Below are 112216 nucleotides of genomic sequence, written 5' to 3'. Positions count from 1 at the left end.
ATTGCTTCGATCTGGGTGAACAAGCGGATGCTGACCCACGCCGCCAAGGTGCAGGAGGCGACCGGGGTCCGACCTACAATGTGGTGGAAGAGCGCGCTCGTGCTGATCGCGCCCGTCGTGATCCTCGCCATTGCGCTCGGGATCAATCCCGAAGAGCCCCAGATCAAGGGCTTCAACTTCACCGGCGGCACGAACGTGTCGAACTCCTTCGTGGCGCTCTGGCTCGGCCTGTCGCTCTATACGGCGGCCTTCATCGCCGAGATCGTCCGCGCCGGTATCCTCGCCATCTCGAAAGGCCAGACCGAGGCCGCCTTCGCGCTGGGTCTGCGAGCCAATCGCACGATGAGCCTCGTGATCCTGCCGCAGGCGCTGCGGGTCATCATCCCGCCGCTGATCTCGCAATATCTGAACCTGACGAAGAACTCCTCGCTCGCGATCGCCGTGGGCTATCTGGAACTGCGCGGCACGTTGGGCGGTATCACCCTGAACCAGACCGGGCGCGAGCTTGAGGCGATCACGCTGATGATGCTGATCTACCTCGCGATCTCGCTGTCGATCTCGGGCGTGATGAACGTCTACAACAATCGCGTGAAGCTGAAGGAGCGGTGAGATGAGCGATACACAAGCCCATTCCGTCGCCTATGTCCGCGACACGATGCTGCCGCAGCAGCCTGCCCCCGCAGGGCAGTCCGGTGCGGTCCAATGGCTGCGCGAGAACCTGTTCTCGGGCTGGTTGAACACGTTGCTGACCCTTCTGGGCGTGGCCTTGATCTACACGCTGGTCATGCATTTCCTGCCTTGGTTCCTGCATGGCGTCTGGGACGCCAACTCGATCAAGGAATGCCGCACGATCATCACCGACCGTTACGGCGAAGGCGCGACCGGCGCCTGCTGGGCGGTGATCCGCGAGCGTTGGCACCAGTTCATCTTCGGCTTCTACCCGCCGGAACTGTACTGGCGCCCGATCCTGACCTTCCTGCTGCTCTTCGTGGCGGTCGGTCCGCTTCTTTTCACTTGGGTGCCGCGCGTGCTGGCCTGGTTCACGCCGGTCTACCCGTTCCTCGCCGTGTGGCTGCTCTGGGGCGGCTCCGGCTGGACGCCGGTCATGATCTTCGCGGGCTTCGTGCTGGGCGCGGCGATCCTGTTGCTGCTGTCACCGCGGCTTGGCTCAATCATGGCCTTCTCGATCGGCGCTTTCGTCGCGATCCTCTACTTCCTCTTCGTGGTGGGCCCGCTCATCGGCGGGTTGCAGGCGATCCTGCCTTGGGGGCTGGAATCAGTGGACTCCGCCAAATTCGGGGGCTTCCTGCTGGCGATCACGCTGGGCGTGGGCGGCATCATGATGTCGCTGCCGCTGGGGATCGTGCTCGCGCTCGGGCGGCAATCGGACATGCCGCTGGTCAAAGGCTTCTCGGTGGTCTTCATCGAGTTCATCCGCGGCGTGCCGCTGATCACGCTCCTGTTCGTGGCCTCGCTGCTGCTGAACTACTTCCTGCCGCCGGGCACGAATTTCGACATCATCCTGCGGGTGATGATCCTCGTGACCTTCTTCGCAGCCGCTTATATCGCCGAGGTGATCCGCGGCGGTCTCGCAGCACTCCCGCGGGGCCAATACGAGGCGGCTGATGCGCTGGGGCTCGATTACTGGAAGGCGCAGCGGCTGATCATCCTGCCGCAGGCGCTGAAGATTTCGATCCCGGGCATCGTCTCCACCTTCATCGGCATGTTCAAGGATACGACGCTGGTCGTGTTCGTGGGTCTCTTCGACCCGCTCAAGGGCATCCCGGACTTCATCCGCGCCGACTTCAACTGGAAAGGCATCTACTGGGAGCCCTTCATCTTCGTCGGCGCCATCTTCTTTATCCTGAACTTCGCCATGTCGCGCTACTCGATGTCTCTCGAGCGTCGACTGCAGCGTGATAACCATTAATCGGGGACTAGACACAATGACCGAACCGCAATTCGAACGTCAGGTCGACCGCAGCCATATGCAGGTCTCCGACGAGGTCGCGATCCAGATCGAGAACATGAACAAGTGGTATGGCCAGTTCCACGTCCTGCGCGACATCGATCTGACCGTGCAGCGTGGTGAGCGTATCGTCATCGCCGGGCCCTCGGGCTCGGGGAAATCGACGCTGATCCGCTGCATCAACCGTCTGGAGGAACACCAGGCGGGCAAGATCGTCGTCGACGGGATCGAGCTGACGAACGACCTGAAGAACATCGACAAGGTCCGCCGCGAAGTCGGCATGGTGTTCCAGCACTTCAACCTGTTCCCGCATCTGACCATTCTCGAGAACCTGACGCTGGCCCCGATCTGGGTGCGCAAGACGCCCAAGAAGGAAGCCGAAGCGACGGCGATGCATTACCTCGAGAAGGTGAAAATCCCCGAGCAGGCCGACAAGTATCCCGGCCAGCTTTCGGGCGGTCAGCAGCAGCGTGTGGCGATCGCGCGCTCGCTGTGCATGAAGCCGCGGATCATGCTCTTCGACGAACCGACATCGGCGCTCGATCCGGAGATGATCAAGGAAGTGCTCGACACGATGATCGAGCTGGCGGAAGAGGGGATGACCATGCTCTGCGTGACCCACGAGATGGGCTTCGCACAGGCGGTGGCGAACCGGGTGATCTTCATGGCCGACGGTCAGATCGTCGAGCAGAACAACCCGCACGACTTCTTCAACAACCCGAAATCCGAGCGGACCCAGCAGTTCCTGAGCCAGATCCTCGGACACTGAGGCAGGGCCGGGGGCAAAGGCTGGGGGTTTCACACCCCCAGACCCCCGTGGGATATTTCCGCCAAGGCGTAGAATTAAAAAAGGGGCGGCGCGAATACTCGTGCCGCCCCTTTTCTATATTCGCGTCTGATTTAAAGAAGGTCGGAAACCGCTTCGCGCTCTTCTTCCAGTTCGCCGACGGTGCGGGCCATCATCTCTTTCTGGAAATCGTTGAATTCCAGACCTTCGACGCGCTCGTAATGACCGTCCTTGCAGATCACCGGCAGGCCGACCATCAGCCCCTCGGGGATGTCGTAGAGGCCGGTCGACGGCACGGCCATCGACACCCATTTGCCATCGGTGCCGTGGATCCAGTCATGCATGTGATCGATCGCGGCATTGGCGGCGGAGGCGGCCGAGGACGCGCCACGCGCTTCGATGATCGCAGCGCCACGGGTGGCAACCTGCGGGATCAACGTCTCGCGATACCAGGTCTCGTCGCCGATGATCTCGGAGAGCTTGCGGCCCTTCGCTTCGGCTTCGGTCCAGTCGGCGAACATGGTAGGCGAGTGGTTGCCCCAGACCACGAAACGCTCGATGTCGTCGACATGCAGATCGGCCTTCGACGCGAATTGCGTCAGCGCGCGGTTGTGGTCGAGCCGGATCATCGCGGTGATGTTCTCGGTCGGGAAGTTCGGCGCGTTGGCCGCGAGGATCATCGCGTTGGTGTTGGCCGGGTTGCCGACGACCACACATTTCGCGTCGCGCTTGGCAGCCTTGTCGAGGGCTTCGCCCTGCACGCGGAAGATCTCGGCATTGGCCGACAGCAGATCGCGGCGCTCCATGCCTTTGGTGCGCGGACGCGAGCCCACGAAGAAAGCGGCATCGATATCGGTGAAGGCGGTCACCGGATCATCGGTCACAACGGTGCCAGCGAGCAGCGGGAAGGCGCAGTCTTCCAGCTCCATCACCACGCCACGCACCGCGTCGAGCGCCTGCGGCAGGTCCAGAAGCTGCAAGATCACCGGCTGATCGGGACCGTAGACATCCCCCTTGGCGATGCGGAACAGCAGCGCGTAGCAGATCTGACCGGCAGCCCCGGTGACGGCGATGCGTTTCGGCGTTTGAGCGGACATGGAAACCCTCCTGTGATGATTACGCCAGAGAGATAGGGCACAGGCGCGCGGCTGGCCATAGAAAACCGTGCCCTAACGTCACGATCACGGGAGGGAAAAGCCGTGTTCAGCCCCGCCGGGTCGGCGTGAAGAAATCGAGCACCGATCCCTGACCCGGCTGCACTTCGTCCCAGCTGTCGATCTGGAAATCGACGATCAGCGTGGCGCAGGTCGGGAAGCGGCGGAAATCGGGGTCGTGCAAGGCGCGTGCAGGCAGGCGATGGGCGAATTCCGCGATGCCCGGGTTGTGGCCCAGCATCATCACGGTCGGCGCGGAGGCGGTGCGCAGAACCTGCAGCATCATCTCGGGGGCTGCGTGGTAGAGATCCTCGACATAGCTCACCTCCGGCCGTGTCTCGATCACCGCGCGCTCCACTCGGTCCCATGTCTCGCGGGTGCGAGTCGCCGAGGAGCAGAGCACCTCTTCCGGCTCCAGCCCGCGCGAGGCGAGGAAATCGCCCAGTTCGAGCGCAGCCGCGCGTCCGCGCGCATTGAGCGGGCGATCACGATCTTCCATCGCCGGGTCGTCCCAGCTGGATTTGGCATGGCGGGTCAGGATCAGGCGGCGATAGCCGAGCGGTGTCATGGGTGGAACTGCCTCATATGCCATGCGGATTGCTGAGGCAGCCTGCCATAGCTTTCACCTGCCGGGCAAGCGCGTCTTGCAAGACAGCCGTGATCGCGACAGGCCGCGCCTTCGGGGCGGTCGAGATGCGCGTGACAGCTTTGCGTGTCGTAACCGTCGGGTTTGAGCGCATCGACCGGGCAGGCGGTGGCGCAGGGCGCAGGGCAACCGACGCAGGGATTGGCGGCGGGTGCGGGCAGGGGAAGCAAGCCAGGCAGGGCCAGCGCGCCCCGCACCGAGGCCCAGAGGCCCATATGCGCGTGGCACATCAGATGGACCGGCGAGGCGAAGCTCTGTCCGCTTTTCACGGCCCAGCTTACGAAAGGCTGCCAGGGCGGGCCGGTGAAGGGGAAAAGTGCGCGGGCTTCAAATTGCCGTGCGAGGGCGCCGATCACCCGCGCAGACCAGCGGTCCAGCGGATCGGATGCGATCTCGGCGAATTCCGGCTGAGCGGTGACGTGATCCCAGAAACCCGGCTCGTCGGGCGAGATCAGCGCGATTGTCTCGCCATCCTCATGCAGCAGCCCCGACACGAAGAGCCGGTGCGGGGTCAGCGCCGCGGCGAGGGCAGAGATCACCGGCGGTGTCTCACTCACTGCGCGGTTTCACGCGCGGCTCTGTCGAGCGGATCATCGAGCCCGCCCCATGTTCGGTGAACAGCTCCAACAGGCAGGCATTGGCGACGCGCCCGTCGACGATGACCACCGCGCGCACGCCCTCGTCGACCGCTTTCAGCGCGGTCTCGACCTTCGGGATCATGCCGCCCGCGATGGTGCCGTCTTCGATCAGGGCGGTCACGTCCTCGGGGGTGAGCTGCGTGATCACCTCGCCCGCCTTGTTCTTCACGCCCGCCACGTCGGTCAGCAGAAGCAGGCGATCGGCGCGCAGCGCGCCCGCGATGGCGCCGGCTGCGGTGTCGCCATTGACGTTGAAGGTCTCGTTATCGGCCATGCCGGTCGCGACCGGGGCGATCACCGGGATCATGCCCGCGTTATAGAGGTCGCGGATCACCTGCACGTTCATCTCGACCGGACGACCGACGAAGCCCAGTTCGGGATCGTCCGCCTCGCAGACCATCAGGTCGTCATCCTTGCCCGAGATCCCGACCGCGCGGCCGCCTTGGTCGTTGATCGCCTGCACGATGCGCTTGTTGACGAGGCCCGAGAGGATCATCTCGACCACTTCGACGGTGGCTTTGTCGGTCACGCGCTTGCCGCGGACCCATTGGCTTTCGATGCCGAGCTTGCCCAGCATCTCATTGATCATCGGTCCGCCGCCATGCACCACGACCGGGAAGATGCCGACCTGACGCATCAGCACGATATCGCGGGCGAAATCGGCCATCGCCTCTTCGTCGCCCATCGCGTTGCCGCCGAATTTCACCACGACCACGGCGCCGGAATAGCGTTGCAGGTAGGGCAAGGCTTCCGAGAGGGTGCGGGCGGTGGCGATCCAGTCACGATCCATGGTCTGCTTTCTCATCTGGCTGGTCCTCGGGCAGGGTGGTCCCATCTTGCTAGACCGTTCGCGCCGGGTTTGGAAGGGCGCAATCGGGGCCGTTGCGCTCGGAACAAAACCGACTAGGGTCGGGAGCGCGCTGACGGGGAGTTCGAGTAATGGATGATCGCAAAGTAATGCTGCTGACGGGGGCGAGCCGGGGCATCGGCCACGCCACGGTGAAACGCTTCGCAGCCGAAGGGTGGCGCGTCATCACCTGCTCGCGCCAGCCTTTCCCCGAGCAATGCCCGTGGGGTGGCGGGCGCGAGGATCACATCCAGGTCGATCTCGCCAAGCCCGACGAGGTGATCGACGCGATTGCCGACATTCGCAGCAGGATCGACGGGCGGCTGCATGCGCTGGTCAACAATGCAGGCATCTCGCCGAAAGGGCCGGAGGGTGAGCGGCTCAATACGCTCGACACCGATCTGCGCACCTGGGGGCAGGTCTTCCATGTGAACTTCTTCGCCTCCATCGTGCTTGCGCGCGGTCTGGTCGAGGAGCTGTCGACCGCGCAGGGGGCCGTGGTCAACGTGACCTCTATCGCAGGTCTGCGGGTGCATCCTTTCGCAGGGGCCGCCTATTCCACCTCGAAAGCCGCGCTCAAGGCGCTGACGCGCGAAATGGCGCATGATTTCGGGCCGCTCGGGGTGCGCGTGAACGCCATCGCGCCGGGTGAGATCGAAACCTCGATCCTCAGCCCCGGCACCGAGAAGATCGTCGAGAAACTGCCGCTGCGCCGCCTTGGGCAACCCTCGGAAGTGGCGGATGTGATCTGGTTCCTGTGCTCGGATGCGTCGAGCTACGTCACCGGCACCGAGATCGAGGTGAACGCGGGCCAGCACGTCTGAGGTCGCGTCCGGGACGGCTCAGGTCTTCTTGCCGATTTTCGGCTCCGTGCCCATCGCGAGGCGCGCGATATTGGTGCGGTGCCGCCAGAAGATCAGCACCGAAAGGCCCGCCGCCAGCATCATCAATTCGCGATAGCCGAGGAAATAAGCCAGCGGCACCGTTGCCGCCGCCGAAACCAGCGCCGCGAGCGAGGAAATCCGCGTCAGCAGCGCCGTGACCAGCCAGACGGCGCAGGTCGCAAGGCCCACGGGCCAGGCCAGCGCGATCATCGTGCCGAGGAAGGTCGCCACCCCTTTGCCGCCCTGAAAGCGCAGCCAGACCGGGTAGATGTGACCGATGAAGGCGGCCGCGCCCGCCACTTGTGCGGCGGTTTCGCCCAGCGTGTAGCGTGCGATGAGAACCGCAATCGCGCCTTTGCCGCTATCGAGGATAAGGGTGGCAAGCGCCGCGCTCTTGCTGCCGGTGCGCAGAACGTTCGTCGCGCCGATATTGCCGGAGCCGATTTTGCGCAGGTCGCCCAGTTTGAAAAGCTTGGTGATAACGAGCCCAAACGGCACAGATCCGAGCAGGTAGCCCAGTGCAGCCACCAGCCCGAGCCATGCTGACCCGTTCTCAATTCCCGGCATATGCCTGCCCTCGCCTCGTTTATGAGTCGTTATTGTTGTTATAAACCTGCACCCCTGCGACGAATGTGGCAAGCGTTTTGCCTTCCATTCGAGCAGTATCGAAGGGGGTATTCTTTGATTTTGAGCGCAATTTAAACCTGTCGAGCACGAACGGCGCGTCCGGATCGAAGAGCACGAGGTCTGCCGGAGCGCCCTCGCAAAGCCGTCCCTGCGGCAATCCCAGACGCTTCGCCGGGTTCAGCGACATCGCCCGGAAGAGCTGTGGCAGGGTCAGCTGACCGGCATGGTAAAGGCGCATCGCGGCGGGCAGGATCGTCTCGAGCCCGACCGCGCCGGAGGCCGCTTCCTCGAAGGGCAGGCGCTTGGATTCCTCATCCGCGGGCGTATGCAGCGAGCAGATCACGTCGATCGTGCCGTCGGCCACCGCCTCGATCACCGCGAGCCGGTCTTCCTCGTCGCGCAGCGGCGGCGTCAGTTTGAAGAAGGTCCGGTAATCGCCCACGTCGAGCGCGTTCAGCGTCAGGTGGTGGATCGAGACCCCGGCGGTCACATCGAGCCCGGCTTCTTTCGCGCGCGCCAGCGCGGGCAGGGCCTTCGCGGTGGTGATCTGGTCGGCGTGATAGGCGAGGCCCGTCATCTCCACCAGCGCCAGATCGCGGTCGAGCCCCATCCGCTCGGCCATCGGCGATACGCCCGGCAAGCCCCGCAGCGAGGCGAATTTGCCCGAAGTGACGGCCGCGCCTTTCGACAGGACCGGCTCTTGCGGATGGCCGATCACTAGAGCGCCCAAATGGGCTGCATAGGTAAAGGCGCGTTGCAGCACCTTGGTCTGATCCGAGACGCGCGTGACGTCGGTGAATGCCACCGCGCCCGCATCTTTCAGAAAGCCGATCTCGGTCATTTCCTGCCCGTCGCGGCCCTTGGTCAGCGCCGCCATATGCAGGATGCGGACCGGCGCGTCCGCCGCGCGGCGGGTGACGAATTCCAGCGTCTCGGGGGTGTCGATGGCGGGCTGCGTGTCGGGGCGGGCGATGATGGTGGTCACGCCCCCGGCTGCGGCGGCCAGCGCCGCCGTGCGGAAGCTTTCCATGTGGCGCTCGCCCGGCTCGCCGATCTTCACGCCCAGATCTACGATCCCCGGCGCGAGGTATTTACCGCCGCAATCGATCACCTCGGCATCGGCGGGGGCGGACATGTCGCCGATCGCCGCGATTAGGCCTCCGTCGATCACCACGTTTCCGGTGGTTTCGGTCAGCGCCTCGGGGTCGATCAGCTTGGCGTTTTCGAGGAAAAGGGTCATGCGTCGTGCCTCACTTCGCCACCAGTTTGCGCGCGGCCTGCGCGCTCTCGATCTCACGCACCACGGGCCCCGCATCGGCGAGGTGGCGGATCAGGTGCTTGTCGCCCGCCGTCGTCACGACCTGCACATCGCCCATCAGCGAGCGCACGCCGGAGATTTGCAGCAGCATCACCTGTTTGCCCTGCGGCCCGATCAGCCGCTTGTCCGTCAGCTGCCAGCGCCGCGCGAAGGCCTCCGAGCGGAAATAGAGCCCGCGCGCTGCCATACCGACCACGACGGCGAAGCTCGCGATCACCACCTGATTAGGCTTGCCGAGCCAGAACAGCACCGTCGAGATCAGCACCGCGCCGATCACGGCCAGAACCGCGTGATCGGTCCAATAGCGTTTCTTGTCCGCCGTGAAGACGGCCAGAACCTTTTCGCCCTCGTCCAGCGGCAATTCGCTTTCGGGGCCGGGGCGGTAGTTGAGAACTTCGTCGCGCTCGATCTTAGACATAGGTGCCCTCCGTGAGAGCGCGCCCGCGCTCGGCCCGCAGGTTGCGCGCCAGAAGATCCATCACCGCCATCCGCACCGCCACGCCCATCTCGACCTGTTCCTGAATGACCGAGCGGTTGATGTCGTCGGCGATGGTGCCGTCGATTTCGACGCCACGGTTCATCGGGCCGGGATGCATGACGATCGCGTCTTCCTTGGCGAAGGCGAGCTTCTCGGCATCCAGCCCGTAACGGTGGAAATATTCGCGCTCGGAGGGGATGAAGCCGCCATCCATCCGCTCTTTCTGAAGCCGGAGCATCATGACGACATCGGCGTCGCGCAGGCCTTCGCGCATGTCGTGATAGACCTCGCAGCCGAATTCGGACACGCCCGAGGGCATGAGGGTCGGCGGCGCGATCAGGCGCACGCGGTTTTCCATCTTGCCCAGCAGGATCAGGTTCGAGCGCGCGACGCGGCTATGGGCGACATCGCCGCAGATCGCGACGGTGAGGCGTTTGATCCGGCCTTTCTCGCGCCGGATCGTCAGCGCATCCAGAAGCGCCTGCGTGGGATGTTCGTGCTTGCCGTCGCCCGCATTGATCACCGCGCATTCGACTTTCTGCGCCAGCAGATCGACCGCGCCGGACGAGCCATGCCGCACCACCAGCAGATCGGGATGCATCGCGTTCAGCGTCAGTGCGGTGTCGATCAGGGTCTCGCCCTTCTTCACCGACGAGGTCTGCATCGACATGTTCATGACGTCCGCCCCGAGCCGCTTGCCCGCAAGCTCGAAACTGGATTGGGTCCGCGTCGAATTCTCGAAGAACATGTTGATCGCGGTCATCCCGGCCAACGCGTCGGTCTTTTTCACCGTGCGACGGTTCAGATCCACATATTTTTCGGCGAGGTCGAGAACGGTGAGGATATCCTCGGGGCTCAGATGTTCGATCCCCAGCAGGTGCCTTGGGCGAAAAGCCATTGCGCGATGCTCCGGTTAGACTTCGATGCTTATGGCAAACGGGGGGGCGGGCGTCCAGCCGCTTTACCGTCGCAGCACCCATGAGGTAGGGTCGCGCAATGGAGACTCAGCCGACACCGGAACTCGACTATCACGCCGCTCTGGCCGCCCTCGAATGGCAGCTGGAAATGGGCGTCGATACGGTCATCGGCGATACGCCTGTCGATTGCTACGAGCTGCCCGACAAATCCGCGCAGGCCAAGGCGAAGGCGCCCGAGGCCGCGCCTGTGGCGGACCGGGAGTTGCCGCCAGTCGCGCAGATGGCGAAAATCGAGGGTCCCGATCCGGTCGTCGTCGCAGGCGATGCGGCGGGCAAGGCCGACACGCTCGAAGCGCTGCGCGCCGCCATCGACTCCTACGATATGTGCGATCTGAAGCTCGGCGCGCGCAACACAGTCTTTGCCGATGGCAAGCCTGCCGCGCGGGTGATGATCATCGGCGAGGCGCCGGGGCGCGAGGAGGACCAGAAGGGCCTGCCATTCGTCGGCCGCGCCGGTCAGCTTCTCGACAAGATGTTTGGCGCGATCGGCCTCTCGCGGCAATCGCCCGATGCCGAGGCGGCACTCTATATCACCAATGTCCTGCCTTGGCGTCCGCCGGGCAATCGCGATCCCTCGCCTGCCGAGATCGCGCAGATGCTGCCCTTCCTCGCCCGCCATGTCGATCTGGCCGATCCCGACCTGATCGTTCTGATGGGCAATGCCGCCTGTGCGGCGGCGCTCGGCAAGCGCGGCATCCTGCGGTTGCGGGGCACCTGGGCCGAGGCCTTCGGGCGGCCCACGTTGCCGATGACGCACCCGGCCTATCTACTGCGCAACCCGGCCGCCAAGCGCGAAGCCTGGGCCGATCTTCTGCAAATTCGGGCCCGTCGCGACCAAGCGTAAACCGCGCCAAACGGTCGCGCTTTCGTGAAAAAGTGACGGACGTGGCGCCGTGACGCGTAGAGATAACCATTCCCTGCACCTATTTCGGCAAGGTAACATGGAAATCGCGCGACCGTGGACAATTGCGAGCGCCCGCAGCACTGACGACAGATCGGAGACGCCATGCGCTTTCTCACCCGCTCCCTGATGGGGCTGTTTCTTCTGGCGCTGACCGTCGGCCTGCTGGCGATGGGCGGCTTCTCGATCTTTCAGGCGATGCAGGCCCGCAATGCCGAGAGCGGGCGCGCGCCCACCGCGCGCGAACGGGTTTTCGCGGCCAATGTGATCCCGGTCACCTTCAAGACGATGTCGCCGGTGCTGACCGCCTATGGCGAGGTGCGCTCGACCCGCGAGCTGGAGCTACGCGCTTCGGCGGCGGGTACGATTGTCGAACTTGCCCCCGATTTCGAGGATGGCGCGGAGGTCGAGAAGGGCGAGCTTCTGGTCAAGCTGGACCCGGCAGAAGCGCAGGCGGCGCGCGACAGCGCCGCGGCGACCGTGGCCGAGGCAGAGGCCGCGCTTGCGCAGGCGGAACGCGCTTTGGCCATATCGAAGGACGATGTTACAGCGGCACAGCGGCAGGCGGACCTGCGGCTCAAGGCGCTCGACCGGCAGCGCTCGCTCTCGGAGCGGGGCGTCGGCTCGGCGGCCAATCTGGAGACCTCGGAACTGGCGGCCTCGGCGGCCGATCAGGCGGTGCTGAACCGCCGCTCGGCATTGTCGACCGCGCAGGCGCAACTCGATACCGCGCGCACCTCGCTGACCCGCGCCAAGATCAGCCTCACCGAAGCCGACCGCAAACTGGCCGATACTGAAATTCGCGCCGAATTCCCGGGACGTCTGGCCGAGGTGAACGCGGTCGCGGGCGGGCTGGTGTCGAACAACGAGATGCTGGGCAAGCTGATCGACCCCAACGCGCTGGAAATCGCCTTCCGTGTCTCCACCGCGCAATTCGCGCGCCTGACCGACGATCGCGGCGCGCTGCGCGATCTGCCCGTGGGCGTGGAGCTGGTCGCGGGAGAGGAGACGCTGACCGCCAAGGCCGAGCTGTCGCGCGTCTCGGCGGCGGTCGATGATGGGGTGACGGGGCGCCTGCTGTTTGCGCGCATCACCGAAGGTTTGGGCAATCTGCGTCCGGGCGATTTCGTGACCGTCCGGCTGAAAGAGCCCGCGCTCGAGAATGTCGCGGAGATCCCCGCCGCAGCCGTCGATGCGGATAGCACGGTTCTGGTGCTCGGTCCGGAAGACCGTCTGGAAAGCGCCGATGTCACCGTGCTGCGCCGTCAGGGCGACGCTGTCATCATCCGCGCCACATTCGCGCCCGGCACCGAGATCGTGGCCGAGCGCACGCCGCTTCTAGGCCGCGGGATCAAGCTGCGCCCGATGCGCCCCGGCCAGCCGCAGGCGGCCACCGAGCCCGAGACGATCAATCTCGATCCCGAGCGCCGCGCCAAGCTGGTCAGCTTCGTCGAGACGAATACCGCGATGCCGGACAACGCCAAGCAACGCTTTCTTGCCGAGCTGAAGCAGGAGGAGGTGCCCGTCGCTACCGTCGAGAAGCTCGAATCCCGGATCGGAGGCTGAGATGGCGTCTGGCCTCGACCCCAGAGAGCTGCCGCCCGGTCGCGGACTGATCGGCCTCTTCACCCGCCACGCGACCCTGGCGAATATCGTGCTGGTGGTGATGATCTGCGCGGGGCTCGTCGCCCTGCCGCGGATGCGCGCGCAGTTCTTCCCGGATTCGGTCGAGGAATCGATCACCGTCTCGGTGAAATGGGACGGCGCAGGCGCGGAGGAGGTCGACCGGGCGATTGTTCAGGTGCTGGAACCCTCGCTGATTTCGGTCGAGGGGGTGGAAGCCTCGGACAGCCGCGCCTCAGAAGGCTCGGCGCGGATCAGTCTCGATTTCGAACCCGACTGGGACATGTCCCGCGCGGTCAATGATGTCGAGAACGCGCTGGCCTCGGCAGGCGATCTGCCCGAGGGCGCGGAGGAGCCCGAAGTGGCGCGCGGCGTCTGGCGCGACACGGTGACCGATCTGGTAATCACCGGGCCGCTTTCGCCCGAGCAGCTGGGCCGGTTGGGCGATGAGGCGGTGGTGCGGCTCTATCAGCAGGGCGTCACGCGCACCTCGCTTGCCGGGATCGCGGCCCCCGAAACGGTGGTCGAAGTGCCGACAGTTTCGATGATGGCGCATGACGTAACGCTGACCCAGATCATCGACGTGATCTCCGCCGAGGCGAATACCGATCCGGCGGGCGAAGTGGCGGGCGGGGCCACGCGGGTGCGCACTGGCGAAGAACGCCGCTCCGCTCCCGAGATCGAGAACCTCGTGATCCGCACCGAACCGGACGGCTCGCAGCTGACCGTGGGCGATGTCGCCAATATCCGCGTCGAAGGCGGCGACCGGAACCGGGCCTATTTCGTGGGCGACAACTCGGCGGTGGTGATCAATGTCGCGCGCTCGGCGGCGGGCGATGCGATCGCGATCCAGCACAAGGTCGAAGGCGTGATCGACCAGATGCAGCCGACCCTGCCTGCGGGCACCACGATGGATCTGGTGCGCACGCGGTCCGACGCAATCACACAGCGCCTCGACCTGCTGGTGGGCAACGGGGTGCTGGGGCTGAGCCTCGTGCTGGTGCTGCTGTTTTTGTTCCTCAATGCGCGCACGGCCTTCTGGGTGGCGATGGGGATCCCGACCTCGATGGCTGCGGCGCTGGCGGTGATGTATTTCACCGGCATGACGCTGAACATGATCTCGATCTTCGCGCTCATCCTGACGCTGGGGATCGTGGTCGACGATGCGATCGTGGTGGGCGAGCATGCCGATTTCCGTGCGCGCCATCTGGGAGAGCATCCCACGCTTGCCGCCGAGAACGGCGCGCGGCGCATGGCGGCGCCGGTTTTCGCCTCGACCCTGACGACCGTAATCGCCTTCGCAGGGCTGACCGTGATCGGCGGGCGCATGGGCAATATGATCGTCGATATCCCCTATACGGTGATCGCGGTGCTCGCCGCCTCGCTGATCGAGTGTTTCGTGATCCTGCCCAATCACATGAGCCACGCGCTGCGCCACACCTCCGAGGGCAAATGGTACGACTGGCCCTCGCGGCAGGTGAACTGCGGGCTCGACTGGTTCCGCCGCGTGGTGATGAAGCCGCTCACCCGGCTGATCGTCATCGGGCGCTACCCGGTGATCGCGGCGGCGATCGCGCTTCTGCTGTGGCAGGTCAGCTTCGTGATGTCGGGCAAGGTGCAATGGCGCTTCTTCAACCCGCCCGAGCAATCGACGGTGAACGGCGCCTTCTCGATGGTCGAGGGCGCGACCCGGGCCGACACCGAAGAGATGATGCGCACGATGCAGGCGACCGTGACCAAGGTCGCCAAGGAATTCGAGGACGAATACGGCGTGAACCCCGTCGAATACGCGATCGGGCAGATTGGCGGCGCATCGGGCCGGGGGCTGGCCTCTGCCGATACCAAGGATGCCGATCTTCTCGGCTCGCTTTCGATCGAGGTGATCGATCCCGATTACCGGCCTTATTCCAGCTTCGATTTCGTCTCGCGGCTGCAGGCCGAAACCCCGCGCCTGCCGCTGGTCGAAGAGATCAGCTTCCGCCGCTTCCGCTCCGGCGGCGCTGGGGACGGGATCGCGGTGCAGTTCTCGGGCAACGAGACGCGCATACTGAAAGACGCCGCCGAAGACCTGAAGACGCAGCTTGCGCAATTCCCCGAAGTCTCGGCGGTGGAGGACAACCTTGCCTATGACAAGCAGGAGCTGATCCTCGATCTCACCCCGCAGGGCGAGGCGCTGGGCTTCGACATTGCGACGCTGGGTCGTGAATTGCGCGCGCGTCTGAACGGCACCGAGGCTGCGAGCTTCCCCGATGGGGTGCGCTCGGCCACGATCCGTGTGGAACTGCCCGACGAAGAGCTGGCCGCCGATTTCATCGACCGGATGCAGCTGCGCGCGCCCGGTGGCGAATGGGTGCCGCTGGCCGATATCGTCTCGGTGCGCAGCCAGACCGGCTTCTCGACGATCCGGCGCGAGGATGGCGTGCGGCAGGTCTCGGTCACGGGCGATGTCTCCGAAGACGATCCCGCGCGAGCCAACGAAATTCTGGCGCGCATCTCCGACGAAATCCTGCCGCGGATCTCCGAAGAACGCGGCGTGGCCTATACGCTCACCGGGCAGGCCGAGCAGGAACGCGACTTCATGAACGACGCGATGATCGGCCTGATCATGTGTCTGATCGGAATCTACATCGTGCTCGCGTGGATCTTCGCGAGCTGGACAAGGCCGATCGTGGTGATGTCGGTGATCCCCTTCGGCGCGGTCGGCGCGATCTGGGGCCACTATGTCTGGAACCTGCCGATGTCGATGTTTGCCGTAGTCGGCGGGATCGGGATGATCGGGATCATCATCAACGATGCGATCGTTCTGATCTCGACGGTGGATGAATATGCCGAGAAGCGGGGGATCGTGCCCGCCATCGTCGATGCAGTCTCGGATCGCCTGCGCCCCGTGCTGTTGACGACGCTGACGACGGTTCTGGGCCTCGCGCCGCTTCTATATGAACAGTCCAGCTCGGCCCTATTCCTGAAATCCACCGTCATCACGCTGGTCTACGGTCTGGGCTTCGGGATGATCATCGTGCTGCTGGTCGTGCCTGCGGTGCTCGCGGTGCAGCTCGATTTCGGGCGGCAGGTGCAGGCGGTGCGTCACGGCGTGCGGGTCGTGCGGCTGCGCGCTGTGCTGGCTGGCGTCGCGGCGCTGATGGCCGTGGGCTTCGCGCTCACGCTGGGCCGTGCGATGTGGGAGGGTCAGGCGCTGATGCCCGCCTTCGGAGGCTTCGCGCTGATCGCGGGAATGGTGGCGATGGGGGCAGGGCTGATCGCGCCACGGCTGTTGCGCGGCCATATCCGCCACCGACCGCCGCCGGAAGTCTGACGCCCACGAACTTCGAGAGAGCTGATTACTCGGTGCAGCCCATGATCTCGACCGCGCCGCGATCCGAGAGCACGGTGATGCGCAGATCGCTGGGGTCGAGGTCGAAGGGCTTCGCGTCCGGCGGCACGAAGTCGGCGCTGGTCACGAGCGTGTCGCCCTCACGGTGGCTGTCGGCCTCGGACACCCAGACCGGGCGCGAGGCGAGTTCCAGAAGCGCGTTTTCCGTGCCGATCGCGGGCGGCAAATCGACCCGCGCCGTCAACCGAACCCCATCCTTCATAGGCTCCGTCTCGCAGCGCGTCTGCGGGTCGATCTTGCGTGGCTCACGCGCGAGCGCGGCCTGAATTTTCGGGTCAGGCGTGCCGTCTCCGGTGACCTCGGTCTGCAGATGCAGGCTGACCGGAACACAGATATTGTCGCAGATCCCGATCATCACATCGGCTTTCAACTGCACCGGCTTGCCCGGATCTTTCGGCGTCACCGAAATCGGCAGCACGACGCCGTCGTGATAGCCGACGGTGCGCATGCCGGAAGACAGGAAGACTTCCGGCGCGGGCCAGTGGACCACGGCCGAGGCGAGATTGCTCGACCCGGTGAACTGAATCTGCGGCGGGATGCCCGCATCGCCAGGCGAGCGCCAATAGGTTTTCCAGCCGGGCGCGAGCGCGATCTCCAGCGCCGCCATGCGGGTGCCGTTCGCGCCTTTGCCGCCTGCGCGCAGCTGCGCCTGCTCCAACCCCGGGGGCGTCGGCAGTGCGGGCATCGACGCGTCTTGCGGCGTGACCTGCTCTTGCGCGGCGATCTGCGCGACAGCTTCCTGGGCCGCCACGCCGAGCGGGCAGCAGCCGAGCAGGATCCCCATGACTGGTAACAAACGTGTCATATGTTTTACCTAGTCGCTTCCCTGCACGTTCAGAAGTCACAAACGCGACAGAAGCGTGCAACATTTTGTCCCGGCGAGCCGCAATACGAAACGATTCCTGCGTCTGGCTTGAATAGACGCGCCGCTCGCGCCACCTTGAAAAGAGATGGGATGCAACCGCGAAGGGGAGCGAGATGGACCTGACAGGCAAGTTTCTGATCGCGATGCCCGGTATGGGCGATCCGCGATTCGAGCATTCGGTGATCGCCGTCTGCGCCCATTCCGACGAGGGTGCGATGGGCTTGATCATCAACAAACCCTTGCCGACGCCTGCCTTCTCGGACCTTCTCGAAAGCCTCGATATCGAACGGCCCGGCGCGGATATCCGCTTCGATCAGCCGATCCTCTTTGGCGGTCCGGTCGAGACCGGGCGCGGCTTCGTGCTGCATTCGCCCGACTGGACGACCGGCGAGGGGCAGATGGAGGTCACCGACCGGCTGCGGATGACCGGCACGCGCGACATTCTCGAAGATATCGCGATGGGGCGCGGCCCGAACCAGGCGCTGATGGCGCTGGGCTATGCGGGCTGGGGGCCGGGTCAGCTGGAGGAGGAAATCCTCGACAATGGCTGGCTCACCGCCGAGAGCGACGCCGACCTCGCGCTCGATGCCGAGCATGAAACCAAATGGGTGCGCGCACTCGAAGGCATGGGGATCGACCCCCGGACGCTTTCGGCTGCGGCGGGGCATGCGTAAGGGGTGAATGGAGGAGGGGGCTCTGCCCCCTCGGCGCGTTTGCGCCTCACCCCCGGGATATTTAATCCAAAACGAAGACGCGATCAGTCGCGCGGAGCTGCCGCGCGGCGCAGGCGGTCGTTGATCGCACGGCCGAGGCCGGTCTCCGGGATCGGGGCGAAGGCGAGCGTGTCCAAGCCGCGCGTCTGGGCGAGCGCATCGCCCTTGCGCAGCATCGCGAAGAGGTTCGCCGCCGCCTCTGTCAGATCGCCTGAGGGCGAGAGGTTCAGATCGGCGGTCGGGCAATCGCCACCAAAGCCGAGCCAGACCGCATCCGGAGGCGGCGCGGTCACGTCCAGCAGCACGGCGGCGCCCGGCGCATAATGCGATTTGAGCTGCCCCGGCGCGTTGGGCTTGGCCGCGTCGCCGCCGGTGGGCAGCGGCTGGCCGATCAGCGCCTCGATCTCTTCGGCGGCGACCCCGCCGGGGCGCAGCAATGCGGGCGGGTCGAGCGCAAGAATGGTGGATTCCACCCCGACCTCGCAGGGGCCGCCATCGATCACCGCCGCAATCTTGCCGCCAAGCCCGTCCATCACATGCTGCGCCGTGGTCGGGCTGATCTTGCCTGATGGGTTCGCGGAAGGCGCGGCGAGCGGGCCGCCGAATTCGGTCAGCAGCGCGCGGGCGACCGGATGCGCGGGCAGGCGGATCGCGACCGTGTCATGCCCGGCCGTTACCAGATCGGAGAGCCCGGCCTCGGGGCGCAGAGGCAGGACCAGCGTCAGCGGTCCCGGCCAGTAGCGCGCGGCGATCTGGCGGGCGGCGTCGGAGACCACGGCGATCTCTTCCGCGGCCTCGATCGACGGCAGATGCACGATCAGCGGATTGAACTTCGGACGCCCCTTCGCCGCGAAGATCGCCGCCACCGCGCGGTCGTTGCGCGCATCACCTGCAAGCCCGTAGACCGTCTCGGTCGGCATTGCGACCAGTTCGCCCGCGCGCAGCAGGGCGGCTGCCTGCGCATAGCCCTCGGCATCGGCGGAAAGGAGTTTCGTGTCTTGGCTCATGCAGTCGTGACGCAGCGTTGGAGTTGAAGGGGGCTGCCCTTGCGGTAGGGTATCGGCAACCCGACAGGACATAGACGCGCGCGCGGCAATTGCCAAGCTGCCCGGAGGAGACCCATGACTTACCGTTCCCCCGTCACCGATATTCGCTTCATTCTCGACCACGTCGTGCCGCTCGCACCGGTCGCGGCTACCGAGATGTTTGCCGAGGCGACCCCCGATATGGTCGAAGCGATCCTCACCGAAGGCGGCAAGCTCTGCGACGAGGTGATCGCGCCGACCAATCGCGACGGCGATCTGACGCCCGCGAAACTGGAGAACGGCGTTGTGCGCTCGCCCGCCGGTTTCAAGGAGGCCTTCGCGGCGCTGGCCGAGGGCGGCTGGATCGGCATCGCGGCGGACCCGGAGCATGGCGGGATGGGCCTGCCGCAGGCGCTGAACGTCGGTTTCAACGATATGCTCTCGGGCGCGAATCTGTCGCTGCAGCTCAACCCGCTGCTGACGCAGGGCCAGATCGAGGCGTTGGAGCATCATGCCTCCGACGAGATCAAGGCGCTGTATCTGCCCAAGCTGATCTCCGGCGAGTGGTCGGGCACGATGAACCTGACCGAACCGGGGGCGGGCTCGGATGTGGGTGCGCTGAAGACGAAGGCGGTGCCGAACGATGACGGCACCTATGCGATCTCGGGGCAGAAGATTTTCATCACTTGGGGCGATAATGATTGCGTCGAGAATACCTGCCACCTCGTGCTGGCACGTCTTCCCGATGCGGCCCCCGGCACGAAGGGCATCAGCCTCTTCATGGTGCCGAAGCTGATCCCGGATGCCGACGGTAAACCGGGCGTGGCGAACTCGCTGAAAGTGGTCTCGCTGGAGCACAAGCTCGGCATCCATGGCTCGCCTACCTGCGTGATGAGCTACGAGGGCGCGACCGGCTGGCTCGTCGGCGAAGAGAACAAGGGCATGGCCGCGATGTTCACGATGATGAACAACGCGCGTCTGAACGTGGGTGCGCAGGGCATCGGCGTGGCCGAGGCGGCCTATCAGCAGGCGCTGGCCTATGCGAAGGACCGGGTGCAGTTTGCGCCGATCGTCGAGCATGCCGATGTGCGCCGGATGCTGGCCGGCATGAAGGCCGAGATTTTCGCGGCACGCTCGATCGCGCTGGCCTGTGGCGTCGCGATCGACATGGGGCGCGCGACGAATGATGCGAACTGGCAGGCCCGCGCGGCGCTGCTGACGCCGATCGCGAAGGCCTACGGCACCGATATGGGCATCCGCGTGGCGTCGACCGGCGTGCAGGTGCATGGCGGCATGGGCTTCATCGAGGAAACCGGTGCAGCGCAATATCTGCGCGATGTGCGGATCACCACGATCTACGAGGGCACCAACGGCATTCAGGCGATGGACCTTGTGGGCCGCAAGATGATGGACGAGGGCAAGGCCGCTTTCCGTCTGCTGCAGGAGATCGAGGACGAGGCGCAGGGCGCGCGCGGCGACTTCCCGGTGCTGGCCGAAGACGTCTGGCAGGCCGCCGAGGAGCTGCGCGAGCATACCGAGTGGATGGTCAGCCAAGGCATGCAGGACCGCTTTGCGGGGGCTGTGCCCTATCTCGACGCCTTCGCACGGGTTCTGGGCGGCTATTACCACCTGCGCGCCGCGATGGCCGAGGGGCGCGATTCCGCGCGCGGGCATCTGGCCGCCGTCTATATCCGCCGCCTGATGCCCGCCTATGCGGCCTCGTTGGCCGAGGCGAAGGAAGGGGCGGAAGGGCTTTACGCGCTGAGCGTCGAAGACCTCGAGGCATGAGGGGCGAGGACGCCCGCGTGTCGATGAATGGCATCCGCTATCCTTGGGGGGAACCGCCCGAGCCGGGCGGGGCGATCGAGGTCGCGCCCGGCGTGATGTGGGTGCGCCTGCCACTGCCGATGGCGCTCGATCACGTCAATTGCTTCGCGCTCGATGAGGGCGATGGCTGGACACTGGTCGATCCCGGGATCGACACCCGCAAATGCCGGGCGGCGCTGCAGGCGGCGCTCGATGGGCCGCTGGGTGGCAAGCCGGTCACGAAGGTCTTGGTAACGCATTACCACCCGGATCACATCGGGCTGGCGGGCTGGCTGCAGGAGCAGGGCGCGGAGCTGATCACGACGCGCACCTCGTGGCTGTTCGCGCGGATGCTGCAGCTCGATCCGCAGGATCGGCCCGTGGCCGAGACGCTTGATTACTACCGGCGCGCCGGGATGGACCCGGCGCTTCTTGAGAAACGCGCCAACGAACGCCCCTTCAATTTCGCCGATTGTGTCCATGCGCTGCCGCTTGGCTTCACCCGGATCGTGGAGGGCGACGAGATCGCCCTCGGCGGGCGGCGCTGGGCGGTGAAGATGGGCGACGGGCACGCGCCCGAACATGCGACGCTGTGGAGCTTGGACGACGATCTGGTGCTGGGCGGCGATCAGCTGCTGCCGTCGATCTCGGCCAATCTCGGCGTTTATGCGACCGAACCCGAGGCCGATCCGCTGGCCGATTGGCTGGCCTCCTGCGCGCGGTTTGCCGAGATCGCGGAGGATCGCCACCTCGTGCTGCCCGGCCACAAGCTGCCGTTCACCGGGCTGCCGCTGCGGCTGCGCCAGATGATCGAGAACCACGAGGGCGCGCTGAAACGTCTGCGCAAGCACCTCGACACCCCGCGCACCGCCTGCGAGTGCTTCCCGCCGCTGTTCAAACGCCAGATCGACGAGAGCACCCACGGGCTCGCGATGGTCGAAGCGATGGCGCATCTCAACCATCTTTGGCACAAAGGGGAGGTGAGCCGCACCTTGCGAGAGGACGGCGCCTGGCTCTGGAGCCTGAAATGACCGAGATACGCACCACCGCCGAAGCCCATGAGGAAGCCGCCCTTCCGAATGCGAAGGTGGTGCATACCTCGGAGAACGCGCCGAAGACCGCCGAGGTCAAACCGCTTCCGCCCGAGCTGGCCCGCGGACGGCCCGAGGATAAGAGCCCGGCGCAATGGGCCTATGAGCGGGTTCTGCTCTATATCCAGAACTTCGAAGAGCAGTTGCAGGAAGACGAGGAGGTCGTGCTTGGTCTCACCGGCGGCGAGGCGGGCGTGCTGCAGATCGAGGGGATCGGCTTTTTCGACCCCGACATCCTCACTTTCTACGGCACCGACGAATACGGCGCGCGCACGCAGCTCATTCAGCATGTGAATCAGCTCAACGTGATGCTGATCGCCCAGCCGAAACCGGTCGCGGACGAAGCGCCGCGCCGGATCGGCTTCCGGCTCGCCCGCGCGCTGGAGGAAGAAAATGCGTCTGACGACGCGAACCCTCAAGACGAGGCGTGACAGCTTGTCGCGGCTCGGCTAGTTTCCCCTCTGGGAGACAGCGCAAAAGGGAGAACGCGCAATGGCCGAGTATAAACCGGGCAACATGGACATTCGTGACCAGGAGAGAACATTCAACGGATTTGTTCGCTTCGTTACGGTTTCGGTGATTGTGATCATCTGCTTTCTGGTGTTTCTCGCTCTCGTAGGCGGCTGACGCGACCGGCGGCGGCTGAAAAAGACACGCTTGGGAACGGGAGATCGGGCAGATGATGCGCGTGCTTCTTGTCTGCCTGATGCTGCCGCTTTTGCTGGCTGGCTGCGGGGCGGATAACATCTATGCCTCGGATGCCGAGGTCGCCAAATATCGCTATGTTTCCGACGAACCGCCCTCGGTTACGCTCTATACCGTGATCTCGACCAATACCGGGTCGGGCGGTCACTCGTCGTTGCTGATCAACGGGCGTGAGCGGATCATCTTCGATCCGGCAGGCACCTGGAACCATCCCTGGGCGCCCGAGCGCCACGATGTGCATTTCGGCATTACCGAGAAGATGCGGAAATTCTACATCGACTACCATGCCCGCGAGAGCTGGTATGTGCGGGCCCAGAAGCTTCCGATCACGATGGCGCAGGCCGATCAGCTGATGGCCCGCGTGGAGCGCAACGGCTCGGTCAACAAGATGATGTGCGCGGATTCGGTGTCGAGCGCGCTGCGTGACATGCCGTGGCTGCACGACAAGGTGCCCTTCACCTTCTCGCCGCTGAAGTTGTCGAAGGCGTTCGGGCAGTTGCCGGGCGTGACGGAAAAGGATCACTACGACAACGATCCCGACGACAATTCCGGCGTGCTGATGATCCAGCAGCAGCCCTATAATCACGGGGACACCCAGTTCAGAGAGTGAACGGGCCTTCAGACATCGCCTCGCCTGCGTGACAATGCGCGGGCGAGTGCGGGGCCCGCGACCAGCACCAGCAGGAAGCGGGCGATCTGCATCGCCATGACGAAGGGCACATCGACCTGCGTGCCCGCCGCGATGATCGCCACCGAATCCGCACCGCCGGGGCTGGTGGCGAGATAGGCGGTCACAGGCTCGATCCCGGCGAAATAGACCAATCCCATCGCGAAGGCCGCGCAGAGCGCGATCAATGCGATGATCGAGCCGAGGATGCGCGGCAGCAGCCTTGCGGCATGGCGCAACACGGCGCGTGTGAAGCGCATCCCGATCCCCCAGCCAACCACCGCATAGCTGATCGCGAGCACGGTCTGGGGCAGGGTGATCGTCAGCAAGCCGGAGGCGCTCGCGATCAGTCCGAAGGCCATCGGCAGCAGCAGCCCGCCGCCCGGAATGCGCAGCCGCACGCCCAGAAAGGCCGCCCCGATCCCGAGCGCAAGCGTCGCGCCCGCGGCGACGAGATCCGTCGGGCCTTGCTCGGCGAGTGCCGCGCCGACATCCCTAGCCTGCGCCACGCCGAAGATCTGCACGACGGCAGTTGCGGCGATCGCACAGCAGGCGACGCGGGTATATTGCATGACGGCGACAAGGCGCATGTCGGCGCCGTAATCGTCCGACATCAGCGTCATCGCGGTCGCCGCGCCGGGGGAGGAGCCCCAGATCGCCGTCGTGCCGGGCAAGCCGCCTGCCCGTGCCATCACCCAGCCGAGCGCGCTCGCCCCCAGCACCGTCGAGAGCGTCCCGGCAAGGAAGATCGGCCAGTCGCGGGCGATCTCGGGCAGGATCGAGGCGGGAAGCTTTGAGGCGATCATCACCCCCACCACACCCTGCGCCGCGATGAAGCCCAGAGGGGGCAACCGCACCGCCCCGCCGCTCGCGGCAAGCGCGATCGCGACCGCCATCGGCCCCAGCAGAAGCGCCGCCGAGAGATGCGCGAGGCTCAGTGCAAAGGCCAGAAGCGCAGAGCCCGCGAGCAGGACCGCCCAGCGCAATGCAGGGGGCCAGCGGTCGGGGGCATATCGGAAGGGAGGCAATGAGCGCATAGGGGGCTTTGAAGACGGAAATCAGGTGCTTCCGAGCAGATAGGGCTCGTAACGTCAAGCACATAGCAAAATCCGCAACTTCCGCGCAGTAAAGCAAATTTCGGGCAGGAGCGCCCGCCTTCACGTCAAACGGAGAATTCTTCGCTTTCTGGTTTCATCGACGTGAATTGAATTGATCCTTGCGCAAAACGCGTCAGGTTGGAGGCGGTCCCGCATCTCTTTGCGGGCAATGACATATGGGAGGATTACGATGTTCCAACACATCAAGCTCGGCGCGCTCGTCGCCGGGGCGATTGCATTGAGCGCACCCGTCGCCAAGGCCGAAACCTTCATTAACATCCTGACCGGGGGCACCTCGGGCGTGTATTATCCGCTCGGCGTTGCGCTGTCCGAAGTCTATGGCGAGAACATGAATGACGTGCGCGTTCAGGTTCAGTCGACGAAGGCGTCGGTCGAGAACCTGAACCTGCTGCAGCAGGGCCGGGGGGAGCTGGCCTTCGCACTGGGCGACTCGGTGAAGGATGCGTGGGAAGGCAATGCGGATGCGGGCTTCAAGGCCAAGCTCGGCAAGCTGCGCGCGATTGCCGCGATCTACCCGAACTATATCCAGCTCGCCGCGCTCAAGGATGCCGGTGCGACGACGATCACCGATCTGAAGGGCAAGAGCCTGTCGGTCGGTGCGGCCAAGTCGGGGACCGAGCTGAACGCGCGCAAGATCTTCGACGCGGCGGGCATGAGCTATGACGATCTCGGCAAGGTCGAGTATCTGCCCTTCTCGGAATCGGTCGAACTGATGAAGAACCGTCAGCTCGACGCGACCTTCCAGTCCTCGGGGCTGGGGAACGCGGCACTGAAGGATCTCTCGACCACGCAGGACGTGACTTTCGTTCAGATCCCCGCCGACATCGCCGAAAAGCTTGGCGCGCCCTACAAGGCGGGCGTGATCCCGGCGGGCACCTATCCGGGTCAGGACGCGGATGTGCCGACGGTCGCGATCACGAACATCCTCGTCACGCGCGAAGGTGTCTCGGATGAGGAAGCCTACGAGATGACCAAGCAGCTCTTCGAGCATCTCGACACGCTCAAGGCCGCGCATTCGGCCGCGAACGGTATTTCGCTCGAGGCGGCGGTGCAGGGGCTGCCGATCCCGCTGCATCCGGGTGCGGAGAAGTACTACAAGGAACAGGGCGTGCTGAAATAAGCCGCTAGAGTTCAGGTCAGGGGCGGCGCGCAATTCGGGTCGCCCCTGATCAATCGGGCCAACGCGCCCATACCGGGGGGAGGAGACAGGCATGGACACCAAGGAAGAAGCTGCGGTCGACGCGGCAGTGCACGATCCGCTGGCGGGGGGCTTTCCGAAGTCGCGCGAAGGGCGCGCGTTGTTCTGGCTCGCGGTCGCTTTCTCGGTCTGGCAAATCGCTTTCGCCGCCCATGTCATCAACCCCTCGAGCCAGATTGCGCGGGCAGTCCATGTGGGCTTCCTGCTCGCGCTCGGCTTTCCGCTGCTTGCCATCGCCAAAGGTTACGGCCCGCTCGGGCGCGCGCTCGCCTATCTGCTGGCCGCAGCCGGAGTCGCTGTCGCCGCCTATCAATGGATCGAATACACGCCGCTTCTGCTGCGCGCGGGCGATCCGAACACGCTCGATTTGGTGGTGGGCTGCGTGCTGCTGGTCACGGTCTTCGTGGCCGCCTGGATGCTGATGGGCCCGGCGCTGCCGATCATCGCGGGCACTTTCTTCCTTTATGCCATGTTCGGTGAGCATCTGCCGTCACCGCTGAACCACCGCGGCTACGCTTTCGAGCAGGTGATCGAACAGATGAGCTTTGGCACCGAGGGCATCTACGGCATCCCGACCTATGTGTCGGCCACCTATATCTTCCTGTTCATCCTCTTCGGCGCCTTCCTCGAGAAGGCCGGGATGATCAAACTGTTCACGGATGTCTCGCTCGGGATGGTCGGGCACAAGATGGGCGGGGCCGCGAAGGTCTCGGTTCTGTCTTCGGGTCTGATGGGCACGATCTCGGGCTCGGGTGTGGCCAATGTCGTGACCACCGGGCAATTCACGATCCCTCTGATGAAGAGCTTCGGCTATCGCTCCGCCTTCGCGGGCGGCGTCGAAGCGACCTCGTCGATGGGCGGGCAGATCATGCCGCCGGTCATGGGGGCCGTGGCCTTCATCATGGCAGAGACGCTGGGCGTCGATTACGTCGAGGTGGTGAAAGCCGCGCTGATCCCGGCGATCCTCTATTTCGCGGGCGCCTTCTGGATGGTGCATCTGGAGGCGGGCAAACGCGACCTGCGCGGCCTTGCCAAGTCCGAGCTGCCCTCCCCACGCAAGGCGCTGAAAGAGGGCTGGTATCTGCTGCTTCCGCTCGCCGTGCTCGTCTACCTGCTGTTCACCGGCTACACGCCGCTTTTCGCTGGCACCGTGGGCCTGTCGCTGACGGGGCTGTTGATCCTCGGTGGGTCGGTCGCGCTGGGGCTGCCCAATCAGGTGCTGCGCGTGATCTTCTGGGTCGTTCTGGCTCTGGTCGCGGCGGCGTTTTTCGAGTTCGGCATCTGGGCCGTGCTGCTTGCCATCGCGGTGCTGATCGCGATCAACGTCTTCTCGAAGGGCGGGCGCGAGACGCTCGCGCTGTGCCGGGACAGCCTCGCCGATGGCGCACGCACCGCGCTTCCCGTGGGGATCGCCTGCGCGCTGGTCGGCGTGATCATTGGCGTGATGACCCTGACCGGGGCCGCGACCACCTTCGGCCAGTTCATCGTCGGTGTCGGCAAGTCGAGCCTGTTCCTCTCGCTGATCCTGACCATGATTACCTGCATCGTGCTGGGGATGGGGATCCCGACGATCCCGAACTACATCATCACCTCCTCGATTGCGGGCCCGGCGCTTCTGGACCTCGGCGTGCCGCTGATCGTCAGCCACATGTTCGTCTTCTATTTCGGAATCCTTGCGGACCTGACGCCGCCTGTGGCTCTGGCCTGTTTCGCCGCCGCGCCCATCGCGAAGGAAAGCGGGCTGAAGATCAGTTTCGAGGCGATCAAGGTCGCCGCCGCGGGTTTCGTCGTGCCCTTCATGGCGGTCTACACGCCCGCGCTGATGCTGCAGGATGGCGGGCCGCTGGCGGCCGCGATCGGCTACTGGCCAGCCGTAGCCTATATCGTGATCAAGGCGCTGCTGGCACTGTCGCTCTGGGGTGTCGCGGTGATCGGCTGGCTGGGCCGTCCGCTGGCGCTTTGGGAGCGGGCATTGGCCATGGTCGCGGGCTTCACCCTGATCGCGGCGCTGCCGCTGACCGACGAGATCGGCTTCGCGCTCGTCGCAGCCTTCGGCGCGGCGCTCTGGCTGGGCCGCAAGCGAGCCACGGCATGAGCGCGTCCTGCCTGATGGTCGGCGCTACGATGATGGCGCTGGCGAGCAACGGTCAGTTCTCGCTGCAATGGATGCATTCGGTCGAGCACGAAGGCTGGCGCGAACATTGGCAGGTGACCGACCATGACACGCTGCGCCTCGTGGGTGCGGCGGTCAAAGGCTCGGGCGCGGGGATGGAGCCGGGCCCGGGCGGTCATTTCGAGGATGGCTGGTGGGTCTGGACGGCAGACGGGCCGGACGTCCCCGCGCTGAACCTCGCGGCTTCCGGCGCCACGATCTCGGGCTGGACGCTCTGCTCGAAAGGCTGCGAAACCATCGGCGCCGACCGCGAAGCCCCGATCCACATCGCACCCTGCGACGGGGCGAAGGGCGATTAGATTTAGATTGAGTTTTTCTTCCCTCACAACAATATTTTTTTGTGAGTATTAGTGAATTCGATTGTGATCGGAGTCAGAAATCGGCTACGAATGAATCATATATAGATACTTGTATTCATTCAGAGATTTCATGACCTATCCGTTTCAAAACGGCGCAGGGGTTAGCCAGTGCGCTGCGCTGGAGGCCGCCTGCGATATTTTTTCATCCGGGGTCGTCGCCGGCCCCAATATCCCGATGCAGCGCTTCATAAAACGAGACCTCGGGATCACCGCGCGCGAGCCGCTCAGCCTGTCAATGGTGCCGGGCGGACGCCTTCTTAGGGCGCCGGTCCTCTCGGCGACCGCGCGTTGGGAGGCGCAAGCCGCCGTGCTGCGGCCTCGACTCAAGCGCCTGCCGAGCCTGCGACAGATCAATCTGCTGCCGCTCGCTCCCGGACGCGCGCGCTGTATCTTGTTTTTGAACGCGCCAGAGACCGTTTGGGAAGAAGATACGCCACACATAACATGCCGCGAACGCCAGATTCTCGCCCGCGCCGTGCGTGGCGAGCGCCGGGAACAAGTCGCCTTCGCATTGGGTCTTTCGGTCTCGACGGTGGATATGCATCTGCGGAACCTGCGCGAGAAGTTCGGCCTTCGCACGACCAATGCCGTCGTCGCACGGGTCGTGGAGTTGGGTCTCTGCGAAGAATACCCTCTCAGAACCGACTTATGAAATGCACGCCGCAATCGAGCGAGCGATAGCTGTAAAGCGAGACGTTCGACCGGTTGCGGCGCGCGGTGCAACTTAATTGCGGAGTCGTGCCCATCACCTTGAAGCGGTCCAGACCGACCGAGGCGGTGAGGGAGATATCGCGATCCATGCGCGGCTTCCCGAACAACGGAAAGTCGCCATCGAAATCGCGCACGCCCACGGTCGCGGAGAGCTTCGCGCTCAGCGTTTTCGTGAGGCGACGGCTGGCTCCGACGGTCAGGGCCGCGCGCGTGTAGCTTTGATAGTCGCTGCGCACATCCGCGCGCTCGAGCCGTAACCCGAGGTCGATGCGCGACCTTCGCCAAATGGCCCGGTCGTAGCCCAGATTGAGTGCGTAGCGCGGCCCGTTAAGGTAGCGCTTTTCTTCGAAACGGCTTTGCGTGGCGGAGCCGATGACCGTGAGGTTGGCGTCATGTGCGAGTCGCCAGTGGCGGTCGAGACTGAGGCTCGTATCGGTCGCATCAGATCGCGTCTGCCCCGGTGCCGCGGCATAGAAGCTGCGCCCGACCTCGATGATCGCGCCCCAGGGCGCCCCTGCGATGAGACGTTCGTAGCGCACCGAAAGGCTCGGCTTCACGAAGCGCAGTTCCTTCGGCGAATACCAGTTACCCGAGACCGCGCCGCGCAGCCGAAGCCGCCAATCGAGCGCGGGGTGGATGTAATAGTCGACACTCGCGCTGGCACCGAGCCCCAACCCCGAACTCTCACGGCCGCCATCCGTGATCTGGAAGCGCCCCGCCTTGGTGACGAACACCGTCTGCGAGGAGACGTGACCTAGATTGCTCGTCGGCAGAAGCGAGACCTGCCCCGAGATCCGCCAGGGGTGCGACTGGTCGAGCCGCCGCAAAGCCGCGTTGAAAGCCAGCTCGCGGTCTGGCGCGCGATCCGACACATAGCGCAACACCCGATCCGCGCGTTTCGGGGAGCCAATCTGGTCGAGGCTTTGCTCGAGCGCGATTTGCGCCGGCGAGTAGCTGGGCGCCTTCGCTGCGATCGTCCCGAGAATGGTGATCGCGGTGAGCGTGTCGCCCTCGGCGCTGAGGCGCGTGCCGATCTGCGTCCAATCCGCGAGGCTGTGCTCTTGGGGTGCGGCGGAGAGAGGGGTGGCACACGCAAGAAAAGCCACCGTCGCGGTCAGCAGCTTTTTAGAAAAGCTCATGAAAAACTCATCGTTGGAAAATCGAAACGCTGGAGGCCATTGGGCCCCCAGCGCCTATGTCCGAAGTTTACTGCTGCTGCGCGTAGAATGTGCCGGTAAGTTGTTCGGAGCCATCGGGGCTGACGCCGGTGCCGGTTACATCGCCCAGCGCGACATATTTTCCGTTATCGTCATAGACAGAGCCGGCCAGCTGAAGATCGGCAGTTATGCTGCCTTCATCGTCGCTCACGGTCCCGTTGGCATTCGCCACGATTGCGCTCTTGCTATCAATCGTCCCGTTAACGGAAAGCGAGCCTTTCAGGTCCATCATTTTTTCGCTCAAGTCCGGCGTGTAGGCAGCGAATTGGCTCACGGTGCCAGTGACTTTGCTATTGTCGAAGTCAACGTCCATCGCCAAGCGGCCCGCGACCGGGTTGTCAGATGCACTGGCCGGGTCAAGTTTAAGCTGCCCTGTAAGGCTCGCGGTACCGGTCGGATCTTGAGCGACCAAAAGGTCGCCGTCGGTGACGCGGGTTGCAAGGCTGTCGTAGGTGGCTTGGTTCTGCGACACCTCAGCTGCGCTGTAGGAATTGCTGCCGTCCCCGCTGCCCATGCAGCCTGCAAGTGCAAAACACACGGCGGTCGCGGTAATCGAAAGTTTATAAGACATTAATTTTCCCTAATTTCCCATGCGAGCCGAAGTTGGCGCGCAGTCGGTAAGTGGCGAAATTGAGGAATTTCCTACAACCTATGGTAAACCTTAGATTGACTGTGTTGCTGCCAAGGTTGCTTGGGAAAATAGCGCTCGCGCTCTCGAGAGGTGTTTGTGAACGATCGAGGGTCTGTGGCTTTACGGTCACCCACCGAAAGAGACTCTGAAACAGTCCCTCTGATCAATCGACGGAAGGTGGGCCAACACATTCGTCGGCGACCCGTGGTCGACGCCAGACTATCGAGATTGAAAAGGGGAAGTGGTGCTGCTGGAGAGACTTGAACTCTCGACCTCTCCCTTACCAAGGGAGTGCTCTACCGCTGAGCTACAGCAGCGCCGGTTTCGGTCCGTCGCTTCGACCGTGGCGGGGATTTAGACGCAATCGCGAAGGGGTGCAAGGGTAAATCTTGCTCTCTCTCGACAGGATTTCACAGGCGGGTTAAACGAGGCGCCATGACAGGCGGAAAGAAAGATGGATCGGGCACGTCCCGCGATGCGGAATTGAGCCGCGAAGAGCGTCGGGCGCAGGCGCTGCGCGCGAATCTGCAGCGGCGCAAGGCGCAGGCGCGCGCCCGCAAATCCGAATCCAAGCCGCCGAATAACAACGAATCTGAGGGCAGTTGAAATGGACAGCATCGTCGTACGCGGCAACGGGCCACTTTCCGGCCAAATCCCGATCGCGGGGGCGAAAAACGCCTGTCTCGCGCTGATGCCGGCCACGCTTCTCAGCGATGAGCCGCTGACCCTGACCAACGCGCCGCGCCTGTCGGACATCCGGACGATGACCGAATTGCTGGCGAGCCTCGGCGCGGAAGTGACCGCGCTGCAGGAGGGCAAGGTTCTGGCGACCTCGTGTCACGGCGAGATCAACCCGGTCGCGGATTATGAAATCGTGCGCAAGATGCGCGCCTCGAATCTGGTGCTCGGGCCGCTGCTGGCGCGCTTGGGCCATGCGGTCGTGTCGCTGCCGGGCGGCTGTGCGATCGGCGCGCGCCCGATGGATATCCATGTCGATGCGCTCGCGGCTCTCGGGGCAGAGATCGAACTGAAGGATGGCTATCTGCATGCCGAAGCGAAGGGCGGGCTGAAAGGCGCCACCCACGAAATGCGCTTCGCTTCCGTTGGCGCGACCGAGAACTTCCTGATGGCGGCTTCGCTGGCGAAGGGCACCTCGGTGCTGAAGAACGCAGCCCGCGAGCCGGAAATCGTCGATCTGGCGAAATGCCTGCGTGCGATGGGCGCGCAGATCGAGGGCGACGGCACCTCCGAGATCGTGATCGAGGGCAAGGACCGTCTGCACGGCGCGACTCACCCGGTGGTCGCCGACCGGATCGAGCTCGGCACCTATATGCTCGCACCCGCGATCTGCGGCGGCGAGGTGGAGTGCCTGGGCGGTCGAATCGATCTGCTGGAGAGCTTCTGCGAGAAGCTCGACGCGGCGGGCATCTCGGTCGAGCAGACCCATGCCGGCCTCAAGGTGGCGCGCAAGAATGGCCGCATCCGCGCGGTCGACGTGACGACCGAGCCGTTCCCCGGCTTCCCGACCGATCTTCAGGCGCAGATGATGGCGCTTCTTTGCACCGCCGAGGGCACCAGCGTTCTGGAAGAGAAGATTTTCGAGAATCGCTTCATGCACGCGCCCGAACTGGTGCGGATGGGCGCGAATATAGACGTCCATGGCGGTCATGCGACGGTCCACGGCGTCGAGAAGCTCAAAGGGGCGCCCGTGATGGCGACCGATCTGCGGGCCTCCGTGTCGCTGATCCTTGCAGGGCTGGCCGCTGAGGGTGAGACCGTCGTCAGCCGTGTCTATCACCTCGATCGTGGCTACGAGCGCGTCGAGGAGAAACTGGCGGGCGTCGGTGCGCATATCGAGCGCGTGAAAGCGAGTTGATCGGCTGGCAATTCCCGCCGTCTTCCCCATATCGAATGCAGAGGTGACCCAATGACCCGTGATGCGAAATTCGAAGATGGTGGCGAAGGCGCGATCGCGCTGCGCGCCGAGACCCGCGACGATCTTCCCGTGATCGCGGCGCTGGTGCAGGACGCCGTGCTCCCGATCACCGAGATTGCCTGGGAGGCGAAATCCCGTCGTCTCGCGCTGCTGATCAACCGCTTCCGCTGGGAAGACAAGGCGCAGGCCGAGGCCGAGAAGCGCCCCTATGAGCGCGTGCGGTCGCTGCTGGTGATCTCGGATGTCACCCATGTGGCGAGCATGGGGATCGATCGTTCGGATCGCGACGTGGTGCTCTCGATCCTCGATATCACCTTTGAAGAGACCGAAGACGGCGCGGGTCGCGTGACCCTGACGCTGGCGGGCGACGGCGCGCTGGCAGCCGATGTCGAATGTCTCGATGTCGATCTGCGCGACGTCGAACGTCCCTATCGTGCGCCCTCCGGCAAGGTGCCGCATCATCCCGAGTAAGCCGCGTTTTGCTGCGGGGGATGCCTCCGGCGGGGATATTTACGCCAAGTCGAAGTGGAATTGCCCTTGGGGGCAGTGTCGTGCTTGCGGGGCAGGGCGGGAGTCTCTAATCCGAAGAGCGGAATAGGAGACTGTCGATGCCGCACTTTCTGGACACGCGCGAAGAGGGCTTTGAGGCCCGGTTTGTCGAACTTCTGGGGATGAAGCGCGAGGACAGCCCCGATGTGGATGCTGTCGTGGCCGGGATCATCGCGGATATCCGCAAGCGGGGCGATGCGGCGCTGATCGAGCTGACCGCCAAATTCGACCGACTGGAACTGACGCCCGAGACGCTGGCCTTCTCGCCCGAGGAAATCGAGGCCGAGGTCGCGAAAGTGCCCGCCGAGGAGCGCGCGGCGCTGGAACTGGCGGCCGAGCGCATCCGCGCCTATCACGAGCGCCAGATGCCGCATGACGCGCGTTGGATCGACGCGAGCGGGGCGGAACTTGGCTGGCGCTGGGGGCCGGTTTCCGCCGCAGGGCTCTATGTTCCGGGCGGGCTGGCGAGCTATCCCTCTTCGGTGCTGATGAATGCGATCCCGGCGAAGGTCGCGGGTGTGGAGCGTCTGGTCGTGGCCTGTCCGACGCCGGGCGGGGCGGTGAACCCGCTGGTGTTGCTGGCCGCGCAATTGGCGGGCGTCGATACGGTCTATCGGATGGGGGGCGCGCAGGCGATTGCCGCGATGGCCTACGGGACCGAGACGATCACGGCGGTCGACAAGATCACCGGGCCGGGCAACGCTTTCGTGGCGGCGGCCAAGCGGCGGGTCTTCGGGCGCGTCGGCATCGACATGATTGCGGGCCCGTCGGAAATCCTCGTGATTGCGGATGGCACGGGCGACCCGGACTGGATCGCGCTCGACTTGATGAGCCAGGCCGAGCATGACGAGAGCGCGCAGGCGATCCTGATCACCACCGACGAGGCTTTCGGCAAGGCGGTGGTAGCAGCAGTCGAGAAGCGCCTCGAGACGCTGGAGCGCCGTGCGATTGCAGGTGCGAGCTGGCGCGACTTCGGGGCGGTGATCGTCGCGCGCGATCTGATGGAGGCGGCCGAGCTGTCGAACAGGGTCGCCCCCGAGCATCTGGAGCTTTGCGTCGCCGATCCCGACTGGTTGGCGGAGGCGATCACCCATGCGGGCGCGATCTTCCTTGGCGCCTACACGCCCGAAGCGATCGGCGACTATATTGGCGGGCCGAACCACGTTCTGCCTACGGCGCGCTCGGCACGGTTCTCCTCGGGCCTCTCGGTGATGGATTTCATCAAGCGCACGACGCTGGCGAAGATGACGCCCGGCGCGCTGAAGGCGATCGGCCCTTCGGCCGAGGTTCTGGCGAAATCGGAAAGCCTAGAGGCGCATGGGCTGTCGGTGCGTGCGCGGCTCGATGCGCTCAATGACGAAGGGGAGGGGTGATGGCCCGGATTTCGCATATCCAGCTGGACACGGGCGGGCTGCCCGCGCCGTCGCCTGAAATCGAGCAGGAACGCAAGGTCGCGATCTACGATCTGCTCGAGGATAACAGCTTCAATATTCCGGGCCGCGACGGGCAACCTGCACCCGAAGGGCCGTTCGCGCTGACGCTTGGCGTGCGCGACCGGCGGCTGGTTTTCGACACCGAAACCGAGAGCGGAGCGAAAGTGGCGGAGTTCCATCTGTCCTTCGGCCCGTTCCGGCAGGCGGTGAAGGATTATTTCCAGATCTGCGAGAGCTATTTCGAGGCGGTCAAGAAACTGCCGCCCAGCCAGATCGAGGCGATCGACATGGCCCGGCGCGGTATCCATAACGAAGGCGCGCGCATTCTGCAGGAACGCCTTGAAGGCAAGGCCGAGATCGACATCGACACGGCGCGGCGCCTCTTCACCCTCGTTGCCGTTCTCGCCCCGAGGTAAACGGATGGGCGAGATCCCCAACTCCGTTCTTTTTGCGTGCGATCATAATTCCACGCGCTCCCCGATGGCCGAGGGGATGATGAAGAAATTCTACGGCACCGAATGCTACGTGCAGTCGGTGGGCGTGAAGGCCGATCTGGAGATCGACGGCTTCACTATCGCGGTGATGGCCGAGATCGGTGTCAATCTGGAGCGTCACCGCGCGCGGTCTTTCACCGAATTGCAGGAATGGGGCGACGATCTGTCGGCCTTCGATTTGGTGATCGCGCTGTCGCCAGCCTCGCAGCGTCAGGCGCTGGAGCTGACGCGGTTCTTTCATCTCGACGTGGAATATTGGCCGATCCTCGATCCGACCGGGATCGGCGAGACGCGCGAGGCCAAGCTTGCCGCCTATCGCGACACCCGCGACCAGATCCGCCGCCATCTCATCGAACGTTTCGGAGAGCCGACCGTCTGATCAGCCGCCAGACTGTGCAGGCTGCGTGCCAAGTCGGCCCAGGTTCGCCTCGATCCAATGCGCAAGCTCGAAATAGCGGATCGCGATCGCCTCTCCTGCCTCGGTCAGGCAATAGTCCACGCGCGGCGGCACCTCGCCATGATCGCGCCGCGAGATCAGCCCATCCGCTTCGAGCACCTGCAAGGTCTGGGCCAGCATCCGCTCGGAAATGCCGCCGATCCTGCGACGCAACTCGGAAAAGCGCAGCCGCCCGTCGCGCAGCGCGACCAGAACCAGCCCGCCCCAGCGCGAACTGACATGCGACAGGATCATGCGCGAGGGGCAGTCGGCGTTGAACACATCGGCGACGGGCAGCGGGGGATCGGTCTGTTGCATAATGCGGAGGCTCCTGTGCGGGGCTGCTGAACACTTACCAAAATGTAGGTACTTCCTTTTGCGCAGTAAAGAGCGCAGCTTCCCGTCAGCGAAAGACAAAAGGAGGTCGCCATGACCATCGCCGTTACCGGAGCCACCGGCCATCTTGGCCAACTCACCCTTGCCGCACTGGCCGCGCGCGGCGCGACCGACGTGATCGGGCTGGCACGCAGCCCTGAGAAACTGACGGGCGCCGCGCGGCGTTTCGACTATTCCGACCCGAGCAGCTTCGACGCGCTGGCAGGTGTCGACACGCTGATCCTGATCTCGTCGAGCGAGGTCGGCCAGCGCGCGCCTCAGCATCGCAACGTGATCGAGGCCGCCAAGGCGCATGGGGTCGGCCATATCCTTTACACGTCGCTGCTGCATGCCGACCGTTCGAAGATGCAACTGGCCGAAGAGCACGTGGCGACCGAGTCGGCGCTGGCCGCATCGGGACTGAGCCATACGCTTCTGCGCAATGGCTGGTATGGCGAGAATTACGACAGCGCGATCGCCTATGCTGCGCAATCGGGTACAATCGCCGGGGCGTCGGGCGCAGGCCGGATCGCGGCAGCCGCGCGCGCGGATTATGCCGAGGCGCTGGCCGCCGTGGCGCTCGATCCCGGCTTGCAGGGCAAAACCTATGAGCTGGCAGGCGATGCGGGTTTCACCCTCGACGAGCTGGCCGCCGAGATCGCCGCACAGGCCGGTCGCGCGGTCGAGGTCTCGCACCTCGCCGAGGCCGAGTATCGCGCGTTGCTCGAGACGATGGGCCTGCCCGCCCCCTTCGCCGCGATCATCGCGGATTCGGATGCGCAGGCCGCCAGTGGCGCGCTGTTCGACGACAGCCACGATCTGTCGCGGCTGATCGGCCACCCGACCACGCCGCTGACCGAGATCGTGCGCGCCGCATTGGGGTGACCCGCGACGGCGCCTGTGACCGCGTTTGACGCGGCGTGTGGCGCGTGGCACTCAAGGCCAGACAGCATTACGGAGAATGGCCATGCCGCGCGCCCGCACTCTCGACACGATCAGCCGCTATTACGATGCCTTCAACGCAGGCGATACGGCAGGGATGGAGGCCCAGCTGGGCGAGCCCTTCGCGCATCACGTGAACGAAGGGAAGATCCGCCACGGGATCGAGGCGTTCCGCGAATTCAACAAGCATATGAGCCGCTGCTATCGCGAGCAACTGACCGACATGGTCATCATGGCCAATGACTCAGGCACGCGGGCGGCGGCGGAGTTCATCGTCAATGGCGTCTATCTGGAGACCGATGACGGGCTGCCGGAGGCGCATGGGCAGAGCTATGTGCTGCCTGCGGGGGCGTTCTTCACCCTCGACGAGGGCAAGATCACGCGCGTCGTTACCTATTACAACCTCGCCGACTGGATCGCGCAGGTTTCGTAATGGAGGTGCGGCGGCTGACCGGAGAGGCGCTGGATGCAGCGCTCGACGACGTGGCCCGGCTGCGGATCGCGGTGTTCCGGGACTGGCCGTATATCTATGACGGGTCGCTTGAGTATGAGCGGCGCTACATCCAAAGCTACCGGGAGAGCGATGCTGCGGTGGTTGTCGGCGCGTTCGACGGGGCGACGCTGGTCGGCGCTGCGACCGGCACGCCGTTGGAAGATCACGCCGGTGATTTCGCGGCGCCTTTCGCAGGCACCGGGCTGAAGCTTCAGGACGTGTTCTACTGTGCCGAGTCGGTCCTTCTGCCCGACTATCGCGGGCAGGGACTGGGTCACGCCTTCTTCGATCATCGTGAGGCCCATGCGCGCGAGCTGGGGCGCAGCCATTCGGTCTTCTGCTCTGTGATCCGGCCCGACGATCATCCCTTGAGGCCCGCCGAGTATCGCCTGCTCGACGGGTTCTGGCGCAAACGGGGCTATGCCCCGATGGAGGGCGTAATCGCGCGGTTCAAATGGACCGATCTGGGTGAGGATGAGCAGACCGAGAAGGCGCTGCAATTCTGGGGGCGCAAGCTGTGAGCCGCGAGGTCGTAATCGCGGCAGCCGCCTATCCGCTCGACTGGTTCGAGGACTGGGCGGGCTACGCGGCGAAGGTATCCGCTTGGGTGGCTGAGGCCGCAGGGCAGGGTGCGCAGCTTCTGGTCTTTCCTGAATACGGGGCGATGGAACTGGCGAGCCTCGGCGGCGCAGAGGTCGCGGGCGATCTGGAAGCCGCGCTGATCCATGTAGCGGGCTTGAGGGCGGATATGGAGCGGCTGTTCGCAGGTCTCGCGGCGGAGCATGACGTGCATATTCTCGCCCCCTCCGGACCCGTCATCGACGGCACCAAACGCGTGAACCGGGCGAGCCTGTTCGGTCCCGGCGGGCTGATCGGGCATCAGGACAAGGCAATCATGACGCGGTTCGAGCGCGAGATCTGGCATGTCGATGCGGGCGAGGGGCTGGTGCTCTTCGACACCGCGCTCGGCAAGATCGGCGTCACGATCTGCTACGACAGCGAATTCCCCCTGCTGGCCCGCGCGCTGGCCGAGGCGGGGGCGGAGATCATCCTCGTGCCCTCCTGCACCGACACCGTCGCGGGCTATAACCGGGTGCGGATCGGTGCGATGGCGCGCGCGCTCGAAAACCAATGCGTGACCGTGCAGGCGCCGACCGTTGGCGACGCGCTCTGGTGTCCGGCAGTCGATGAGAACCGCGGCACGGCTGCGATTTTCGCCCCAGCCGACGGGCTCTGGCCGGAAAGCGGGATCGTGGCCGAAGGGGCGGCCGACTCACCCGGCTGGACCTTCGCGACGGTGGACTTGGATCGCGTCGCGCAAAGCCGCACCGCAGGAACCGTTTTGCCCTACAAACATTGGTCCGAGCAGTCCGAAGCGGCCCAAATAATCCGGATCGCCTCGGAAAACCCCGCCCAGCCTTGACATTCCACTTGAATTTCGCGGCCTAGGGGCGCATTTAAACGCTCGCCCGCAGATGACGCGGGTAACCATTTATGGAGTGACCATGGCCAAGGAAGAAATGCTCGAATTTCCCGGTGTCGTGAAGGAACTCCTGCCTAACGCGACGTTTCGGGTCGAGCTGGAAAACGGCCATGAGATCATCGCGCATATGGCAGGCAAGATGCGTAAGAACCGCATCCGTGTTCTGGCAGGCGACAAGGTTCAGGTGGAAATGAACACCTACGACCTCACGAAGGGTCGTATCAACTACCGCTTCAAGTGAAGCTGATCCTCGGCTCGGCGAGCCCGCGACGGCGAGAGCTTCTGGCCCAGCTCGGGCTGGAGCCTTTTGACGTGCGCCCCGCCGATATCGACGAGACGCCGCTGAAGGGCGAGGCCGCGCGCGACTATGTCGCCCGTATGGCCCGCGAGAAAGCGATGGCGCTCGATGTGGCCGATGACGAGGTGCTGCTGAGCGCCGATACCACGGTGACCTGCGGGCGCCGTATCTTGGGTAAGCCCGAAGACGAGAAGGAAGCGGCGGAGTTTCTCTGGCTGCTCTCCGGGCGTAGGCACCATGTGTTTACCGCTGTGGCTGTGCGCACGGCGCAGGGCCTGCGCGAACGGCTCGTCGATACGGTGGTGAAGTTCAAGCCGCTCAGCGACGAGGACGTGAACGGCTATCTCGCCTCGGGTGAATGGCACGGCAAGGCGGGCGGCTACGCGATCCAGGGACGTGGCGGCGCTTTCGTCCCGTGGATTCAAGGGTCCTTCACCGCAGTCGTGGGATTGCCGCTCGCCGAAACCGCAACGCTGCTCGCAAGCGCGGGCATTCGAGGAGACGTATAATGCAGGGGCGGTTGGTTCTGCTGGACGAGATCGCCGGTCGCGAAGCGGCGGCGCTGATGGTCGACGGCCAAATTGAAGACCTGATTATCGACACCTCCGAAGAGATCAGCTTCGCCCCCGGCGCGATCCTGCGCGGCACCATCGGCCGCCAGATGAAAGGGCAGGGCGGCGTCTTCGTCGATCTGCCCGAAGGCACGCGTGGCTTTCTGAAAGAGGTGAAGGGGCTCGCCCCCGGCCAGACCGTGATCTGCATGGTCTCGGGCGGCACCGAGCCCGGCAAGGCGCTGCCTGTGACGCTGCGCGTGCTGTTCAAGTCGCGCTACGCCATCGTCACCCCCGGCGCGCCGGGCATCAACGTTTCGCGCCGGATCCATGAAGAGGATCTGCGCGCCGATCTGCAGGCAGCAGCCGAGTCGGTGATGGAAGGCTCGGATATGGGCGTGATCCTGCGCTCTGCCGCGGCCCATGTGCCGCTCGAAGAAGTGGCTGAGGATGTCGCCGCAATGCGCGAGCTGGCCGAGGCCGTGACTAGCGACGTTGAGGGCGGGCCGGAACTGCTCGTCGACGCGCCCGATCCGCATGAAGAAGCCTGGCGCGACTGGGCCGAACCCCTGCCCGACGAGGTGATCGAAGGCGGGTTCGATGATCACGGCGTCACCGACGCGATCGAAGCGCTTCTGCACCCGCGGGTCGACCTGCCGGGCGGGGCTCATCTGATGATCGAGCCGACCCGCGCCCTGATCGCGGTCGACGTCAATACCGGCAACGACACGACGCCTGCTGCGGCGCTGAAGGCGAATATCGCCGCGGCCCGCGAATTGCCTCGTCAGCTGCGCCTGCGCGGCCTCGGAGGGCAGGTCGTGATCGACTTCGCCCCGATGCCCAAGCGCGACCGTCAGGCCCTCGAGCAGCAGCTGCGCCGCGCCGTCAAAGGCGAGCCCGAGACGTCGCTCGCCGGCTGGACACCGCTGGGTAATTTCGAGATGCAACGCAAGCGCGACCGCGTCCCGCTCGTGCGCCTGCTGCGGGGCCAAAACAGGGAGGCGAAATGAGCTGTCCGATCTGCGGCAAGGATGCCGACCCGAAATATCGCCCCTTCTGTTCCAAGCGTTGCGCCGACGTCGATCTGGCGCGCTGGTTGAACGGATCCTACGTCATTCCCGGCGATATCGCCGAGGAAGAAGAGCGTGCGCCGACCGGTCCCGCAGGCGATGATACGCCCCCCGGCAAGCCGCACTGAGACGTTTCGCAAGTTCGCGTAAATTTCTGCGAAATCCCTCTGGACACCCCCCGCGCCCTCGTCTAGTAACCGCTCCACCAAGACCGAAAGGTCGCAGTGCCCGGATAGCTCAGTTGGTAGAGCAGCGGATTGAAAATTCGCGTGTCGGTGGTTCGAGTCCGCCTCCGGGCACCACTAAAATCCTCGAAAAGACAATATGTTTTGGCCCGGCTTCGCTCTGTCTTTAGCGTGGCTTTGAACGGTTCCGCGTCGGCGAGCGCCCGTCCTCCGCCCCCGAAGGAATAACCTAGCGCGGAAACTGCGGCTTGGGCGTGCGCGCGACCTCGTCAGCAGTCGCGGTGTGATTCAGCACGTAATGCGTCGCGACGACGTCGCCGATCAGCCCGACAGCAGCTTCCGAAGCCGGATCGAAATCGCGCTCCACTGCCTGACCCAGCAGTGCAGCGTCATAGCCGGTGGCGATGAGTAGCCAAGGAAGTGGCGTGTCGGCGCCGCGCAGTGCTTGCTCGCGCGTCATCGGCGGCGGTGCAGTCGGGCGGAGCAGCTGAACGCTGGCGACACCCGGGCGATAGGCGATCTCCTGCAGCACCTCCTGCGCGATCCAGGACGCCGCAGCGTCTTCGTGTCCGGTGCCGGGTTGAAAGCGGAAGGCGGTGGCGAAACCGCCCAAGCCATAGCCCTCGCTCGCCGAAATCGTGCAGAAACCGCGCATCATGCCGCGAAACCGCGGCATGACCGCACCGGTCCAGGATGTGGGGTCGTTCAGGCGGTCGAGGTAGCCCTGCGACGTCGCCACGTCGGTCCCGCAGACTTCATAAGTGACCATGTAGCGTGGCCCGCTCTCGGTCGCGATCCAGCGCGTCGCCCGTAGAAAGCCGGGAACCGAGAGGCGCTCATGCAGGTGCTCATGGCTGTGCCAGTGGTCGTGGTCGGCGGTGTCACCGTCGATGTCATAGAACAGCACCATCGCCGCATCGCTGCAAAGCGCCATGGTCCGCCTCCCCCGCCTATGTGGTTTCGCGTGACGCTATCGGCGGGGGCCGGGGAAGGCAAGTTGTGGCGCTGTTCCTGTGTCGCAGCTCACCTCTGGTAGATCCCCGATCGTTCAACCCGCTTGGCTGGCTTCAGCGCCGGTTCATCGCATCGCGAAGCGCTGCGCCGAACGCGCCATTGCTGCTGTCCTTCGCCGGCGCTTTGCCTTGGCCCTTGCCGGGCCCTTTGCCACGGGGACCTTGCGGGCCGGGTTTGCCCCGGTCCTGTCCTGCCGGGCCTTTGCCCCGCGCAGGAGTGCCGCCCTCGGATTGCTTGCGCATCGACAGGCCGATCCGTTTGCGCGGGATGTCGACCTCGGTCACGCGCACGCGCACCACATCGCCCGCTTTCACAACCTCATGCGGATCCTTTACGAAGCGATCGGCGAGCTGGCTGACATGCACCAGACCATCCTGATGCACGCCGATATCCACGAAAGCGCCGAAGGCTGCGACGTTGGTCACGGTGCCCTCGAGGCTCATCCCCGGCTTGAGGTCCTTGATATCCTCCACGCCATCGGTGAACTGCGCGGTCTTGAAGGTGGGGCGCGGGTCGCGGCCGGGTTTTTCCAGTTCCGCGAAGATGTCGCGAATGGTGGGAAGACCGAAATCGCCGGTCACGAATTGCTCCGCGCGCAGGTCTTTCAGCGCGGTCGGCTGACCCATGATCTCGCGGATGTCGCGGCCGCAGCTTTGCACGATCTTGCGCGCGACCGCGTAGGCTTCGGGGTGGACGGAAGAGGCATCGAGCGGTTCTTCGCCATCACGAATACGCAGGAAGCCCGCGCATTGCTCGAAGGCCTTCGGGCCGAGCCCTGCCACCTCCATCAACGCGCGGCGCGAGGGGAAGGCGCCATGCGCATCTCGGTGCGCGACGATGGCCTGCGCCAGCGCGGGACCAAGCCCCGCCACCTGCGCCAGAAGCGGTGCGGAGGCCATGTTCAGATCGACGCCCACCGCGTTCACCGCATCCTCGACGACCGCCTCCAGCGCCTGCGACAGGCGGCGCTGATCCACGTCGTGTTGGTATTGGCCGACGCCGATGCTCTGCGGCTCGATCTTCACCAGTTCCGCCAGCGGATCCTGCAGGCGCCGCGCGATCGAGACCGCCCCGCGCAAGGATACGTCCAGATCGGGGAATTCGCGCGCGGCCAGTTCCGAGGCCGAATAGACCGAGGCGCCCGCTTCGGAGACGACCACTTTCGTCGGCGCGCGCACCCCCGGCGGCAGTAGCTTCAGCGTGTCGGCGACCATGCGTTCGGTCTCGCGGCTGGCGGTGCCGTTGCCGATGGCGATCAGCTCGACGCCGTGGCGCTTGACCATGTCGATGATCTTCGTCTCGGCTCCGCGCAGGTCCATCTTCGGCTGGAAGGGGTAGAGGGTCGCGGTCTCCAAGACCTTGCCAGTCGCGTCCACCACGGCGGCCTTCACCCCGGTGCGGATGCCGGGATCGAGGCCCAGCGTGGCGCGCGGACCGGCGGGGGCTGCCAGCAGCAGGTCATGCAGGTTGCGCGCGAAGACCTTGATCGCTTCGTCATGGGCACGCTGACGCAGCTCACCCAGCAAATCGACATAAAGCGAGACCGAGAATTTCACGCGCCAGGCCCACCGCGCCACATCGCGCAGCCACAGGTCGCCGGGACGCCCGGCCTGCGTGTCGAGGGTCGCTGCGATCTGGCCGATCGCGCGGTCCTCGCCGGTCTCGGGATCGGGCGCGATCTCCATCGTCACGATCTCTTCCTTCGCGGCGCGCAGAATGGCGAGCGCCCGGTGGCCGGGAATGTCGGCCCATTTCTCGCGATGGTCGAAATAGTCGGAGAACTTCGCGCCCGCCTCTTCCTTGCCGGGCACGACACGCGCGGCGATGACGGCCTCGGCGCGCATGAATTCGCGCAGGGTGCCAAGCAGGTCGGCGTTTTCCGACAGTTCCTCGGTCAGGATGTCGCGCGCACCGTTCAGAGCGTCCTTCGCCGTGGGCACGGCCTCGGTCACGTAACCCTCGGCCAGCGCCTCGGGCGTGGCGTTCCGGTCCTCCTGAATGGCGCGCAAGAGCGGCTCCAGCCCGTTCTCGCGCGCGATCATCGCCTTGGTGCGGCGCTTGGGTTTGAAGGGGAGGTAGATGTCTTCGAGCGTGGCCTTGCTTTCGGCCCGCGCGATGGACCGTGCCAGATCGTCGGTCAGCTTGCCCTGCTCGCGGATCGAATTGAGGATCGTCTCGCGCCGCGCCTCCATCTCACGCAGATAGCCCAGCCGATCCGAGAGCTGCCGCAACTGCGTATCGTCGAGCCCACCCGTGACCTCTTTGCGGTAGCGCGCCACGAAGGGCACGGTCGCCCCGCCATCGAGAAGTCCGATCGCCGCGGTCACCTGTGTGGGCGTCGCCGCAATATCCGTGGCGATGGTCTGCGCGATGCGGGCTTGAACGGGGGCGGAATCGGTTTGGGCCAAGGCTGTCTCCTGATGCGGTCGGGTTGCCAGCAATAGCCGCCTGCTCGGGCGGGGAAAAGGGGCAAGGTCGCGGGTAGGCGGATTGCTCCGCCCTCCGCCTACCCGCAGCCGTTCGAACAGTTTGAGGCTTCGAGCCGGGAGTCGGGCTTTCGCCGTAGCCGCACCAAGCTCCGGGCAATTGTCAGAGGGGCCCGGCAGGCAAGGGGTGGAAGCAGGCGACCCGTTGATCGTCACCGATCTGTTCGAGCTCGGGAGCCGCGTCCCGGCATTTGTCGGTCGCGTAGGGGCACCGCATCGCGAATGCGCACCCGGGTGGCGGGTCGAGCGGGTTCGGCAATTCCGCGTGCCCGTCTTCGGGGTCGGACAGCGCACGCCCCACGACCGGCGCGCTTTCGGCCAGTAGCTTCGTGTAGGGGTGGCGCGGATGGGCGAAGATTTCCTCGGCCCGCCCTTCCTCGACCACCGAGCCGAAATACAGCACCGCGATGCGGTCGCTGACCGCCTCGACCACCGCGAGATCGTGACTGATGAAAAGGTACGTCAGGCCGAATTCGCGTTTCAGATCGGCCAGCAGGTTCAGCACCTGCGCCTGCACCGACACGTCGAGCGCCGAGACGGGTTCATCGAGGATCAGGATGCGCGCCTGCGCCGCCAGCGCCCGCGCGATGCCGATGCGCTGCGCCTGACCACCCGAGAACTCATGCGGGTAGCGGTCGAGGAAATCGGCGCGCAGGTTCACGCTGTCGAAAATCTCGAGGATACGCTTCTCGCGCGCCTTGCGGTCCATCCCGTGCAGCAGCTTCAAGGGCGCATCCATGATCTGCCGGATCGTCTTGCGCGGGTTGAGGCTCGAGATCGGGTCCTGAAAGACATATTGGATGCGCTTGCCGAACTCGGCCGGATCGGCGTTATCAAGCGCCGAGCCCTCTATTTCGATCGTGCCGGTCGTCGCGGGCAGGAGGCCCACCAGCATCCGCGCCAGCGTGGACTTGCCGCAGCCGGACTCGCCCACGATCCCCAGCGTCTCGCCCGTCTGGACCGAGAGCGTCATCGGATGCACGGCTTTCACCCCGCCGGTCGCGCCGCCGAACAGCTTCTTGCCGACGGGAAAGGTTTTCGACAGGTCGGTGATTTGCAGGGCGATGCTCATGCGGTTTCCTTCGAGAGAGAGAGCTCGGGGTAGAGGCAGCGCACGGCGCGCGATCCGGTCCCTTCGAGCAGTATCTCGCCTTCTTTGCACGACGGTTGCGCCTTAAGGCAGCGATCGGCGAAAGCGCAGCCTGCGGGCAGCGCATCGACCGAGGGCGGCAGGCCCGGGATCGCCTCCAGCTTGCGTTTGCCCGCGCCGAGTTCGGGCACGCAGGCGATCAGCCGCGCCGTGTAGGGGTGGGCGGGCGCGCGCAGGATCTCCATCGTCGGGCCTTCCTCGACGATCCGGCCGGCATACATCACCGCTACGCGGTCGCACAGCTGCGCCACCACGCCGAAATCATGGGTGATGAAGACGATGGCGAGGCCGCGCTCGCGCCGCAGATCGTCGAGCAGCGAGAGGATCTGCGCCTGCACCGTCACGTCGAGCGCGGTGGTGGGCTCGTCCGCGATGATCACGTCTGGGTCGTTGGCCAGCGCCATCGCGATGCCGACGCGCTGGCGCATCCCGCCCGACATCTCGTGCGGGTAGCTGTCAACGCGCTCCTCGGCATTGGGAATGCGCACGGATTTCAGCAGCTCGATGGCCTTTGCACGACCTTCGGATTTCGAGATCGCGCGATGGCTGGAGATTGCCTCCACCAGTTGATCGCCGACCTTGTAGAGCGGGTGCAGCGTCGCCAGCGGATCCTGAAAGATATAGGCGACGCGGCGGCCGCGCAGGGTTCTCAGATCGCCATAGCGCGCGCCAATCATGTCGCGCCCCTCAAGCCGCGCGGCCCCGCCGGTGATGACGCCGGGGGGCGAGGCGACGAGCCCCATGATCGACAGCGCCGTGACCGATTTGCCCGAGCCGGACTCGCCGATCACGCCGAGGCATTCGCCGGGTTTGACCGAGAGCGAGACACCGGACACCGCCTTGTAAATGCGGTCTTTGACGTGGAATTCGGTGCGCAGGTTCTCGAGGCTCAAGATTCCCTCTGTCCGGGCTTCCGGCGCGGGGGTGTGTTTGCGGTCCACGCGGGTCGCGGCCATCGGACGGCTCAGTGCGCCTGATTTCAGCCGCGGGTCGAGCGCGTCGCGCACGCCGTCGCCCAGCAGGTTGATGCTCATCACGATGATCAGGATCATGATGCCGGGGATGACCGAGGTATGCGGGTTGGTGATCAGCGCCGAGCGCGCCTCGCCCAGCATGCTCCCGAGATCGGCCTGCGGTGGCTGCGAGCCGAGGCCGAGGAAGCTCAGGCCCGCCGTCTCGAGGATCATCCAGCCGATCGTGGTGGACATCGCGATCACGATGACGGGCACCACGTTGGGCAGGATTTCCGAGGTGATGATGCGCGCATTGGACATGCCCGCAAGCTTCGCCGCATCCACGAATTCCTTATTGGCAAGCCCCACCGTGATGCCGCGAATGTTGCGTGCGAAGAAGGGGATGTTCACGACCGAGACCGCGATCAGCGCGTTCACGAGGCCGGGACCGAGAGCCGCGACGATCGCGAGCGCCAGCAGGATATAGGGGAAGGCCATCAGCATATCGACGGCGCGCATGATGATGTTGTCGGTGCGCCCGCCATAGAAGCCCGCAATGATGCCGACTGCCGCGCCCGCGACAGCCGCGAAGAGCGCGGCGGCAAAGCCCACGGCGAGCGACAGCCGCGTGCCCCACAAGAGCCGCGACAGCAGATCGCGCCCCAGCGCATCGGTGCCCAGCAACGCGCCGTCGGAAAACGGCGGCAGGAAGCGGTTCGCGGTGTTCGTCGCATCCGGATCGACGAGCGGCAGCAGCGGCGTGATCAGCGCCAGAGCCACCACCAGCCCCATCACGATCAGCCCACCCAGCGCCAGCCGGTTGCGCGCGAGTAGTTTGAAGAACGCGCTCATGTCTTGATCCTCGGGTCCAGAAGGCTCTGGGCGACATCGACGATGATGTTGAAAATGACGTAGCAGGCGGCCACGAAGACCACGCCGCCCTGCACCAGCAGGATGTCACGCTGCAAGATCGCATCGACCAGCATCCGCCCGATGCCGGGCCACTGGAAGACGATCTCGATATAGACCGCACCCGACAGCACGAAGCCCGCCTGAATGCCGAGCACCGGGATGATCGAGACCATCGCCGCGCGCAGGGCATGGCCCCAGATCACGCGGCCCTCTTTCACGCCCTTGGCCCGCGCGGTGCGGATGAAATCCTGTCGTAGCACCTCCAGCATGGCCGAGCGCGACAGCCGCGCCACCACGCCGGTCGCCACCACCGCCAACGCCAGCGCGGGCATCGTCAGGTGATGGAGCAGGTCGGGCAGGTCGCCGCCGCCATAGATCGCATACATACCCGAGACCGGCAGCCATTGCAGGTCCACCGCGAAGATCAGGATCATCATCATCCCGAGGAAGAAGGACGGGATCGAAATGCCCAGCAGCACCACGAAGGTGATCGCCTTGTCGGCGAAGCCATATTGACGCGCGGCCGAAACCACGCCTGCGAGAATGCCGAACACCGTGCAGAGAACGAAGGAGGTGCCCGCAAGGATCAGGGTGTTGTTGAACCGCTCCAGCACCTCGTCGATCACGGGGCGGTTGAGCGAGAAGCTCTGGCCGAAATCGCCGTGGAGCATGTTCCCCAGCCAGATGAAATAGCGCGCCACCAAGGGCTGATCGAGACCTAGATCGCGGTTCAGACGCGCCACGTTCTCGGGCGTGGCATAGCTGCCCAAGATCGCGGTCGCCGGGTCGCCCGGGATCATCGCCATGATCAGAAAGACGATCACCGTGATCCCGAAGATCACCGGCACCGCCAGCAAGAGCCGTTTGAGGATATAGCTGCCCATTGGTCTCCCTTTGGGTGACGCGCAAATGATGAAAAAAAGAGTGCGCGGGCCTGTCGCGGCCCGCGCACCCGGAAGGATCAGGCCTTCGTCACGTCCTTGAGGAGCAGGAAGAACGAGGGCTGCAGCGTGAAGTCCGACACTTTGTCGTTGGTCACCGCGTTCTGCTTCCAGTTCGCCACGAAGACCCAAGGCGCGTCGTCATGCACGATCTGCTGCATCTTCTTGTAGAGCTCGGCGCGCTTGGACTGATCGGTCGCGGTGCGCGCCTCTTCGAGCAGCTTGTCGACCTCGGGGTTCGAGTAATAGCCCGAGTTGAAGCCGCCCTTGTCGGGCCAGGCATCGGTGCGCAGCGCGAGATAGGGCAGGGTGTCGGGATCGTTCGTCATCCACGCCATCTCGGCCATGTCGACATGTTGTCCGTTCGAGTCGAGTCCCGGGTTCACTTTGCCGAGGAAGGTGTTCCACTCGAAGGTCTCGATCTTGGCGTTCAGCCCCACGGCTTTCAGGTCGGCCTGAATGGCCGTGCCCATCGCCACCGGGTCGAGCATCCCCGAGCCGCCATCGGTGACGTAGAAGGTCACTTCCGTGCCCTCGACCACGCCGGCCTCTTTCAGGAGCGCCTTGGCTTTTTCCGGGTCGTAGGGGTAGGGGGCGAGGGTATCGTCATGCGCCCAGGCGAAGGCGGCGGGCGTCGGGCCGTTGGCCACGGTCGCCGTCCCTTCGAGCACGTCGTTGACGATCGCTTCCTTGTTGATCGCGTAGTTCGCGGCCTGACGGGCCTTCTTGTCCTTGAACGGCCCCTTGGCGCAATCGAGGATCAGGAACCAAAGATGCGGCCCGGCCTGCTCGACAAGGTGATACTTGTCGTTCTGGAACTCCTTGAGCGCCACGGGCGGCACCTCGACCATCAGGTCGATCCCGCCCGCCAGCATCTCGGCCACGCGGGTATTGGCATCCGTGATCGGGCGGAAGATCACCGCCTTGAGTGAGGTGGGCGTGTCCCAGTAATCCGGGTTGCCCTCGACCACGACGGCCTCGTTCGGGCGCCATTCCTTGAAGGTGAAGGGACCGGTGCCGACCGGGTTGCGGCCGAAATCCTTGTCGAATTTCTTCACTGCCGTCGGCGAGACGATCAGCCCCGTCGGATAGGCGAGGTTCGACAGGAAAGGCGCATAGGGTTCTTTCAGGGTGAAGACCACGGTCTGCGGGTCTTTTGCGTCGATCGTGTCCACGCTCGAGAAGAAGAAGGCGAGCGGGAAGGGGCCGGTGTGATAATAGGGGTGGTTCTCGTCGAGCATCCGCTCGAAGTTGAACTTCACCGCCTCGGCGTCGAAATCGGACCCGTCATGGAACTTCACGCCCTGACGCAGGTGGAAGGTGTAGGTCTTGCCGTCATCCGAGATGTCCCAGCTCTCGGCAAGGGCCGGTTCGACTTCGAGCGTGCCGGATTTGTAGCGCACCAGCCCGTCATAGAGATTCATCAGAATGCGGAAGTCGTTCACGGCGGTGACCGCCGCCGGGTCGAGCGCCTTGGGCTCCGCGATCTGGCCGACGACCAGAACGCCGGGCGGGGTCGCCGCCATCGAAGGCAGACCGGTTCCCATCAGGACGCCCGTCGCCACGCCCGAGATCAGAAGACCGCGCCGCGTAAGGGTGAGTTTTGCCATAGTACCTCTCCTGTTCAGCATGGCTGATTTTTATTGGTGATGATTGCATGAGGGCAAATTATCATGATAAATGCAAGAGCGCAGATTAACGGAGTTCCGCCGTGACGGTTTCAATCCTGGCATATGACGAAAAAACAGGCACCCATGGCGGGGCGGCCATGACGGGCAGCCTCTGCGTCGGCGGCTGGGTGCTGCGCGGAGGAGCAGATTCGGGCCTCTCGGCCAGTCAGGGCACCGCGCCTTCGACGCTCTGGGGCGAGGATGTGCTGGGGAAGATGAAGGCGGGGATGTCCGCGCCCGACGCCGTGGCCGAGGTGACAGGCTCGGATACCGGACGCGCCCACCGCCAACTCGCCGCCATCGACCTGCGCGGGCGCACGGGGCATTTCACCGGCGAGATGTCGGTGCCGGTCTGTGGCGCGCTGGAGGGGCCGGGCCTCGTGGTTTCGGGCAATATGCTCGCCGATTGGTCGGTGATCGTGGCGGTGCGCGATACTTACCTCTCCACACAGGGCCCGATGCCCGACCGGCTGATGGCGGCGCTGGTCGCTGGCGCGCAGGCGGGGGGCGACAGCCGTGGGCTTCTCTCGGCGGCGCTGCTGGTAGCCTCGCGCGCGACGACGCCGCTCACCTTGCGCATCGACCGCTCGGCCAAACCGCTCGAGGATTTGTCTGACCTGCTCGCCGCCGCCCGGGCCGAGCCCTATTACGGCTGGACCCGCGTCGTGCCGACCCTCGACGATCCCTATCGCGCCCCCGATCTGGTGGAGCCCGAAGCGCTCCCGCTGCCCGAGACCGGGACGGAGTGAGATTTAAACTTGGCGCGGGGCGACCAGCCCCGGGCCGCGCCGGACCCTCCCCACGGGAGGGCGCACTGGCGGCGTCGGCGCATGCATCACCGATTTTCAGGTTTGCGAGATAAATCGCTAAGCCACACGCGTCGCGAAGCGCCCGCCCGAGGCTCGGGCGCGGCCCTCGGTGCGAAAGACCGCCTCACTCGGCGATGAAGCGTTTCATCACCTCGGCCTCCTGCGCTTCCATGAAGCGCTGGGCGGTGGCCATGTGGTCGGCCATGATCGTGCGGGCATCCTCGGCACGGCCCTCACGCAGCGCGGCGATCAAGGCGATCTGGTGGTTACGCCCGCTCTCCCACAGCTCATGGTTATGGGGTGCGTAGAGTTTGCGATACACCGTCAGGTCCGACAGGATCTGTGCCATGAAGCGGATCAGGAAGGCGAGCAGCGCATTGTCGGAATGCCGCGCCAGCACCGCGTGGAATTTCAGGGAATCCACATGCTGCTCGCGCTCTTCCTCGGGCGTGGCGGCGGGGGCGGCATATTGCGAGACCAGCGCCTCCAGCTCGGCCAGATCCGCCTCCGAGAGCTTTCCGGCAAGGCTCGCAGCCACTTCGGGCTCCAGCGCGCGGCGGATCTGGTAGATGTCGGCGACCGTCAGGTCCTTGAAATAGAAGTAGTTTCCCAGCAGCGCCCGGGCGCGTTCCTCGCTGACCTCGCCCACGAAGGACCCGCCGCCCGGCCCTGTGCGCGTGGTCACCAGCCCCTGCGCCTCCAGCAGCCGCATCGCCTCGCGGATCGTGCCCTTCGCCATGCCGAACCGGTCTATCATCTCCGCCTCGCCGGGCAGGCGGTCGCCCTTCTTCAAGCGCTGCGCGACCACCCAGTCCTTGATTTGATCGGCCACGCGGGCGGGGCGAGAGCGCTTGGGTTCGGTGGCGGGTTTGCGGGGCATCGGATCTCTTGAGGGGAAACTCACTGGCGTTTCTCCTAGACCAATTCGCATCAAAAGAGTAGATAGCTATTTATCATGATAAATAGAGGTAATGCCATGCAGGACTGGGGTGCAGTTGCACAAGAGCGGCTGGAGACGATCGCGAAAGCCTCCGAGCCCGGTCCCGGCGTGACCCGGTTGCCGTTCGGTCCCGAGCATAAGGCGGCGCTGGAGATCATCGCGGGTTGGATGGATCAGGCGGGCTGCACGGTTACGCGCGATGCGGCGGGCACGCTGATCGGGCGGCGCGCGGGGCCTGCGGGTGCGCCCACGCTGCTGATCGGCTCGCATCAGGACAGCGTGCGTCATGGCGGTGCGTTCGACGGGATCATGGGGGTGGCGCTGGGATGCCTCGCGCTCGAAGCGCTTGGCGATCGCGCGCTGCCATTTTCCGTCGAGGTGCTGGCCTTCGCCGATGAGGAGGGCGTGCGTTTCCCGACCGCGCTGATCGGGCCGCGCGCGTTGGCGGGCACGCTCGACCAAGGCGTTTTCGCGATGGTGGACAAGGCGGGCGTAAGCCTTGGCGCGGCGCTCAAGGCCTTTGGTGGCGATCCAGAAGGCACGGCGGCGTTGGCGCGCTACCCGGCCACGGTCGCAGGTTATCTGGAGCTGCATATCGAGCAAGGCCCGGTGCTCGAAGCCGCGGACAAGTCGCTCGGCGTCGTCACCGCGATTTCCGGGATCGAGCGGCATCGCGTCACGATCACCGGCGAGGCGGGACATGCGGGCACGGTGCCGATGGAGATGCGCCACGACGCGCTGCTGGCGGCCTCGGACCTGGTGCGCGGCGTGCATGACATGGCGCGCGATCAAGGTATCCGGGCGACGGTCGGGCAGCTCGATGTCTCGCCCAACGTGGTCAACGCGATCCCCGCGCGGGTCGATCTGACCATCGAGATCCGCGCCGCCGAAGACCCGGCCCGCACCGCGATGGGCGCGGCGCTCAGCCCGCTCTGCGCGCAGATCGCCGAGGCCACGGCGACGCAGATCGAGATTGAGAAGACCTATGCCCAACCCGCCCAAGCCTGCGATGCAGGGCTGCGAGAAGGGCTCGCCGCAGCCGTGCGCGACACGATCGGAGCGCCCGCGCCCGAGCTGCCGTCGGGAGCGACGCATGACGCCTCCGCCATGGCTGATCTCTGTCCGATCGCGATGCTGTTTTTGCGCTGCAAAGGCGGGATCAGCCACAACCCGGCCGAATATGCGAGTGCCGGGGATATGGGGCAGGCGGTCTCTGCTTTGGCCGCGTTCCTCTCTGATTACTCTCCGGAAGTCTGAGGCGCCTTCCTTAGTAGAACGTTAGCCGAGTTGGATTACGAAGATCGCACCAGGCTGCTGCGCGAGACGCTTGAGTGGAGATACAAGAGAAGAGCGCGATAATCGGAATTCCTCTCCGACATATTCGCGGCTGTTTCTGAGCCCCAAAATGCAACAAAAATATTAATAATCAATAATATAGGTGAATTTCAATCCCGCTGAGGAGGCTTTCGTGCTACTCGAAAGCTCGTTCCTTGAGGTGTGCGAAGAATATCACCAAGCGTGGCGATATCTGGCATCTGCGTCGGGCGGGTTCCCGAGGCATATGCCGCCGTCGACCCGCGCCGTGAGGTGGTGATCTGCCTTCGGACGGGGTCAGAGAGGGTGGCGCGACAGAAGGCATCGGTGCTCTGGGCTGAACAGGTCGAGGTCTGAGAGGAGATGCTCGATGGCGACACGGAAGACGCGGAGGCACGGTTCGCTGCGGCCAAGCGGTTTGCGAAGGCGCGAGGCTACCGGTTTCTCGATGCGCGCAAGGTGGCGCGGTTGCCTGTGCAGGAGCTGCTCGCGCGTATCGAACTCACTTCTGGAGACGAGATGCGCGATCCGCTCGGGGCGGATTCGCTTCTGGGTGGGGCAGAACTGCCGTTGATCACCGTATCGCGTGCGCTAGAGCTTTTCTGGTCGCTTGCGCGTGACAAGACCTTGGGCAAGAGCGCCGATCAGGTGCGGCGCTGGCGTTACCCGCATATCAAGGCGGTGCAGAAATTCGTCTCGGTTGTCGGTGACAAGCCGCTTGCCGATCTCACAATCGAAGATTTCCTCGATTTTCGCGATTGGTGGGCAGAGCGGATGGCATCCGAAGGGCTCACCGCGAATTCCGCGAACAAGGATCTGACGCATCTCAGTGCGGTCTTGAGGCGCGTCAATCGCGATAAGCGGCTCGGACTCAACTTGCCGCTTGAGGATCTCGGCTTCCCGCAGGGGAAGGCCGCGCGGCGGCCGTCCTTCTCCGACGCGTGGATCCGGGGCCGCTTGCCGGCCCGCAGTGCGCTCGATGGCTTGGAGCCGCAAGCGCGGGCGATCCTCCACGTGATGGTGAATACTGGGCTCCGGCCGAGCGAGATCGCAGCGCTAAGGCATGAGGAGATCCGGCTCGAGGATCCGATCCCGGATTTGCTCCTGCAGCCGATCGGACGGGTTCTGAAGACGCAGAATGCCGAGCGCGTTATGCCGCCCCACGGGGTGTCGCTCGAGGCGATGCGAGCGTTCCCGGATGGGTTTTCGCGCTATCGCGAGAGCTCGGCCACGCTGAGTGCCACCGTGAATACCTATCTGCGGGATGCTGGTCTCCTGGAAAGCGAGAGGCATTCGCTCTACAGCCTGCGGCATGCGCTTGAGGATCGCATGCTCGCAGCGGAAATCGACGAGCGGATCCGGCGCGACATTATGGGGCATGCCCTGGGGCGCGAGCGCTATGGGGAGGGTGGCCGGTTGGCGACGATCTCGAAACTGCTCGAACCGATCGCATTCTGAGCCGAGTGAGCGATCAGCTCCGCAGTTTCATCTTGAGCAGATTAGCGGGGTCGATATCGAGTGCCTGCGCGAGGCGCCAGACATTGTCGATGGAGATATTCTGCTCGCTACGCTCAACGGCGCTCAAATAGGTTCTGTTGAGGCCAGATTCGAGCGCTAGACGTTCCTGTGACCATCCACGCTCTGCGCGCAGTGATCTGAGGTTGCTCGCGAGCGTGTCGCGCAGAGGGCTTTTCGGCGTCCGTTTCACCCCCTTGCAATCGCGCAATGTTGGTTTTAGCTCTACCGGTTATAAGAGACATTCGTGCGCTCGCTCATACATCTTTGCAAAGGGACCACCTCGATGGACGCAACTGAAATCGACCCCAGTTTTCTGCTCATTTCCGATCGAGAGATGTATTCTCATCGTGATCGCAGTCTTGCGGGATCACTCGGGGATGGGTTTGTCTATCGCCGTATCAAGAACATGCTGGCGGACCCCTTGCTGCGTCCGCTCCTTGAGCTGTTGGAGAATGGTGCGACGAGCTACGAAGGCGCGCTCAAACTCAAAGGGCGCGGTTTCCTCAAGACGCGATCGATGACCGCGCGGCGAGGCCCGTTCAAGGAAGAAGAGTTGCAGTATGTCCTGTTGACGGGTGAGGCTTGCAGTTATGCCCATCGCTGGCTCTTCGCGAAAGCGGAGGGGCCTGAGCCGGATCTCGATCCGACGGAGGCCCTGCTGAAGGCTATTCGGCGTTATCTCGTTGTCGACGCAGGTTCTGGTATCGTGGTGGGGCGAGACGTGCTGGAGGTTGCGATCGATCTCGATGATATGAAAATCTTGGGGCGCCTCGTGCATCTGGACTACGGGCTTCGTCAACTTTCGGATCCTGGTTTCAGTGACCCGGTTTCCGAGGCGGATTGGATGGAAGCTCGCGCGTATTGGTCCGGGGCGGATAGTGCCGATCGAGTTGGGGCTGCTATCGTATCCTTCGACTCGTCCGAACTCCCGTAAGTGTTCTCGCGAGGAAGGCAGTAGGGCTGCATCCACAGATAGAGTGTCAGTTTTTCTTTCCTTCTGTCGCGACGCGATAGAAAGATCTTCAAACAAAAAGAGCCACGACTTTGGTGTCGTGGCTCTCGCGTTCTGTAAATATTTCGAGGCTTCGGAGCCGCCCCTCCCTAGGACGCAGCGAGGCCCTTACCCTTTCGCGCCTTGCCCCCGTGCATAGACATCTTCGTAGCGGATGATGTCGTCTTCGCCGAGATAGCTGCCGGTCTGGACCTCGATCAGCGTCAATGGGACTTTTCCCGGGTTCTCCATGCGGTGAACGGCGCCGAGCGGGATATAGACGGATTGGTTTTCGGTCACGAGTTTCACCTCGTCATCAATCGTCACCTTCGCCGTGCCTTCCACGACGATCCAGTGCTCCGCGCGGTGGTGATGGCTTTGCAGGCTCAGCGCGGCGCCGGGGTGGACATGGATCCGCTTCACCTGGAAGCGCTGACCGACGACGAGGCTCTCATACCATCCCCAAGGGCGGAAGTCGCGGGGCAGGGTCTCTGCTTGGGCGGCTCCCTTGGCCTTCAGCTCGGCGACAGCTTTCTTAACGTCCTGCGCGCGATCCTTATGTGCAACGAGGACAGCATCGGGCATGGCGACCGCGATGATATTCTCAAGCCCGATTCCGACGAGTTCCTGTGCGTTATCCGTCGAATGCAGAAGCGTACCGCGGCAGTCGATGGCGGTTGCGGGACCGGTTGCGACAATGCCGTGCTCGTTCGGGTTCTGCTCGCGCCAGACTGCCTGCCAGTCGCCCAGATCCGACCATGCGCCGCCGTAGGGCACGACTGTCAGGTTGTCGGCGCGCTCCATCACCGCGTAGTCGATCGAGATGTCCTCAAGTTGCGCCCAAGGCTCGGGCGCGAGCCGGGTAAAGGCGAGGTCATGCTCCGCAGCTTCGACGGCAGCCTTGGCCTGCGCCAAGGTTTCCGGCGCATGCTTCGCGAAGGCTTCAAGGATCGCCGAGGTCGAGAATAGGAAGATGCCCGCATTCCAGAGATGCATGCCGCCCTCGAGCAGCGTCTCGGCCTTCGCTAGATCAGGCTTCTCGACGAAGGATTTCAGCGGCTGCGGGGTCGCGGAGAATTCCGTGTCCGGGGCTTCGCTCAGTTCGAGCCAGCCATAGCCGGTCTCAGCGCGATCGGGGCGGATGCCGAAGGTGACCAGCTGCCCGGCCTCAGCAGAGGGCGCGGCGGCCTCGACCGCTGCACGGAAGTGCGCGGGATCGGGGATGACGTGATCAGAGGGCGCCACGAGCATCAGCGCACCCGGCTCGCGGGCCTCGAGGACGAGGGCACCCGCACAGATAGCCGCAGCGGTGTTCCGCGCGGACGGCTCGATGAGAATATCGGCGGGGGCGATCTCAAGTGCAGCCAATTGTTCGATCACGACGAAGCGGAAATCCGCTCCGGTAATCACCGATGGGGCGGCAAAGCCATCGCCTGCGAGCCGTTTGGCCGAGGCCTGGAACAGGCTTTCCGCGCCCATCAGGTTGACGAATTGCTTGGGGTAGCTCTTTCGCGAGAGCGGCCAGAGCCGCGTGCCCGAGCCGCCGCAGAGGAGGACGGGGTGGATCGTCTTGCTCATAAATCCCTCTCAGGTTCTGGCTGTGTCGTAGTTTGCGAGGAACCAGCGATAGGTCTCAGTGATCCCGTCTTCGAGGTCGATACGCGCCTCCCAGCCCATCTTCGACAGGCGGCCGACATCCATTAGCTTGCGCATTGTGCCATCGGGCTTGGAGGTGTCGGTCGCGATCCGCCCTTCGAAACCGGTCACCTTCGCGACCATCTGCGCGAGTTCAAGGATCGAGATGTCGGCGCCCGAGCCCACGTTGATATGGCTCAGCATAGGATCGGTATTCGCGTCATAGTCGGCCTTCGGCAAGTCGAGCACGAAGAGCGAGGCCTCGGCCATGTCATCGACATGCAGGAATTCGCGCCGCGGCGTTCCGGTGCCCCAGATCGTGACCTCCTCGAGCCCATCGTGCGCCGCTTCATGGAAGCGCCGGATCAGCGCGGGGAGCACATGGCTATTCTCGGGATGGAAGTTGTCGCCGGGCCCGTAGAGGTTCGTGGGCATCACCGAGCGGTAGTCGACGCCATGCTGCCGGTTGTAGCTCTCGCAGACCTTGATCCCGGCGATCTTGGCGATGGCATAGGGTTCGTTCGTGGGCTCAAGCGGACCCGTCAGCAGCGCATCCTCCGCCATCGGCTGCGGTGCGGCTTTCGGATAGATGCAGGATGAGCCGAGCTGCAGGAGTTTCGTTACTCCGGCAGTATAGGACTGATGGATCACGTTGGCCTCGATCATGAGGTTCTCGTAGATGAAGTCGGCCGGGTAGGTGTTGTTGGCGTGGATCCCACCCACCTTGGCGGCGGCGAGGATCACGACGTCGGGTTTCTCCGCCTGCATGAAGTCGCGCACTGCCGCCTGATCGGTCAGGTCGAGTTCAGAATGGGTGCGGGTGATCAGCTCAAGCGCCTCACCCTTGGCTTTGCGCGCCTCCAGCTGGCGCCGGATCGCGCCGCCCACCATGCCGCGATGGCCTGCGATATAAATCTTGGTCATCGTCTTCGCCTCAGCCTTCGAGCGAGACCGGCAGGTCCAGCCCGTGTTCTTTCAGAAGCGCATAGCGCCGCGCGGCTTTATGGTCCTCTGCGACCATCTCGGCACACATTTCCTGCGCGGTGATCTCGGGCACCCAGCCGAGCTTTTCCTTGGCCTTGGAAGGGTCACCCAAGAGCGTGTCCACCTCGGCAGGACGGAAATAGCGCGGGTCGATCCGCATCACGACGTCGCCGACCTTCAGGGCAGGCGCCTTGTCGCCCTCGATAGATGCGACTGTTGCGATCTCCTCGGTGCCGGAGCCCGAGAATTCCAGCTCGATCCCCAATTCCCTCGCGCTCCAGGTAATGAACTCGCGCACGGAATATTGCTTGCCGGTGGCGATCACGAAATCTTCCGGCGCGTCTTGCTGGAGCATCATCCACTGCATGCGAACGTAGTCCTTGGCGTGACCCCAATCGCGTAAACTGTCGACGTTCCCCATGTAGAGACACGGTTCGAGTCCCATAGCGATGTTGGAAAGGCCACGGGTGATCTTGCGCGTGACGAAGGTTTCGCCACGGCGGGGACTCTCGTGGTTAAACAGGATCCCGTTGCAGGCATACATCCCATAGGCCTCGCGATAGTTCACCGCGATCCAGTAGGCGTAGAGCTTGGCGACCGCATAGGGCGAGCGCGGGTGGAAAGGGGTGGTCTCCTTCTGCGGTGTTTCCTGGACTAGGCCGTAGAGTTCGGAGGTCGAAGCCTGATAGAACCTTGTTTTCTTTTCTAGACCAAGGAAGCGGATGGCTTCGAGCAGGCGGAGCGTGCCAATCGCATCGACATCGGCCGTGTATTCCGGGGCCTCGAAAGACACTGCGACGTGGGACTGCGCTCCGAGGTTATAGACTTCGTCCGGCTCGATATCGCGGATCAGACGCGTGAGGTTCGACGTGTCCGACAGATCACCGTAATGCAGTTTCATCTGCGCGTGCTTGCTGTGCGGATCCTCGTAGATGTGGTCGATCCGCTGGGTGTTGAACAGTGAGGCGCGGCGCTTGATGCCGTGGACCTCGTAACCCTTTTCGAGTAAAAACTCGGCGAGGTATGAGCCGTCCTGACCGGTGATGCCGGTTATGAGAGCTTTCTTGGTCATATCAAATTGTCTTTCTTTGGGCGCCGTGCGGGGGTAGGGGTAATCGTATGGCCGCCGGGGGCCCGTTGGGTTGGAGGGCAGATTATTCCGCCCCCGGCTTGGCAAGCCCCGCAAGGACTAGGCCGGGTGGGATCGAGACAGCGGGGCGTGGCCCCTTTTCCCTAGCGGGATTGCCCATGGCGATCATCTGCGCGGCCACGTCACGGGTGGCAACGGCGCGCGCACCGAGGATGGCGAAGGCGCCGATCTGCACACCTGGGGCAACGAAGGCCTCAGCCGCCACCCAGGCCCCTTCGCCCAAACTGATGGCCCCTGCAACGAGGATGAAATCTTCGCGCGCCGGATCGTGACTGGCGGTGCAGAGGTAGGCGCGCTGGCTGACCACCGCGCCGCGCCCTAGGCGGATCGGGGCGACGTTATAGATCTCGGCGCCATCGCCGATCACCGCGCCCTCGGCCATGTAGAGGTTCCACGGCGCCCAGATCCGGGCTGTCTTGTAAACCAGGCAGCCCCGCGCGATCTCGGCGCCGAACAGCCGCAGCCACAGCGCCCGCCAGCCATGCGCGGTGCGCGGGCAGCACCGGAATGGCCCGGCCTGCACCAGCCCCCATAGGGCGCGGGCGATCTTGTTTTGCAGCGGAAGGTGGTGTGGTGTGAGCGGGGTCATCGGGCCGCCCCATCCGCTTTGCGCCGCGGCAGCAGCTTGAATATGCCAACCAGCACCAGGAACGGCCCGACCAGGAAGATGAACGAGAATATGGCCTGAATGGTATCCTGCAGCATGAATTGCACGAAGGACACCGAGACGGCGTAATAAACCACCAGCGCCATCATGGTCTTTTTCGCCACCGCATGGCCACGCACCCAGCCAAACACAAGTCCCATGATGAACCACACCACCAGCACTGCCCAAGACCATTCGGTGAAGCTCTCGGGGATGCCGCCGGGGTAGGAGCCCTTGGGGATGAGGACGTTCGACGTGGAGTTGGTCACGTCGTAGAAATCGATACCAAAATCATAGCGTAGCGGCTTGTCTGGCCAGATCGCGCGCGGGATTAGGTTGATGAAGGGAAACAGCCACCTGCTGCCGAAGTTGTGGTCGGTCGCCTCCAGCGCCCCCTGAACCACGAGGGTGGCAAAGACCGCGTATTTGCCACCGGTGCGTAGTGTGTCGCCATCGGTATAGTTGTTCATCTTGGCCGAAAGCTCGGAAAAGGCGGTGCCAAGCTCGGCTATGTTGGACAGGTTGAGGGCAAAGCGAATGTAGGGCAGCACGACCAGGAAGGCGAGCGCGGCCAGCACCCCGCCAAACAGCAGCACCAACCGTTTGGGCGTGAGTGCTTCGAGCCCGATCAGCGGCACCGCGACCAGCAGCGCAAAGCGGATTACCCCGCCGCGCTTGCCTTGGGTCACTAGGTCGAAGGCCAGCGCGATCAGCGCAAGTACCAGCACCGCCTTGGCCTTCCGCGACAGCGTCGCGCCGCGCAGGTAAAAGATCAAAAGGATCACCGCGGCGGTGAAAGACGAGTGAAATAGCCGGTAGATATAGGCGGACGAGAAATTGGCGCCCGAGCCGTGCGCCGAACCGTAAAAAGCGCCAAACCCGCCCGAACTCTGCACAAAAATGACCTGGCCGGCGAGGCCGATAAAGAATAGCACGATCGCCAGCTGCACCCAGGACTGGCGATGGGTGACCGTATTGACCGGCACCGGGTTGCGGTAGCCGGCGGTGTAACCGATCCACTCGCCCAGCCCGAACAGCACCACGAAGGCGAGCGAGAGGATCAGCACCATCTCGTAGCCTTCGGGGGTAATGAAGAACCACCGCACATCCGCCGGTATCCGGGACAAATCGTAGCCATAGAGCCCCAGCACCGCCATCAGCCCGAGAAAGCTGAACGAAAGCCAGGTCCGCCGGCCCTGCTTGGCCAGCACCAGGAAAAGCACGGTCAAGACGATCAGGATGGCGACGGAGGTGACGGTCACGGGGCAGGGGCCTCCGGTTTTGTCGGGGCGGCGGTCGGATGGGCATCGATGCCAAGCCAGGCGATCTCCGGGGCCAGTCGGGTGCGGATCTCGTCGATCTGCCGCGGGGTCAGGCGGCGGCGCCAGTTGCCTACCGTCTCGGGCCTTGCGTTGGCGGTGAAATAGTCGATTACCGATCCGGGCGCAGCGAGCCCTACAAAATCGGTGATGCGCTGGCCGGTCTCGGCCGGGGCCTGCACCAGGCTCTCATAAGACACCTCTAGGTAGCGGTCGGGGTCGAGGGCCGTACCCTGCTGGCGCGCCGCGCGCACTAATTCGCGCCACTGGAAGCACAGCGCCGCCACCGGCCCCGCGGCTTCAGCCACCTCGCGAAGGCCGGGCACCCGCTCGGCATAGCGGGCCGCGCCCCCTTTGGTGAGGATACGGACCTTTTCGGGTAGCTGGTCGGCGACGGCGGCTGGGATGCGGTCAAGCGGCAGGTTCCCGCGCCCGACGAGATCGCGGAAATGGCGGAGCCGGCGCGCCAGCACCGCGCCGCGCCCGTCGCGCGCCCCGCCCGTGTCGCCGCCCTCGACCTCCTGACCTGTCTTGTGCAGCTCGACGATCCGGCTGGCGATGTTATCGAATGGATTGCGGATCACGTTGATGACCTTGGCCTCGGGAAAGACCCGCAGGCAAAAATCGAGCCGGAGAGCGTTCGCGGGGGTTTTGTCGACCAGTCGCACGCCCTCGGCGAGATCCTGCGCCTGGCGCTCGAAATGGCGCCGAATGTAGCCCACCGTTGCCAGCGTGGCGCTTTCGGGGCTGCGCATGTCCGAGGTGACCCGGCCCATGCCGTGGGTCCAGACGTAACGTTGTTCGTAGACGTTGTGCAGCTCGGACGATGTGCCCAGCGCCATGGCAATCAGGTTGGTGCCGGAACGGCCCGCCCCAACTAGAAGGATCGGGCGTTCGGCGGTTGGAATGAAGCTCATGCTTATGCCCGCCCCCCCGTTTTGGCCAAGTCCGGGTCGAGCGAATAGCCAAGCGCCGCGGCCACTGGCCCTAGCACTTCGGTAGCCTTGGCAAGCTTCGCCGCGTCCCAGTCGATCCAGTTGCCGTGGCTTGGCTTGAAACCCCTGGTGCCGCGGACGATCGGGTCTTCGGTGCCGAAGTTGGTCTGGCCCTCGTGGTGGCGCAGCATCGCCTCGTCGAAGGCTTCGCCGAGTCCCTCCATGATCCGGGTCAGCTCCGGCTCGGGCCGAGCTACCATGTCTTCGTAAACGGCCCGCACGCAGACATCGGGGTTCGCCGCTGCGAAGGCCATCTGCGCCTCGTACATGCTAGCCATGTGGGCTAGATTGGCTTCGAATAGTGCCATGCCCTCGGCGCCGACACCGGCGGCGCCAGAGATGTTCCAGCCGCGCTCGTCGACGGAATAGGCTACGTCGAACGGATGACGATAGATCATCACGAAGCGCGCGTAGGGCCCAAACATTGCCGCCAGCTCGGGCAGGATGGCGACGTATTGCGGCGTCTTGTCTGCCCAGCGGCGTTTGCCCTGGGCGCGGCGCAACCCCTCATGCAGCGCCCCGGCTTGGCGGCCGATGTGGGCCGCCATCCCCGTCTCGTCATAGCCGAAGGCCCGGTAGCCTGAGACGGTCACGGGATCGCGCAGCATGGCGGCGTAATGGGCCATGAAGAAGGTCTCGGGCGGACAGGCGATCTGCGGGTGCGCATTGAACACGCGGCGCATCAGCGAGGTGCCCGAGCGGTGCAGCCCGATCAGGAAGATCGGATCGGTGCAGCGGTCGGCCTCGTCGAGGGTGACGATCCGCTCCTGCACCACCATCCGGGGCTGGCTGATCCAGGCGCGCACGCGGCGCAGGAAATGGCGCGGCTTTTTCATCGTTTCGTCTCCAAAAGCATAGAGTTTGAGCTGGTCAGGATACAAAATCCGGGCGCCCGCCCGTCCCCCCAATCCACTCGTAGAGAGTTTCGAGCCGCTCCGCGACCTGATCCCAGTCATAGCGCGCGGCCACCAGCGCGTGACCCGCACGTCCCATCGCGGCGCGCTCGGTTGCCCCGAGCGCTAGCAGCCGGGCCAACCCTTCGCGCGCGCCCTCACTGCCCGGCGCACATACCACGGCTGCTCCGGCCGCTTCGGCCTCGGGCAGGTTGCATGCGGGCGTTATCAGCACCGGACGCGCCTGCGCCCAAGCCTCGAGCACGGCCATCGGCAGGCCCTCGGAATATGAGGTCAGCGCAAAGGCGGCGGCCCCCGCGATCAGTGCATCCTTGTCGGCGCCGAATACGGGTCCGACAAGCCGCGCCCGGTCGCCAAGCCCGTGGCTCGAAATTATCGCCTCGACCTCGGCGGCATGGCCGCCATCGTCCCAGCCAGCGATCTCGAGCCGCCAACCGGCTGCGGCAGGCATGCGCGCCAGCGCGGCAAATGCCTCGACCAGCTCGACGATGCCCTTCTTGGGGTGGATCCGCCCCAAGAACAGAAGCATCTTGTCGCCGCCTTCGACCTCGTCCGGCGGCAGTGTGGTAGGTAGGCTCACGCCGTTCGGGATGACGGCAACAGGCATATGCGGAAACAGCGACTTGACCGCGGCGCGCTCAGCCTCAGTGAGAGCATGGATGCAGGCCGCGCGCCTGAGGTTGCGGCCCTCGAACGTGGCAAGGGCGAGGCGCTTTTTCAGTCGGCCATGGGCCAGCGCCCAAGCGTCAAGCATGCCATGCGGGGCGATAACCGTCGGCACTCGGCGCTTGCCGGCCGCGCCGAGAATGGCCGAAAGATACGGGTCCCACAGCCCGTGAGAATGAACCACCTCGGGGGCGGAACATACGAGTATGTCGGCCGCCTCATGCCCGGTTTCAGCGGGCAGAAGTGCGGGCACCCGGGCTGCAGAGGCTTCGGTCTGGTCGGGCGAGACACGGCCTAGCACAGAAACCGCGTGGCCACGCTCGGCCAGCGCTGAGGTGAGGTTGAACACCACCTCGGCCACGCCGCCGCCACGGGTATCGGCCAGCGCCGTGGACTGAACGATCTTCATCTGCGCCTCCGCTGGCTGAGGGCCCAAAGGCGCAGGGCGGGGCCGGAAGGTGCCGGGGGGGCGGCCAGCGAACTTTGAACCGCCGTCACCAGCCCCTCGGCAAAGGCGTTCAGTCCCCAGTCGGCCACATGGGTGGCGGCGGCTTCACCCATCGCGGCAGCGCGGGCTGGGTCGGCGGCAAGTTCGGTCATTCGGGCGGTGAGCGCGGCGGTATCGGTGGGCGCGAAGGTGAAGCCGGTCCGGCCGTCGACCACGAGGTCGAGCGCACAGCCGGCCATATCGCTGACCAGCACCGGCAGCCCCGCGGCCATCGCCTCGTTCACGACCAGCCCCCATTGCTCGACGCGCGAGGGCACAACGAGCGCCCCGGCACCGTGGTAGAGGACGGGCAGGTCGGGGTATTGTACAAAGCCGGGCAGGGTGACGGCATCGGTTAGGCCAAGTGCGTCAATTTGTGCTTCGAGTGTGGGGCGCATATCGCCGTCACCGACTAGGGTCAGGGGCCAGGCCCCGCTGCCCGCTTCGGCCCGGTAGGCGGCGTAGGCGTCGAGCAGCATGCAAAGGTTCTTTTTCTCCACAAAGCGCGCCACGGCCAGAAATCCGCGCCCCGGCCCGGTGCCGCGCGGGCGAGCGAAATGGGCGTTGTCGACCACGTCATATCCGGTGGTGATCCCGGCCGGGCCCAGTCCCAGCCGCTCTAAGTAAGCGCGCGCATGGGATCCAGCAGCGAAGCCCGCTTGGGCCTGCGACACGATCCCGCGCTTCAGCCATTCCTTGAACGGGCGGCGTCGCGCGTCATGGGGGTTGCTGTCTGACATCATCACCGCCCGCGCCCCGCGGGCCCGCGCCCAGCCGAGCGCGTCGAGAGCGTAGGGTGCACTCCAGCCCGGTACGGCCACCACCTCGGGCGCGATCCGGTCGAGTAGGTCGGTCAGCGGCGCGCTCTCGATCCGGTGCATCACATAGCCCTCCCCGGCCTCGGCGGTGTCCCAGGCATAGGTCGCGTCGCGCGCCACCACCTCGATGCCGTGCAGGTCGAGCCACCGGGCGGCGGCCTGCATGCGGGCATGGTGGTAGGGGCCGAACCGCTCCCAGATCAGGGCTGTGCGCGGCGGGCGGGGCTCGGTCACTTCATCGCCTCCCGCGCGGCCTGGATGGTGGCGGTGATGGTGGCGGCATCGGGCGCGTCGAGCGCGTTGAGTGCGTCGAGCGCGCGCCGTGCGGCAGTCTGTTCGGCATCGCTCAAGCGCACCCGGGCCTGGGTCGCAGTCGGCAGCAGCGCCCCGGCGGCGCGCTGGCGCAGCGACCGGGGCAACAGCTCGCGCAGCCTGGCATAGGCCCGCGAATGGAGCAGCGGGCGCAGCCACGACTTGTGCGCCGAGCGGCGGGCATCGCCACGGTTAGCATCGACTGGGCCCAGCGCTAGCACCGGTGCGGGATCGAGCCCGAGGTGGGAGAACACCCTCGTCAGCACCCCGGCGCGGTCGACGGTCAAATCCTCGAGCGTGATCTCGAGGATCGCCTCGGGGCAAAAATGCCGACGCCAAAAGCTGAGCTGCATCGCATAGGCCGAGTTGGCGAGGTATTCGGGCGCCGAGAACAGCCCCCCCTCCGGGCTGGCCAGAGTGCCGTTGCCGATCTCGTGGGCGATGTGGCGCTCGGTGCGCGCGATCGGGTCGCGGGTGATGTAGAGAATCTTCGTGTCGGGCCCGCAGAGCCCGGCGGCAAGCCCGGAGGTGTCGGGGTTGAACGGCACTTTCGAGTTGCCGGTCGACCCATCGCCCAGCCAGCGTTCGCGGCGCCCCGAAAACAGTGCCCGCCAGTCGTCGAGCGCATGCGGCTCGCCCTTGAGGTGGCGCGCCAGCCCGTTGGGCTCCTTGCCGGCCGGAAACCAGACATCGGGATGGCGCGCGAGTTCTTCGCAGAGCGTCGTCGTGCCGGCCTTCATTGCGCCAATCACCAGCAGGTTGGGGGTGCGGTCAGGCATCGGCGCCTCCTTTCCGGGCGTCCGGGGTCAGGCCCCGATCGATACAGGCCACGAAGCGGGCGCGGCGCGCGGCGTTGCCGTCGGTGTCGATCCGGGCGGCGGCTTCGACGCCACGCGGATGCGGCGCGGCGGCGGCGAAGGCGGCCAGCGCGGCGGCGGGATCGTCGAAGGGGACGGCCAGGGTGACGAGGCCCGCGGCCCCCGCCAGCCGCTCGATCAGCGAGTCGGCGCGCACCACCACCGGGCAGCCGGTCTGCAGCGCCCGGCCATAGACCCCGGACGACTGGTCGTATTCGGGCGCATAGGCCGCCCACATGTAATCGGCCACGCGATACAGGCTGAACAGCTCGTCATCTTCGACGAAGCGGTCGGTCGCCATGCCGCCCAGGGCGACGAACCGCTGCGCCAGGTCGGCCGAGGCCGCGTCGATCCGTCCGGCCGAGACGAAGAGCACCCGGTCGGCGAGGGTCGGGTCGGCCTCAAGGATCTCGACCAGCACCGCCAGCCCCTTGCGGGCGGTCAGCGCGCCGGGCATGGCGACGATGCTGCGCCCGGCGGCGCGCGCCTGCGCCGTGTCCGACAGCGGCGTCGTCGGCAGGGTGCCTTCCGTCAGCTTCATGTCGAGATCAAAGAACTCGGGGTCGTCCACCCAATCGGCGGCCATCCCGGCATAGGCTGGCTCGGCCTCGAACGAGACGATGGTAAGCACGTTGGCGATGCCCAGCCCGCGAATGGCGCGAAACAGCGCGCATTTGAGCCGCTGGACGGCGGACCGGGGAGCGAGGCAGGTCTGCGGGCGCAGGAACAGCGCCGAGGTCGGGCGGCGTCGCAGCCAGCGCGCCAGCGCCACCCGGAAGAAGGTGATGTAATCGTCGTCGAGGGTCGAGAAGATCAGGTTGGGCGCGGCGACCAGGTCGCGCAGAAGGGCCGCGCTGCGTTCGCCGTGACGCACCTCGAAGCCATAAAGTGCCCTGAGCGTCAGCCCGTAGCTGATCTTGTGGCCCTTGTCGGTGCGCGAATAGATGATGCCGGCGGCGCTCATGCGGCCCTCCTCAGCCACGGCCAGGGCAAGACTGACGAGTTGATGCCCCAGAGCTGCCAGGCACGGACCCAGAGGGCCACGTTCCAGAGCACCATCGAGGCGACGGTGGCGCTGGCCGCCCCTACCATACCCCAGTGCGGGATCAGGGCAAAGTTGAGCCCAATGTTGGCCAGCGAGGCGACGAGGGTCACGGTAAGGGTTGAACGCTCTTGCCCTCGCATGTTCAAGAGCACCCCAACGGGTCCGACAAAGGCATTTACCGCTTGGCCCGCAACCAGCACCATCAGGGCCGGCCAGACCCCGACATACTCGGGCCCAAAGGCGGTGGCGATCACCCAACGGCCGGCTAGCGCGGCGAGCGCCAGCGTCAGAACCGCCCCGCTAAACGACATCAGCGCGCTCTGACGGCATTGGCGTTCGACTTCCAGGTCATTGCCGGCGGCCGAGGCGCGCGCGATCGCGGGGGTGACGATGCCGGCTGTGATCATCAGCATGGCCGCCGCGCTCTGGCTGAGCTGCGCGCCGGCGGCATAGAGGCCGACGTTTGCATCGCTCATCAGCATGCCGATGGCGACGGTATCGAACTTGGTGTTGATGAGACGCACCACGGCCACGCCCGAGAACATCACCGCCGTGCTCGTCCAGGCCAGCAGCCGGGCCGGCGGCACCCGTGCCGGACGGCCGAGCGGCGGCAGGGCGCGGCTCGCGCGGAGGCGAACTTCGATCAGCACGAGCAGGGTGGCGAGCGCATGTAGCCCCATCGCGGTCACCGCAGTCAGCTCTACCCCGACAAGCAGCGCCCCGCCGACCAGCGCGAGGAACAGCGCCGGGCGGTAGAGCTGCTGGCCAAGCAGCGATTGCACCACCTTGCCGGTGCCGCGCAGCACCGCCGCCGACTGCGCCAAAAGCGGCGTCAACAGGGCCAGCGGCAGGCCGGCGAGAATTACTTTCCACGACGACACTTCGGAGCGGCCAAACAGCGTGAGCATCACCGCGATGACGAGGATGAAGGCTAGGCTGAGCCCGACGATCACCACGGTGGCGTGGCGCAGGAAGCGACCGAGCAGCCGGGTGCGGCCCAGCGTGGCCAACCGCGCCACTTCTCGCACGATGAGGTCGGGAAAGCCGAGCTGCGCAATCAGAACGGCAAGACTGAGGATCGAAAAAGCAAAGGAATAGGTCCCGAAGCCCTGCGGGCCCAGCGAGCGGGCGAGCAGGATCGACAGTGCGAAGGCCACGCCCGCCGACCCGAGCCGGACAAGCGTGCTCTGGCCGACGACTTTGAGAAAGTCGCGCCTCATCGCCGAGTTCCAGAGGGGGCCGGGTCGCTCATGCCGCGTCCTCGGTGTAGCCGAGCCGCGCCAGCTCGGCAGCACAGGCGCGCGCCACCTTTGCGGCCACGGCAGCATCGTCCGCCACCTCGCCCTTGCCGACAAAGTCGAGCCGGTGGGCTGGGTTGTGACGGCGGTAGAGGTCTTCCTGCGCGCGCATCGCGTCACGCGACGAACGCGCAACGGCCTCGGCCAGAGAGGCTTCGGACAACGCCCAGCCGAGGTTGTCATTAAGCGCCGCCAGCACCGCGCCGGCATCGGCCACCAGGTCTTCGTAGCGCACTAGGTGCAGCTGGCGCTGCGAGGTGTCGCGCGGGGCTATGATCCAGGCGCCGACATGGGCCTTCCAGGCGGCGATGCCGAAGCGCGGATCGTCGAGGAACACGGCCAGATCGGCGGGGGTCGCGGCGTCGAGCGTGGTGCGGAACTTGTGGTAAGACTTCATCACCGCGGCTGGATGGCGCACCAAGTAGATCGTGGTGGCGTAATTGCGGTTGAACCCGGCGTGCGACTTGTAAAAGCCCACCCCGCCAGGGCTGAGCCGCGGTGCGACGGCCCGGCTGGCGTGCAGATCGGGCACGAAGCGGCGCACCGAGCCAAAGGTCACCCGCTCGCCCAGCCCGTGCTCGACGGCAAAGGCATTGGCCAACAGCATGGTCAGCCAGGTCACCCCCGACTTTGGGAATTCGACGATAAAGGTATCGCCCGCCTGCAAGCGTTCGGGGCTGAGCGCGGCATCGCGCCGGCCTTGCATCGCCAGCGCGGCGCGCCGCTTGAACTTGTTGATCATCCCTCGTTCCCTCCGATGGTGCCTGCCTGGTGCGGTGCGGCTTGCGGCGCCTCGGGCACCATGCCGCCGAGCGCCTCGATCTCGGCGCGCAAGGCCTCGTATTCGGCGATCTTGCGCTGCAAAAAGCCCCGCGTCATCGCCGCCTTCTCCGCCACGCCTTTCGGCGTCAGCAGGTAGGCGTAGCGCCGCTTATCTTCAGCGGCCTTGAAGTTCCCGAGCTTCACGAAGCCCTTTTCGACGAGGGCTTTGAGCACATAGTTCGCACTTCCGGTGCTAACGCCAACCGCGTCAGCCAGCTCACGCTGCGACATTTCCGGGTTTTCCTCGAGAAGGCGCAAGATGCGAAAGCGGATATCTTCCTGGACCTTGCTGCGCTGGCCTGCCATCAGGAGGCGCCATCTTGGCAGGCTACCGCATCAGCGCTGACTCGGGTCAGTCTGAGGGGAGGGGCATTCACAGTTTGGGGTCGAAAATCCGACATCGTTCAAAGTTGAGCGGTAACAGACTGCTGCACCCGCTAAAAGGGTGTTTATGCAAATCCAGTCATCCGGCAAGGGGAGTCACGGGCGTGTGATCGTAAGCTGCTTGGAAGCAGCGGAGATCGGCCGGTGAAGTATGGCGGGGCCTTAGATGTCGAACGGGAAAAGGCGCCCGGTCTGTCGTGAGGGCAGCTCGTCGCGCCATCAGGTTGTAGCGGGAGTGTATCGCCAAGCGCTCCGCAACATGAGCGTCTCCAGTCGCTTGTTCGCGCCGCGGCCTGTAGTCTTCGTATTTTTTGTTCGAGGTGCGCCGCCACTTGCCTTAGTGGGCTGCCTGACGCGCCCGGATGCCAGGGGTCAGCAGGGGGCGCAAGTCCTCGAAAGTTTCGCCACCTCGAAAACGCCCGAAGGCAAGCGCCAGGCGCTTCACATGTTTTGCCACGTCGACGCCAAAAAGCTCGGCGCAGTGATCGGCGGTCCGAGCAGCGAGCATTTGGGGGAATGGCCACCTGGCCGAAGGCGCGCGGCAAAACGTGACGGCCAGCGTGCGTTCGGCGGCGAAGAAGCGCCCGCGATGATCGAACTCTCCCGGAGGGTCGGTGCGACGCTCTTTACGGTCGAGATATTCAAACGCCGCCGCGATTTCGGCACTGGTGTAGGCGAGACTTGTTGCGAAGACCGCGAATTCGTGAAGCGGGCCCGAGGTGGGGAGGATGTCGAGCATGATGTTGTCCTTTGCTTTCTGAGTGATCTCAGTTTAGCCGAGGCGGGTGAAAAATCGGTTTTGAAAAATCTCGATAATCTCTCGGTTTGGTCGAATTATGTGGACAACTCGGCAGACGGTGCTGGGACGAGACGCAATAGCTAGGGGGTGTGGTAACGTTGGGCGGAGATGGGCAGGTCGCTCGTAACGCCTGGATGAGGCGTATTCGGAAACGACCCGCCCCTCTCTTGAGGGGGGAAGCTCAGGGGGAATAAGGTGCGACCCGGTCTTGCACTTTGCGGCTCGTTAATCTCCCAGATCGGAAGATCTTCAAGCTGCGCCGAGCGACATCGTTGCCGATAGTCTTTTCGACCCCCCCTTGCAGGGGGACACTCCCCTTTCGGGGCACAATTCTCAAACGCAAAACTTCGTCGAATTCTCGAAGAATAATTGTGTCTAATCGTTGTCGATCCTCCTTTCGGGAGGGCGCAAAGGCCCTTCCGAAGAGAGAACACCAACCGGATCGCTCAGACATATTATGCGCGCAAGGCGCTGAAGTAAATGGAAAAATACCTCTAGGTTGTGGGGTTGTGCCTGACGCAAGGTAAGAGGTGGCGCCTAGACGCCAGTGCGACGTCTCATTGAGGCGTCAGTCCTTCTGCCGCTCGACGAACTGCCCGAGCTTGGAGAAGTTCTTGCTCGCAATGGTCATCACGCCGCCCACTTTGTTGCCGCGGATCGCGCGCCAGTCTTCGCCCATCTTCTCGCGGATCCGGGCGAGGTTGCGATTGCTCACACCGCCCAGGCGCATCTTGTAGAGCACCTCAGGGATGTAGACCGAGCGACCAGTCGCTTGCGAGAAATAGCGCAGGATGAAGTCGTAATCGGCTGCGATCCGGAAGCTGGTGTCGAAGCCGCCGAGGCGCTCGTAGACCGAGCGCCGGAGATAGAGGGTGGGGTGGGCCGGCATCCAACCGCGTTTGAGCTTCGCCGGGCTATAAGGGCCTGTGGCCCAGTGCCGGACGACCTTTGTCGTATCGGGTTGCGAGACATAATCGAGATTGGAGAAGACCGCTTCGACCTGCGGATCTTCAAAAGCGGTGGCGATGCGGGCGAGGACCTCGTCATGGGCGAGGAAGTCGTCGCTGTGAACGAAGCCGACGATGTCACCAGACGCCTTCGTCACGCCCTTGTTGAGTGCATCATAGATCCCTTTGTCGGGCTCGCTGACGAGGACCATCCGGTCATGAGCGGCGCGTTCGATCGCGGCGAGCGAGCCGTCCTTTGATTTCCCCTCGATGATGAGGTGCTCAAGATCGGAATGGGTTTGTCGCCCGACGCTTTCGATAGCCTCGCCGACGGTGGCTTCGGAATTGTAGACGGCGGTGATGACGGTAATCTTCATGAAAATGGCGGCCCGGGAAAAATCTGTTCGACCCTCCTATAGGCGCTCCCAGCGGAGGATGAAACCAGTCGTGCTTCCGTCGCCTCGCAGACAAGCTATCTCCCGCTCGCGGCGTAAGCCGCGATCCCAACCCATTCCTTGATCGCGAGATCCAGCGTGTCGAGATGGCCCGCGAGATCCCAGCCAATATCTTCGAGAAACCCATCTGCGCGATAATCGACAGGGTAGGGGACTACCACCTCCCATCCGGCGCGCTCAAAGCTCGCCATCGCACGTCTCATATGAAAGGCGCTGGTGACGAGCAGCCAGGTGTCGGTCGGCTTGGGTTGCGCGAGATCGTGGCTGAGGCGCGCATTCTCACTGGTGTTGCGCGAGCGGCTCTCGAGAAGCAGGCGGGCTTGAGCGATACCTGTTTCCCGAAAGGCGGCTGCCATGACCTCGGCGCCGGGCATGCTCTCTCGCGCAAGGTCGCGCAGGACGCCGCTGCCGCCAGAGAGCAGGATCCTCGCATCTGGAAAGCGATGCGCGAGGGCGAGGCCAGCTGTGACACGCTCGGCGGCCGCATTGAGCTGAACCTGATAGTGACGGGCCGTGCCGTCCCTGACTTCGGCGCCGCCCAGGATGATGATCCCGTCGACTTGGGCGAGCTGCGGGTTGGTCGGATAGGCTTGCTCCAAGGGCCTAATCAGGAGATAGCCGAGGGGCTTTAACATCTTCCATTTGACTTATTCTTTTCGCATCATATATCATCTAAATGATGAAGAAGCTTGTAAGTATTGGCGAGGCCGCAAAGGCCCTGGGCGTGACTCCGCTCACCTTGCGCAGATGGGATGAGAGCGGCAAGCTCAAACCCGACCTCGTAACCGAGGGTGGGCGCCGCCGCTATGACCTCGCCAAACTTCAGCCGGAGCTCCATCGGCAGCAGGATAACGCTGCCCGGCGCACGGTTGCCTACGCACGCGTTTCCTCCCATGACCAGAAAACTGACCTGGAGCGCCAGGCGCAGCTTCTCGAGGCCTATTGCGCCGGGCAGGGCTGGACCTACGAGGTGGTCACCGATCTCGGCTCTGGCATGAACTATCGCAAGAAGGGCCTCAAGCGCCTACTCGAAGACATTGTCGAGGATCGCGTCGGCCGACTGGTCATCACTCACAAGGATCGTTTGCTGCGCTTCGGCGCCGAGCTCGTCTTCGCGATCTGTGAGGCGAAGAACGTCGAGGTCGTAATCCTGAACCAGGGCGAAGACACCAGCTTCGAAGAGGATCTTGCCCGGGATGTGCTCGAGATAACCACGGTGTTCAGCGCACGGCTCTACGGTGCGCGCTCCCGCAAGAGTGCGAAATTGATCGCAGACATCAAGGCCGCGGCCGAAGGAGGCGATGATGGCGCTTGATGGAGCAGCGATCTCTACCCGGATCATGACAGTTCACCGCATCGCCCTCGATGTAGACAAGGCGCAGGACGCACTGTTTGCGCAATGCGCCGGCATCGCCCGGTTCAGCTGGAACTGGGCTCTCGACCGATGGAAATCCCAATATACGGCGCATTGCGAAAACAATTCCCTGCCCAAGCCTTCCGAGGCTGCGCTGCGACGCGAACTCAATGCCATCAAGCGGGCTGAATACCCCTGGATGCTGCATGCGCCCAAAGCGGTTCCACAGCAGGCGATCAAGAATCTTGGTGCCGCGTTCAAGGGTTTCTTCGAGGGGCGCTCCCGCTATCCCAACTTCAAAGCAAAAGATCTCTGTCGTGAGAGCTTTCGGCCGGACAATGGCCCCGGGACATTCCGTGTCGAAGGGCGACGCCTGAAACTGCCGCGCATTGGCTGGGTGTCTATGCGGGAGGCCCTGCGCTTTGGTTCCGAAATGAATCCAACCTTGAAATCCGTCACCATCTCGCGGGAGGCGGGCCGGTGGTTCGCGGCGCTTGCGGTTGAGATCGATCACAGCTTTACACCTCGCCCCGAAGGAGCGGTCATCGGCGTCGATCTCGGCGTTACGGATCTGGCCACCTTGAGCGACGGCCGCAAGTTCTCCGGCTCAAAATCCCTGGGTCGCAACCTGAAGCGGCTCGCACGACTGCAGAGATCTCATGCGCGAAAACAAAAGGGCGGGAAAAATCGGGCACGGTCTCGTGCCCGGATTGCAAAGCTCCATGCACGCATCCGCAACATCCGCCAGGATGGGTTGCACAAGCTTACGACCAAGCTGTCGCGTGAAGCCAGCACAGTGGTCATCGAGGACCTCAATGTCCGCGGCATGATGGCGAACCGGCATCTTTCCCGCGCCATTTCCGATATGGGGTTTTTCGAGTTCCGTCGGCAGCTGAGCTACAAGCTCGCACGTCTGGGCGGCACTCTTGTTGCCGCCGACAGGTTCTTTGCATCCAGCAAGACCTGTTCGGCATGTCATACCAAAGCGGAGGTTCTTCCGCTCTCGGTCCGCTCATGGACCTGCGCCAATTGCGGCGCGCAGCACGATCGCGACATCAATGCGGCGATCAACCTCAAGAATTTGGCCGGTAGCGAGGACCTCAAGGTCCGTCCGGTGTCAGCTTGTGGAGTGGAAGGCTCTGGCGGCGGGACTGATCCTGTCGTGAAACCGGCCACGATGAAGCAGGAAAGTGGACCTGATCAGGAAAGATCAGGTCCATGAAAGCGGAAAGATGCCCAGAGCGAGGAGGCTCGCCAGCGCTACGGAAAGCATCCTGCGCGCCGCGCGTAGGCGCCCGCTCACGAGCGCGATCAGCGCGCCTGCGAGCAAAAGCGCTTCCCAGGTTTCTGCGCGCAGGAGGAAGGTTGCGAGCTTGGAGGCGATGAAAACAAGCGTATCCATGGGGCTCTTGTGCGCGCTGTCGCGCCGTCCCGCAATCCAACCGTTCGAGAAAGCTACCCATAGTCTGTCATATAGGTAGTTTTTCCAGGTCGGCTTTGCTGGCTCTCTCCAGCATCGCCGGCCAACCCGTTCACCCGCGCTCGGCTTCGCTCTCCTTGAGGCTGGCGAGGATGACCTCGTAGGCGCTGTCGATATCCTCGCGCAGGGCTGCGATGGCCGCTGCACTGTCGCCGTCCCGGATGGCCTCGAACAGCCTGCGGTGCTGCTTGTTGGAAACACGGTAGTGGCCATGGCGTTGCAGCAGGTGGAACTGCGGATTTATCCGCAGCCAGATATTGCCGATGATCTCCAACAGAAGGGGAGAGCCTGCCTGCCGGTAAATCGTGAAGTGGAAGTCGTAATTCGCATGAATGAATTCGCGCACCTGACCTGCGGCTTCCGCAGCTTCCATCGCGTAGAGAACTTTTTCCAGCTGTGCGATGAACTCGGGATCGCGGCGCTCGACCGCCCAGGCCACCGCGGTGGTCTCGATCTCCGAGCGGACTTTGCGCAGGTCGGCGAGTTCGTCTGCCCCAAGACGCGGCACCCCGATGGATCGTCCCGACACGATGGTCAGGGCTCCGAGGGCCATAAGTCGGGAAATTGCTTCGCGCACCGGCATTGGGCTTACGTCGAGCGCCTTGGCGATGCTGGCGACAGTGATCGACTCGCCGGGTGCGATCTCGCCCTGCAGAATCAGATCGCAAAGCCGCTGATGCACCAGCGTCTGCAGGGTTTCGCGCTTTAGCGGCGTGACGCTTTCGAACATGGTCAGACCTTTCATTTCACGGCCCAAACTACGCCGGCTCGAAAAAGAATAAAACACGTTTTGACTTTTGATCAAAGATATCGGATCGTGAAATCCGTGAGGCGACCGGGGAGAGTCGCCGGACATGGGAGGAAGAAATGATCAAACGCTATATCGCGGGCGCCGCCTGCGCCCTTGGTCTCGTGGCTGGAGCCGCCCAGGCGCAGAGCGACGGGCCTTACAAAGTCTATCTTTCGATGAGCTATATCGGGAACGATTGGCAGGCCGAGGCCTCGAACATGGTCAAGGCGCTCGCGGCCTCAAAGGACTATGCCGACAAGGTGGATCTCGAGGTCCAGGTCGCCGGGCCGAACGCCCAGCGCCAGATTCAGCAGATCAACGCGATGGTGCAGGCCGGTGCGGACGCGATCGTCGTCTACCCGATCTCGCCCACCGCGCTGAACAGCGTCGTCAAGAGCGCCTGCTCGCGTGGTGTGACGGTCATCGCCTATGATGCGGAGATCACGGAGCCCTGTGCCTATAACGTGACGATCGACCAAGAGGAGGCCGGTCGAAAGACGGCGGAATGGCTGGTCGACAAGATGGGCGGCAAGGGCGATGTCGTGATGGTGACAGGTGTGCCCGGCACGTCCGTGGATACCGCCCGGACCAAGGCGGCCAAAGAAGTCTTCGCCCAGCATGACGGCATCAATATCGTCGGCGAGGCCGTGGGCATGTGGAGCCAGGCGGTGGCCCGGACTGAACTCAACAAGCTGATGGCCACCCGCGACTGGTCCGATATCAACGGGCTCTGGATGCAGGTTGGCTGCTACACGGCGGATTCCATGCAGCTCGAAGCGGGACGCGATCCTTCCGAGCTGCTGCCCTGTGCAGGTGAGGGATCGAATGGCGGGCGCATCCAAATGCTTCCGACAGATACAGCGGTCGAAGGGGCGAGCAAGCCCTATGCGCCGATGGGCGCACCCCGGATCTCCTACGCCTCGCCGCCCTATTCCGGCGCGCTGGCCCTGAAGCTCGCGGTCGATAAACTCGAAGGGAAGGACATCCCGAAGCATACCACCTTGCCGCTGCCCCTCGTCACCAACGACACCGTGCAGCTTTGCGAGACGGGCAGCTGGGATGAACAGAAGGCGGGGTGCAACGTGTTCCAGCCCTCGATGGTGTCGAACCCCGGCTGGTTCGCCTCGATCTTCTCGGAAGATCTGCCGCAGCTTGGTCTGAACGCCGCGCTTGTCGGCCAGCCCGAGAACTGAGGTCACACGCCCGGCGACGGGGGCTTTCCGTCGCCGGGCGCAGACCGCACCATACATACGCATTCCGGAGAATTGCATGTCACGCATCGCCGATTCAGCGCCTGCGGTGGAAGTTCATGACCTGTCGAAGGCCTACGGTCCCACTGTCGCCAATGACAAGGTCAGCTTCTCCGTCGCTCGCGGCCGCGTCCACGCCCTGCTCGGCGAAAACGGCGCCGGCAAGTCGACCACCATGAAACTGCTCTCGGGCCTCGTGCGGCCAGATTCTGGCACGATCCGAATAGGCGGCCGCGACGTCAATTTGCGCAATGCGCGCGATGCCCATGCAGCGGGGATTCAGACCGCCTTTCAGGAGCTGACGCTGGTGCCGGACCTGAGCGTGCTCGACAACATGCTGCTGGGCCGGTCGCGCCGGACGATCATCGGCACGCTGGACCGCAGCCGTGCGCGGCGCGAGGTGACCGCACATTTCGAAGCGCTGGGCCTCGACGTCGATCTCGATGCGTTGGCCGAGGAACTGACCCTGGCGGTGCGCCAGAAGATCGAGATCGCCCGCGCTCTCTACCGCCAGCCCGAAATCCTTTTGCTCGACGAGCCGACATCGGCGCTCTCTGGCAGCGATGTCGACTGGCTCGGCCGGATCATCGCGGACGCGGCCGCGCAGGGGATTACCGTGCTGTTCATCTCGCACCGCTTGCCTGAAGTGCGCGCCTTCTGCGACACGCTCACCATCTTGCGCAACGGACGGTCCGTGACCTCGGCGAAGGTCGCGGATGTCAGTGACGCTGAAGTGGTCGAGATGATCGTGGGCCGCTCGGTCGAAAATGCCTTCCCGCCGCGCCGTGCCCCGAAGGAAATCGCGGGGCAGGTCCCGGTCCTCGCCACCCGTGGGCTGTCGGCAGGGCCGAAGCTGCGCAATGCCGAGATCGCGCTGCACAAGGGGGAAATCCTCGGGATTGCCGGGCTGCAAGGCATGGGGCAGGAGGCGCTGTTCTCCGCCCTTTTCGGACAGGAGCGGTTGCGCGCGGGCCATATCGAGCTGGACGGGACGCCCCTCCATCTGCGGGCCCCGGCCGATGCGCTGCATCCGTCGGTCGCGATCGGGCTCGTGCCCGAGGAACGCAAGACGCAAGGTTTGTTCCTGGAACTCAGCGGGCGGCAGAATGCCAGCCTGCCCGTGCTCTCGCGGTTTCACCGGGGGCCGGTTCTCGATGACGGGGCGGAGGCGCGCGCCGCTGCGGGGGCTTTCGCTGCCGTCGAGGTGGACGAACGCGCGCATTACCTGCCCGCGGGCGCGTTCTCGGGCGGTAATCAGCAGAAGATCGTGTTGGCCAAGTGGCTCGTGGCGCAAAGTCGGATTCTGCTCCTCTTCGATCCGACGCGCGGCATCGATGTCGGGACGAAAGAGCAGATCTATGCGCTGCTGCGCGCCTATACGGATGCAGGCGGATCGGTCCTGCTCCATTCCACCGAAATCCCTGAGCTCGTGTATCTGTGCGACCGTGTCGGCGTCCTCTACGAGGGTCGGCTGTCGTGTTGGCTCGAGGGTGAAGAATTGAGCGAGAACGCGATCATGCAGGCCACGCTCGGCGGGGACGCACCGCTGAAGGGAGACACGACACATCCGAAACAGGAGGTCCGGGCATGAGTGACCAAAGCCTATCATCCGGGGCCGCGCCGCGGCGCAAGTCCTCCAACTGGCTACGCAGTCTGCGTCACGGACAAGCCGTGATCGTCGCGGCGCTGGTGCTGGCGGGCCTCATGGCGTTGAACGCGGGGCTGAGCCCCTATCCGCTGAGCTATTTCGACATCTCATTTCTCGCAAGCGGCGGGGCGACCTCCGCGATCGCGGCTGCAGGACAAACACTGGTTATCCTGTCGGGCGGGTTCGACCTGTCAGCAGGCGCGGTGGTCTCGCTGGTCAACGCGGTGCTTGCGACCTCGATGGACCCGGCGAACATGCAGGCCTCCGTGCCGCTCTGGACCGCGATCGGGATCGGTATCGGCATGGCCGTGGGCGCGGTGAACGGCTTTTTCGTGGCCGTGGTGCGCCTGCAGCCCATCGTGGTCACATTGGCCGTGATGTTCATCGTGCAGGGGCTGACGCTCCTTGTGATGGCGATGCCGGGCGGATTCGTCGCGCCTTCGCTCGCATCTGTCTATCTTGGCGACACGATCCCTGGTCTTCTCCCCGCACCGATCACGCTGATGCTCGTGCTGGTGGCGCTGTGGCTCTGGCTCAAGCGCACGGGCTACGGGATCACGCTCTACGCAGTGGGCAGCGATGCCGAGGCTGCTCGCGCGACGGGACTTCACGCGCGCACCGTTACCTTCGCGACCTACGTTCTCGCAGGTGGGCTTTACGGGCTCGCCGGTGTTTTCGTCAGCGCCCAGACCGGCAGCGGCGACCCGCTGGTGGGGAACTCGCTTCTGCTGCCGACCTTCGCGGCTGTGGTGATCGGCGGCACCCGTCTTGGCGGTGGCAAAGGCGGTGTGCTGGGCACGATCCTCGGGGCCTATATCCTGATGATCGTCGTGAACCTTCTGCTGTCGCTCAACGTCTCGGCTTACTATTCGACCATCGCGGAAAGCGCAGTGCTCCTGATCGCGGTGCTCGCGGGCTCGCTGCGCCGTGACAGCACGCTCTCGCAACGCCTGCGCGAAGTCACCGATGCGATCGGCGCCCGACGGCGCGGATGGCTTGTTGGCCAGCGCTCGGGTGAGGATCACAGGTTGGCTTTCACGCGACCGGCAGAGACCGCCCCCTCGCAAAGTTTCCTGCAACGTCACGGTCATACGCTGCGCCACGTTCTGCCCGCCTGGATCTGCCTCGTGGTGGTCCTGATCGCGACGCAGCTGGTGCTGGGCAATGTCTTCAGCGGCTGGCGCTACTGGGACTCGCTCCTTGTGCTCTCGAGCTTCCTCGCGATCCTCGCTCTGGGGCAGGGCGCGGTTATCCTGACCGGGGGGCTGGACCTGTCGCTGCCCTGGAGCATCGCGCTGTCGGGCGTGATGTTGACCGGGCTTGTTGGCGGACAGGACATGGGATTGCTCACGGCGCTGCCGGTGGTCTTTGCGGTGGCTGCGCTGATCGGGCTCGCGAACGGGTTGGGCGTCGTGGCGCTGGGCCTGTCGCCGATCGTCGTGACCCTCGCGATGAACGGCATTCTTCAGGGCGCGGCATTGATCTGGTCGGGCGGCACGCCCGCCGGGTTCGCACCGCCCTCGCTGCGTTGGCTGATGACCGGCAAGCTGATGGGCGTGACCCCGGTGATCATCTTCATGGCCGCCTTCGTCGCTCTCGCGATCGTCCTCTTGGGACGCACCGGGTTCGGGCGCCGGGTCTACGCGGTCGGCAACAGCGAACTGGCTGCGCGCCTCTCGGGGGTGCGCACGGGGCGGGTCATCATCTCTGTCTACATCCTCTCGGCGCTCTGCGCGGCGCTGGTCGGCGTTCTGCTGGCGGGCTTTTCCGGACAGGCGAGCCTCGGGATGGGGGATGACTACCTTCTGCCCTCGATCGCGGTCGTCGTCGTGGGTGGGGCGCTGATCACCGGTGGCCGCGGGCATTACGCGGGCATGCTGGGCGGCGCACTGCTGCTGACCGCGATGCAGACCCTGCTTGCCGGCACCGCGCTGCCCTTCGCATTCCGCTCAGTGTTCTTCGGGCTCGTCATCCTGATGGCCGTGATCGCATTGCGCAAATAACCAAGGAGATTTCGATGAGTGATACATCCAGGATGAAATTGCCCGGCCTCGAGGGCAAACGCGTTGCGGTCACGGCGGGCGCTTCCGGCATCGGTCTGTGCATCGCGCGGGAACTGGCTCGGCAAGGCGCGCGGCTGGCTATCTGCGACATCGATGAGGCCGCGCTTGAACGGGCCGCGCAGGAGCTGGGCGCCGAAGTGGCCCTGCGCGCCGACGTCTCGGATGAAGCTGCGGTGGCATCTTTCTTCGAAGCGATCGGCAACACCCTCGGCGGGCTCGATGCGCTGGTCAACAATGCCGGCATTGCGGGGCCCACCGGCTCGGTCGACGAAATCTCGCCCGAGGATTGGCGGCGCTGCCTCGATATCGGCCTGACAGGTCAGTTCCTATGCACGCGGAAAGCGGTGCCGATGCTGCGCGCGGCAGGGGGTGGAGCGATCGTCAATATCTCCTCCTCGGCGGGCAAGTTCGGCTATGCGTTCCGCACGCCCTACGCCTCGGCGAAATGGGGGGTGATTGGGTTCACCCAGAGCCTCGCGAAAGAGCTCGGTCCCGAGAATATCCGTGCCAATGCGATCCTGCCCGGCATTATCGAAGGGCCGCGGATCGAAGGCGTGATCGCAGCTCGCGCGAAGCAGACCGGGATCAGCCATGAAGAGATGACCGAGCGGTATCTGTCGAACGTCTCGCTGCGCCGGATGACCCCGCCCGAGGACGTGGCGGACATGGCCGCCTTCCTGATCGCCGAGACCGGGCGCAACCTGTCGGGGCAAAGCTTCCCCGTCGATGGCAATGTGGAGACCTTGTGATGAAAGAGCCTGTCGCCTGCGTCGGTTCGGGGCTTATCGGGCGTGCCTGGGCCATCGTGTTCGCCCGCGCCGGTCATCCGGTGCGGTTGTGGGACGAGGTCCCCGCCGCGCCAAAGGCCGCGCGCGACTTCGCCGCCGAGATGCTGCCGGAACTGGAGCGCCTGGGCCTCATTCCCGGCACCGCTGAGGAAGCCCTCGCGCGCATCGAGCCGGTCGCCACGCTCGAAGAGGCGCTCGAGGGCGCGCGGCACGTGCAGGAGAGCACCTTCGAAGAGATCGGCGTGAAGCGCGAAATCTTCGCGCGTCTCGACGCGATTGCCGGCCCCGATACCGTGCTCGCCTCCTCGTCGTCGGCCCTGCTGCCTTCGGCCATTTCCGAGGGGCTCGCGGGACGCCACAGGGTCGTGGTCAATCATCCGATCAATCCCGCCTATCTCGTGCCCGCAGCAGAGTTGGTGCCTGCGCCTTGGACCGATCCTGCGCTTCTTGAGCGCACGGCGGATCTTCTGCGCGACGCCGGCATGCGCCCGATCGTCATGCAGAAGGAAATCGACGGCTTCGTGATGAACCGCCTTCAGGGCGCGCTTCTGCATGAGGCGTTCCGGCTCGTGGCCTATGGATATGCCAGCACCGAAGACGTCGATATCGGGTTGCGCGAAGGGCTGGCGCTTCGCTGGTCCTTCATCGGCCCGTTCGAGACCATCGACCTCAACGCGCCCGAGGGCGTGCGGCAATATGTGACGCGCTACGGCGGCATTTATGACGGCATGGCGGGGCAACCCGCGGCGGACTGGCGCGGCCCCGTGCTGGACCGGATCGAGGCGGAGCGCCGTGCGGCGCTTCCCGCAGACGAGCTTGCTCAGCGGCAGGCGTGGCGAGACCGGCGCCTCATGGCGCTCGCCGCTCACAAGCGTCGAGCAACAGACGAAATCGGAGATTGATAGAATGCCAGACAAGGTCATCCTCACCTGCGCCGTGACCGGCGCCATCCACACGCCGACGATGTCGGATCACCTTCCCATCACGCCCGACGAGATCGCCGAAGCCGCGATCGGGGCGGCCGAGGCGGGGGCCGCGATCCTGCACCTGCATGCCCGTGACCCGAAAACTGGAAAGCCCGACCAGTCGGCCGAGGCCTTCGCGCCGTTCCTGGGCCGGATCAAGCAGGCGACGAATGCGGTGGTGAATATCACCACCGGCGGTTCGCCCTACATGACGGTGGACGAACGCACGAAGCCCGCGGCGCAATGGGCGCCCGAGGTCGCCTCGCTCAACATGGGGTCGATGAATTTCGGCTTCTTCCCGCTTCTCGCGAAATACAAGGAGTTCAAACACGCATGGGAGCGTGAGCATCTCGAGGGGTCGCGTGACCTCGTCTTCCGCAATTCGTTCAAGGACATCGAATACGTGCTGGAGACCTGCTACGACAACGGCACCCGGTTCGAGTTCGAATGCTACGATATCTCGCATCTCTACAACCTCGCGCATTTCGCGGATCGTGGCCTCGTGAAGCCGCCGTTCTTCGTTCAGTCCGTCTTTGGCCTGCTGGGGGGCATCGGCACCCATCCCGAGGATGTCATGCACATGAAGCGCACGGCAGACCGTCTCTTCGGAAAGGATTTCCGCTGGTCGGTTCTGGGGGCCGGCAAGGACCAGTTCCGCATCGCCACACAGGCACTGAGCATGGGGGGCAATATCCGCGTCGGTCTCGAGGACAGCATCTGGATCTCGCGCGGCAAACTTGCAGAGAGCAACGCCCAACAGGTCGCCAAGGCGCGCGCCCTCGTCGAGGGGCTGGGCCTGGAGCTCGCGACGCCGGACGAGGCGCGCGAGATGCTTGCGCTCAAGGGCGGCGACGCCGTGAACTTCTGAACCGGATACCAAGGGAGGAGACCAACATGCAGATCGATATTCTGCTCGACGTGAAGACGACACTGGGCGAGGGCCCGGTCTGGGACGTCGAAAGCCAGCGGCTCTATTTCATCGACTCGATGGATGGACGGGTGTTTCGCTGCACCGCGGACGGCACGGAACTGCGCGCCTGGGATGTGCCGGGCAAGATCGGCTCGATGGCGGTGCGCAAGGACGGCAAGGGGGCCATCGTCTCGCTCGACAAGGGGTTCTGGTTGCTCGATTTCGACAGTGGCGATTGCGAGTTGCTGCACGACCCGGAAGCCAACCTCGCCACGACCCGTATCAACGACGGCAAATGCGATCGGCGCGGTCGGTTTTTCGCCGGTTCGATGGATATGCAGGAGGAGGGGCCGCTGGGCGCACTCTACCGCGTCGATCCCGACCTGAGCGTTACCAAGCTCGAGGAGGGGATCATCTGCTCGAACGGGCCTTGCTTCTCGCCGGACGACAAGACCTTCTACTTCACGGATACCTGGACCGGTGAGATGTGGGCTTATGACTATGATATCGAGACCGGCGGCATTTCGAACCGTCGCACCTTCGCGAAGGCCGACACCTCGAACGGCGGCGCCGCGGACGGGGCGACGGTCGATGCGGAGGGCTATTACTGGATGGCGCTGGTCTATGACGGGCGGATCTGCCGCTTCGCACCGGACGGCACACTCGACATGGAAATCCCGATGCCAGTGAAGAAGGTCACGAGCGTCCAGTTCGGCGGCCCCGATCTCGATGTGCTCTACGTCACGTCGATGGCGAAGCCTCCGCTGCCGCGTTTCCCCGACGACGGTGTTCAGCGTGGCAGCCTGTTCGCGATCCGCGGTCTCGGCGTGAAAGGCGTGCCGGAGCCGCGCTTCGGCGGCTAAGCGCCTAAAGCCGCCCCCCTCCAAAGCCCTGCGCGCACTCGGCGCGCAGGCGCATCCAGAACGATTGCGTGAGACCGGAGAGCGGCCAGCGCTCGGACTGATCGTGGCGGTTCGTTTCCCAAAGGGAGCAGTGCGAAATTCGCCTCTCTGGGAAAGTTATCCCTAGTAGGTCTGCCACTCCAAACTCTCTCCGATACGAAGCATGGAATTTTCCTGAATTTTTCCGACCGGAATTTTCAGGTCGGCGAGGGACACTGGGTCCGATGAAAGATTTCGCAAACCCACCCGCCAATCTCGCCCGATCAAATCCTCGGACCGCGTCGACCCGTCCACAAACCTGCACTCTCTCGAAAGTGAATAGCCCCGCCTTTCTTAGACGCCTTCGTGTCTCAGTTCCCGCTGTCGCTCGAAGCCGACGGGCGACAGCATTCCATGCCAAGCGTGCAAAGCTTGCCGCGCCGAGCGCAACCGGAACCTCATCGTCTCGCTACGAAGGTCGAATATCGCCGCGCCATCTGATCGTTAGACTCGCCGCATGTTGCGCGCGCTCATCCTATGGTTCTTTCTGGCGTTGCCCGCTTTCGCGGCGAGCCTGTCGCGCGAGCAGGTGGCCGATATCGTCGTTGCGCCTTATGCGGTGGGCGATGAAATCAATGAAAAGGGCGTCTGGCAGCTCCGCAATTCCGGGGGCGGCGAGGCGGGTTATGTCTTTGAGACCGGCGAATTGGCGCCGTTGCCGGGTTTTTCCGGCAAACCGATCAACATGCTGGTCATGCTCGATCTGGAAGGGCGCTTCATAGACGTGAAACTGATCAGTCAACACGAACCGGTTTTCGTGTCTGGGCTGGGAGAAGCGCCATTTCGGGAATTTCTCGAACAGTATCGCGGCCACTCCATCAACGAGCCGATCGTCGTCGGCACGCCTTATGGCGGTGCCGGGTCGGGCTCAGATCTCGTTTATCTCGATGGTGTGACCAAGGCGACCGCGAGCGTGCGGATCGCGCATGAATCAATCTTGGCGGCGACGCTCGCGGTGGCGCGTGAGAAGATGAAGGGCATCCAATCCGGTCCGCCGCCGAAGCCTGATCCAGACCATCGCGAGCAGCTTGACTGGCAAGGCCTTATCGAGGCGGGACTGGTGGGGCGGCTCCGCGTCACGAACGCAGAGGAAGACGCGGCGTTCGACAATACGAAATGGGCCGCCGATGATGCGACGGTCGATAGCGACCCGAACGGGCTTTATCTCGATCTCTATGCTATCGACCTCGGCCCGGGCTCGATTGCAAAAGCTGCGCTTTCTCCCGAGACCTATGCCGAAACGCGACGCTTCCTGTCTCGTGCGCCGGATGACGAGCTCTATCTGCTCATCGAGGCCGGCCGACAGGGGCTGGTGAGCGAAGACTTCGTCCGGAACACGGCACCGGATCGGATATCTGCGCAGCAAGATGGATTGCCGCTGGCGCTGCGCGATGCGGACATTCTGGCGCAACTGGCCAAAGATGCCCCGGCGACGCTTGAGGACGCGACGAAGATGGTGGTCCGGCTGGATCGCCGTCTCGGTTTCGATCCCTCCCGCGATTGGGAGCTGACCGCGCAGGCGGTTCGTCTGCATGGGATGTTTCAGCCCGAAGCGGGAGAGGCGAAATTCAGTCTCACGATGAAGACACCCGAGCGGTTCTTCGTTTTCCCGCAAGTGCCGGAGGCCTTGCCGCCATGGCGTGAGGCGCTTCGCAATCGGGCAACGGATTTGTGGGTTCTCAGCGGGTTCCTCGTGCTGCTGTTTGGGGCGCTGCTGCTGCAATCGCGGCTTGCGGCGCTCAGGCTTTTTACCCCGGTGCGGCTTGCGATTCTCGCGATCACGATCGGCTTCGTCGGTTATTGGGGGCAGGGGCAACTCTCTATCGTGACGCCCATCGCGGTGATCCGGGCGCTCACCGGGAACGGCTCGCTCGAGGTGCTCCTCTATGACCCGTTCTCGCTTCTGATCTGGGCGGCGGCGATCCTCGGTTTCCTCCTGTGGGGGCGCGGATTTTTCTGCGGCTGGCTTTGCCCTTACGGGGCAATTCAGGAATTCGCGCATCACATCGGACGCTTCCTGAACTTGCCGAAATGGGAGCCGCCACGGTCACTTGCCCAAGCGCTCCTTTGGACCGGGCCGGTGGCGTTGGCTGTGCTGACCGGCATTGCACTTGTCACGCCCGATCACATCGAGAAAGCCGTCGAGGTCGAACCTTTCAAGACTGCTATCACCACCCATTTCGCCAGACCCTGGCCCTATGTGCTCTGGGCGGCGGGGTGGATCGCGGTCTCGATGGTCTGGTTCAAGGGGTTTTGCCGCTCCGTCTGCCCCTTGGGGGCCGCGATGCGGCTCGGCGGCCTCTTACGACTGCGAAGCTGGATCCCGCGTCGGGCCGACTGCGGCTCGCCGTGTCAGCTGTGCAAGGTGCGATGCAATTACGGGGCAATCGCGAAGACCGGCCAGATACGGTATTCAGAGTGTTTCCAATGCCTCGATTGCGTGAAAATTCATGACGATCCAAAGCTTTGCGTGCCTCTCGTGCTAGCCGCGAAAAAGGGAAAACGCGGCCCCGGCCTGAGGGAGGCAGCAGAATGAAACGGCGCCGTTTCCTGCAAATTTCGGCGGCGGCGCTATGTGCCGGAGCCCGCGCGCAGGCAGCGACCTGGACTGGACAGGCATTTGGTGCCGAGATCGCGCTCGATCTCAGGGGCGGGGTCAGGAACCGGCAGGACATGCGCGCGATCCGGGACGAAATTCAAGAGATCGAGAACACGTTCTCCTTGTATCGCGAAAGCGAATTGACGCGCCTCAACGCGACAGGCCGCTGCCGACCGTCTGCTGCGATGTCGGAGGTTCTCGCGCTCTCGCGACGGGTGCATCTGGCGACGTTGGGCGCGTTCGATCCTACGGTGCAGCCGCTTTGGGATGCCTTGGCAAATGGCAATAGCGGCGCTTCGCTGCGTGCGAAAATCGGCTTTGAGACCGTAAGAGTTGCGGCGGACATTCGACTCGGACCGGGGCAAGCCCTGACGCTGAACGGGATCGTGCAGGGATATGCGGCTGACCGTGTCCGGGACCTCTTGGTTGCGCGGGGCTATTCCGACGTGCTGGTCGACATGGGCGAGTTCGCGGCGATCGGCGGTCCGTTCGATCTTGGGGTGTTGGATCCAAGCGCTGGATTGCTTGCGCGCCTGCAGCTGCGCGACGGGCGGGCGATGGCGACCTCGTCGCCGGGAGCGCTCGCTTTGCCGGGTGGCTCGCATATCCTGGGGCCCCAAGGGCAGCTCCCGCGCTGGTCAACGGTTACGGTCGAGGCAAAGAGCGCGGCGCTCGCAGATGCGGCCTCGACTGCATTCGTGCTCATGGAGCGCGACGAGATCGCACGTAGCGCGGCCCGTCTTGGCCTCGATGCCGTCCATCTGGTGGATTTCGATGGGAATTACGGGCCGCTCTGATCGCGAGATCGAAAGCGGCCCGAACGCGCAGATCACCGCGTCGGTGGGGTGAATCCCACGCCGTAATCGGCAAAGGCCTTGGCGATCCGCCCGTCTTCCAGCGCAGCTGCGATCGCGTCATCGACCGCATAGCCAAGACGACGATGCTGCATCGAGAGCGCCACGCCGATCGCCCATTTCGAGCGCGGCAATCCGAGCGGCGGTTCGTGGATGTCGATGCCGGGCGCAAGCGCGGCTTCCAGCTCGGCACGCGGGCCCATCACCGCCATCACCTCGTGATCGGCCAGTGCCTTCATCGCGAGCGCGGTATTGCGGTAGCGATGCACCTTGTCCGCCGAAGGTCCACGGGTTACGTCGGTCATGTAGAAATCGGAAATCGAGTCATTCTCGACACCGATAGGATCATAACGGAAGACCGCCGGGGTCGGCCCCTTATCGGGATAGCTCGCGGCGTCATAGGCGATGGCGATATGTTCCTCGCCGTAAATGCCGGTGAAAACGACCTGATCGAAGCGACAGGCGTAATCCACATCATAAGGAACATGCAGCATCACGTCGGAGACGCGGCCATTTACGACGGCGCCCTTGTAGACATAATTGCGCAAATCGGCGTCAAGCGTTTCACCTGCGGAGACGAGCCGGAAGCGCGGCTCGACGCCCAGAGCTCCCGCGATAATCTTGCCGATCTCGATATCGATCCCTTCGGCTTTTCCGGCGTTCTCGAAGGACCAGGGCGCATAGTCGTCATAGACAGCGAATTCGATATAGCCGTCCGTGGCAATCCTATCGAGATCGCGCCCGATATCCTGGGGCGAGGTATTCTGCAATTTCTGTTCTGGGGCCACGCCTTCGCATGCGGCAAAGGCGGGAATGGCTCCGACCATCCCGCCCAGAAATGCCAGCACGCCAAGCCCCGCGCGGGCCTGTGCGATGACGCTCATCATTCCGCAGCCGATATGCCGATCGAAAGCATATCCGCCGCTTCCTTCTGCTTGCTCGGATCCTTCTCCAGCTCATGTGCTGCGCGGGACGCAGCGCTGTCGGCGACAGGTGCTCCGGAAGCGGTATCGACCTTGCCGGAGATATCCTCGAGCGTCGCAATCACGGTGGGGACGTCGGCCTCTCCTGCGGCAAGCTGATCGCGGATCTTGTGAAGCTCATCCGAGTAGGGCTCCAATGCACCATCGTCAGGTCGCGTCTCGATATAGGTGCGGATTGCCCAGGCTGCTTTCTGACCGAGGATTTCCCCGAAGGCGGGCATCTTGGTGGTCCCGTTCTGGGTCATCCCATGGCGGAAGCGTTCAACAAACCATTCGTCGCCATATTCCTCGGCTTCGAGATAGCGCAGGTCCGGCGCCAGACCGCCCGAAACCGCACCCAGCCCGTGGCAGCGCGCACAGTTCTGATTGAAGCCGCTGTCGCCGATCTGGACGGCCTTGGCCCACACCTCATCACCGGCCGCCGCGGCGCGATAGGGGTTCTCGCTGAGCCATTCCTCGCCAACGTCGGGCAGGGCATCGGTGTTGACGGGCTGTGGGGTCACGTCGCCATGCGAAAAGGCGGTAACCGGCGCAAGTGCCAGCGCCAGAAGCGCGGCCATCAGGCCCTTACGGGTGTAGAGCATCTAAACCTCCCAAAAAGATCTCGCTTGTCTTCTGGATAACGCGAGGCTGCGTCGGGCCACCATTCGACCTTGGTATCAATCGCGGTCCCGCTGGCGGGGAGGGGCATTGTCCTTTGGTCGAATAGGCGCGCCGTCGCGACCTGATACTGTGGTCGCAAATGCGTGATCGCCGGAGGAGCGGCGGGGGGCGCAGATGGGAGGAACAGATGGCTTTTGACGGATGGAGCCGCGCAGCGGGCGCGGCGATTGCAGCTCTCGCAATGAGTGCAAGCGCATGGGCGGCGGACCTGCCAGTGCTGAAGGTGGCCGCGCTCGAAGGCGGAACCGTGAATTGGGAGCTGGACACAATCAAGCACTACGGTCTGGACCGAGAGAACGGCTTCACTCTCGAGGTGGTCCCCGTCGCAGGGAAGTCGGGCTCCGATATCATGCTGCAGGGCGGGGCGGTCGATGCCATCGTGACCGACTGGTTCTGGGTCGCGCGGATGCGCGCAACTGGCGAAGATTACCGCTTCATTCCTTATTCGAAAGCGGTGGGCGGGCTTTTGGTCGCTCAGGACAGTCCGGCAAAAACGCTGGCCGATCTCGACGGAAAGAAAATCGGCATCGCAGGCGGGCCGGTCGACAAGAGTTGGCTCATACTGCGGGCCTATGCCGAGCAGGCCGATGGCTTTGATCTGGCGGGCAAGACCGAGCAGGTTTTCGGCGCGCCGCCCCTTATCATGAAGGCGGCGCTCTCGGGCGAAGTCGATGGCGCGATCAATTTCTGGCATTTCGGTGCGAAGATGGAAGCCGCAGGGATGCGCGAATTGGTGAGCGTCGGCGATGCCGCGAGCGCGCTTGGTCTCTCTCCTGAGACACCGCTGCTCGGCTATGTTCTGTCGGGGGACTTGGTGGAGTCGAAACCGGAGCTAGCCTCGGGTTTGGTCGCCGCCTCGCGTGCGGCCAAAGGAAAACTCGCCACCGAAGACGAGGCCTTTGCGCGGCTTCGCCCGATCATGAATGCCAAAAGCAACGCCCAATTCGCGGCGCTCAAGGCGGGATGGCTCGCTGGCGTCCCGGCACCCGGCCCGGTCGATGAGGCGGCTGCCGACAAGATGCTGCGTCTCATGGCGAAACTGGGCGGTGAGAAGCTGGTGGGCGGCGCGACATCGCTGCCCGAGGGCACATTCCTGACGAACTGAGCGATGGGCGCAATTTTGATCACGCAAGGGAAGAGATCTGGCGTGGAGACCGGGCGCAGCTTCGCTCTGCGAAACCGCGCCCGGCTCTGGCCCAACCTTCCTGTGGTCGTTGCCTCGCTCATGGCGCTCGTTCTGCTCTGGGCCTGTCTCGCTTGGTGGTTGGCCGATCCGCAGCTTGCTCCCGGACCACAGATAGTTTTCCCGACTCTCTGGACGGCATTGGTGAGCGGTGACCTTTGGCCAGACCTGAGCGCCACGCTCACACGGGTGACGGCAGCCTTCGGGCTGGCGATGGGCTTCGGCGTGGCGATCGGGATCGCACTTGGCGGCAGCCGTCGTGCGGATCGCTGGTTTGGGCCCTGGTTGACGGTCGCGCTGAATATTCCGGCGCTGGTGACCATCGTGCTTTGCTATCTCTGGATCGGGCTGAATGAGTGGGCGGCCATCGCGGCTGTGTCGCTGAACAAGATCCCAATGGTCGCGGTGATGCTGCGCGAAGGGATGGTGGCGCGCGACACCGACCTGTCGGACATGGCGCGACTTCACTGCATGGGCTGGTTCGCCCGGCTGCGCCACATTTTGATCCCGCAGCTCGCGCCGCATATCATGGCTTCGGCGCGCGCGGGGTTGGCACTGATCTGGAAGATCGTGCTTGTCGTCGAGTTTCTCGGCCGATCCAACGGGATCGGATTCCGCATTCATCTTGATTTCCAGATGTTCGATATCGCGGGCGTGCTTGCGAATGCGCTTGCCTTCGTCGCCGTGATGCTCGCGGTGGAATGGGGCCTGCTCGCGCCGCTTGCGCAGCGCGCTTCACGCTGGAGACAAAGATGATCCGGCTGGAGCTGACAGAGAAATCCTTCAGTGGCATACCTGTGCTTGGACCTATGAAGCTCGATGTCGCGCGCGGCGAGGTGCTGGGGCTATCGGGAGCGTCAGGTGCAGGCAAGACAACCCTGTTGCGACTGCTGGCTGGGCTCGACCATCGTTTCGAGGGAAGCCTCAAGGTGGAGGGGCGCCGCGCAATGGTGTTTCAGAACCCGACCCTGATGCCTTGGCGCCGCGTGATCGACAATGTGACGCTCCCGACTTCAGCCACCGAGACACAGGCGCGTGCGATGCTGGATCGGGTCGGGCTGGCCGGCCTTGAGGATCACTGGCCCGGGCAGATTTCGGTCGGTCAGGCGCGGCGCGTGGGGCTGGCCCGGGCCTTCGTGATGCGCCCCGATGTGCTGTTAATGGACGAGCCCTTTGCCTCGCTTGACGATGCGAGGGTGGAAGGCCTGCTGGAACTGACCGCTGGCTTGATCGCGGAAACCCATGCGGCGGTGGTGATTGCGAGCCATGCGGCAGGCGAACTCGATGCGCTGGCCACACGGTTTGCCCGGGTCGAGGGACGCCCGGCACGGCTCGTTCAAGAGCGGGTGCGGGCGGGTTCGTAACCCCAGATCGCAACGGCGAAGAACACCAAGCTCGCCAATGCGGTCCAACCGAGAGCTGCGGGGTTCAGCTGGCCGTAGAGCGCGAAGCGGATCAATTCGACTGCCTGAGTGAAGGGATTGATCTCGCATAACCTGGCGAGAAGCGGAGAGCTCTCCTGCATTTTCCATATCGGGTAGAGTGCCGAAGAGCAGAAGAACATCGGGAAGATCACGAAGTTCATGATCCCTGCGAAATTCTCCAGCTGTCTGATGCGCGAGGACAGGAGCAAGCCAAGCGCTCCCAACATGATTGCCGCAAGCAAAAGCGCGGGGACGACGGTCACATATCCCGTCGACGGTGCGCGCAATCCGAAGAGCGCCGCTATTGCAAGGAAGGCCGCGACCTGCACCATCCCGACCAGCGCGCCGGCGAGCAGTTTCGCGCCAAGCATGAACCATCGCGGCAGAGGCGCTGTCAGCATCAGCCTCATCGCACCATTCTCGCGATCGTGGACGAGGCTGAGAGAACTTTGCATTCCGGAGAACAGCAAGATCATCGCGCAGAGACCGGGCAGGATATAGGTCTCATAGGAAATATAGGTCCGGTAGGGGGGAATGATTGACAAGCCCAGTGCCGCCCGAAAGCCCGCCGCGAAGATGAAGAGCCAGACGAGCGGGCGCACGAGAGCTGCGAGGAACCGCTCGCGTTGCGTGAAGAAGCGAGCGAGTTCGCGCGAGGCGATGGCGGAGGCGGCGGAGAGCGCGCTCATGCCGTTTCGCCCATCGCCTGGGAGAACCAGTCAGCTAGGAGGCCGTTCTTGCTCAAGCCCCGGACGTCGCCTTGCTCTTTCACCTGACCTTTCTGTAGCACCACGACCAGATCCTCCGGGCGTAATTCATCGGCGAGATGGGTGGCCCAGAGCACGGCTATTCCGTCTTGGGCGAGTTGATGGACATGGGCGGTGATCGCGCTGCGGGCAGGCGCGTCGAGACCTACCGTCGGCTCGTCGAGCAAAAGGAGCCGGGGCCGATGAAGCAGCGCGCGGGCGATCTCCATCCGGCGCCGGTGCCCGCCATTAAGCGCGCGCAGTTTTTCTTCGGCACGTTCGGCCATGCCCAGACGGTCGAGCGCTTCCGAGATGCGACGATCGGCGAGTTTGCTGCCGAGCCCGTGTAGCGCTGCGAAATAGCGTAGATTTGCGCGCACCGAGCGATCGAGATCGAGCGTCGGCTGCTGGAAGACGACGCCGATCTCAGCCAGCGCCTTGCGCCGGGCGCGTGCCATGTCGTGACCGGAGATCGTGACCACGCCGGGGGCGGGCCGGATCAGTCCGGTCAAAACCGACATCAGCGTCGATTTGCCTGCGCCGTTGGGGCCAAGCAGTGCGCAGAAGCGCCCCTTCTCGACGCGGAACCCCACATCGCGCAGCGCGGGTTTGCGACCCCAGTCATGGCTGAGGCCCGCAACATGCAGGGCAGGCGCGTCACTCAATCAAGATCTCCAGACGCTGATCCTCACCGGTCGAGCCGGGTATGTGCAGGTCGTAGCGCCCCGGCTTGATCGCGATGAACCCGATCTCCATCGTGCCTGCGCGGTCGAACTCGATGGAGGCAAGACCCATCGGGCGGACCTCCAGCCCGCGGATCACCACCTCGTCGACCCAGATCGCGCGAAAGAAGCCGTCGCTTTCGAGCCCGATTTCGCCTGACCCGTCGGCGGTGATCTCGACCTCGTAATATCTACCCGATTGCAGCGTCCAGGGACCGCCCAGCGGCTCGCCCACCGAGAGGGTCACTTCGGGGAGCTCTTCCTTGTTGTGACCCGACAGAAGGCCCGCCAACGGGGCCGCATCGTCATCGGCCCAGGCGGGACCGGCGCAGAGCGCGGCTATCAGACTGACTTTCAAAATTTCTGAAAACATGGAAAGCCTCGTCATTTGGAGGTCGGGCGTGCGGCTGCGCCCCAGGGGAAGCGGCCGACTTTCACGGTGTCGATCGGCTCGAGCGTGGCGATATCGATCACCGTCACATCGCCAGAGACACCGTTCGTCGTGAACAGTTTCGTCTGATCCGGCGAGGTCGCCATGTGCCAGACACGACGTCCGACGAGGATGTATTTTTCGACCTCGAGCGTCTTTGCATCCACAACTGCGATATGGTTCGCCGGCCCGAGCGCAATGAAAACCTTCGAGGCGTCGGGCGAGAACCGCATGCCGACGGGCTGGATCTTCTCAGGGCGCACGCCCTTAAGCGTGAAGGAAATCTTGCCGATCTCACTGTGGTCCGAGGTATCGAAGATCGCGACCGTGCCGCCGATCTCGGAACTGACCCAGAGCTGCGCGCCGTCTGGACTGAACTCGGCATGGCGCGGGCGCGGATCGACGAGGGAATTTGCGATGATCTTATGCGTTTCGGTGTCGATCCAATGCGCCATGTTCGTCGTTTCCGAGGTCGTCACCTGAACCTTCCCGTCGGGCGAAATACCCATGCCTTCGGGTTCGACGCCGACATCGATTTGCGCCACCACTTTTCGGGTTTGGGTGTCGACCACAGTGGTGATCGCGTCATCCTCGTTCGCGATGTAGAGAAGCCGGTCGTCCGGGGCGATCACGAACTGCTCGGGGTCTTCGCCTGAAGGCAGATCGTGCAGGATCTCGCCGGTATCGGGGTCCATCACCTGCACCGCGTCGCTGTCCGAGGCACAGATATAGACTCGTTTGAAATCGCGGCTGAATGTGATCCCGCGTGGACGTTCCCCGGTATCGAAACTGTGCAGCACTTTGAGGCTATTTGCGTCGATCACCGAGACCGTGTTGTCAGCTTCGTTGGTGACCCAGACTTCGTCCGCGAAGGCCGGGCTCGCGAGCAGGGTCGTCAGAAGAAGGGCGCGGATCATTGGCTGTCTCCGAAGGCGGCGCAGGTGGATTCGGGGGCGTCGATGCCCAGTGTGTCGAGCTCGTTGGTTTGGTGCAGAAAGCCTTCGAGCGGGGCGAGCGCGGTCAGCGCACGCTCGGTCACCAGCGGGATCGGCTGACGCAGCTGACCGTTCCAGTTGCGAAACGAGAGCGGTCGGCCGAGGAAACCCGCGAGGCGAAATTCGTCCGAGAGCAGGTAGCGGCGCAGGGTCGCAGGGTCCGTCGATTGCGTGCGGGTGAAAGCCTCGCCCAGAGCCGCAACCGCGACCCAAGCGGCGAAATCGCCCTGCGCCATCTCGCGGCCTGCGGCTTCGCGGAAACGGTTTTGCAGCTGCGCCGCGCCATATTGCTCGACCACGCCCGACCAGCCCACGGGCTTCAGCCCTTCAGAGCCCGCCAACGGGCGCGGAAGCCAGCTGTTATAGGCGATGTAACGCGCGAAATCTCCCGGCTCGTCGGAGACGAGTAGGAGGTCGTGATCGGGGAGGTCTTGCGTAAAGAGCGGCACCTCGGCAGCAGCCGCCCGGCGCATATCGGCATCGAAGGCCCATTCCTTCTCGCCTGCGAGCGTCAGGCCGAATTTGGTGAGCGCGCGTTTCAGTGCGGCAGTGAAGGCCAGGTCCTCGGGCAATTGCCCGGAGATCAGGGCCAGCTTGCGCCATTTCTTGAAAAGGATGAACTGCGCCAGCGCATCCGCGCGCATCGCATAGCTCGGTGCAGTGTGCAGCACGTTCCTGCGGCAGTCATCACCACGCAGCGCATCGTCCTGCGTCGAGGCATCGAGGATAAGCACGTCCTTTGCTTCGGGCAGGTCGGCTAACGCCAGCAGGTCCGGGGCAGGGGCTTTGACGACGAGCACCTTCGCGCCGTCAGCCAGCACGGATTTCGCGGCACCCAGAAAATCGTCTTGGGGGGCGATGACGGTTTCGTTCAATGCGTAATCCTGCCCGGTAAAGCGCCCGGTCGTGCGGATGTCGCCGATCGCAAGCCGCGTGCCGTCGAGACCCAGACTCTCGGGAACCGCCGCTATGTTCGAGAGAATCGGCGGCGGCGTGACCTGATGCTCCAGCCAGTCGATGCGCAACGTTTCCGATGACGCAGGCGCGCCAAGGAGCAGCGCGGCACAAACCCCGATGAGCCATTGGATTCGCAAAGATTTCCTCCCATGCCGGACTCCTCCGGCAACGCCATGCTGCGAAGCGGAGGTGCAAGGTGCAATACGACCAAGGTATAAGCCGCACCTGCGGGCGCACTCGCCGCGGCTATGCTAGGATCGTGCGAAGGAAGGTTTCATCGGAGCAGGAGGGGAATGCGATGCGCGCGATGATCTGCACGGCTATTCTGGTGGTGAGCGTGCCCCTTGGTGCCGTGGCCCAGCAATCGGATGAGGGCGGAGATCTCCACGGGGACCTGAACCCCGAGGAGTTGTCGCTCGACCGGGCGCTGCGCGACGTCGGGCGAGGTGAGACCTCGATGACCAATTGCGCGATGGGCTACCTGATCACCAAGTCGGGCCGTCATGCCGAAGCGCGTCAGCTCTTCGAGCGATGCTCGCGCGACGGTTGGACAGGGGCGATGACGTGGATGAGCCAGCTCGACGACAACGGTCTGGGTGGCCCCCTCGATCCGGGCGCAGCCGCTGACTGGGACAAGCGCGCCGCCGATCTGGGCGACCCGGTGGGGATGTTCAATCGCGGGCTCGACCTGATGCGCGGACGCGGCGTCGCGCGCGACGAGGCGGCGGGGCGGGCACTCGTGGATCGCGCGGCAAAGGCAGGTCTTCCCACGGCGCAGCGGCTTCAGGGAGCGGGTTACGACCTCGATGAAGTCACGCCCGATGCCGACAATTGGAAATACGCGCCGGTCTCTTGACCGGATGCGGGCGGCGGCCGGGTCTTCCTCTTCCCATACGCGACCCGGCTGCCCGAACCAGTGTGATCTACGACCAAGGTAGGGGGGTGAGCTTGATGCGGATCAAGCCCGCCGCTCGGAGACAGGGGCATTGTGCGGGGCGAAAGACAGTCGCAATGAAGAAGAGGTTCTCCGATGTTTCGCCCCGTCCTGGCCGCCACCGTCCTGATCTGCCTGAGCCTTCCGGCCGCTGCCGAGACCTATAAGAAGGTCAAGACAGATGCTGGTGGAGCTCTATTCGAGACCTCCTGCATGCGTTGCCACTCGGTCGATGCCGACAAGGCGAGCTACGGTCCGCTCTTGAACGGTGTCGTCGGTCGTCGTGCGGGCACCTATCAAGGCTATCCATATTCCGAGGCGCTGAAGGCTGCGGGCTTTGTCTGGACGCCCGGCGCGCTGCGCGCCTGGATGGAGGACAATGACAAATTCGTCCCCGGCACCAAGATGCGCCATGTCGGGATCGAGGATCCGACAGTGCAGGATTTCATCGTCACCTATCTGACATCGTTGAATTGATATCTTCCGCGTCGTCGTTCCTCCCGGCCGCGCGGTGGCTTTGACGGTCCGGTTCGGTCCGGGCGGGGTCGCACAGGGCGTAAGACCAATGGACAATATACGCCGCGATCCCGCCGTCGATACTTGAGCCGTGATGCATCGTGAGTGCGCGTGACCCCCGCGTCGCACCACGGGCGGGAGACCAAAGGGAGGACATGATGAACAGATTTGTATTGGCAGCCGTCGTTGCCATTTCCTGTCTCGGAACGGCTGTGAGCGCAGGTGTGACCGAGGAGGATCTGGCCAATGACCAGACCAGCACCGATAACGTGCTCACCAACGGGATGGGGCGCCATCTGCAGCGTTATTCGCCGTTGGAAACCCTCAACAAGGACAACGTGAAGAACCTCGTTCCGGCCTGGGCCTTCAGCCTTGGCGGCGAGAAGCAGCGCGGTCAGGAAAGCCAGCCGCTCGTTTATGACGGGGTCATGTATGTAACGGGTTCCTATTCGCGTATGTGGGCGATCGACCTGAAATCCGGCGAGGAGATCTGGCAATATGACGCGCGCCTCCCCGAAGGCATCCTGCCATGCTGTGACGTGATCAACCGCGGCGCCGCGATCTATGGCGACAACATTTATTTCGGCACGCTCGACGCGCGCATCGTGGCGCTCGACCGCAAGACCGGCAAGACGGTCTGGAACAAGAAGATCGCCGATTACAAGGAAGGGTATTCCTACACCGCCGCGCCCTTGATCGTTAACGGAATGGTCATCACCGGCAATTCTGGCGGCGAGTTCGGCATCGTCGGTGAGGTGCAGGCACGAGACGCCGAGACCGGCGAGCTGGTCTGGACGCGTCCGACAATCGAAGGCCACATGGGCACGCTCAATGGTGAAGAGAGCACCATGACCGGCACGCTCAACGCGTCCTGGCCGGGCGACATGTGGAAAACCGGCGGCGGCGCGACCTGGCTTGGCGGTTCCTATGACGCCGACACCGATACGCTCATCTTCGGGGCGGGCAACCCGGCGCCTTGGAACTCCTGGCTGCGCAATGCTGGCGAGAAGAATGACGGCAGCGGCGACAACCTGTATGCGGCTTCGCGTCTGGGCATCGACCCAAAGACCGGCGAAATCAAATGGCACTTCCAGACCACTCCGCGCGAGGGTTGGGATTTCGACGGCGTGAACGAAGTCGTGGCCTTCACGGACAAGGACGGCAACAAGCGTTTCGCCACCGCCGATCGCAACGGCTTCTTCTACGTGCTGAACCGCGACGATGGTAAATTTATTGCGGCCTATCCTTTCGTGAAGGATATCAACTGGGCGAAGGGCATCGATGAGAACGGTCGCCCGATCTATAATGAGGAAATGCGCCCCGGTGCGCCGAACACCAGCTCGGAGGATGGCAAAGGTCAGCAGGTCTTCGCGGTGCCTTCGTTCCTCGGTGGCAAGAACTGGATGCCGATGAGCTACAGCCAGAAGACCGGCCTGTTCTATGTGCCCTCGAACGAATGGGGCATGGATATCTGGAACGAGCCGATCTCCTACAAGAAGGGCGCGGCCTATCTGGGTGCGGGCTTCACGATCAAGCCGCTCTTCGAGGATTACATCGGTTCGCTCAAGGCGATGGACCCCGCGACCGGTGAGGTGAAGTGGGAATACAAGAATGACGCGCCGCTCTGGGGTGGCACGATGGCCACCGCGGGCGGTCTCGTGTTCTTCGGCACCCCCGAGGGCAAGTTCATGGCTCTCGACGACGAGACCGGCGAAGAGCTTTGGTCGTTCCAGACCGGCTCTGGGATTGTCGGTCAGCCGATCACCTGGGAAGAAGATGGCGAGCAATATGTTTCCGTCATGTCCGGCTGGGGCGGCGCGGTGCCGCTCTGGGGTGGCGAGGTGGCCAAGCATGTGAACTATCTCAATCAAGGCGGCATGGTCTGGACGTTCCGCCTGCCCAAGCAGTTGGCCTCGGCTAACTGATTGCTTGATCATCAACGAAATACCTGGGCGCGAAGGGAAACCTTCGCGCCCTTTCACGTTCCATGCCGACTCTGTCGCGCGTTTCGGCGGGATAAGACTTTTTGCCAGTATGACAGGTCAGAGGGGCGCGATAGGCTAAAGAAAAGGCGGGCGAGGTTCCGCCACGCCATGCCGAAGGACGCATTATGAAGGATCGCGCTGTCAGTCCGAAGAGGGTCGAATTCAATGCGGCGATGATCGTCGAAGATCATCCGTTATTCTGCGACGCGCTGGCTATGACCCTGCAGGCCGTTGCGGGAATCGAGACAGTCGCACAGGCGGAGCGTCTGGGCGACGCGATACAAATGATTGAAGAGGGGGCCGCACTGGACGTTATCGTGCTCGACCTGAACCTGCCGGACGTTAACGGGCTCGACGGGTTGATGCGGCTCAAACAGGCTGCCCCGGACAAACCGATCGTCGTCGTTTCCTCGCTCGACGAACCGCGGGTGATCCGCTCGGCGATCCTCGCGGGTGCGGCAGGTTTCGTGCCCAAACATTCGCGGCGCGAGTTGTTCAGGGCCGCTTTCGCCGCAATCAGCCGCGGTGAGGTCTTCGTGCCGGAGACGAGTGGCGAGGCGCTGGCCGGGGGCAACGGTATTTCTCCTCAGGACGAGGCGATCCGACGTCTCAGCCAGCTCACCCGGCAACAGGCGAATATCCTCGAGCAGATCTGCGAAGGCAAAATGAACAAGCAGATCGCCTTCGACCTCGATATTGCCGAGACCACCGTGAAAGCGCATGTGACCGCGATCATGCGCAAGCTCGGCGTTTGCTCGCGCACGCAGGCAGTCCTGATCGCGCGCGAGGCGCAGAGTATGACGGGATTGCCCGAAGGCTGGAGGGCAGGCTAATCTTTCCGTTCAGGGAGGAGATATGCTGGATATTCACGACTCGCGCGCCGGCCCAGGCTGTCCGCGCTCTGCCTATGCGCCTGCGCAGGCGCCGGATTCACTGCGCCGGATCGCGGAAGACCTGGGTGAAGGCCCGTTTGCTCAGGTTTTTCTCTTCGTTGATCCCGGCGCCGATCTCGACAGTCTCGTGCAAGAAGGTCGCGCGCTCTTCCCTGGCGCTGAAATCGTAGGCTGCACCACTGCCGGAGAGATCACCGGGAACGGCTACGATGAAGGCCAGATAGTGGGCTTCGCGCTACCGGTGAAGGGATTTTCGACTGAGACTTTGATCATCGAAGATCTAGACCGGCTTGATACGAAAGCGCTGGTGTCCGAGCTGTTGCGCGCCCGGCAAAGCCTCGGGCGTCTCGCGTTCGAGCGGGCGAATGAATTCGCGATCCTGTTGGTTGACGGCCTTTCGGGGCAGGAGGACCAGCTGGTTTCCGCACTGTCCGGTGGGCTCGGGCCGGTGCCAGTGTTCGGGGGGTCGGCGGGGGACGGCAACAAGTTCGAGCGTGCCGAGTTGTTTGCCCGCGGACGGCGTTTCGAGAATGCAGGAATCCTGACGCTTGTCCGTTCCGCCTGCGAGGTGAAGCTGTTTTCATTTAACCACTTGCAGCCCACCTCCTCGCGAATGGTGGTGACAATGGCCGATCCCGGCGCGCGTTCGGTGCTGCGGATCAATGACGAACCGGCAGCCCGCGAATACGCGAGGCTGCTGGGGCTCAGCGTCGCCGACCTTTCGCCGACAGTCTTTGCCGCGAACCCGATCCTCGTGCGCGTCGGCGGGCGTTATCACGCGCGTTCGATCCAGCAAGTCGGGCCGGGAGAATCGCTGATATTCTTCGCCGCGATCGATGCCGGCTTGGTCCTGACCCTGGGCCGCCCTGACGATATCTCCGCTCATTTGGCGCGCGAACTTGACGCGCTCTCGGCCAGTCGCAGACCTTCGGCCGTGCTGGGATTTGATTGCATCTTTCGCCGCTTCGAAGCTGAGGGCAAGCAATGCGCCCGCGCAGTTTCCGATACGCTGGCGCGCCATGGCGTGGTCGGTTTTTCGACCTATGGCGAACAGATCGGCGCAATGCATGTGAACCAGACCATGACTGGCGTGGCTTTCTTCCCGCCTGAACCATCGGGGATGGAGCCATGAGGCAGTCCCTGGCCGCTTCGCTGCTCGATCCCGGCGATACGTTGGAGCGTCAGAACGCGAAACTTCTGACCATCGCTGAGGCGCTGATCCAACATTCCGAGGAGATGAACGAGGACCGGGGAGCCGCCTTCGCCCAGTTCCAGCGCGCCGCAATGCTCGAAGAACAGGTCCGCGCGCGCACGCGTGATCTGGAACGGGCGCTCGATCTTCTCAACGTTTCGAATGCGCGATTGGCCGATGCGAACCGCGAGACCGAAACCGCGCGGCAAAACCTCGCCGCGGCGATCGAGACCGTTCAGGATGGGTTTGCGCTATTCGACGCCCAGGACGTGCTCGTGATGGCCAATTCGCGTTTCAACGCGCTTCTTGATGACGTGCGTGACGAGATCGTGCCGGGGATGCAGTTTGACGACTACCTCGAACTCGTGGCGGGATCGACGCATCTGCACATGTCCGACGGGATGAGCCGTGGCGACTGGATCGCAATGCGCCGCGCGCGCCATGCCGAGCATCACTTCATTTTGAACCAGCGGATGGGAGACGACCGCTGGATGCAGGTCAGCGAACATCGCACGCATGATGGCGGGACGGTTATCTTGCAGACGGAGGTGACGGATCTGATCCGCGCCGAAAGGGAGAAACGGGGGCGACTCCTCGACGATCAGGCGAAAATCCTGCGCGCGACGCTGGAGCACCTGAAACTCGGCGTCTGCATCTTCGACTCGCGGTTACAGCTTCTGGGCTGGAACGCGCGGCTTGGCGAATTTCTTCTTCTGCCGCGCAACCGGCTGCGCGAAGGGATGCATTTCGACGCGATCCTGGAACAGGTTCGCGACCAGTTCACCTTTCCCAACGGACTCTCTGCGCATCGTCTCGGGGATTGGGTGCGGCGTGCGCTGCGCCGCGACCAGTTCGAGGTCGAGGTGACGCGGGAGGGCGGCAAGGTCTTCGAGATCTTTGCGCAGGAATTGCCTGACGGTGGCTTTGTCATGTCGCTCTCCGATGTCTCGGCGGAGCGGCACGCGATCGAAGGGCTGAGCCGCGTGAACGAGACGCTGGAGGCGCGCGTGACCGAGCGCACGCTGGAGTTGGAGGATGCGCTTGCCAGTGCCGAACGCGCCAACGCATCGCGCGCCCGGTTCGTGGCCGCCGCAAGCCACGACCTTCTCCAACCCTTGTCGGCAGCAAAACTCTATCTCGCATCGCTGGGCGAAGAGAAAACGTCAGATATCGCAGCGAGAACCGTCGAGAAGGCACAAAACGCACTCTTGTCGGTGGAAGGCATTCTCGGCGCATTGCTCGATATTTCTCGGCTGGAATCGGGCCACGTCTCGGTCGATCTGGGGCCCGTTGCGCTGGGCCCGATATTCGCGGCGCTGCGCGATGAATTCGCCATGCATGCCCGTCTCAAGGGGCTCGATTTCCGTATCGTGTCGACTGACGCTGTCGTTGTCTCGGATCGCGCTTATCTACGGCGAATTCTGCAGAACCTGATTTCGAATGCGATCCGTTACACAGAGACCGGCGGCGTATTGATGGCTTTGCGCCACCGCCGAGATGAGCTTGTGATCGAAGTGCGCGATAGCGGCCCGGGGATTGCAGAAGATGATCAGGATAAAATCTTCCACGAATTCCATCGCCTGAACGCGAAGGCGTCCGCGTCGGAAGGCATGGGGCTGGGGCTCGCGATCGTGGAACGTGCTGCAGCGGTCCTGGGGCACCCGCTGACGCTGCGCTCGGCACCGAGGCGCGGTTCAACCTTCACTTTGGGCCTGAAGCCCGCGCTTGGAGGGGCAGCACGGGCCGAAAATGACGTGGTGACACCGGTGCGCGACCCCGAGGGTGGCGATATCGTCGTGTTGCTGGTCGAGAACGACGCGGATCTCTCACGCGCGATGACGCAACTTCTCGAGAAATGGGGAGCGACGGTTCTCGATGTCGATAGCGGCGAAGCGGGGCTGGAACTTCTCGAGGCAACGGGGCTAGAGCCGGACGCCTGCCTTATCGACTATCAACTCGGCGATGGAATGGATGGACTGCAGCTGATTGCCGCCTTGCGTCAAAAGATCGGCTCCGTTCCGATGCGCTTGGTTACTGCGGATCGTTCAGAAGAGTTGCGCAAGATGGCTGCGGCAGCGCAGGTCGAGATGCTCACCAAGCCAGTGCCGACTTCGCAGTTGGCGGCGTTTCTCTTCGGATCTCAGCGCCGCGCAGGCTGAGCGTCGCCGCGCTCGGTTGCATGGGCCAAAGGCTTCAAATGAGTCGGTATTGGCCCATGCATGGGGCGTTCCTGCGCCTCAGTGATTGTGCCGCGGCAGTCTCTTCGCAAGCTGACGGAACTGCTCGGCGTCGCGGATCGTCGCACCGTCGGCCATCTGCGTGACGGTCTCGCGGTAGAGCTTCTGCCACGGGGTCGCTGCCTCGGGGATCGGCGGCAGGTCGCCAGCCTTGCGCGCTGCCAGTTCGTCGTCGGCAACGAGCATGTCGCAGCGCCCGGTGTTCAGATCGATCCGGATCGTATCGCCCGTGCGCAGCCATGCCAGCCCGCCGCCCGCCGCGCTCTCGGGTGAGGCGTTCAGGATCGAGGGGCTGTCCGAGGTGCCCGATTGTCGCCCGTCACCGATCGTCGGCAGGCTGGTTATGCCGCGTTTCAGCAAGCGATCCGGCGGCTGCATGTTCACCACTTCCGCAGAGCCCGGCCAGCCGAGCGGACCCGCCCCCCGGATCACGAGGATCGAGGATTCGTCGATCTCGAGTGCGGGGTCGTTGATGCGGGCATGATAGTCTTCCGAGCCGTCGAAGACGAAGGCCGTGCCCTCGAGAATTCCCTCGCGGCCCGGCTCACTGAGATAACGCTCGCGGAACTCCGGCGAAATCACCGAGGTTTTCAGGATCGCGAAGTCGAAGAGATTGCCAGAGAGGACATAGAAGCCCGCGCGCTCCATCATCGGCTCCTCGAAACGGTAGATCACGTCGCGATCGGTGCTCTCGTGCCCGTCTAAGTTCTCCGCCACGCTGTGACCGGTGACGGTGGGACAATCGCCGTTCAGCTGTCCCGCCTGCAGTAGTTCCCACAGGATCGCAGGGACACCGCCCGCGCGGTGGAACCGTTCGCCCAGATATTTCCCGGCGGGCTGCACATTGGCCAGCAGCGGGATGTCGTAGCCATGCGTTTGCCAGTCCGACGGATCGAGCGTCACGCCCGCATGTTTCGCCATTGCCATGATATGCGGCTGGGCATTAGTCGAGCCGCCGATCGCCGCGTTCAGTTTGATCGCGTTCAGGAAGGCCTCGCGGGTAAGGATGTTCGAGGGCCGGATGTCCTCGTGGACCAGTTCAACGGCACGTCGCCCGGTGCGATAGGCCATCTGGCCGCGGGCGCGATAGGCTGCCGGTATCGCCGCACAGCCGGTGAGCGACATACCCAGCGCCTCCGCGATGGCGTTCATGGTAGAGGCCGTGCCCATCGTGTTGCAGTGGCCAATTGAGGGCGCGCTGTCGAGCGCGGTTTCGAGAAACTCGTCGCGGGTGATTTCGCCCGCGGCGTATTTGCGGCGTGAACGCCAGATCACCGTGCCCGAGCCCACGAGTTCTCCCTCGTGCCAGCCGTCGAGCATTGGCCCGCCGGACAGAACGATCGCGGGTAGGTCGACCGTCGCCGCGGCCATCAGGGCCGACGGGGTGGTCTTGTCGCAACCCGTGGTCAGCACGACACCGTCGAACGGGTAGCCGTAAAGCAGTTCGACAAGACCCAGATAGGCGAGGTTGCGATCGAGCGCGGCGGTCGGACGCTTGCAATTCTCAAAGAGCGTATGCGTCGGGAATTCGATCGGGATGCCGCCTGCATCGCGGATCCCGTCGCGCACGCGCTTGGCGAGATCCAGATGGTGGCGGTTGCATGGGTTCAGGTCGCTGCCCGACTGGGCGATCCCGATGATCGGCTTGCCCGCGCGCAACTCTTCAGGCGTCGTGCCGTAATTCATGAAGCGTTCGAGATAAAGCGCAGTCAGGTCGGCATGATCGGGATTGTCGAACCAGTCTTGCGAGCGCAGGCGGCGTTCGGTTTTGGTCATGATCTTTCCTCGAGAAGGGACACGCTGTTGAGCGTCTCAAGATGAAGCAGCAGCCCGGAATGATCGACGTCGCCGTTTCCAGCGGCGACGAAGGCCTCGTAGGCCGCACGCACGGTATCGGTCAGCGGGAGCTCGAGATGGTTCGCGTTCGCAAGCGTCTCGACGCCGCGAAGGTCTTTCAGCTGCAGTCGCGACGGCCCGCCTGGGGTGAAATCGCGGGCGATCATCCGCGCGCCATGCAGTTCGAGGATGCGGCTTTCGGCAAAGCCACCGCGGATCGCGTCGCGGAATCTCGCGGGATCTGCGCCGCCCGCTCTCACGAGGACCATCGCCTCGGCGACCGCGCCGATGGTAATCGCGACGATCTGCTGATTGGCCAGTTTGCAGACCTGACCGGCGCCCGCAGGGCCGACATGGGTCATTCGCCCAAGTGGTTCGAGCACGGGCGCGATCCGCGCGATCGTCTCTTTCGGCCCACCCGCCATCAAAGCGAGCGTTCCGCTCTCGGCGCCCGCAGTGCCGCCCGAAACAGGGCAGTCGATCTGCGTCACGCCAAGCTCTTCGAGCCGGGCGGCATGATCGCGCGCCACGTCCGGCGCGATCGACGAGGTGTCGATCAGCACGCTGCCCGGGCGCAGGGCTTCGGCTGTGCCTTGCGCAAACAGCACGTCGGCCACCGCTGCGCCATCAGAAAGCATGGTGAAGGTGATATCCGCCTTCGCGACGGCCTCGGCGGGGCTCCCCGCCTGCTCGGCCCCGGCGGCGACCAGCGCGCGGGCCTTTTCGGCAGCGCGGTTCCAGACGGTGACGGGATAGCCCGCCCCGAGGAGGCGCCGAACCATCGGCGCCCCCATTAGACCTGTGCCCAGAAAAGCAATATTGGGGAGCGGCTGTGTCACGCGGCACCTTCCAGTTCATCCTCGATATGCGCTTGGATGATCGCGTCAAAGCTGTCTTCCGAGGTAAAGCCGAGCTGGCGGGCGCGGGTCGCGTCGAAGCCTGCGGCCCAGCTCTCGCACATCTTGGTGATCATCGCGTCTGGCTCGCGCCGGATCAGGGCGACAGCCTTTTGTCCTGCAACTCGGCGCAAGGCTTCGATCTGTTCGCCGACTGTGGCGCTGACACCCGGCATCGAAAGGTTGCGGCGCGGCCCGACCTCATCCAGATCGATATCGGCTGCGTGCAGCATGAAACCCACTGCCGAGCGCGGCGAGGTGTGCCAGTGCCGGATCGTCTCGGGCACCGGAAGCACGGCTTCCTGACCCACCAAGGGTTCGCGCAGGATGTTCGAGAAGAAGCCTGACGCTGCTGCATTCGGTTTGCCCGGACGGATGCAGATCGTGGGCAGGCGGATGCCGATCCCGTCGAAGAAACCATGGCGCGAATAGTCCGACAGCAGCAATTCGCAGATCGCCTTCTGGGTGCCGTAGCTGGTCAGGGGCGTCGCGTGGAACTCGTCGGGGATCGGATAGGGCAGGGGCGCGCCCACCACCGCGATGGAAGAGGCGAAGACCACCCGCGGACGATAGCCATCGGCGAGGTTCGCGTGACGGATTGCCTCGAAGAGCGCGCGGCTGCCGTCGAGATTGATCCGGTAGCCCTTTTCGAAATCTTTCTCGGCCTCGCCCGAGACGATCGCGGCTAGGTGGAAGATCACATCAGGCCGCGCGGCGATCAGTTTCTCTGCGGTGCCTGCTTCGGACAGGTCGGCTTGCAGGCAATCGGTGGTGCCTGAGTATCCCTCCGGCGTTTCCGGGGCGACTACGTCGACCAGCGACAGGTGGTCGACCGCTTTGCCCTGAAGCGGCGCTCCTCGGACGATTCGATCGGTGAGTTTTCGGCCAACCATTCCCGCCGCGCCGACAATGAGTGCGTGCATAACGTGTCTCCTCCCTGAGAAATTCGCAGTCTACCATCATCAAAGATGTTGTAATGTTGTCTGATAACCAGATATATGCGGGATGCAAATCATTTTTGTCCAGCTGGTCGAGATGGGGCGACGGGTGAGCACGAAGAACAAGAGTGGGGGAGGTAGGCATGCAGAAAGGTGAGGCGGCGAAGGAACTTTGCACGATGCTAGGCGGCGACATGGTCTCGACCGATGCCGGGCTGATCGCGCGCCATTGCCAGGACTGGCACGGCGACATCACCAGTTCTGCCATTGCGCTTTTGCGACCGCGGAGCACCGAAGACGTATCCCGCGCCGTGCGAGCCTGTGCAAAGCTCGGGCTCGGCGTTGTGCCACAGGGGGGGCGTAGCGGACTTGCTCTGGGCGCGGTGCCCGATGCGCCTGAGTCTCAGGTCGTGTTGTCGCTCGAGCGTATGGACCGGGTCCGCAGCCTGAGCGCACAGGATTTCACGGCGGTTGTCGAAGCTGGTGTCGTGCTCGAGTCGTTCAAGGAAGAAGTGGCCGAGGCCGGTCTCTACTTCCCGCTCGCGCTCGGCGCGCAAGGCACCTGCCAGATCGGTGGCAATGTCTCGACCAATGCGGGCGGGGTGAACGTCCTGCGCTATGGAATGACGCGCGAGCTGGTGCTCGGGCTTGAGGTCGTCCTGCCGGACGGTCGCGTGCTCGATCGGCTCAGTCGGCTGCGCAAGGATAATCGCGGGATCGATCTCAAGCAGCTTTTCATCGGAGCCGAAGGGGTGCTGGGCATCGTCACGGCCGTGTCCTTCAAGCTGATGCCCGCACCCGACCAAGTCTCGACCGCGTTGCTGGCGCTCGACTCGCTAGAAGGCGCGATCGAGCTTTACCGTCTCGCGCGTCGCCAGTGCTGTGACCTCATGTCGGCCTTCGAATTCCTGCCCGCCGAGGCATTCACGCTCGCACGCGAGGGTATTCCCGATCTTTCGCTGCCGCTTGAGCCCGCACATCGCGCCTATGCGCTGGTTGAGCTTTCGGGCTCGGGTCTCGTCGATATCGAGGCTCTTCTTTCTCAATTCCTCGAACTGGCGATGGAAGAGGGGCTCGTGCGCGACGGCGTGGTCGCGCAGTCGAAAGCTCAGGCGCGGAATATCTGGCTGGTGCGTGAGGGGATGAACGAGGGGCAGGCGCGGCGCGGAAAACATCTGCGCACGGATCTCTCGGTGCCGCTTTCAGAACTGGCTGCGTTCGTTGCTGAGGCCGAGGCGGCGGTCGGAGAAGCCTTGCCCGGGGCGGTCTGCGTCTCCTACGGTCACGTGGGGGATGGCAATGTGCATCTGAACGTGCTGCCAGACCCGGAGGGCATGGAGGCGCTCGATCAGCAGATTTTTCGAGCTAAAACAGTTCTCAACGGGGTCCTGGATCGCTATGACGGTTCGATCAGCGCAGAGCACGGGGTCGGACGTCTCAAGAAGGCCGACTTCGCCGCGCGCGCATCTTCGGTTCAGCATGATCTGCTGGGGCGGATCAAGCGGGCAATCGATCCAAATTTGACGATGAACCCCGGGTGTCTGATCGACCTCGAAAGTTGACGGACTTGGGACGAGATGAGGAATGAGTGATGGATAATGAGTTCGAGCAGATTGCCCGCACGGATCACCTGCCAACGCGGATCGCCACGCAGTTCGCCAAGCGGATTTATGATGGCGTGCTGAAGGCCGGTGACAAGCTGCCGACAGAGCATGCGATGTCCAAGACCTTCGGCGTGAGCCGCACCGTCGTGCGCGAAGCGATTGCGCAACTGCGCAACGAGGGGCTGGTCGAGACGCGACAGGGTGTCGGTGCCTTCGTGGTGGAGCGCAAAGCACGCCAGATCCGTCTCGAGGATGGCAAGAAGATGGACCGGCACGCCTTCAACGATCTCTATCAGGTGCGCGTGCCGCTGGAGATGGAAGCGGCTGCACTCGCAGCAGTGAACCACACCGAGGCCCAGATGGCGGCGCTCGACGCCGCGATGATGGGCCTGTCGGGTATTCGTGATTGGGGCAAGTCGGGCGTCACCGCCGACCTCGATTTCCACCGCATCATCGCCGAGGCGACGGGCAATGACTATTTCGTGCAATTTGTCACCGCGATCTCGGAGCGGATCAGCCATGTCATTACGATTGCGCGCGCCGAGGGGCAGCTCGACGATGTGATCGCGTGGACGATCGAAGAGCACGGGGCGATTTGCGAGGCCATTCGAGCGCGCAATCCCGCCGCGGCACGGGCCGCGATGCAGCGCCATCTGGTCAACTCCGCGGAACGTGTCGGCCTGCAGTTCGAATTCGTCGAGTAAGCTCAGCATCACATACGCTTGAGCCGCATGGGCGGCGCAAAATAGGGGTTGTATTTTAGGTTGTAGTGTTGTCTGACATCATATGTCAGTGCGGTATGAGGAGATACTGCGCCCGACAACATGGAGGGGGAATTGGCACCTATGCTCAATTTGGAAACGGGCCGTATTTTGCCCGAGGATGACGCACGCGCCCTGCTGGTCGGCCGGGTCTGGTCGAAGGCGGAAGGCGGGCCCTGCGTAACCGTTCTGCGCAACGGAATCCTGCACGATCTTACGCATATCGCAGCGACGGTTTCCGGGCTTCTGGAATGCGACGATTTGCACGCAATTCTGCGGCGCGACGATCTGCCGGTGCTCGGCTCACTCAAGGATTTTCTGTCCGGGGCGGCCGGTCATCTCTTGGCCCCGATCGATCTTCAGGCGGTGAAGGCCGCGGGCGTCACCTTCGCTGAAAGTATGCTGGAGCGCGTGATCGAAGAACGCGCCGGCGGCGACCTTCAGGCCGCGCAGGACATTCGCGCCAAGCTTGCTCCGGTGATCGGTGAGAGCCTACGAGATATCTCCGCCGGATCGGAAGCCGCTACGAAAGTGAAGGCACTGCTGCAGGAGATGGGCCTCTGGTCGCAATATCTCGAGGTCGGCATTGGTCCGGACGCAGAGATCTTCACGAAGGCCCAGCCCATGTCATCTGTCGGATGCGGTGCCGAGATCGGCATCCACCCGATTTCGGACTGGAACAATCCCGAGCCCGAGATTGTGCTGGCGATCCGCTCGGATGGCACGATCCTCGGTGCGACGTTGGGCAATGACGTGAACCTGCGCGACGTCGAAGGCCGCTCGGCGCTCCTGCTCGGCAAGGCCAAGGATAACAACGCCTCCTGCGCGATCGGGCCGTTCCTGCGGATTTTCGACGACCATTTCACGCTCGCCGATGTCGAGACCGCGGTCGTCACTCTGCGCGTGCGCGGCACCGACGGGTTCGAGATGGCGGGTGAGAGCCGCATGGAGGCGATCAGCCGGTCGCCCGCCGAGCTCGCCCGGCAGATGCTCAATCGCAGCCACCAATATCCCGACGGCGCGGTCCTGTTCCTCGGCACGCTTTTCGCGCCGGTGCAGGATCGCCGTGCGCCGGGGCAGGGCTTCACCCACGAGACCGGCGACGAGGTCGAGATTGCTTCGCCGCGGCTCGGGGCTCTGGTGAACCGCGTCGCTCGCTGTGATGCCTGTCCCGAATGGGTTTTTGGCAGCCGCGCGCTGATTGCCAACCTGGTCGCCCGCGGCCTCGGCGACAGGGTGTAAGCGGATGCAAAAACTTATCGCACTCTTCTACCGTGGCCTCGACATCCTGCTGGCGCTTTTGCTCGCCGGGATGGCTCTGATGGTCTTTCTCAATGTCATCCTGCGCTACGCGTTCGATAGCGGCATTGCCGTCTCGGAGGAAATGTCGCGCTTCTTCTTCGTCTGGCTGACCTTCATCGGCGCCGTCGTCGCACACCATCACCATATGCATATGGGCATGGAGACGGTGGTCGCGGCCTTCGGTCGTCGCGGACGCATGGTCCTGATGGGGCTGAGCGAGATCGTGATCATCGGCTGTTCGGCGGTGCTCTTTATCGGCACATGGAAGCAGCTGCCGATCAACATGACGATGGGCGCTCCGGTAACGATGATGCCGATGGGCTTTGTCTACGGCACCGGGCTGTTCACGGGTGCCGGGATCATCCTCATCTCGCTCGAGCGGCTCTTCCGGTTGCTGATCGGTCGAATGAGCGACGCCGAGTTCGCCCGCTTCGCAGGCCAACATCATGACGCTGAAGATATCGAGGGGCGTGCATCATGACCCTCGTTGTCTTTCTTGTCGCGCTCATCGGCGCCATGGCCATCGGGGTTCCGGTTGCCTTCGCTCTGATCTTCTGCGGCATCGCGCTGATGGAATATCTGGGGATGTTCAACACCCAGATCATTGCCCAGAATATGGCGATCGGGGCGAATACCTTCACCCTTCTCGCGATCCCGTTCTTCATTCTCGCAGGCGAACTGATGAATGCCGGCGGGCTCTCGCGCCGGATCATCGACTTCGCGATCGCCTGCGTCGGGCATATCCGCGGCGGTCTGGGCATCGTCGCCATCATGGCGGCGGTAATCCTCGCCTCGATCTCTGGCTCGGCTGCCGCCGATAGTGCCGCACTCGCTGCGATCTTGCTGCCGATGATGAGCCGCGCCGGCTATGACGTGCCGCGTTCTGCCGGCCTGATCGCCGCAGGTGGCGTGATCGCGCCGGTCATCCCGCCCTCGATGGCCTTCATTATCTTCGGCGTCGCGAGCAACCTTTCGATCTCCAAGCTGTTCATGGCTGGCATCGCACCTGGTGTCCTGATGGGGACCGTGCTGATCGTCACTTGGCTCTTCGTTGCCCGGAAGGACAAGGCCGAGACGTTGCCGCGTGCCAGCTGGGGCGAGAAAGGCCGGGCAGGGATGCGCGCAATCTGGGCGCTTGGCATGCCGGTGATCATTCTCGGCGGTATCAAGTTCGGTGTCGTCACCCCGACCGAGGCTGCGGTGATCGCGACCTTCTATGCGCTCTTTGTCGGGCTCTTCGTCTATCGCGAACTCACCTTGAAATCCCTGCCGGGCGTGTTCATCGCGGCAGGTCGTACAACGGCGGCGATCATGTTCCTTGTCTGTGCCGCGCTGGTCTCGGCTTGGCTCATCACGATGGCGAATATCCCCGCCGAGCTCGG

General features: G+C 64.2%; 111 protein-coding genes and 2 tRNA genes (2 of these 113 running past the window's edge). 61 read left to right on the top strand and 52 right to left on the bottom strand.

Translation table 11 applies throughout. From position 1 onward, the window contains the following. The 3 genes in view from BMI91_RS05985 to BMI91_RS05975 are tightly spaced (at most 16 nt apart) and all read left to right on the top strand, a layout consistent with a single transcriptional unit that may run on beyond the window. Positions 1–609, top strand: partial view of an amino acid ABC transporter permease gene (locus tag BMI91_RS05985; RefSeq protein ID WP_078521770.1) — the final stretch only. Its footprint begins 654 nt before the window's first position; 609 of the gene's 1263 nt are visible here — the last part of the coding sequence; its start codon lies beyond the left edge, outside the window; the stop codon is at positions 607–609. 1 nt (position 610) lies between these two features. Then, a complete protein-coding gene (locus BMI91_RS05980; RefSeq protein ID WP_078604282.1) occupies positions 611–1930 on the top strand; it encodes an amino acid ABC transporter permease in 1320 nt (439 codons plus the stop codon). A gap of 16 nt (positions 1931–1946) precedes the next feature. Continuing rightward, complete coding sequence (locus tag BMI91_RS05975; protein ID WP_078540191.1) at positions 1947–2738, top strand: amino acid ABC transporter ATP-binding protein; 792 nt, start codon at positions 1947–1949, stop codon at positions 2736–2738. 131 nt (positions 2739–2869) lie between these two features. On the opposite strand, the gene BMI91_RS05970 is transcribed toward BMI91_RS05975, so the two are convergent. From BMI91_RS05970 to argB, 4 genes are all read right to left on the bottom strand, one after another. Then, positions 2870–3853 (bottom strand): malate dehydrogenase, encoded by a 984-nt coding sequence (locus BMI91_RS05970; RefSeq protein WP_078604281.1) that lies wholly within the window; start codon positions 3851–3853, stop codon positions 2870–2872. A 106-nt stretch (positions 3854–3959) separates the two neighbouring features. Continuing rightward, complete coding sequence (locus BMI91_RS05965; RefSeq protein ID WP_078521763.1) at positions 3960–4478, bottom strand: SixA phosphatase family protein; 519 nt, start codon at positions 4476–4478, stop codon at positions 3960–3962. Next, the gene (locus BMI91_RS05960; RefSeq protein ID WP_078604280.1) at positions 4475–5113 is read right to left on the bottom strand and encodes a ferredoxin; all 639 of its coding nucleotides are present in this window, start codon (positions 5111–5113) and stop codon (positions 4475–4477) included. The genes BMI91_RS05965 and BMI91_RS05960 overlap by 4 nt, the downstream gene beginning before the upstream one ends. Beyond that, entirely contained in the window at positions 5106–5984 is an 879-nt protein-coding gene (argB, locus tag BMI91_RS05955; protein WP_078604279.1) for an acetylglutamate kinase, read from the bottom strand. Before argB ends, BMI91_RS05960 begins: the two co-directional genes overlap by 8 nt. A 149-nt stretch (positions 5985–6133) precedes the next feature. On the opposite strand from argB, the gene BMI91_RS05950 reads away from it, so the two are divergent. Continuing rightward, positions 6134–6865: an SDR family NAD(P)-dependent oxidoreductase gene (locus tag BMI91_RS05950; RefSeq protein WP_078571373.1), complete on the top strand. Its 732-nt coding sequence runs from the start codon at positions 6134–6136 to the stop codon at positions 6863–6865. Positions 6866–6883: 18 nt separating this feature from the next. Here BMI91_RS05950 and plsY read toward each other — a convergent pair whose 3' ends face one another. From plsY to BMI91_RS05930, 4 genes are read right to left on the bottom strand one after another with little or no spacing between them, the layout of a single operon-like run. Then, entirely contained in the window at positions 6884–7492 is a 609-nt protein-coding gene (plsY, locus tag BMI91_RS05945; RefSeq protein WP_078604278.1) for a glycerol-3-phosphate 1-O-acyltransferase PlsY, read from the bottom strand. Between the two features lie 19 nt (positions 7493–7511). Further along, positions 7512–8792, bottom strand: a complete 1281-nt coding sequence (gene pyrC, locus BMI91_RS05940) for a dihydroorotase (protein WP_078604277.1) — start codon at positions 8790–8792, stop codon at positions 7512–7514. Between the two features lie 10 nt (positions 8793–8802). Then, positions 8803–9288, bottom strand: coding sequence for a hypothetical protein (locus tag BMI91_RS05935; protein WP_078602038.1), 486 nt, complete (start codon positions 9286–9288; stop codon positions 8803–8805). Next, positions 9281–10246 carry an aspartate carbamoyltransferase catalytic subunit gene (locus BMI91_RS05930; RefSeq protein WP_078540183.1) on the bottom strand — a complete coding sequence of 322 codons (966 nt, stop codon included), beginning with the start codon at positions 10244–10246 and terminating at the stop codon, positions 9281–9283. The genes BMI91_RS05935 and BMI91_RS05930 overlap by 8 nt, the downstream gene beginning before the upstream one ends. Before the next feature lie 98 nt (positions 10247–10344). Between BMI91_RS05930 and BMI91_RS05925 the strand changes: the two genes are divergently transcribed. From BMI91_RS05925 to BMI91_RS05915, 3 genes are all read left to right on the top strand, one after another. Continuing rightward, a complete protein-coding gene (locus BMI91_RS05925; RefSeq protein WP_078604276.1) occupies positions 10345–11169 on the top strand; it encodes a uracil-DNA glycosylase in 825 nt (274 codons plus the stop codon). A 162-nt stretch (positions 11170–11331) separates the two neighbouring features. After that, a complete protein-coding gene (locus BMI91_RS05920) occupies positions 11332–12792 on the top strand; it encodes an efflux RND transporter periplasmic adaptor subunit (protein WP_078604275.1) in 1461 nt (486 codons plus the stop codon). A 1-nt stretch (position 12793) separates the two neighbouring features. Continuing rightward, positions 12794–16162 carry an efflux RND transporter permease subunit gene (locus BMI91_RS05915; protein ID WP_078604274.1) on the top strand — a complete coding sequence of 1123 codons (3369 nt, stop codon included), beginning with the start codon at positions 12794–12796 and terminating at the stop codon, positions 16160–16162. Positions 16163–16187: 25 nt separating this feature from the next. Here BMI91_RS05915 and BMI91_RS05910 read toward each other — a convergent pair whose 3' ends face one another. Next, positions 16188–17045, bottom strand: coding sequence for a protein-disulfide reductase DsbD domain-containing protein (locus BMI91_RS05910; RefSeq protein WP_078604273.1), 858 nt, complete (start codon positions 17043–17045; stop codon positions 16188–16190). Between the two features lie 173 nt (positions 17046–17218). Between BMI91_RS05910 and BMI91_RS05905 the strand changes: the two genes are divergently transcribed. Next, a complete protein-coding gene (locus BMI91_RS05905) occupies positions 17219–17779 on the top strand; it encodes a YqgE/AlgH family protein (RefSeq protein ID WP_078604272.1) in 561 nt (186 codons plus the stop codon). An 83-nt stretch (positions 17780–17862) separates the two neighbouring features. On the opposite strand, the gene BMI91_RS05900 is transcribed toward BMI91_RS05905, so the two are convergent. Beyond that, a complete protein-coding gene (locus BMI91_RS05900; protein ID WP_078604271.1) occupies positions 17863–18825 on the bottom strand; it encodes an L-threonylcarbamoyladenylate synthase in 963 nt (320 codons plus the stop codon). Positions 18826–18939: 114 nt separating this feature from the next. On the opposite strand from BMI91_RS05900, the gene BMI91_RS05895 reads away from it, so the two are divergent. The 5 genes from BMI91_RS05895 (at position 18940) to BMI91_RS05875 (ending at position 23055) form a co-directional block, all read left to right on the top strand. Next, positions 18940–20631 carry an acyl-CoA dehydrogenase gene (locus BMI91_RS05895; protein ID WP_078571365.1) on the top strand — a complete coding sequence of 564 codons (1692 nt, stop codon included), beginning with the start codon at positions 18940–18942 and terminating at the stop codon, positions 20629–20631. Then, positions 20628–21680, top strand: coding sequence for an MBL fold metallo-hydrolase (locus BMI91_RS05890; protein ID WP_425274928.1), 1053 nt, complete (start codon positions 20628–20630; stop codon positions 21678–21680). The genes BMI91_RS05895 and BMI91_RS05890 overlap by 4 nt, the downstream gene beginning before the upstream one ends. Next, the gene (locus BMI91_RS05885) at positions 21677–22171 is read left to right on the top strand and encodes a DUF6173 family protein (protein ID WP_078604270.1); all 495 of its coding nucleotides are present in this window, start codon (positions 21677–21679) and stop codon (positions 22169–22171) included. The genes BMI91_RS05890 and BMI91_RS05885 overlap by 4 nt, the downstream gene beginning before the upstream one ends. A 61-nt stretch (positions 22172–22232) precedes the next feature. Further along, positions 22233–22367 (top strand): aa3-type cytochrome c oxidase subunit IV, encoded by a 135-nt coding sequence (locus tag BMI91_RS05880; protein ID WP_078545360.1) that lies wholly within the window; start codon positions 22233–22235, stop codon positions 22365–22367. Between the two features lie 52 nt (positions 22368–22419). Continuing rightward, positions 22420–23055 carry a hypothetical protein gene (locus tag BMI91_RS05875; protein ID WP_244176559.1) on the top strand — a complete coding sequence of 212 codons (636 nt, stop codon included), beginning with the start codon at positions 22420–22422 and terminating at the stop codon, positions 23053–23055. Between the two features lie 8 nt (positions 23056–23063). Here BMI91_RS05875 and BMI91_RS05870 read toward each other — a convergent pair whose 3' ends face one another. Continuing rightward, positions 23064–24098, bottom strand: a complete 1035-nt coding sequence (locus BMI91_RS05870) for an AbrB family transcriptional regulator (RefSeq protein WP_244176558.1) — start codon at positions 24096–24098, stop codon at positions 23064–23066. A gap of 301 nt (positions 24099–24399) precedes the next feature. Between BMI91_RS05870 and BMI91_RS05865 the strand changes: the two genes are divergently transcribed. The 4 genes from BMI91_RS05865 to BMI91_RS05850 all read left to right on the top strand — a co-directional run bounded on the left by BMI91_RS05865 (position 24400) and on the right by BMI91_RS05850 (position 28612). Beyond that, positions 24400–25350, top strand: a complete 951-nt coding sequence (locus tag BMI91_RS05865; protein WP_078604268.1) for a TAXI family TRAP transporter solute-binding subunit — start codon at positions 24400–24402, stop codon at positions 25348–25350. Positions 25351–25441: 91 nt separating this feature from the next. Then, the gene (locus BMI91_RS05860; protein ID WP_078604267.1) at positions 25442–27523 is read left to right on the top strand and encodes a TRAP transporter permease; all 2082 of its coding nucleotides are present in this window, start codon (positions 25442–25444) and stop codon (positions 27521–27523) included. After that, positions 27520–27900, top strand: coding sequence for a DUF1850 domain-containing protein (locus tag BMI91_RS05855; protein WP_078604266.1), 381 nt, complete (start codon positions 27520–27522; stop codon positions 27898–27900). The genes BMI91_RS05860 and BMI91_RS05855 overlap by 4 nt, the downstream gene beginning before the upstream one ends. Before the next feature lie 130 nt (positions 27901–28030). Continuing rightward, on the top strand, positions 28031–28612 hold the full coding sequence (locus tag BMI91_RS05850; RefSeq protein ID WP_078604265.1) for a helix-turn-helix transcriptional regulator: 582 nt from the start codon (positions 28031–28033) through the stop codon (positions 28610–28612). On the opposite strand, the gene BMI91_RS05845 is transcribed toward BMI91_RS05850, so the two are convergent. The 3 genes from BMI91_RS05845 to BMI91_RS05835 form a co-directional block, all read right to left on the bottom strand. After that, entirely contained in the window at positions 28596–29810 is a 1215-nt protein-coding gene (locus tag BMI91_RS05845) for a surface lipoprotein assembly modifier (RefSeq protein WP_078604264.1), read from the bottom strand. The two genes, BMI91_RS05850 and BMI91_RS05845, sit on opposite strands and share 17 nt — an antisense overlap. A 67-nt stretch (positions 29811–29877) precedes the next feature. Further along, the gene (locus BMI91_RS05840) at positions 29878–30459 is read right to left on the bottom strand and encodes a hypothetical protein (protein ID WP_078545374.1); all 582 of its coding nucleotides are present in this window, start codon (positions 30457–30459) and stop codon (positions 29878–29880) included. Positions 30460–30761: 302 nt separating this feature from the next. After that, positions 30762–30836 (bottom strand) — tRNA-Thr (locus BMI91_RS05835). 166 nt (positions 30837–31002) lie between these two features. Between BMI91_RS05835 and BMI91_RS20280 the strand changes: the two genes are divergently transcribed. The 6 genes from BMI91_RS20280 (at position 31003) to BMI91_RS05810 (ending at position 35310) form a co-directional block, all read left to right on the top strand. Further along, positions 31003–31125, top strand: coding sequence for a hypothetical protein (locus BMI91_RS20280; protein WP_256365689.1), 123 nt, complete (start codon positions 31003–31005; stop codon positions 31123–31125). Between the two features lies 1 nt (position 31126). After that, on the top strand, positions 31127–32395 hold the full coding sequence (gene murA / locus BMI91_RS05830; protein WP_078604263.1) for a UDP-N-acetylglucosamine 1-carboxyvinyltransferase: 1269 nt from the start codon (positions 31127–31129) through the stop codon (positions 32393–32395). Between the two features lie 51 nt (positions 32396–32446). Next, entirely contained in the window at positions 32447–32926 is a 480-nt protein-coding gene (locus BMI91_RS05825; protein WP_078604262.1) for a DUF2948 family protein, read from the top strand. Between the two features lie 137 nt (positions 32927–33063). Next, on the top strand, positions 33064–34377 hold the full coding sequence (hisD, locus tag BMI91_RS05820) for a histidinol dehydrogenase (RefSeq protein WP_078604261.1): 1314 nt from the start codon (positions 33064–33066) through the stop codon (positions 34375–34377). After that, a complete protein-coding gene (locus BMI91_RS05815; RefSeq protein ID WP_078521735.1) occupies positions 34377–34853 on the top strand; it encodes a UPF0262 family protein in 477 nt (158 codons plus the stop codon). The genes hisD and BMI91_RS05815 overlap by 1 nt, the downstream gene beginning before the upstream one ends. A 4-nt stretch (positions 34854–34857) precedes the next feature. Then, positions 34858–35310 carry an arsenate-mycothiol transferase ArsC gene (locus BMI91_RS05810; protein ID WP_078604260.1) on the top strand — a complete coding sequence of 151 codons (453 nt, stop codon included), beginning with the start codon at positions 34858–34860 and terminating at the stop codon, positions 35308–35310. Here BMI91_RS05810 and BMI91_RS05805 read toward each other — a convergent pair whose 3' ends face one another. Continuing rightward, positions 35311–35685 carry a winged helix-turn-helix transcriptional regulator gene (locus BMI91_RS05805; protein ID WP_078604259.1) on the bottom strand — a complete coding sequence of 125 codons (375 nt, stop codon included), beginning with the start codon at positions 35683–35685 and terminating at the stop codon, positions 35311–35313. Between the two features lie 111 nt (positions 35686–35796). On the opposite strand from BMI91_RS05805, the gene BMI91_RS05800 reads away from it, so the two are divergent. From BMI91_RS05800 to BMI91_RS05760, 9 genes are all read left to right on the top strand, one after another. Further along, complete coding sequence (locus BMI91_RS05800; protein WP_078604258.1) at positions 35797–36627, top strand: NAD(P)H-binding protein; 831 nt, start codon at positions 35797–35799, stop codon at positions 36625–36627. An 82-nt stretch (positions 36628–36709) separates the two neighbouring features. Further along, positions 36710–37117 (top strand): ketosteroid isomerase-related protein, encoded by a 408-nt coding sequence (locus tag BMI91_RS05795; RefSeq protein WP_078521731.1) that lies wholly within the window; start codon positions 36710–36712, stop codon positions 37115–37117. Next, positions 37117–37698 (top strand): GNAT family N-acetyltransferase, encoded by a 582-nt coding sequence (locus BMI91_RS05790; protein ID WP_078604257.1) that lies wholly within the window; start codon positions 37117–37119, stop codon positions 37696–37698. Before BMI91_RS05795 ends, BMI91_RS05790 begins: the two co-directional genes overlap by 1 nt. Continuing rightward, on the top strand, positions 37695–38600 hold the full coding sequence (locus tag BMI91_RS05785; RefSeq protein WP_078604256.1) for a carbon-nitrogen hydrolase family protein: 906 nt from the start codon (positions 37695–37697) through the stop codon (positions 38598–38600). The genes BMI91_RS05790 and BMI91_RS05785 overlap by 4 nt, the downstream gene beginning before the upstream one ends. An 82-nt stretch (positions 38601–38682) precedes the next feature. Beyond that, complete coding sequence (infA, locus tag BMI91_RS05780) at positions 38683–38901, top strand: translation initiation factor IF-1 (protein ID WP_010397442.1); 219 nt, start codon at positions 38683–38685, stop codon at positions 38899–38901. Next, a complete protein-coding gene (locus BMI91_RS05775) occupies positions 38898–39467 on the top strand; it encodes a Maf family protein (RefSeq protein WP_078604255.1) in 570 nt (189 codons plus the stop codon). Before infA ends, BMI91_RS05775 begins: the two co-directional genes overlap by 4 nt. Continuing rightward, on the top strand, positions 39467–40519 hold the full coding sequence (locus BMI91_RS05770) for a ribonuclease E/G (protein WP_078604254.1): 1053 nt from the start codon (positions 39467–39469) through the stop codon (positions 40517–40519). The genes BMI91_RS05775 and BMI91_RS05770 overlap by 1 nt, the downstream gene beginning before the upstream one ends. After that, on the top strand, positions 40516–40707 hold the full coding sequence (locus BMI91_RS05765) for a DNA gyrase inhibitor YacG (protein WP_078545394.1): 192 nt from the start codon (positions 40516–40518) through the stop codon (positions 40705–40707). Before BMI91_RS05770 ends, BMI91_RS05765 begins: the two co-directional genes overlap by 4 nt. A gap of 98 nt (positions 40708–40805) precedes the next feature. Continuing rightward, positions 40806–40881: transfer RNA gene (locus tag BMI91_RS05760), tRNA-Phe, on the top strand. A 112-nt stretch (positions 40882–40993) separates the two neighbouring features. On the opposite strand, the gene BMI91_RS05755 is transcribed toward BMI91_RS05760, so the two are convergent. From BMI91_RS05755 to BMI91_RS05730, 6 genes are all read right to left on the bottom strand, one after another. Beyond that, positions 40994–41698 (bottom strand): hypothetical protein, encoded by a 705-nt coding sequence (locus BMI91_RS05755; protein ID WP_078604253.1) that lies wholly within the window; start codon positions 41696–41698, stop codon positions 40994–40996. A gap of 133 nt (positions 41699–41831) precedes the next feature. Further along, a complete protein-coding gene (locus tag BMI91_RS05750) occupies positions 41832–44186 on the bottom strand; it encodes a Tex family protein (RefSeq protein WP_078604252.1) in 2355 nt (784 codons plus the stop codon). A 181-nt stretch (positions 44187–44367) separates the two neighbouring features. Continuing rightward, a complete protein-coding gene (locus BMI91_RS05745) occupies positions 44368–45336 on the bottom strand; it encodes an ABC transporter ATP-binding protein (protein WP_078604251.1) in 969 nt (322 codons plus the stop codon). Further along, positions 45333–47219 carry a dipeptide/oligopeptide/nickel ABC transporter permease/ATP-binding protein gene (locus tag BMI91_RS05740; protein WP_078604250.1) on the bottom strand — a complete coding sequence of 629 codons (1887 nt, stop codon included), beginning with the start codon at positions 47217–47219 and terminating at the stop codon, positions 45333–45335. The genes BMI91_RS05745 and BMI91_RS05740 overlap by 4 nt, the downstream gene beginning before the upstream one ends. After that, complete coding sequence (locus tag BMI91_RS05735; protein ID WP_078604249.1) at positions 47216–48163, bottom strand: ABC transporter permease; 948 nt, start codon at positions 48161–48163, stop codon at positions 47216–47218. Before BMI91_RS05735 ends, BMI91_RS05740 begins: the two co-directional genes overlap by 4 nt. Positions 48164–48240: 77 nt before the next feature. Continuing rightward, the gene (locus BMI91_RS05730) at positions 48241–49830 is read right to left on the bottom strand and encodes an ABC transporter substrate-binding protein (RefSeq protein WP_078604248.1); all 1590 of its coding nucleotides are present in this window, start codon (positions 49828–49830) and stop codon (positions 48241–48243) included. A gap of 101 nt (positions 49831–49931) precedes the next feature. On the opposite strand from BMI91_RS05730, the gene BMI91_RS05725 reads away from it, so the two are divergent. Beyond that, entirely contained in the window at positions 49932–50639 is a 708-nt protein-coding gene (locus BMI91_RS05725) for a DUF1028 domain-containing protein (protein WP_078604247.1), read from the top strand. 184 nt (positions 50640–50823) lie between these two features. Here BMI91_RS05725 and BMI91_RS05720 read toward each other — a convergent pair whose 3' ends face one another. Next, on the bottom strand, positions 50824–51579 hold the full coding sequence (locus BMI91_RS05720; protein WP_078604246.1) for a FadR/GntR family transcriptional regulator: 756 nt from the start codon (positions 51577–51579) through the stop codon (positions 50824–50826). A 75-nt stretch (positions 51580–51654) separates the two neighbouring features. Between BMI91_RS05720 and BMI91_RS05715 the strand changes: the two genes are divergently transcribed. Further along, a complete protein-coding gene (locus tag BMI91_RS05715; protein WP_244176557.1) occupies positions 51655–52896 on the top strand; it encodes a M20 family metallo-hydrolase in 1242 nt (413 codons plus the stop codon). A gap of 420 nt (positions 52897–53316) precedes the next feature. Then, positions 53317–54411, top strand: coding sequence for a tyrosine-type recombinase/integrase (locus BMI91_RS05710; protein WP_244176556.1), 1095 nt, complete (start codon positions 53317–53319; stop codon positions 54409–54411). 13 nt (positions 54412–54424) lie between these two features. Here the strand turns inward: BMI91_RS05710 and BMI91_RS05705 are convergent, their stop codons facing one another. Then, positions 54425–54661 (bottom strand): helix-turn-helix domain-containing protein, encoded by a 237-nt coding sequence (locus BMI91_RS05705; protein WP_078604478.1) that lies wholly within the window; start codon positions 54659–54661, stop codon positions 54425–54427. Between the two features lie 93 nt (positions 54662–54754). Between BMI91_RS05705 and BMI91_RS05700 the strand changes: the two genes are divergently transcribed. Beyond that, positions 54755–55405: a hypothetical protein gene (locus BMI91_RS05700; protein ID WP_146684017.1), complete on the top strand. Its 651-nt coding sequence runs from the start codon at positions 54755–54757 to the stop codon at positions 55403–55405. A 186-nt stretch (positions 55406–55591) separates the two neighbouring features. Here BMI91_RS05700 and BMI91_RS05695 read toward each other — a convergent pair whose 3' ends face one another. From BMI91_RS05695 to BMI91_RS05615, 17 genes are all read right to left on the bottom strand, one after another. Then, positions 55592–57040 (bottom strand): mannose-1-phosphate guanylyltransferase/mannose-6-phosphate isomerase, encoded by a 1449-nt coding sequence (locus BMI91_RS05695; RefSeq protein ID WP_078604243.1) that lies wholly within the window; start codon positions 57038–57040, stop codon positions 55592–55594. Between the two features lie 9 nt (positions 57041–57049). After that, the gene (gene fcl / locus BMI91_RS05690) at positions 57050–58021 is read right to left on the bottom strand and encodes a GDP-L-fucose synthase (protein WP_078604242.1); all 972 of its coding nucleotides are present in this window, start codon (positions 58019–58021) and stop codon (positions 57050–57052) included. Between the two features lie 10 nt (positions 58022–58031). Beyond that, entirely contained in the window at positions 58032–59153 is a 1122-nt protein-coding gene (gene gmd, locus BMI91_RS05685; RefSeq protein WP_078604241.1) for a GDP-mannose 4,6-dehydratase, read from the bottom strand. Positions 59154–59235: 82 nt separating this feature from the next. Continuing rightward, positions 59236–59820, bottom strand: coding sequence for an LbetaH domain-containing protein (locus tag BMI91_RS05680; RefSeq protein ID WP_208607949.1), 585 nt, complete (start codon positions 59818–59820; stop codon positions 59236–59238). Then, positions 59817–61139: a hypothetical protein gene (locus BMI91_RS05675; RefSeq protein ID WP_078604240.1), complete on the bottom strand. Its 1323-nt coding sequence runs from the start codon at positions 61137–61139 to the stop codon at positions 59817–59819. The genes BMI91_RS05680 and BMI91_RS05675 overlap by 4 nt, the downstream gene beginning before the upstream one ends. Then, on the bottom strand, positions 61136–62113 hold the full coding sequence (locus BMI91_RS05670; protein WP_078604239.1) for a sulfotransferase: 978 nt from the start codon (positions 62111–62113) through the stop codon (positions 61136–61138). Before BMI91_RS05670 ends, BMI91_RS05675 begins: the two co-directional genes overlap by 4 nt. A gap of 2 nt (positions 62114–62115) precedes the next feature. Continuing rightward, positions 62116–63027, bottom strand: coding sequence for a sulfotransferase family protein (locus BMI91_RS05665; protein ID WP_158522106.1), 912 nt, complete (start codon positions 63025–63027; stop codon positions 62116–62118). 34 nt (positions 63028–63061) lie between these two features. Beyond that, positions 63062–64180 (bottom strand): glycosyltransferase, encoded by a 1119-nt coding sequence (locus BMI91_RS05660; protein ID WP_078604237.1) that lies wholly within the window; start codon positions 64178–64180, stop codon positions 63062–63064. After that, a complete protein-coding gene (locus BMI91_RS05655) occupies positions 64177–65310 on the bottom strand; it encodes a glycosyltransferase (RefSeq protein ID WP_078604236.1) in 1134 nt (377 codons plus the stop codon). Before BMI91_RS05655 ends, BMI91_RS05660 begins: the two co-directional genes overlap by 4 nt. Next, on the bottom strand, positions 65307–66167 hold the full coding sequence (locus BMI91_RS05650) for a sulfotransferase family protein (RefSeq protein WP_078604235.1): 861 nt from the start codon (positions 66165–66167) through the stop codon (positions 65307–65309). The genes BMI91_RS05655 and BMI91_RS05650 overlap by 4 nt, the downstream gene beginning before the upstream one ends. Next, the gene (locus BMI91_RS05645) at positions 66160–67209 is read right to left on the bottom strand and encodes a glycosyltransferase family protein (RefSeq protein ID WP_078604234.1); all 1050 of its coding nucleotides are present in this window, start codon (positions 67207–67209) and stop codon (positions 66160–66162) included. The genes BMI91_RS05650 and BMI91_RS05645 overlap by 8 nt, the downstream gene beginning before the upstream one ends. Then, positions 67206–68510: a flippase gene (locus tag BMI91_RS05640; RefSeq protein WP_158522105.1), complete on the bottom strand. Its 1305-nt coding sequence runs from the start codon at positions 68508–68510 to the stop codon at positions 67206–67208. Before BMI91_RS05640 ends, BMI91_RS05645 begins: the two co-directional genes overlap by 4 nt. Positions 68511–68538: 28 nt before the next feature. Next, positions 68539–69330, bottom strand: a complete 792-nt coding sequence (locus BMI91_RS05635) for a sulfotransferase domain-containing protein (protein WP_078604232.1) — start codon at positions 69328–69330, stop codon at positions 68539–68541. After that, on the bottom strand, positions 69327–69716 hold the full coding sequence (locus BMI91_RS05630; RefSeq protein WP_078604231.1) for a MarR family EPS-associated transcriptional regulator: 390 nt from the start codon (positions 69714–69716) through the stop codon (positions 69327–69329). Before BMI91_RS05630 ends, BMI91_RS05635 begins: the two co-directional genes overlap by 4 nt. A gap of 415 nt (positions 69717–70131) precedes the next feature. Next, on the bottom strand, positions 70132–70533 hold the full coding sequence (locus BMI91_RS05625; protein WP_078604230.1) for a hypothetical protein: 402 nt from the start codon (positions 70531–70533) through the stop codon (positions 70132–70134). Positions 70534–71161: 628 nt separating this feature from the next. Continuing rightward, on the bottom strand, positions 71162–71917 hold the full coding sequence (locus BMI91_RS05620) for a glycosyltransferase family 2 protein (RefSeq protein WP_078604229.1): 756 nt from the start codon (positions 71915–71917) through the stop codon (positions 71162–71164). Between the two features lie 95 nt (positions 71918–72012). Continuing rightward, on the bottom strand, positions 72013–72630 hold the full coding sequence (locus BMI91_RS05615) for a YdcF family protein (RefSeq protein WP_078604228.1): 618 nt from the start codon (positions 72628–72630) through the stop codon (positions 72013–72015). A gap of 44 nt (positions 72631–72674) precedes the next feature. Between BMI91_RS05615 and BMI91_RS05610 the strand changes: the two genes are divergently transcribed. Both BMI91_RS05610 and BMI91_RS05605 read left to right on the top strand, forming a co-directional pair. Further along, positions 72675–73310: an IS607 family transposase gene (locus tag BMI91_RS05610; RefSeq protein ID WP_078604477.1), complete on the top strand. Its 636-nt coding sequence runs from the start codon at positions 72675–72677 to the stop codon at positions 73308–73310. Then, a complete protein-coding gene (locus BMI91_RS05605; protein WP_208607948.1) occupies positions 73300–74571 on the top strand; it encodes an RNA-guided endonuclease InsQ/TnpB family protein in 1272 nt (423 codons plus the stop codon). Before BMI91_RS05610 ends, BMI91_RS05605 begins: the two co-directional genes overlap by 11 nt. Here BMI91_RS05605 and BMI91_RS05600 read toward each other — a convergent pair. Beyond that, complete coding sequence (locus tag BMI91_RS05600) at positions 74560–74751, bottom strand: hypothetical protein (protein ID WP_078604227.1); 192 nt, start codon at positions 74749–74751, stop codon at positions 74560–74562. The genes BMI91_RS05605 and BMI91_RS05600 overlap by 12 nt on opposite strands. 130 nt (positions 74752–74881) lie before the next feature. After that, positions 74882–75574 carry a GntR family transcriptional regulator gene (locus BMI91_RS05595; RefSeq protein WP_244176555.1) on the bottom strand — a complete coding sequence of 231 codons (693 nt, stop codon included), beginning with the start codon at positions 75572–75574 and terminating at the stop codon, positions 74882–74884. A 122-nt stretch (positions 75575–75696) separates the two neighbouring features. Here BMI91_RS05595 and BMI91_RS05590 point away from each other — a divergent pair, with 122 nt between their 5' ends. From BMI91_RS05590 to BMI91_RS05550, 9 genes are all read left to right on the top strand, one after another. Continuing rightward, positions 75697–76812, top strand: a complete 1116-nt coding sequence (locus BMI91_RS05590) for a sugar ABC transporter substrate-binding protein (RefSeq protein WP_078604225.1) — start codon at positions 75697–75699, stop codon at positions 76810–76812. 76 nt (positions 76813–76888) lie between these two features. Then, positions 76889–78460, top strand: a complete 1572-nt coding sequence (locus BMI91_RS05585; protein WP_078604224.1) for a sugar ABC transporter ATP-binding protein — start codon at positions 76889–76891, stop codon at positions 78458–78460. Next, positions 78457–80520 (top strand): ABC transporter permease, encoded by a 2064-nt coding sequence (locus BMI91_RS05580; protein ID WP_078604223.1) that lies wholly within the window; start codon positions 78457–78459, stop codon positions 80518–80520. Before BMI91_RS05585 ends, BMI91_RS05580 begins: the two co-directional genes overlap by 4 nt. 14 nt (positions 80521–80534) lie before the next feature. Beyond that, positions 80535–81329 carry an SDR family oxidoreductase gene (locus tag BMI91_RS05575; RefSeq protein ID WP_078604222.1) on the top strand — a complete coding sequence of 265 codons (795 nt, stop codon included), beginning with the start codon at positions 80535–80537 and terminating at the stop codon, positions 81327–81329. After that, positions 81329–82270: a 3-hydroxyacyl-CoA dehydrogenase gene (locus tag BMI91_RS05570; protein WP_078604221.1), complete on the top strand. Its 942-nt coding sequence runs from the start codon at positions 81329–81331 to the stop codon at positions 82268–82270. Before BMI91_RS05575 ends, BMI91_RS05570 begins: the two co-directional genes overlap by 1 nt. A gap of 4 nt (positions 82271–82274) precedes the next feature. Next, a complete protein-coding gene (gene kce, locus BMI91_RS05565) occupies positions 82275–83201 on the top strand; it encodes a 3,5-dioxohexanoate:acetyl-CoA acetone transferase (protein ID WP_078540082.1) in 927 nt (308 codons plus the stop codon). A 26-nt stretch (positions 83202–83227) separates the two neighbouring features. After that, complete coding sequence (locus BMI91_RS05560) at positions 83228–84106, top strand: SMP-30/gluconolactonase/LRE family protein (protein WP_078540081.1); 879 nt, start codon at positions 83228–83230, stop codon at positions 84104–84106. Between the two features lie 535 nt (positions 84107–84641). Next, on the top strand, positions 84642–86720 hold the full coding sequence (locus BMI91_RS05555; protein WP_078523086.1) for a 4Fe-4S binding protein: 2079 nt from the start codon (positions 84642–84644) through the stop codon (positions 86718–86720). After that, positions 86717–87580 (top strand): FAD:protein FMN transferase, encoded by an 864-nt coding sequence (locus BMI91_RS05550; protein WP_078545477.1) that lies wholly within the window; start codon positions 86717–86719, stop codon positions 87578–87580. Before BMI91_RS05555 ends, BMI91_RS05550 begins: the two co-directional genes overlap by 4 nt. 32 nt (positions 87581–87612) lie before the next feature. On the opposite strand, the gene BMI91_RS05545 is transcribed toward BMI91_RS05550, so the two are convergent. Together BMI91_RS05545 and pedF are read right to left on the bottom strand one after the other, a co-directional pair. Next, positions 87613–88521 carry a substrate-binding periplasmic protein gene (locus BMI91_RS05545; protein ID WP_093476946.1) on the bottom strand — a complete coding sequence of 303 codons (909 nt, stop codon included), beginning with the start codon at positions 88519–88521 and terminating at the stop codon, positions 87613–87615. Then, positions 88521–89204: a cytochrome c-550 PedF gene (gene pedF / locus BMI91_RS05540; RefSeq protein ID WP_078523084.1), complete on the bottom strand. Its 684-nt coding sequence runs from the start codon at positions 89202–89204 to the stop codon at positions 88521–88523. The genes BMI91_RS05545 and pedF overlap by 1 nt, the downstream gene beginning before the upstream one ends. Before the next feature lie 206 nt (positions 89205–89410). Here pedF and BMI91_RS05535 point away from each other — a divergent pair, with 206 nt between their 5' ends. The 3 genes from BMI91_RS05535 to BMI91_RS05525 all read left to right on the top strand — a co-directional run bounded on the left by BMI91_RS05535 (position 89411) and on the right by BMI91_RS05525 (position 91830). Then, the gene (locus BMI91_RS05535) at positions 89411–90388 is read left to right on the top strand and encodes an ABC transporter substrate-binding protein (protein WP_078604220.1); all 978 of its coding nucleotides are present in this window, start codon (positions 89411–89413) and stop codon (positions 90386–90388) included. 222 nt (positions 90389–90610) lie between these two features. Continuing rightward, the gene (locus BMI91_RS05530; protein ID WP_341853189.1) at positions 90611–91222 is read left to right on the top strand and encodes an ABC transporter permease; all 612 of its coding nucleotides are present in this window, start codon (positions 90611–90613) and stop codon (positions 91220–91222) included. Further along, positions 91219–91830, top strand: coding sequence for an ATP-binding cassette domain-containing protein (locus BMI91_RS05525; protein WP_078523081.1), 612 nt, complete (start codon positions 91219–91221; stop codon positions 91828–91830). The genes BMI91_RS05530 and BMI91_RS05525 overlap by 4 nt, the downstream gene beginning before the upstream one ends. Here BMI91_RS05525 and BMI91_RS05520 read toward each other — a convergent pair. The 5 genes from BMI91_RS05520 to BMI91_RS05500 are packed head-to-tail and all read right to left on the bottom strand — an operon-like array spanning position 91803 to position 95877. Further along, positions 91803–92579: an ABC transporter permease gene (locus BMI91_RS05520; protein WP_078523080.1), complete on the bottom strand. Its 777-nt coding sequence runs from the start codon at positions 92577–92579 to the stop codon at positions 91803–91805. The genes BMI91_RS05525 and BMI91_RS05520 overlap by 28 nt on opposite strands. Next, positions 92576–93301: an ATP-binding cassette domain-containing protein gene (locus BMI91_RS05515; RefSeq protein WP_078604218.1), complete on the bottom strand. Its 726-nt coding sequence runs from the start codon at positions 93299–93301 to the stop codon at positions 92576–92578. The genes BMI91_RS05520 and BMI91_RS05515 overlap by 4 nt, the downstream gene beginning before the upstream one ends. After that, complete coding sequence (locus BMI91_RS05510) at positions 93294–93731, bottom strand: cupredoxin domain-containing protein (RefSeq protein WP_078604217.1); 438 nt, start codon at positions 93729–93731, stop codon at positions 93294–93296. Before BMI91_RS05510 ends, BMI91_RS05515 begins: the two co-directional genes overlap by 8 nt. Before the next feature lie 11 nt (positions 93732–93742). After that, complete coding sequence (locus BMI91_RS05505) at positions 93743–94705, bottom strand: YVTN family beta-propeller repeat protein (protein ID WP_078604216.1); 963 nt, start codon at positions 94703–94705, stop codon at positions 93743–93745. Further along, on the bottom strand, positions 94702–95877 hold the full coding sequence (locus BMI91_RS05500) for an ABC transporter substrate-binding protein (protein ID WP_244176554.1): 1176 nt from the start codon (positions 95875–95877) through the stop codon (positions 94702–94704). The genes BMI91_RS05505 and BMI91_RS05500 overlap by 4 nt, the downstream gene beginning before the upstream one ends. 161 nt (positions 95878–96038) lie before the next feature. Here BMI91_RS05500 and BMI91_RS05495 point away from each other — a divergent pair, with 161 nt between their 5' ends. From BMI91_RS05495 to BMI91_RS05470, 6 genes are all read left to right on the top strand, one after another. Continuing rightward, positions 96039–96596 carry a tetratricopeptide repeat protein gene (locus BMI91_RS05495; RefSeq protein WP_078601903.1) on the top strand — a complete coding sequence of 186 codons (558 nt, stop codon included), beginning with the start codon at positions 96039–96041 and terminating at the stop codon, positions 96594–96596. A 174-nt stretch (positions 96597–96770) separates the two neighbouring features. Beyond that, positions 96771–97151 carry a c-type cytochrome gene (locus BMI91_RS05490; RefSeq protein ID WP_078604215.1) on the top strand — a complete coding sequence of 127 codons (381 nt, stop codon included), beginning with the start codon at positions 96771–96773 and terminating at the stop codon, positions 97149–97151. A gap of 197 nt (positions 97152–97348) precedes the next feature. Beyond that, entirely contained in the window at positions 97349–99115 is a 1767-nt protein-coding gene (locus BMI91_RS05485; RefSeq protein WP_078523113.1) for a PQQ-dependent methanol/ethanol family dehydrogenase, read from the top strand. Between the two features lie 185 nt (positions 99116–99300). After that, positions 99301–100008, top strand: coding sequence for a response regulator (locus BMI91_RS05480; RefSeq protein WP_078545501.1), 708 nt, complete (start codon positions 99301–99303; stop codon positions 100006–100008). 22 nt (positions 100009–100030) lie between these two features. Then, the gene (locus BMI91_RS05475; protein WP_078604214.1) at positions 100031–101200 is read left to right on the top strand and encodes an FIST N-terminal domain-containing protein; all 1170 of its coding nucleotides are present in this window, start codon (positions 100031–100033) and stop codon (positions 101198–101200) included. After that, positions 101197–103419, top strand: a complete 2223-nt coding sequence (locus tag BMI91_RS05470; RefSeq protein WP_078545505.1) for a hybrid sensor histidine kinase/response regulator — start codon at positions 101197–101199, stop codon at positions 103417–103419. The genes BMI91_RS05475 and BMI91_RS05470 overlap by 4 nt, the downstream gene beginning before the upstream one ends. A gap of 78 nt (positions 103420–103497) precedes the next feature. On the opposite strand, the gene BMI91_RS05465 is transcribed toward BMI91_RS05470, so the two are convergent. The 3 genes from BMI91_RS05465 to denD are packed head-to-tail and all read right to left on the bottom strand — an operon-like array spanning position 103498 to position 107152. After that, a complete protein-coding gene (locus tag BMI91_RS05465) occupies positions 103498–105273 on the bottom strand; it encodes an IlvD/Edd family dehydratase (protein WP_078604213.1) in 1776 nt (591 codons plus the stop codon). Then, a complete protein-coding gene (locus BMI91_RS05460) occupies positions 105270–106172 on the bottom strand; it encodes an NAD(P)-dependent oxidoreductase (RefSeq protein ID WP_279627325.1) in 903 nt (300 codons plus the stop codon). Before BMI91_RS05460 ends, BMI91_RS05465 begins: the two co-directional genes overlap by 4 nt. Beyond that, a complete protein-coding gene (gene denD / locus BMI91_RS05455) occupies positions 106169–107152 on the bottom strand; it encodes a D-erythronate dehydrogenase (RefSeq protein WP_078604211.1) in 984 nt (327 codons plus the stop codon). Before denD ends, BMI91_RS05460 begins: the two co-directional genes overlap by 4 nt. A gap of 158 nt (positions 107153–107310) precedes the next feature. On the opposite strand from denD, the gene BMI91_RS05450 reads away from it, so the two are divergent. From BMI91_RS05450 to BMI91_RS05430, 5 genes are all read left to right on the top strand, one after another. Next, a complete protein-coding gene (locus BMI91_RS05450; RefSeq protein WP_078545513.1) occupies positions 107311–108729 on the top strand; it encodes an FAD-binding oxidoreductase in 1419 nt (472 codons plus the stop codon). A gap of 29 nt (positions 108730–108758) precedes the next feature. Beyond that, positions 108759–109475 (top strand): FadR/GntR family transcriptional regulator, encoded by a 717-nt coding sequence (locus BMI91_RS05445; RefSeq protein WP_078545515.1) that lies wholly within the window; start codon positions 108759–108761, stop codon positions 109473–109475. Positions 109476–109616: 141 nt separating this feature from the next. Continuing rightward, on the top strand, positions 109617–110774 hold the full coding sequence (locus BMI91_RS05440) for a fumarylacetoacetate hydrolase family protein (RefSeq protein WP_093476880.1): 1158 nt from the start codon (positions 109617–109619) through the stop codon (positions 110772–110774). A 4-nt stretch (positions 110775–110778) separates the two neighbouring features. Further along, positions 110779–111315 carry a TRAP transporter small permease gene (locus tag BMI91_RS05435; RefSeq protein ID WP_078604209.1) on the top strand — a complete coding sequence of 179 codons (537 nt, stop codon included), beginning with the start codon at positions 110779–110781 and terminating at the stop codon, positions 111313–111315. Next, positions 111312–112216 carry the 5' portion of a TRAP transporter large permease gene (locus BMI91_RS05430; RefSeq protein ID WP_078545521.1) on the top strand. It continues 373 nt past the right edge of the window, so the window shows 905 of its 1278 coding nt (coding positions 1–905); it begins with the start codon at positions 111312–111314; its stop codon lies beyond the right edge, outside the window. Before BMI91_RS05435 ends, BMI91_RS05430 begins: the two co-directional genes overlap by 4 nt.

Source organism: Thioclava sediminum (assembly GCF_002020355.1).
Classification (GTDB): domain Bacteria; phylum Pseudomonadota; class Alphaproteobacteria; order Rhodobacterales; family Rhodobacteraceae; genus Thioclava; species Thioclava sediminum.
This window is presented reverse-complemented; position numbering and strand designations above follow the sequence as displayed.

Coding starts and splice junctions, on each gene's coding strand:
- BMI91_RS05980 (WP_078604282.1), top strand. CDS start 611: ATGAGCGATACACAAGCCCATTCCGTCGCCTATGTCCGCGACACGATG.
- BMI91_RS05975 (WP_078540191.1), top strand. CDS start 1,947: ATGACCGAACCGCAATTCGAACGTCAGGTCGACCGCAGCCATATGCAG.
- BMI91_RS05970 (WP_078604281.1), bottom strand. CDS start 3,853: ATGTCCGCTCAAACGCCGAAACGCATCGCCGTCACCGGGGCTGCCGGT.
- BMI91_RS05965 (WP_078521763.1), bottom strand. CDS start 4,478: ATGACACCGCTCGGCTATCGCCGCCTGATCCTGACCCGCCATGCCAAA.
- argB (WP_078604279.1), bottom strand. CDS start 5,984: ATGGATCGTGACTGGATCGCCACCGCCCGCACCCTCTCGGAAGCCTTG.
- BMI91_RS05950 (WP_078571373.1), top strand. CDS start 6,134: ATGGATGATCGCAAAGTAATGCTGCTGACGGGGGCGAGCCGGGGCATC.
- plsY (WP_078604278.1), bottom strand. CDS start 7,492: ATGCCGGGAATTGAGAACGGGTCAGCATGGCTCGGGCTGGTGGCTGCA.
- pyrC (WP_078604277.1), bottom strand. CDS start 8,792: ATGACCCTTTTCCTCGAAAACGCCAAGCTGATCGACCCCGAGGCGCTG.
- BMI91_RS05935 (WP_078602038.1), bottom strand. CDS start 9,288: ATGTCTAAGATCGAGCGCGACGAAGTTCTCAACTACCGCCCCGGCCCC.
- BMI91_RS05930 (WP_078540183.1), bottom strand. CDS start 10,246: ATGGCTTTTCGCCCAAGGCACCTGCTGGGGATCGAACATCTGAGCCCC.
- BMI91_RS05925 (WP_078604276.1), top strand. CDS start 10,345: ATGGAGACTCAGCCGACACCGGAACTCGACTATCACGCCGCTCTGGCC.
- BMI91_RS05920 (WP_078604275.1), top strand. CDS start 11,332: ATGCGCTTTCTCACCCGCTCCCTGATGGGGCTGTTTCTTCTGGCGCTG.
- BMI91_RS05915 (WP_078604274.1), top strand. CDS start 12,794: ATGGCGTCTGGCCTCGACCCCAGAGAGCTGCCGCCCGGTCGCGGACTG.
- BMI91_RS05910 (WP_078604273.1), bottom strand. CDS start 17,045: ATGACACGTTTGTTACCAGTCATGGGGATCCTGCTCGGCTGCTGCCCG.
- BMI91_RS05905 (WP_078604272.1), top strand. CDS start 17,219: ATGGACCTGACAGGCAAGTTTCTGATCGCGATGCCCGGTATGGGCGAT.
- BMI91_RS05900 (WP_078604271.1), bottom strand. CDS start 18,825: ATGAGCCAAGACACGAAACTCCTTTCCGCCGATGCCGAGGGCTATGCG.
- BMI91_RS05895 (WP_078571365.1), top strand. CDS start 18,940: ATGACTTACCGTTCCCCCGTCACCGATATTCGCTTCATTCTCGACCAC.
- BMI91_RS05890 (WP_425274928.1), top strand. CDS start 20,628: ATGAGGGGCGAGGACGCCCGCGTGTCGATGAATGGCATCCGCTATCCT.
- BMI91_RS05885 (WP_078604270.1), top strand. CDS start 21,677: ATGACCGAGATACGCACCACCGCCGAAGCCCATGAGGAAGCCGCCCTT.
- BMI91_RS05880 (WP_078545360.1), top strand. CDS start 22,233: ATGGCCGAGTATAAACCGGGCAACATGGACATTCGTGACCAGGAGAGA.
- BMI91_RS05875 (WP_244176559.1), top strand. CDS start 22,420: ATGATGCGCGTGCTTCTTGTCTGCCTGATGCTGCCGCTTTTGCTGGCT.
- BMI91_RS05865 (WP_078604268.1), top strand. CDS start 24,400: ATGTTCCAACACATCAAGCTCGGCGCGCTCGTCGCCGGGGCGATTGCA.
- BMI91_RS05860 (WP_078604267.1), top strand. CDS start 25,442: ATGGACACCAAGGAAGAAGCTGCGGTCGACGCGGCAGTGCACGATCCG.
- BMI91_RS05855 (WP_078604266.1), top strand. CDS start 27,520: ATGAGCGCGTCCTGCCTGATGGTCGGCGCTACGATGATGGCGCTGGCG.
- BMI91_RS05850 (WP_078604265.1), top strand. CDS start 28,031: ATGACCTATCCGTTTCAAAACGGCGCAGGGGTTAGCCAGTGCGCTGCG.
- BMI91_RS05845 (WP_078604264.1), bottom strand. CDS start 29,810: ATGAGCTTTTCTAAAAAGCTGCTGACCGCGACGGTGGCTTTTCTTGCG.
- BMI91_RS05840 (WP_078545374.1), bottom strand. CDS start 30,459: ATGTCTTATAAACTTTCGATTACCGCGACCGCCGTGTGTTTTGCACTT.
- murA (WP_078604263.1), top strand. CDS start 31,127: ATGGACAGCATCGTCGTACGCGGCAACGGGCCACTTTCCGGCCAAATC.
- BMI91_RS05825 (WP_078604262.1), top strand. CDS start 32,447: ATGACCCGTGATGCGAAATTCGAAGATGGTGGCGAAGGCGCGATCGCG.
- hisD (WP_078604261.1), top strand. CDS start 33,064: ATGCCGCACTTTCTGGACACGCGCGAAGAGGGCTTTGAGGCCCGGTTT.
- BMI91_RS05815 (WP_078521735.1), top strand. CDS start 34,377: ATGGCCCGGATTTCGCATATCCAGCTGGACACGGGCGGGCTGCCCGCG.
- BMI91_RS05810 (WP_078604260.1), top strand. CDS start 34,858: ATGGGCGAGATCCCCAACTCCGTTCTTTTTGCGTGCGATCATAATTCC.
- BMI91_RS05805 (WP_078604259.1), bottom strand. CDS start 35,685: ATGCAACAGACCGATCCCCCGCTGCCCGTCGCCGATGTGTTCAACGCC.
- BMI91_RS05800 (WP_078604258.1), top strand. CDS start 35,797: ATGACCATCGCCGTTACCGGAGCCACCGGCCATCTTGGCCAACTCACC.
- BMI91_RS05795 (WP_078521731.1), top strand. CDS start 36,710: ATGCCGCGCGCCCGCACTCTCGACACGATCAGCCGCTATTACGATGCC.
- BMI91_RS05790 (WP_078604257.1), top strand. CDS start 37,117: ATGGAGGTGCGGCGGCTGACCGGAGAGGCGCTGGATGCAGCGCTCGAC.
- infA (WP_010397442.1), top strand. CDS start 38,683: ATGGCCAAGGAAGAAATGCTCGAATTTCCCGGTGTCGTGAAGGAACTC.
- BMI91_RS05770 (WP_078604254.1), top strand. CDS start 39,467: ATGCAGGGGCGGTTGGTTCTGCTGGACGAGATCGCCGGTCGCGAAGCG.
- BMI91_RS05765 (WP_078545394.1), top strand. CDS start 40,516: ATGAGCTGTCCGATCTGCGGCAAGGATGCCGACCCGAAATATCGCCCC.
- BMI91_RS05755 (WP_078604253.1), bottom strand. CDS start 41,698: ATGGCGCTTTGCAGCGATGCGGCGATGGTGCTGTTCTATGACATCGAC.
- BMI91_RS05745 (WP_078604251.1), bottom strand. CDS start 45,336: ATGAGCATCGCCCTGCAAATCACCGACCTGTCGAAAACCTTTCCCGTC.
- BMI91_RS05740 (WP_078604250.1), bottom strand. CDS start 47,219: ATGAGCGCGTTCTTCAAACTACTCGCGCGCAACCGGCTGGCGCTGGGT.
- BMI91_RS05735 (WP_078604249.1), bottom strand. CDS start 48,163: ATGGGCAGCTATATCCTCAAACGGCTCTTGCTGGCGGTGCCGGTGATC.
- BMI91_RS05730 (WP_078604248.1), bottom strand. CDS start 49,830: ATGGCAAAACTCACCCTTACGCGGCGCGGTCTTCTGATCTCGGGCGTG.
- BMI91_RS05720 (WP_078604246.1), bottom strand. CDS start 51,579: ATGCCCCGCAAACCCGCCACCGAACCCAAGCGCTCTCGCCCCGCCCGC.
- BMI91_RS05715 (WP_244176557.1), top strand. CDS start 51,655: ATGATAAATAGAGGTAATGCCATGCAGGACTGGGGTGCAGTTGCACAA.
- BMI91_RS05710 (WP_244176556.1), top strand. CDS start 53,317: ATGCTCGATGGCGACACGGAAGACGCGGAGGCACGGTTCGCTGCGGCC.
- BMI91_RS05700 (WP_146684017.1), top strand. CDS start 54,755: ATGGACGCAACTGAAATCGACCCCAGTTTTCTGCTCATTTCCGATCGA.
- BMI91_RS05695 (WP_078604243.1), bottom strand. CDS start 57,040: ATGAGCAAGACGATCCACCCCGTCCTCCTCTGCGGCGGCTCGGGCACG.
- fcl (WP_078604242.1), bottom strand. CDS start 58,021: ATGACCAAGATTTATATCGCAGGCCATCGCGGCATGGTGGGCGGCGCG.
- gmd (WP_078604241.1), bottom strand. CDS start 59,153: ATGACCAAGAAAGCTCTCATAACCGGCATCACCGGTCAGGACGGCTCA.
- BMI91_RS05680 (WP_208607949.1), bottom strand. CDS start 59,820: ATGACCCCGCTCACACCACACCACCTTCCGCTGCAAAACAAGATCGCC.
- BMI91_RS05670 (WP_078604239.1), bottom strand. CDS start 62,113: ATGAGCTTCATTCCAACCGCCGAACGCCCGATCCTTCTAGTTGGGGCG.
- BMI91_RS05665 (WP_158522106.1), bottom strand. CDS start 63,027: ATGAAAAAGCCGCGCCATTTCCTGCGCCGCGTGCGCGCCTGGATCAGC.
- BMI91_RS05660 (WP_078604237.1), bottom strand. CDS start 64,180: ATGAAGATCGTTCAGTCCACGGCGCTGGCCGATACCCGTGGCGGCGGC.
- BMI91_RS05650 (WP_078604235.1), bottom strand. CDS start 66,167: ATGCCTGACCGCACCCCCAACCTGCTGGTGATTGGCGCAATGAAGGCC.
- BMI91_RS05645 (WP_078604234.1), bottom strand. CDS start 67,209: ATGAGCGCCGCCGGCATCATCTATTCGCGCACCGACAAGGGCCACAAG.
- BMI91_RS05640 (WP_158522105.1), bottom strand. CDS start 68,510: ATGAGGCGCGACTTTCTCAAAGTCGTCGGCCAGAGCACGCTTGTCCGG.
- BMI91_RS05635 (WP_078604232.1), bottom strand. CDS start 69,330: ATGATCAACAAGTTCAAGCGGCGCGCCGCGCTGGCGATGCAAGGCCGG.
- BMI91_RS05630 (WP_078604231.1), bottom strand. CDS start 69,716: ATGGCAGGCCAGCGCAGCAAGGTCCAGGAAGATATCCGCTTTCGCATC.
- BMI91_RS05625 (WP_078604230.1), bottom strand. CDS start 70,533: ATGCTCGACATCCTCCCCACCTCGGGCCCGCTTCACGAATTCGCGGTC.
- BMI91_RS05620 (WP_078604229.1), bottom strand. CDS start 71,917: ATGAAGATTACCGTCATCACCGCCGTCTACAATTCCGAAGCCACCGTC.
- BMI91_RS05615 (WP_078604228.1), bottom strand. CDS start 72,630: ATGTTAAAGCCCCTCGGCTATCTCCTGATTAGGCCCTTGGAGCAAGCC.
- BMI91_RS05610 (WP_078604477.1), top strand. CDS start 72,675: ATGAAGAAGCTTGTAAGTATTGGCGAGGCCGCAAAGGCCCTGGGCGTG.
- BMI91_RS05605 (WP_208607948.1), top strand. CDS start 73,300: ATGGCGCTTGATGGAGCAGCGATCTCTACCCGGATCATGACAGTTCAC.
- BMI91_RS05600 (WP_078604227.1), bottom strand. CDS start 74,751: ATGGATACGCTTGTTTTCATCGCCTCCAAGCTCGCAACCTTCCTCCTG.
- BMI91_RS05595 (WP_244176555.1), bottom strand. CDS start 75,574: ATGAAAGGTCTGACCATGTTCGAAAGCGTCACGCCGCTAAAGCGCGAA.
- BMI91_RS05590 (WP_078604225.1), top strand. CDS start 75,697: ATGATCAAACGCTATATCGCGGGCGCCGCCTGCGCCCTTGGTCTCGTG.
- BMI91_RS05585 (WP_078604224.1), top strand. CDS start 76,889: ATGTCACGCATCGCCGATTCAGCGCCTGCGGTGGAAGTTCATGACCTG.
- BMI91_RS05580 (WP_078604223.1), top strand. CDS start 78,457: ATGAGTGACCAAAGCCTATCATCCGGGGCCGCGCCGCGGCGCAAGTCC.
- BMI91_RS05575 (WP_078604222.1), top strand. CDS start 80,535: ATGAGTGATACATCCAGGATGAAATTGCCCGGCCTCGAGGGCAAACGC.
- BMI91_RS05570 (WP_078604221.1), top strand. CDS start 81,329: ATGAAAGAGCCTGTCGCCTGCGTCGGTTCGGGGCTTATCGGGCGTGCC.
- kce (WP_078540082.1), top strand. CDS start 82,275: ATGCCAGACAAGGTCATCCTCACCTGCGCCGTGACCGGCGCCATCCAC.
- BMI91_RS05560 (WP_078540081.1), top strand. CDS start 83,228: ATGCAGATCGATATTCTGCTCGACGTGAAGACGACACTGGGCGAGGGC.
- BMI91_RS05555 (WP_078523086.1), top strand. CDS start 84,642: ATGTTGCGCGCGCTCATCCTATGGTTCTTTCTGGCGTTGCCCGCTTTC.
- BMI91_RS05550 (WP_078545477.1), top strand. CDS start 86,717: ATGAAACGGCGCCGTTTCCTGCAAATTTCGGCGGCGGCGCTATGTGCC.
- BMI91_RS05545 (WP_093476946.1), bottom strand. CDS start 88,521: ATGAGCGTCATCGCACAGGCCCGCGCGGGGCTTGGCGTGCTGGCATTT.
- pedF (WP_078523084.1), bottom strand. CDS start 89,204: ATGCTCTACACCCGTAAGGGCCTGATGGCCGCGCTTCTGGCGCTGGCA.
- BMI91_RS05535 (WP_078604220.1), top strand. CDS start 89,411: ATGGCTTTTGACGGATGGAGCCGCGCAGCGGGCGCGGCGATTGCAGCT.
- BMI91_RS05525 (WP_078523081.1), top strand. CDS start 91,219: ATGATCCGGCTGGAGCTGACAGAGAAATCCTTCAGTGGCATACCTGTG.
- BMI91_RS05520 (WP_078523080.1), bottom strand. CDS start 92,579: ATGAGCGCGCTCTCCGCCGCCTCCGCCATCGCCTCGCGCGAACTCGCT.
- BMI91_RS05510 (WP_078604217.1), bottom strand. CDS start 93,731: ATGTTTTCAGAAATTTTGAAAGTCAGTCTGATAGCCGCGCTCTGCGCC.
- BMI91_RS05505 (WP_078604216.1), bottom strand. CDS start 94,705: ATGATCCGCGCCCTTCTTCTGACGACCCTGCTCGCGAGCCCGGCCTTC.
- BMI91_RS05495 (WP_078601903.1), top strand. CDS start 96,039: ATGCGCGCGATGATCTGCACGGCTATTCTGGTGGTGAGCGTGCCCCTT.
- BMI91_RS05490 (WP_078604215.1), top strand. CDS start 96,771: ATGTTTCGCCCCGTCCTGGCCGCCACCGTCCTGATCTGCCTGAGCCTT.
- BMI91_RS05485 (WP_078523113.1), top strand. CDS start 97,349: ATGAACAGATTTGTATTGGCAGCCGTCGTTGCCATTTCCTGTCTCGGA.
- BMI91_RS05480 (WP_078545501.1), top strand. CDS start 99,301: ATGAAGGATCGCGCTGTCAGTCCGAAGAGGGTCGAATTCAATGCGGCG.
- BMI91_RS05475 (WP_078604214.1), top strand. CDS start 100,031: ATGCTGGATATTCACGACTCGCGCGCCGGCCCAGGCTGTCCGCGCTCT.
- BMI91_RS05470 (WP_078545505.1), top strand. CDS start 101,197: ATGAGGCAGTCCCTGGCCGCTTCGCTGCTCGATCCCGGCGATACGTTG.
- BMI91_RS05465 (WP_078604213.1), bottom strand. CDS start 105,273: ATGACCAAAACCGAACGCCGCCTGCGCTCGCAAGACTGGTTCGACAAT.
- denD (WP_078604211.1), bottom strand. CDS start 107,152: ATGCACGCACTCATTGTCGGCGCGGCGGGAATGGTTGGCCGAAAACTC.
- BMI91_RS05450 (WP_078545513.1), top strand. CDS start 107,311: ATGCAGAAAGGTGAGGCGGCGAAGGAACTTTGCACGATGCTAGGCGGC.
- BMI91_RS05445 (WP_078545515.1), top strand. CDS start 108,759: ATGGATAATGAGTTCGAGCAGATTGCCCGCACGGATCACCTGCCAACG.
- BMI91_RS05440 (WP_093476880.1), top strand. CDS start 109,617: ATGCTCAATTTGGAAACGGGCCGTATTTTGCCCGAGGATGACGCACGC.
- BMI91_RS05435 (WP_078604209.1), top strand. CDS start 110,779: ATGCAAAAACTTATCGCACTCTTCTACCGTGGCCTCGACATCCTGCTG.